This is a genomic window from Streptomyces sp. NPDC005576, from assembly GCF_042871745.1.
Taxonomy (GTDB): domain Bacteria; phylum Actinomycetota; class Actinomycetes; order Streptomycetales; family Streptomycetaceae; genus Streptomyces.
Genome location: NZ_JBIAJC010000012.1, coordinates 1 through 114,145, shown reverse-complemented (window position 1 = coordinate 114,145; position 114,145 = coordinate 1). Strand labels below are relative to the sequence as shown.

97 protein-coding genes and 5 pseudogenes (1 of these 102 cut by a window edge) are annotated in these 114,145 nt (G+C 71.1%); 64 read left to right on the top strand and 38 right to left on the bottom strand.

Going from position 1 to position 114,145, the window contains the following annotated elements; all coding sequences use genetic code 11:
* Nucleotides 1-1,281: the 3' portion of a glutamate-1-semialdehyde 2,1-aminomutase gene (gene hemL / locus ACFYPN_RS22425; protein WP_358757862.1), read on the top strand. 21 nt of this gene lie to the left of the window's left edge; 1,281 of the gene's 1,302 nt are visible here — the last part of the coding sequence; its start codon lies off the left edge, out of view; the stop codon is at nt 1,279-1,281.
* Nucleotides 1,282-1,418: 137 nt separating this feature from the next.
* Here the strand turns inward: hemL and ACFYPN_RS22420 are convergent, their stop codons facing one another.
* On the bottom strand, nt 1,419-1,835 hold the full coding sequence (locus ACFYPN_RS22420; RefSeq protein WP_358757864.1) for an organic hydroperoxide resistance protein: 417 nt from the start codon (nt 1,833-1,835) through the stop codon (nt 1,419-1,421).
* Nucleotides 1,836-2,119: 284 nt separating this feature from the next.
* Here ACFYPN_RS22420 and ACFYPN_RS22415 point away from each other — a divergent pair, with 284 nt between their 5' ends.
* The 3 genes from ACFYPN_RS22415 (at nt 2,120) to ACFYPN_RS22405 (ending at nt 4,498) form a co-directional block, all read left to right on the top strand.
* Entirely contained in the window at nt 2,120-3,220 is a 1,101-nt protein-coding gene (locus tag ACFYPN_RS22415; protein ID WP_389300437.1) for a CaiB/BaiF CoA transferase family protein, read from the top strand.
* Nucleotides 3,221-3,304: 84 nt separating this feature from the next.
* On the top strand, nt 3,305-3,796 hold the full coding sequence (locus tag ACFYPN_RS22410; RefSeq protein ID WP_389300434.1) for a GNAT family N-acetyltransferase: 492 nt from the start codon (nt 3,305-3,307) through the stop codon (nt 3,794-3,796).
* A 333-nt stretch (nt 3,797-4,129) separates the two neighbouring features.
* The gene (locus tag ACFYPN_RS22405) at nt 4,130-4,498 is read left to right on the top strand and encodes a VOC family protein (RefSeq protein WP_389300431.1); all 369 of its coding nucleotides are present in this window, start codon (nt 4,130-4,132) and stop codon (nt 4,496-4,498) included.
* A gap of 51 nt (nt 4,499-4,549) precedes the next feature.
* On the opposite strand, the gene ACFYPN_RS22400 is transcribed toward ACFYPN_RS22405, so the two are convergent.
* Entirely contained in the window at nt 4,550-4,822 is a 273-nt protein-coding gene (locus ACFYPN_RS22400; RefSeq protein ID WP_389300429.1) for a hypothetical protein, read from the bottom strand.
* Nucleotides 4,823-5,333: 511 nt separating this feature from the next.
* On the opposite strand from ACFYPN_RS22400, the gene ACFYPN_RS22395 reads away from it, so the two are divergent.
* On the top strand, nt 5,334-5,837 hold the full coding sequence (locus ACFYPN_RS22395; protein WP_358757874.1) for a DUF6328 family protein: 504 nt from the start codon (nt 5,334-5,336) through the stop codon (nt 5,835-5,837).
* A 93-nt stretch (nt 5,838-5,930) separates the two neighbouring features.
* Here ACFYPN_RS22395 and ACFYPN_RS22390 read toward each other — a convergent pair whose 3' ends face one another.
* The 3 genes from ACFYPN_RS22390 to ACFYPN_RS22380 all read right to left on the bottom strand — a co-directional run bounded on the left by ACFYPN_RS22390 (nt 5,931) and on the right by ACFYPN_RS22380 (nt 8,173).
* Nucleotides 5,931-6,755, bottom strand: coding sequence for a VOC family protein (locus ACFYPN_RS22390; RefSeq protein ID WP_389300686.1), 825 nt, complete (start codon nt 6,753-6,755; stop codon nt 5,931-5,933).
* Nucleotides 6,756-6,864: 109 nt separating this feature from the next.
* Entirely contained in the window at nt 6,865-7,857 is a 993-nt protein-coding gene (locus ACFYPN_RS22385; protein ID WP_389300426.1) for a cation diffusion facilitator family transporter, read from the bottom strand.
* Nucleotides 7,850-8,173, bottom strand: coding sequence for a DUF6479 family protein (locus ACFYPN_RS22380; RefSeq protein WP_389300423.1), 324 nt, complete (start codon nt 8,171-8,173; stop codon nt 7,850-7,852). The genes ACFYPN_RS22385 and ACFYPN_RS22380 overlap by 8 nt, the downstream gene beginning before the upstream one ends.
* Before the next feature lie 88 nt (nt 8,174-8,261).
* On the opposite strand from ACFYPN_RS22380, the gene ACFYPN_RS22375 reads away from it, so the two are divergent.
* From ACFYPN_RS22375 to ACFYPN_RS22340, 8 genes are all read left to right on the top strand, one after another.
* Entirely contained in the window at nt 8,262-9,227 is a 966-nt protein-coding gene (locus tag ACFYPN_RS22375) for an LLM class F420-dependent oxidoreductase (RefSeq protein ID WP_389300420.1), read from the top strand.
* Nucleotides 9,228-9,387: 160 nt separating this feature from the next.
* The gene (locus ACFYPN_RS22370) at nt 9,388-9,777 is read left to right on the top strand and encodes a hypothetical protein (RefSeq protein WP_358765932.1); all 390 of its coding nucleotides are present in this window, start codon (nt 9,388-9,390) and stop codon (nt 9,775-9,777) included.
* A gap of 75 nt (nt 9,778-9,852) precedes the next feature.
* Nucleotides 9,853-10,449, top strand: coding sequence for a 2Fe-2S iron-sulfur cluster-binding protein (locus tag ACFYPN_RS22365; RefSeq protein ID WP_389300417.1), 597 nt, complete (start codon nt 9,853-9,855; stop codon nt 10,447-10,449).
* Nucleotides 10,446-11,438: a xanthine dehydrogenase family protein subunit M gene (locus tag ACFYPN_RS22360; protein ID WP_358765928.1), complete on the top strand. Its 993-nt coding sequence runs from the start codon at nt 10,446-10,448 to the stop codon at nt 11,436-11,438. The genes ACFYPN_RS22365 and ACFYPN_RS22360 overlap by 4 nt, the downstream gene beginning before the upstream one ends.
* 75 nt (nt 11,439-11,513) lie before the next feature.
* Nucleotides 11,514-13,610 (top strand): xanthine dehydrogenase family protein molybdopterin-binding subunit, encoded by a 2,097-nt coding sequence (locus tag ACFYPN_RS22355; RefSeq protein WP_389300415.1) that lies wholly within the window; start codon nt 11,514-11,516, stop codon nt 13,608-13,610.
* 261 nt (nt 13,611-13,871) lie between these two features.
* Complete coding sequence (locus ACFYPN_RS22350) at nt 13,872-14,330, top strand: ATP-binding protein (RefSeq protein ID WP_389300413.1); 459 nt, start codon at nt 13,872-13,874, stop codon at nt 14,328-14,330.
* A 171-nt stretch (nt 14,331-14,501) separates the two neighbouring features.
* Entirely contained in the window at nt 14,502-15,923 is a 1,422-nt protein-coding gene (locus tag ACFYPN_RS22345) for an NADP-dependent succinic semialdehyde dehydrogenase (protein WP_389300410.1), read from the top strand.
* Between the two features lie 144 nt (nt 15,924-16,067).
* Complete coding sequence (locus ACFYPN_RS22340) at nt 16,068-18,482, top strand: phosphoketolase (RefSeq protein WP_389300408.1); 2,415 nt, start codon at nt 16,068-16,070, stop codon at nt 18,480-18,482.
* 96 nt (nt 18,483-18,578) lie between these two features.
* Here ACFYPN_RS22340 and ACFYPN_RS22335 read toward each other — a convergent pair whose 3' ends face one another.
* Nucleotides 18,579-19,694 (bottom strand): chemotaxis protein, encoded by a 1,116-nt coding sequence (locus tag ACFYPN_RS22335; protein WP_358765918.1) that lies wholly within the window; start codon nt 19,692-19,694, stop codon nt 18,579-18,581.
* A gap of 163 nt (nt 19,695-19,857) precedes the next feature.
* On the opposite strand from ACFYPN_RS22335, the gene ACFYPN_RS22330 reads away from it, so the two are divergent.
* Both ACFYPN_RS22330 and glsA read left to right on the top strand, forming a co-directional pair.
* Nucleotides 19,858-20,445, top strand: coding sequence for a DUF1269 domain-containing protein (locus ACFYPN_RS22330; RefSeq protein WP_358765916.1), 588 nt, complete (start codon nt 19,858-19,860; stop codon nt 20,443-20,445).
* Between the two features lie 101 nt (nt 20,446-20,546).
* Nucleotides 20,547-21,941, top strand: a complete 1,395-nt coding sequence (gene glsA / locus ACFYPN_RS22325; RefSeq protein WP_389300405.1) for a glutaminase A — start codon at nt 20,547-20,549, stop codon at nt 21,939-21,941.
* Between the two features lie 73 nt (nt 21,942-22,014).
* Here the strand turns inward: glsA and ACFYPN_RS22320 are convergent, their stop codons facing one another.
* Nucleotides 22,015-22,860: an endonuclease gene (locus tag ACFYPN_RS22320; protein WP_358766154.1), complete on the bottom strand. Its 846-nt coding sequence runs from the start codon at nt 22,858-22,860 to the stop codon at nt 22,015-22,017.
* A gap of 350 nt (nt 22,861-23,210) precedes the next feature.
* On the opposite strand from ACFYPN_RS22320, the gene ACFYPN_RS22315 reads away from it, so the two are divergent.
* The 4 genes from ACFYPN_RS22315 to ACFYPN_RS22300 all read left to right on the top strand — a co-directional run bounded on the left by ACFYPN_RS22315 (nt 23,211) and on the right by ACFYPN_RS22300 (nt 28,036).
* Entirely contained in the window at nt 23,211-23,420 is a 210-nt protein-coding gene (locus ACFYPN_RS22315; RefSeq protein ID WP_358766150.1) for a hypothetical protein, read from the top strand.
* Between the two features lie 69 nt (nt 23,421-23,489).
* Nucleotides 23,490-24,665, top strand: a complete 1,176-nt coding sequence (locus ACFYPN_RS22310; RefSeq protein WP_358766148.1) for a methyltransferase — start codon at nt 23,490-23,492, stop codon at nt 24,663-24,665.
* 212 nt (nt 24,666-24,877) lie between these two features.
* Entirely contained in the window at nt 24,878-25,765 is an 888-nt protein-coding gene (locus ACFYPN_RS22305; RefSeq protein WP_358766152.1) for an oxygenase MpaB family protein, read from the top strand.
* Between the two features lie 27 nt (nt 25,766-25,792).
* Nucleotides 25,793-28,036, top strand: a complete 2,244-nt coding sequence (locus ACFYPN_RS22300) for a tetratricopeptide repeat protein (RefSeq protein ID WP_389300400.1) — start codon at nt 25,793-25,795, stop codon at nt 28,034-28,036.
* 163 nt (nt 28,037-28,199) lie between these two features.
* Here ACFYPN_RS22300 and ACFYPN_RS22295 read toward each other — a convergent pair whose 3' ends face one another.
* Nucleotides 28,200-30,062 carry a serine hydrolase gene (locus ACFYPN_RS22295; RefSeq protein ID WP_389300397.1) on the bottom strand — a complete coding sequence of 621 codons (1,863 nt, stop codon included), beginning with the start codon at nt 30,060-30,062 and terminating at the stop codon, nt 28,200-28,202.
* Nucleotides 30,063-30,288: 226 nt separating this feature from the next.
* On the opposite strand from ACFYPN_RS22295, the gene ACFYPN_RS22290 reads away from it, so the two are divergent.
* The 5 genes from ACFYPN_RS22290 (at nt 30,289) to ACFYPN_RS22270 (ending at nt 35,321) form a co-directional block, all read left to right on the top strand.
* Nucleotides 30,289-31,815 (top strand): fatty acyl-CoA synthetase, encoded by a 1,527-nt coding sequence (locus tag ACFYPN_RS22290; RefSeq protein ID WP_389300395.1) that lies wholly within the window; start codon nt 30,289-30,291, stop codon nt 31,813-31,815.
* A 244-nt stretch (nt 31,816-32,059) separates the two neighbouring features.
* Entirely contained in the window at nt 32,060-32,407 is a 348-nt protein-coding gene (locus ACFYPN_RS22285) for a DUF805 domain-containing protein (RefSeq protein WP_358766141.1), read from the top strand.
* 148 nt (nt 32,408-32,555) lie between these two features.
* The gene (locus ACFYPN_RS22280; protein ID WP_358766156.1) at nt 32,556-32,951 is read left to right on the top strand and encodes an ACT domain-containing protein; all 396 of its coding nucleotides are present in this window, start codon (nt 32,556-32,558) and stop codon (nt 32,949-32,951) included.
* 93 nt (nt 32,952-33,044) lie between these two features.
* Nucleotides 33,045-33,545 carry a hypothetical protein gene (locus ACFYPN_RS22275; protein WP_358766158.1) on the top strand — a complete coding sequence of 167 codons (501 nt, stop codon included), beginning with the start codon at nt 33,045-33,047 and terminating at the stop codon, nt 33,543-33,545.
* A 174-nt stretch (nt 33,546-33,719) separates the two neighbouring features.
* Nucleotides 33,720-35,321, top strand: a complete 1,602-nt coding sequence (locus tag ACFYPN_RS22270) for a hypothetical protein (RefSeq protein ID WP_389300391.1) — start codon at nt 33,720-33,722, stop codon at nt 35,319-35,321.
* Nucleotides 35,322-35,446: 125 nt separating this feature from the next.
* Here ACFYPN_RS22270 and ACFYPN_RS22265 read toward each other — a convergent pair whose 3' ends face one another.
* A complete protein-coding gene (locus tag ACFYPN_RS22265) occupies nt 35,447-37,687 on the bottom strand; it encodes a germacradienol/geosmin synthase (RefSeq protein ID WP_358766162.1) in 2,241 nt (746 codons plus the stop codon).
* Between the two features lie 436 nt (nt 37,688-38,123).
* Here ACFYPN_RS22265 and ACFYPN_RS22260 point away from each other — a divergent pair, with 436 nt between their 5' ends.
* A complete protein-coding gene (locus ACFYPN_RS22260) occupies nt 38,124-39,446 on the top strand; it encodes an N-acetylmuramoyl-L-alanine amidase (protein ID WP_389300388.1) in 1,323 nt (440 codons plus the stop codon).
* Between the two features lie 207 nt (nt 39,447-39,653).
* On the opposite strand, the gene ACFYPN_RS22255 is transcribed toward ACFYPN_RS22260, so the two are convergent.
* Entirely contained in the window at nt 39,654-40,787 is a 1,134-nt protein-coding gene (locus ACFYPN_RS22255) for an aminoglycoside phosphotransferase family protein (RefSeq protein WP_358766166.1), read from the bottom strand.
* A gap of 233 nt (nt 40,788-41,020) precedes the next feature.
* Here ACFYPN_RS22255 and ACFYPN_RS22250 point away from each other — a divergent pair, with 233 nt between their 5' ends.
* Nucleotides 41,021-42,511: a hypothetical protein gene (locus ACFYPN_RS22250; RefSeq protein ID WP_389300385.1), complete on the top strand. Its 1,491-nt coding sequence runs from the start codon at nt 41,021-41,023 to the stop codon at nt 42,509-42,511.
* 73 nt (nt 42,512-42,584) lie between these two features.
* On the opposite strand, the gene ACFYPN_RS22245 is transcribed toward ACFYPN_RS22250, so the two are convergent.
* Nucleotides 42,585-43,994, bottom strand: coding sequence for a PP2C family protein-serine/threonine phosphatase (locus ACFYPN_RS22245; RefSeq protein ID WP_389300382.1), 1,410 nt, complete (start codon nt 43,992-43,994; stop codon nt 42,585-42,587).
* A 395-nt stretch (nt 43,995-44,389) separates the two neighbouring features.
* Between ACFYPN_RS22245 and rpmG the strand changes: the two genes are divergently transcribed.
* Together rpmG and ACFYPN_RS22235 are read left to right on the top strand one after the other, a co-directional pair.
* Complete coding sequence (rpmG, locus tag ACFYPN_RS22240) at nt 44,390-44,554, top strand: 50S ribosomal protein L33 (protein WP_358763868.1); 165 nt, start codon at nt 44,390-44,392, stop codon at nt 44,552-44,554.
* A 123-nt stretch (nt 44,555-44,677) separates the two neighbouring features.
* Nucleotides 44,678-44,935, top strand: coding sequence for a type B 50S ribosomal protein L31 (locus ACFYPN_RS22235; RefSeq protein WP_358763869.1), 258 nt, complete (start codon nt 44,678-44,680; stop codon nt 44,933-44,935).
* Nucleotides 44,936-45,229: 294 nt separating this feature from the next.
* Here ACFYPN_RS22235 and ACFYPN_RS22230 read toward each other — a convergent pair.
* The 3 genes and pseudogenes from ACFYPN_RS22230 to ACFYPN_RS22220 form a co-directional block, all read right to left on the bottom strand.
* Nucleotides 45,230-46,012, bottom strand: a pseudogene (locus ACFYPN_RS22230) (YoaK family protein); the annotation flags it as partial.
* Nucleotides 46,013-46,170: 158 nt separating this feature from the next.
* On the bottom strand, nt 46,171-47,193 hold the full coding sequence (locus ACFYPN_RS22225) for a phosphatidylinositol-specific phospholipase C domain-containing protein (protein WP_389300380.1): 1,023 nt from the start codon (nt 47,191-47,193) through the stop codon (nt 46,171-46,173).
* A 222-nt stretch (nt 47,194-47,415) separates the two neighbouring features.
* Complete coding sequence (locus tag ACFYPN_RS22220) at nt 47,416-47,922, bottom strand: tetratricopeptide repeat protein (protein ID WP_358763872.1); 507 nt, start codon at nt 47,920-47,922, stop codon at nt 47,416-47,418.
* Nucleotides 47,923-48,103: 181 nt separating this feature from the next.
* Between ACFYPN_RS22220 and ACFYPN_RS22215 the strand changes: the two genes are divergently transcribed.
* The 9 genes and pseudogenes from ACFYPN_RS22215 (at nt 48,104) to lepB (ending at nt 55,715) form a co-directional block, all read left to right on the top strand.
* A complete protein-coding gene (locus ACFYPN_RS22215; RefSeq protein ID WP_358763873.1) occupies nt 48,104-48,874 on the top strand; it encodes a VanZ family protein in 771 nt (256 codons plus the stop codon).
* A 28-nt stretch (nt 48,875-48,902) separates the two neighbouring features.
* Nucleotides 48,903-49,535, top strand: coding sequence for a glycoside hydrolase family 6 protein (locus ACFYPN_RS22210; protein ID WP_389300375.1), 633 nt, complete (start codon nt 48,903-48,905; stop codon nt 49,533-49,535).
* A gap of 1,268 nt (nt 49,536-50,803) precedes the next feature.
* Nucleotides 50,804-51,661 carry a DUF4389 domain-containing protein gene (locus ACFYPN_RS22205; protein ID WP_358763874.1) on the top strand — a complete coding sequence of 286 codons (858 nt, stop codon included), beginning with the start codon at nt 50,804-50,806 and terminating at the stop codon, nt 51,659-51,661.
* Nucleotides 51,642-52,154: pseudogene (locus ACFYPN_RS22200) on the top strand (DinB family protein); the annotation flags it as partial. The gene ACFYPN_RS22205 and the pseudogene ACFYPN_RS22200, both read left to right, overlap by 20 nt.
* Before the next feature lie 86 nt (nt 52,155-52,240).
* Nucleotides 52,241-52,957, top strand: coding sequence for a DUF4230 domain-containing protein (locus ACFYPN_RS22195; protein ID WP_358763875.1), 717 nt, complete (start codon nt 52,241-52,243; stop codon nt 52,955-52,957).
* Between the two features lie 34 nt (nt 52,958-52,991).
* Nucleotides 52,992-53,513 (top strand): hypothetical protein, encoded by a 522-nt coding sequence (locus ACFYPN_RS22190; RefSeq protein WP_358763876.1) that lies wholly within the window; start codon nt 52,992-52,994, stop codon nt 53,511-53,513.
* Between the two features lie 234 nt (nt 53,514-53,747).
* Entirely contained in the window at nt 53,748-54,266 is a 519-nt protein-coding gene (locus ACFYPN_RS22185) for a DinB family protein (protein ID WP_358763877.1), read from the top strand.
* A gap of 140 nt (nt 54,267-54,406) precedes the next feature.
* Nucleotides 54,407-54,718, top strand: coding sequence for a hypothetical protein (locus ACFYPN_RS22180; protein WP_358763879.1), 312 nt, complete (start codon nt 54,407-54,409; stop codon nt 54,716-54,718).
* A 172-nt stretch (nt 54,719-54,890) separates the two neighbouring features.
* Nucleotides 54,891-55,715 carry a signal peptidase I gene (lepB, locus tag ACFYPN_RS22175; protein WP_358763881.1) on the top strand — a complete coding sequence of 275 codons (825 nt, stop codon included), beginning with the start codon at nt 54,891-54,893 and terminating at the stop codon, nt 55,713-55,715.
* A 1-nt stretch (nt 55,716) separates the two neighbouring features.
* On the opposite strand, the gene ACFYPN_RS22170 is transcribed toward lepB, so the two are convergent.
* Together ACFYPN_RS22170 and ACFYPN_RS22165 are read right to left on the bottom strand one after the other, a co-directional pair.
* Nucleotides 55,717-56,154 (bottom strand): protein phosphatase, encoded by a 438-nt coding sequence (locus ACFYPN_RS22170; RefSeq protein ID WP_389300369.1) that lies wholly within the window; start codon nt 56,152-56,154, stop codon nt 55,717-55,719.
* A gap of 78 nt (nt 56,155-56,232) precedes the next feature.
* Nucleotides 56,233-56,484 carry a DUF6296 family protein gene (locus tag ACFYPN_RS22165; RefSeq protein WP_358763885.1) on the bottom strand — a complete coding sequence of 84 codons (252 nt, stop codon included), beginning with the start codon at nt 56,482-56,484 and terminating at the stop codon, nt 56,233-56,235.
* A 262-nt stretch (nt 56,485-56,746) separates the two neighbouring features.
* On the opposite strand from ACFYPN_RS22165, the gene ACFYPN_RS22160 reads away from it, so the two are divergent.
* On the top strand, nt 56,747-57,577 hold the full coding sequence (locus ACFYPN_RS22160) for a PepSY domain-containing protein (RefSeq protein WP_389300366.1): 831 nt from the start codon (nt 56,747-56,749) through the stop codon (nt 57,575-57,577).
* Nucleotides 57,578-57,786: 209 nt separating this feature from the next.
* On the opposite strand, the gene ACFYPN_RS22155 is transcribed toward ACFYPN_RS22160, so the two are convergent.
* The 3 genes from ACFYPN_RS22155 to ACFYPN_RS22145 all read right to left on the bottom strand — a co-directional run bounded on the left by ACFYPN_RS22155 (nt 57,787) and on the right by ACFYPN_RS22145 (nt 61,674).
* Nucleotides 57,787-59,802 (bottom strand): ATP-binding protein, encoded by a 2,016-nt coding sequence (locus ACFYPN_RS22155; protein ID WP_389300364.1) that lies wholly within the window; start codon nt 59,800-59,802, stop codon nt 57,787-57,789.
* A 232-nt stretch (nt 59,803-60,034) separates the two neighbouring features.
* Complete coding sequence (locus ACFYPN_RS22150) at nt 60,035-60,943, bottom strand: zinc-binding alcohol dehydrogenase family protein (RefSeq protein WP_389300361.1); 909 nt, start codon at nt 60,941-60,943, stop codon at nt 60,035-60,037.
* 5 nt (nt 60,944-60,948) lie between these two features.
* On the bottom strand, nt 60,949-61,674 hold the full coding sequence (locus ACFYPN_RS22145) for a ScbR family autoregulator-binding transcription factor (protein ID WP_358763893.1): 726 nt from the start codon (nt 61,672-61,674) through the stop codon (nt 60,949-60,951).
* 317 nt (nt 61,675-61,991) lie between these two features.
* Between ACFYPN_RS22145 and ACFYPN_RS22140 the strand changes: the two genes are divergently transcribed.
* Complete coding sequence (locus ACFYPN_RS22140) at nt 61,992-62,756, top strand: SDR family oxidoreductase (RefSeq protein WP_389300358.1); 765 nt, start codon at nt 61,992-61,994, stop codon at nt 62,754-62,756.
* A 1,035-nt stretch (nt 62,757-63,791) separates the two neighbouring features.
* Here the strand turns inward: ACFYPN_RS22140 and ACFYPN_RS22135 are convergent.
* Complete coding sequence (locus ACFYPN_RS22135) at nt 63,792-64,553, bottom strand: isocitrate lyase/phosphoenolpyruvate mutase family protein (RefSeq protein WP_358763844.1); 762 nt, start codon at nt 64,551-64,553, stop codon at nt 63,792-63,794.
* A 187-nt stretch (nt 64,554-64,740) separates the two neighbouring features.
* Between ACFYPN_RS22135 and ACFYPN_RS22130 the strand changes: the two genes are divergently transcribed.
* The gene (locus ACFYPN_RS22130) at nt 64,741-65,154 is read left to right on the top strand and encodes a hypothetical protein (RefSeq protein ID WP_389300355.1); all 414 of its coding nucleotides are present in this window, start codon (nt 64,741-64,743) and stop codon (nt 65,152-65,154) included.
* 89 nt (nt 65,155-65,243) lie between these two features.
* On the top strand, nt 65,244-65,525 hold the full coding sequence (locus ACFYPN_RS22125; RefSeq protein WP_389300352.1) for a hypothetical protein: 282 nt from the start codon (nt 65,244-65,246) through the stop codon (nt 65,523-65,525).
* 143 nt (nt 65,526-65,668) lie between these two features.
* Here ACFYPN_RS22125 and ACFYPN_RS22120 read toward each other — a convergent pair whose 3' ends face one another.
* Nucleotides 65,669-66,448 carry an isoprenyl transferase gene (locus ACFYPN_RS22120; protein WP_358763850.1) on the bottom strand — a complete coding sequence of 260 codons (780 nt, stop codon included), beginning with the start codon at nt 66,446-66,448 and terminating at the stop codon, nt 65,669-65,671.
* An 861-nt stretch (nt 66,449-67,309) separates the two neighbouring features.
* Between ACFYPN_RS22120 and ACFYPN_RS22115 the strand changes: the two genes are divergently transcribed.
* Genes ACFYPN_RS22115 through ACFYPN_RS22085 form a run of 7 tightly spaced genes read left to right on the top strand, consistent with a single transcriptional unit; the run spans nt 67,310 to nt 82,911 of the window.
* Nucleotides 67,310-70,597 carry an amino acid adenylation domain-containing protein gene (locus tag ACFYPN_RS22115; protein ID WP_389300349.1) on the top strand — a complete coding sequence of 1,096 codons (3,288 nt, stop codon included), beginning with the start codon at nt 67,310-67,312 and terminating at the stop codon, nt 70,595-70,597.
* Nucleotides 70,594-76,317, top strand: a complete 5,724-nt coding sequence (locus ACFYPN_RS22110) for an amino acid adenylation domain-containing protein (protein WP_389300346.1) — start codon at nt 70,594-70,596, stop codon at nt 76,315-76,317. The genes ACFYPN_RS22115 and ACFYPN_RS22110 overlap by 4 nt, the downstream gene beginning before the upstream one ends.
* Entirely contained in the window at nt 76,314-77,831 is a 1,518-nt protein-coding gene (locus tag ACFYPN_RS22105; protein ID WP_389300344.1) for a class I adenylate-forming enzyme family protein, read from the top strand. The genes ACFYPN_RS22110 and ACFYPN_RS22105 overlap by 4 nt, the downstream gene beginning before the upstream one ends.
* Nucleotides 77,828-80,968, top strand: coding sequence for an amino acid adenylation domain-containing protein (locus ACFYPN_RS22100; protein ID WP_389300341.1), 3,141 nt, complete (start codon nt 77,828-77,830; stop codon nt 80,966-80,968). The genes ACFYPN_RS22105 and ACFYPN_RS22100 overlap by 4 nt, the downstream gene beginning before the upstream one ends.
* Nucleotides 80,965-81,171 (top strand): MbtH family NRPS accessory protein, encoded by a 207-nt coding sequence (locus tag ACFYPN_RS22095; protein WP_358763860.1) that lies wholly within the window; start codon nt 80,965-80,967, stop codon nt 81,169-81,171. Before ACFYPN_RS22100 ends, ACFYPN_RS22095 begins: the two co-directional genes overlap by 4 nt.
* Nucleotides 81,168-81,446 (top strand): phosphopantetheine-binding protein, encoded by a 279-nt coding sequence (locus tag ACFYPN_RS22090; protein ID WP_358763862.1) that lies wholly within the window; start codon nt 81,168-81,170, stop codon nt 81,444-81,446. The genes ACFYPN_RS22095 and ACFYPN_RS22090 overlap by 4 nt, the downstream gene beginning before the upstream one ends.
* A 52-nt stretch (nt 81,447-81,498) precedes the next feature.
* Nucleotides 81,499-82,911 carry a condensation domain-containing protein gene (locus ACFYPN_RS22085; RefSeq protein ID WP_389300683.1) on the top strand — a complete coding sequence of 471 codons (1,413 nt, stop codon included), beginning with the start codon at nt 81,499-81,501 and terminating at the stop codon, nt 82,909-82,911.
* Between the two features lie 61 nt (nt 82,912-82,972).
* Here the strand turns inward: ACFYPN_RS22085 and ACFYPN_RS22080 are convergent, their stop codons facing one another.
* Entirely contained in the window at nt 82,973-83,470 is a 498-nt protein-coding gene (locus tag ACFYPN_RS22080) for a phospholipase (RefSeq protein WP_389300338.1), read from the bottom strand.
* Between the two features lie 1,153 nt (nt 83,471-84,623).
* Here ACFYPN_RS22080 and ACFYPN_RS22075 point away from each other — a divergent pair.
* Nucleotides 84,624-85,310: a DUF6193 family natural product biosynthesis protein gene (locus ACFYPN_RS22075; protein ID WP_389300335.1), complete on the top strand. Its 687-nt coding sequence runs from the start codon at nt 84,624-84,626 to the stop codon at nt 85,308-85,310.
* Nucleotides 85,311-85,395: 85 nt separating this feature from the next.
* On the opposite strand, the gene ACFYPN_RS22070 is transcribed toward ACFYPN_RS22075, so the two are convergent.
* On the bottom strand, nt 85,396-85,641 hold the full coding sequence (locus ACFYPN_RS22070; RefSeq protein WP_389300333.1) for a hypothetical protein: 246 nt from the start codon (nt 85,639-85,641) through the stop codon (nt 85,396-85,398).
* 1,192 nt (nt 85,642-86,833) lie between these two features.
* Between ACFYPN_RS22070 and ACFYPN_RS22065 the strand changes: the two are divergent.
* Nucleotides 86,834-87,132: pseudogene (locus ACFYPN_RS22065) on the top strand (Scr1 family TA system antitoxin-like transcriptional regulator); the annotation flags it as partial.
* A gap of 90 nt (nt 87,133-87,222) precedes the next feature.
* Entirely contained in the window at nt 87,223-87,465 is a 243-nt protein-coding gene (locus ACFYPN_RS22060) for a hypothetical protein (RefSeq protein ID WP_389300330.1), read from the top strand.
* Nucleotides 87,466-87,538: 73 nt separating this feature from the next.
* On the opposite strand, the gene ACFYPN_RS22055 is transcribed toward ACFYPN_RS22060, so the two are convergent.
* A complete protein-coding gene (locus ACFYPN_RS22055) occupies nt 87,539-88,561 on the bottom strand; it encodes an alpha/beta fold hydrolase (protein ID WP_389300327.1) in 1,023 nt (340 codons plus the stop codon).
* Nucleotides 88,562-88,685: 124 nt separating this feature from the next.
* Here ACFYPN_RS22055 and ACFYPN_RS22050 point away from each other — a divergent pair, with 124 nt between their 5' ends.
* Entirely contained in the window at nt 88,686-89,180 is a 495-nt protein-coding gene (locus ACFYPN_RS22050; RefSeq protein ID WP_358763865.1) for a MarR family transcriptional regulator, read from the top strand.
* A gap of 2,304 nt (nt 89,181-91,484) precedes the next feature.
* Here the strand turns inward: ACFYPN_RS22050 and ACFYPN_RS22045 are convergent.
* On the bottom strand, nt 91,485-92,825 hold the full coding sequence (locus ACFYPN_RS22045; protein WP_389300680.1) for a helix-turn-helix domain-containing protein: 1,341 nt from the start codon (nt 92,823-92,825) through the stop codon (nt 91,485-91,487).
* Nucleotides 92,826-93,221: 396 nt separating this feature from the next.
* Between ACFYPN_RS22045 and ACFYPN_RS22040 the strand changes: the two genes are divergently transcribed.
* On the top strand, nt 93,222-93,746 hold the full coding sequence (locus ACFYPN_RS22040; RefSeq protein WP_389300324.1) for a hypothetical protein: 525 nt from the start codon (nt 93,222-93,224) through the stop codon (nt 93,744-93,746).
* 279 nt (nt 93,747-94,025) lie between these two features.
* Nucleotides 94,026-94,388: a hypothetical protein gene (locus ACFYPN_RS22035; protein WP_389300322.1), complete on the top strand. Its 363-nt coding sequence runs from the start codon at nt 94,026-94,028 to the stop codon at nt 94,386-94,388.
* 55 nt (nt 94,389-94,443) lie between these two features.
* Here the strand turns inward: ACFYPN_RS22035 and ACFYPN_RS22030 are convergent, their stop codons facing one another.
* The 4 genes from ACFYPN_RS22030 to ACFYPN_RS22015 form a co-directional block, all read right to left on the bottom strand.
* Complete coding sequence (locus ACFYPN_RS22030; RefSeq protein ID WP_389300319.1) at nt 94,444-94,647, bottom strand: hypothetical protein; 204 nt, start codon at nt 94,645-94,647, stop codon at nt 94,444-94,446.
* A 30-nt stretch (nt 94,648-94,677) separates the two neighbouring features.
* On the bottom strand, nt 94,678-95,013 hold the full coding sequence (locus ACFYPN_RS22025; protein WP_389300316.1) for a hypothetical protein: 336 nt from the start codon (nt 95,011-95,013) through the stop codon (nt 94,678-94,680).
* A gap of 1,072 nt (nt 95,014-96,085) precedes the next feature.
* Nucleotides 96,086-96,325, bottom strand: coding sequence for a hypothetical protein (locus tag ACFYPN_RS22020; RefSeq protein ID WP_389300314.1), 240 nt, complete (start codon nt 96,323-96,325; stop codon nt 96,086-96,088).
* 232 nt (nt 96,326-96,557) lie between these two features.
* A complete protein-coding gene (locus tag ACFYPN_RS22015) occupies nt 96,558-97,643 on the bottom strand; it encodes an IS110 family transposase (protein ID WP_389300311.1) in 1,086 nt (361 codons plus the stop codon).
* Between the two features lie 251 nt (nt 97,644-97,894).
* Between ACFYPN_RS22015 and ACFYPN_RS22010 the strand changes: the two genes are divergently transcribed.
* The 4 genes from ACFYPN_RS22010 to ACFYPN_RS21995 all read left to right on the top strand — a co-directional run bounded on the left by ACFYPN_RS22010 (nt 97,895) and on the right by ACFYPN_RS21995 (nt 101,889).
* Nucleotides 97,895-99,802, top strand: coding sequence for a pRL2-11 (locus ACFYPN_RS22010; RefSeq protein ID WP_389300309.1), 1,908 nt, complete (start codon nt 97,895-97,897; stop codon nt 99,800-99,802).
* A 113-nt stretch (nt 99,803-99,915) separates the two neighbouring features.
* Nucleotides 99,916-100,722, top strand: coding sequence for a hypothetical protein (locus ACFYPN_RS22005; protein ID WP_389300306.1), 807 nt, complete (start codon nt 99,916-99,918; stop codon nt 100,720-100,722).
* Between the two features lie 186 nt (nt 100,723-100,908).
* Complete coding sequence (locus ACFYPN_RS22000; protein WP_389300304.1) at nt 100,909-101,427, top strand: hypothetical protein; 519 nt, start codon at nt 100,909-100,911, stop codon at nt 101,425-101,427.
* A 171-nt stretch (nt 101,428-101,598) separates the two neighbouring features.
* Entirely contained in the window at nt 101,599-101,889 is a 291-nt protein-coding gene (locus ACFYPN_RS21995; RefSeq protein WP_389300302.1) for a hypothetical protein, read from the top strand.
* 196 nt (nt 101,890-102,085) lie between these two features.
* Here ACFYPN_RS21995 and ACFYPN_RS21990 read toward each other — a convergent pair whose 3' ends face one another.
* Entirely contained in the window at nt 102,086-102,490 is a 405-nt protein-coding gene (locus ACFYPN_RS21990; protein WP_389300299.1) for a restriction endonuclease, read from the bottom strand.
* Nucleotides 102,487-102,981 carry a hypothetical protein gene (locus ACFYPN_RS21985; protein ID WP_389300296.1) on the bottom strand — a complete coding sequence of 165 codons (495 nt, stop codon included), beginning with the start codon at nt 102,979-102,981 and terminating at the stop codon, nt 102,487-102,489. Before ACFYPN_RS21985 ends, ACFYPN_RS21990 begins: the two co-directional genes overlap by 4 nt.
* A gap of 171 nt (nt 102,982-103,152) precedes the next feature.
* Between ACFYPN_RS21985 and ACFYPN_RS21980 the strand changes: the two genes are divergently transcribed.
* From ACFYPN_RS21980 to ACFYPN_RS21965, 4 genes are all read left to right on the top strand, one after another.
* Nucleotides 103,153-104,490, top strand: coding sequence for a hypothetical protein (locus tag ACFYPN_RS21980; protein ID WP_389300294.1), 1,338 nt, complete (start codon nt 103,153-103,155; stop codon nt 104,488-104,490).
* A complete protein-coding gene (locus ACFYPN_RS21975) occupies nt 104,487-105,062 on the top strand; it encodes a GNAT family N-acetyltransferase (RefSeq protein WP_389300291.1) in 576 nt (191 codons plus the stop codon). The genes ACFYPN_RS21980 and ACFYPN_RS21975 overlap by 4 nt, the downstream gene beginning before the upstream one ends.
* 140 nt (nt 105,063-105,202) lie before the next feature.
* The gene (locus ACFYPN_RS21970; RefSeq protein ID WP_389300289.1) at nt 105,203-106,474 is read left to right on the top strand and encodes a helix-turn-helix domain-containing protein; all 1,272 of its coding nucleotides are present in this window, start codon (nt 105,203-105,205) and stop codon (nt 106,472-106,474) included.
* 290 nt (nt 106,475-106,764) lie between these two features.
* Nucleotides 106,765-107,775, top strand: a complete 1,011-nt coding sequence (locus ACFYPN_RS21965; protein WP_389300287.1) for a hypothetical protein — start codon at nt 106,765-106,767, stop codon at nt 107,773-107,775.
* 63 nt (nt 107,776-107,838) lie between these two features.
* Here the strand turns inward: ACFYPN_RS21965 and ACFYPN_RS21960 are convergent, their stop codons facing one another.
* Nucleotides 107,839-108,042 carry a hypothetical protein gene (locus ACFYPN_RS21960; RefSeq protein ID WP_389300284.1) on the bottom strand — a complete coding sequence of 68 codons (204 nt, stop codon included), beginning with the start codon at nt 108,040-108,042 and terminating at the stop codon, nt 107,839-107,841.
* Between the two features lie 668 nt (nt 108,043-108,710).
* Between ACFYPN_RS21960 and ACFYPN_RS21955 the strand changes: the two genes are divergently transcribed.
* Nucleotides 108,711-109,583, top strand: coding sequence for a hypothetical protein (locus ACFYPN_RS21955; protein ID WP_389300283.1), 873 nt, complete (start codon nt 108,711-108,713; stop codon nt 109,581-109,583).
* A gap of 368 nt (nt 109,584-109,951) precedes the next feature.
* Here ACFYPN_RS21955 and ACFYPN_RS21950 read toward each other — a convergent pair.
* Nucleotides 109,952-110,152, bottom strand: a pseudogene (locus ACFYPN_RS21950) (hypothetical protein); the annotation flags it as partial.
* 299 nt (nt 110,153-110,451) lie between these two features.
* On the opposite strand from ACFYPN_RS21950, the gene ACFYPN_RS21945 reads away from it, so the two are divergent.
* A complete protein-coding gene (locus ACFYPN_RS21945; RefSeq protein WP_389300280.1) occupies nt 110,452-111,540 on the top strand; it encodes a hypothetical protein in 1,089 nt (362 codons plus the stop codon).
* A 373-nt stretch (nt 111,541-111,913) separates the two neighbouring features.
* Here the strand turns inward: ACFYPN_RS21945 and ACFYPN_RS21940 are convergent, their stop codons facing one another.
* The 5 genes and pseudogenes from ACFYPN_RS21940 to ACFYPN_RS21920 form a co-directional block, all read right to left on the bottom strand.
* Nucleotides 111,914-112,216: a hypothetical protein gene (locus ACFYPN_RS21940; RefSeq protein ID WP_389300277.1), complete on the bottom strand. Its 303-nt coding sequence runs from the start codon at nt 112,214-112,216 to the stop codon at nt 111,914-111,916.
* A complete protein-coding gene (locus tag ACFYPN_RS21935; RefSeq protein WP_389300274.1) occupies nt 112,213-112,620 on the bottom strand; it encodes a hypothetical protein in 408 nt (135 codons plus the stop codon). The genes ACFYPN_RS21940 and ACFYPN_RS21935 overlap by 4 nt, the downstream gene beginning before the upstream one ends.
* Nucleotides 112,621-112,694: 74 nt before the next feature.
* On the bottom strand, nt 112,695-113,078 hold the full coding sequence (locus ACFYPN_RS21930; protein WP_389300273.1) for a TIR domain-containing protein: 384 nt from the start codon (nt 113,076-113,078) through the stop codon (nt 112,695-112,697).
* Nucleotides 113,079-113,565: 487 nt separating this feature from the next.
* Nucleotides 113,566-113,760: a hypothetical protein gene (locus ACFYPN_RS21925; RefSeq protein WP_389300271.1), complete on the bottom strand. Its 195-nt coding sequence runs from the start codon at nt 113,758-113,760 to the stop codon at nt 113,566-113,568.
* Nucleotides 113,757-114,056 (bottom strand): annotated as a pseudogene (locus ACFYPN_RS21920) (helicase associated domain-containing protein); the annotation flags it as partial. The pseudogene ACFYPN_RS21920 and the gene ACFYPN_RS21925, both read right to left, overlap by 4 nt.
* Nucleotides 114,057-114,145: the final 89 nt, after the last annotated feature.

The window sequence follows — 114,145 nt, the reverse complement described above, 5'->3', positions numbered from 1 at the left end:
TTCGAGCGGGCGAAGAAGGTCACCCCCGGCGGAGTCAACTCCCCGGTGCGGGCCTTCGGCGCGGTCGGCGGAACCCCGCCCTTCATCGCCTCGGCCTCCGGCCCCTACCTGACCGACGCCGAGGGCAAGGAGTACGTCGACCTCATCTGCTCCTGGGGGCCGATGATCCTGGGACACCGTCACCCGGCGGTCGTGGAAGCCGTCGGGAAGGCGCTCGGGAACGGCACGTCCTTCGGCGCCCCGTCCGCGGGAGAGGTGGAACTCGCCGAGGAGATCGTCAACCGCGTCGACCCGGTGGAACAGGTGCGACTCGTCAACTCGGGCACCGAGGCCACGATGTCGGCGATCAGGCTCGCCCGGGGTTTCACCGGACGGAACAAGATCCTCAAGTTCGCCGGGTGCTACCACGGGCACGTGGACGCCCTCCTGGCCTCGGCGGGTTCGGGCCTCGCCACCTTCGCGCTGCCCGACACCCCCGGAGTGACCGGCGCGCAGACCGGCGACACTGTCGTCGTGCCCTACAACGACCTGTCCTCGGTCGAGAAGGTGTTCGCGGAGATCGGCGACGAGATCGCCTGCGTCATCACCGAGGCCGCGCCCGGCAACATGGGCGCCGTACCGCCGCTGCCGGGTTTCAACGCCGGGGTCAAGGAGATCGCCGCCCGCCACGGCGCGCTGTACATCTCCGACGAGGTGATGACCGGGTTCCGGGCCGGCCCTTCCGGCTGGTACGGACGCGACTCGGTCGCCCCCGACCTGCTGACCTTCGGCAAGGTGATGGGCGGTGGCTTCCCCGCGGCGGCTTTCGGCGGCCGGGCGGACGTCATGGGCCACCTCGCCCCGTCGGGACCGGTCTACCAGGCCGGCACCCTGTCGGGGAACCCGCTGGCCACCGCGGCCGGCCTCGCCACACTCCGGCACTGCACCCCTGAGGTGTACGCCCGGCTGGAGACGGTGTCCTCCACCCTCGGGCGGGAGGTGTCCGCTGCCCTGGAACGGGTCGGGGTCGCCCACCGGGTCCAGTACTCCGGCACGATGTTCTCGGTGTTCTTCACCGACGGTGCCGTGGTCGACTTCGACGACGTGCGTGCCACGGAGTCGTACCGCTACACCGCCTTCTTCCACGAGTTGCTGCGCCAGGGCGTCTATCTGCCCCCCTCGCCCTTCGAAGCGTGGTTCGTCTCCGCCTCGCACGACGACACCGCCGTCGACCGGGTCGTCGACGCACTGCCCGCCGCGGCCCTCGCGGCGGCGAAGGCGCAGGCCCCGGCGGCGCGCTGAGGAACGCGACGGACGACCGGCGCCCCCGCGGAAGAGTGGTGACCGCGGGGGCGCCGGTGTGCCGTGCCGACCTTCATGTCGGCGGGAGCCGGGGATGCTCCGGACACGAAGTCGTCACACCCCCGGCCGGGGCGGGGTCAGACCCTCACCGTCACCGCCACGTCGACATTTCCGCCGACAGCCTTCGAATAGGGGCACCTTCCGTGCGCCTGAGCGGCGAGCCGTTCTGCCTCCTCGTGGCGGACGCCCGGAATATCCACCACGATCTCCGCAGAAAGGAAGAAGCCACTCTCGCCCTTGTTCAACGAGACCCGGGCGGTCACCAGTTCGTCATGCAGAGCGACTTTTGACTCCCGTGCGGACAGCCGCAGAGCGCTGTGGAAGCAGGCGGCCCAGCCGGCCGCGAACAGTTGCTCCGGATTGGTGGCGTCTCCGGCGCCCCCGACCTCCTTCGGGCTGGTCAGAGCCGCGTCCAGAAGCCCGTCCGAGGAACGCACCCGGCCCTTGCGGCCGTCCCCGGACGACTCCACCTCGGCGGTGTAGACGATTCCCATGTGCTGGTTTCCCTTCTCTTGGGGGCGCTTCCGGGGCTTACAGGAAAAAACCGGAAGAAGACCTGCGGAGAGGCGGAAGAGGCCTCATGCAACCCTGGGCTTCCGCGCTCGCGGGGCGCGCTACGGATTCCCGCAGTGACCCGGCGAATGGGCGGACATAGGTTCTCCGGGAGAGTCACTTCCCTGGTGAGGATCACCCTTTCCCGGTGCCCTCCGGGGATCTCCCCGTTTCCGCAATTTCCCCGGTTTCCCCGGTTTTCCCGCAATGAAGAGGAGCTGATCCCGTGGGTCCGCTGCAGGGCGTTCGAGTACTGGAGTTCGCGGGCTCCGCCCCGACCGCGTTCGTCGCCACCGTGCTGTCCGGCTTCGGGGCCGACGTGGTGCGCGTCGACCGCGCCGCCGCCACCGCGGCGGGCGCGTCCGGTCCGAACCCGCTGAACCGCGGCCGCCGTTCGGTGGCCATCGATCTGAAGAGCCGGGAGGGGGTGGAGACCGCACTCCTGCTGGCCGCCCACGCCGACGTGACGGTGGAGGGCTTCCGGCCCGGTGTGGCCGAACGCCTCGGCATCGGCCCGCGCGAGGCGCTCGCCCGGAACCCGCGGCTCGTCTACGGCAGGCTGAGCGGCTGGGGCCAGTCGGGCGAGTGGGCGGAGCGGACCGCACACGACCTGGCCGTCCTCGCGCTCACCGGGGCTCTGGAGCGGGACCCGGAGACAGGTGCTCCCGTCCTGCCGCCCTCCGCCTATCTCTCCAGCTTCGCCGGCGGGGGGATGGCCCACGTCCAGGCACTCCTCGCGGCCCTGTACGAGCGTTCCGTCTCCGGGCAGGGGCAGGTCGTGGACACCGCGCTCAGCGACGGTGCCGCGCTCGTCACGACCCTGGTCCACCAGTGGCGCGCGGCCCCGGGCGTGCACACCGTGACCGACGCGCCCCACTACGCCGTGTACACCTGCGCCGACGGCCGGCACATGGCCGTCGCCGCCATCGAACCACGCCTCTACCAGGCCCTCCTGCTCCAGCTGGACCTGCACGACGCGCCGGACCTCGCCGACCGGGACGACCCGGAGCAGTGGGATCTCCTGCGGAGCCAGATCGCCGCGCGGTTCCGCCTGCACGACAGCGATCACTGGGCGAAGGTCTTCTCCGCGGTCGACGCGGGCACGGTTCCGGTGCTCTCGGCCGATGAGGCGGCGCGTCATCCGCAGCTCGCCGCACGCGCCGCCTTCCTCGAGCTCGACGGTGCCCGCCAGGTGGCCCCGGCGTCCCGCTTCGGACGCACCCCCACTGCCGCCCCCGGCCCTTCGCCGGTGCCGGGGGAGCAGACCGCGGCCGTGCTGGCCGACTGGGTCCGGCAGCCGGAGCGGCGGACCACGCCCGAGGCGTAGCCGAACCGCCCGCGCGTAGCCGAACCGCCCGCGCGTAGCCGAACCGCCCGGGCGTAGCCGAACCGCCCGGGTGATACTTGCCGGATGAACGCGCGCGGCACCGACCTCGGTGCGCCACTCATCAGACGGGCCCTCGCCCGGGACGCCAGGCGTCTGACGCGCCTGGTCAGGACGTCGCGGGCGTACGAGGGCCACTGGGCGCCCATGGTCGAGGGGTACCGCGTCGGGCCCGACTACATCGAGGCCCACCGGGTCTTCGTCGCCGTGGCAGGGACCGAAGGCCCGGTGCTCGGCTTCTACTCCCTCGTGCTCGATGCGGGTGAACGCCGCGGCCTCGGCGAGCTGGACCTCATGTTCGTCTCCGATGCCGCCCAGGGCCACGGGATGGGCGGGCGGCTGGTCGCGCACCTGCGGGAGGAGGCCGTCCGGGCCGGCCTCGACGCCGTGCGGGTGGTCGCGCACCCGCCCAGTGAGGGCTTCTACCGCCGCGTCGGCGCCGAGCGCACCGGTACGGTCGCCGCCACCCCGCCGTACGTCATGTGGGACCGGCCCGAACTGATGCTCCACATCGCCTGAGCGTCCTCACGGGGCAGTGGTGCGGGGGTGGCACATGACGCGTTGCACGGCCGGGCGGTCCGCCCGTGACCCGCGGGTGCGACGGCATCACTGGCATCGCCGCACGGGAGAGCCGGCTCTCCCCGGCGGGTGGTCGGCGGGGCCAACGGCTGGTCTCCTGCGGACGGGAGTTGCCCGCCACGAGTTCCCGGCCCAGCCGGGCCGCCGCCCGCACCGCGGTCTCCGGCTTCGTCGCAGGCCGGTGAAGAGTGCACCGGCGGGGTGGTTCTGCCGATGAGTTCTCGGTCCCCGAAGGGTCTGCCCAGTGACAGGACCGTTCTCGACAGGAGTGCCATGTCCACCATCCAGCCAGTGATCATCACTGCCGACCACGAGGTCCTGGTCGGCTTCTATACGGGATTGTTCGGCGCCGAGGAGATCTTCCGGGTACCGGCGGAAGGCCCGGCCTTCTACTTCGGCTTGCGCATCGGCGACACCGACCTCGGGCTGGTGGCCAAGAGGGACCCCGGGACCGGGGCGGCACCGCGGATCCTGCTCAGCATCGGTGTCGACGATGTCGACGAGACACTCGGCCGGGTGACGGCGCTGGGTGGCTCGGTCCGCGGCGGCCCGAACGACATGCCGTGGGGACAGCGCGTCGCCCACATCCTGGACCCCGACGGCAACCCGGTGAACCTGACCCAGCCGATCCCGGCTCGGTGACGCTGCTCCGGGGCGCGTCGACGTCCCGCCTGTCCTGCGACACGGGAGGCGTCAGTCGGCAAGAACGCCCTCCCGCCGCAGCCAGGCCGCGCACGCGGTCGTCCAGGACGCGGTGTGCGGCTCGCGCGCAATGAACTTGTGCTGCTCGCCGCCGTATTCCACCCCGTCGGCCAGGCCGATACCGTGGCCGCCGCCCGGGCAGACGTGCAACTGCACCGGTACCGCGGCAGCCGCCGGCGCCGGGGCCCACTCCAGGGCGTTGGGCAGGCCCGGCGGGTCCTGAGCGGTGGCCCGTACGAAGGCCGGGCACCCCGACGCGTCCACGTGCTTGGCCGGGGGACAGCTCGTCCTTGATGGGCGGCAGGTCGCCGAGCACGTTCTCGACCACCACCACCACCGGCGGCGGCAGGTCGAGGCCGGCCGGCGCATGGGCCAGGATCGCGAAGTCCGGTCGGGCCGGTTCGGTGACGCCCTCCGCGATGGACAGGACGCGGCCGGTCATGACGATCCGTCCGCCATCAGTGCGCGACGTTGCCTGGAACTCCAACTGCGAAAGGCAGAAGGGCAGTTGCATCGCGCTGCCGCAATGGCGTCGGCGCGAGCCGCGCTCACCCCCGCCCGGGTCCCGGTTCAGGCCGCCCGTAACGATCGCCGGGCGCCCGCCCCTGACGACACCGCTCACGATCACGGGCACCCCCTGGAGCGCGTCCACCGGCGACCCGCAGCGCCCATCAGTGTGATCATCGCAGGATTCACCGGTACGAGGGAGGGGAAGGCGTAGGTCTCCGGCCGGGGGGATGTCTCCGGCCGGCCAGTCGATGAGGGGAGAATTCCGGTGGCGGTCGCTCGGGACGACGGACGGCAGGAGAGTTTGGAGGAGCGGGCGGACCGGCAGTGGGGGGAGTTGCTCCAAGAGCTGCGGGTCGCGCAGACCGGTGTACAGATCCTGTTCGGATTCCTGCTCGCCGTGGTCTTCCAGCCGCGCTTCGCCGAACTGGCCCATACCGACCGGACCATTTACGTCGTCACGGTGATATTGGGCTCGTCGACGGCCGCGGCCCTCATCGGCCCCGTCTCCTACCACCGGCTGCTCTCCGGCCGACGGATGAAGCCGCAGACCGTCGCCTGGGCGGCGCGGCTGACGATACTCGGGCTCGTTCTGCTCTTCTGCACCATGTGCAGCGCGTTGCTGCTCATCCTGCGGGTGGCGCTCCACAACCAGCTGGCGCTCTGGCTCGTCGCCGGCATGGCGCTCTGGTTCGCCGTCTGCTGGTTCGTTTTCCCGCTGTGGGCGATCGCCCGCGACAACCGCAAGGAGACCACGCCGGCGGAGTCCTGAGCGGACCCCACGCAGCCCGGACCCCGCGCAGCCCGACCCCATGCAGTCCAAACTCCCACCCGGCCCCACGCAGCCCGGACCCGTCAGGCCGTCTCAGGCCCCGGCGACCTCCGGGCTGCTGGCGTCGGTGACACCGAAGACCGCCCCGTCGGGGTCGCGCACCACCGCCTCGGTACCACCCCGGACGTCGTTGTGCGCGATGACGGTGCCGCCGAAGCGGCGAACGGCCTTCGCGGTCTCCGCCACGTCCTCCACCAGGAACTGCACCTGCCAGTGGGGGCGCGTGACCGGATCGGGCGAGGCTTCCACCGCTCCCGAACTGATCCGTGCCAGCGGGCGGTCCTCGCAGCGCACGATGACCTCCTCCTCCTCGTAGGAGACCTCGCAACTGCCGGGCCGGCCGCTGGCCCAGTCGAGTACCTCGCCGTAGAAGATCGCCGCGTCGAACGCGTTCCGGGTGCGCAGTCGCAGCCAGGCGTACGAGCGTTCGGCGGCCGCGGGACGAGCTGCGGCGGGCGTGAGCCGCTCCCAGAGGCCGAAGACCGCTCCGTCCCGGTCCGACGCCAGGACCCCGCGCCCCTGGCCGAGAGTCAGCGGCCCGACCGCCACGGTCCCGCTGCGCTCGCGGACCCGCCCGGCCGCGATGTCCGCGTCGTCCACGGAGAAGTACGGAAGCCAGGCGACAGCGGTCTGGTACGAGGACGAGACACCCCCGATGCCGGCCAGCGGTACCCCGTCGCGCCGGGCCACGGAGAACTCGGCGCCGAGTTTGCTGGAGTGGAAGGTCCAGCCCAGGGCGAGGCCGTAGAAATGCTGCGCGGCTTCCAGATCACGGGTCAGCAGGTTGACCCAGCAGGGTGCCGCCGCGCCGGTGAGCGGCGCGGCGGCGGGGGGTGTACGGGGATCGCTTCCGGTCATCTTCACACTGCCTTCGTACGGTCGGGCGGGCCGTCGGCCGACTGCCGCCGGGCCAGAACAAGCGTCGGCCGACCGGACCGGTCCCGCAACACGCGCGTGGCGGGGCGGCTCAGACGCCACCGCTGGGCGGGGCGTTGGTGATGTCGAGGTAGACGTGGTCGGCCTGCGGCCATGTCCGGCCGATCGTCCGCCTGATGCGGACGGAGACCCGCTCGACCTCCTCGCTGTCGATGCCGGGCGAGAGGTCCACCCGGGCGGCGACCAGGATCGAGTCCAGCCCCAGCCGCATGGTGAGGAGGGACTCGACATTGTCGATCTCCGCCTGGCGGCCCAGGAAGTCCCCGATCTCCTCGCGCAGCGCGGGATCGGCGGATTCACCGATCAGCTGGTCGCGGGCGTCCCGGCCGAGCCGGAAGGCCACGTGAACGAGGAGCAGCCCGATGGCCAGCGAGGCGGACGCCTCCCAGACGGCGTTGCCGGTGACCAGGTGCAGTGCCATGCCGGCCATGGCCAGCACGACCCCGACCACGGCGGTCGCGTCCTCCGCGACCACCGTGCGCAGCGCCGGGTCCTTCGCGCCGCCCTCCTCGTGCCGCACCTGGTGCAGGGCCCGTACGAGGGACGTGCCCTCGGCCACCAACGCCACCCCGAGGACGGCCAGGCCGACCGCGTAGCCGGACGGGGACCCTTCGTCACGGCTGCGCAGTGCCTCGAAACCCTGGAAGAAGGAGAAACAGCCGCCCATGACGAAGATCCCCACCGCGGCCAGCAGGGACCAGAAGTACCGTTCTTTGCCGTAGCCGAACGGATGACGCGCGTCGGCCGGGCGGCGGCTGCGCCGCAGCGCGGCGAGGAGGAAGACCTCGTTCACGCTGTCGGCGACCGAGTGCGCCGCCTCGGACAGCAGGGCCGGGGAGCCGGACAGGAGTCCGCCCACGGTCTTGGCGGCAACGATCACCACATTCGCCGCGAGGGCGACGAGCACGGTGGTCCGGGTCCGCCGATCGGCGGCCTTCCCGCTCTCCGCGCCCGCCGCCCCCGCGTCGGGTTCGTCCGGGGGAGCGCCGGGTGACCGACGCTCGGTGGGTATCCCCTCAGTCACGCGGCCGGTCGCTCTCCGGCGGCGTGGTGCCGGTGTCCTGCTCCCCGAGCTCGTAGGGGGTCAGCGCGGTTCCGTCACCGGGGAAGTGGTCGTCGGCGTGCACGTTCTCCTGCTCGATGTGCGCCCGGTGAGCCGGCGGAGTGGGCTGTTCCGCCGGGGTCGGCGGCGGCAGTTCCTTGTCCCGGCGACGCATGCCGAACCAGAAGGCGCCGATGATCAGGGCCACGAGGGCGATGGCGACGATGATGAGGCCGGCGCCCACCGCTCCCGAGACGGCGAGGGTGGTAGTGGCCTGGGCTCCGTTTGATACGTCCATGCAAGCCGGATACCCCGAACGCTCACGATCAGACAGCCATTCACCTGAATACATGTTTTGTCGATACATAAGGGGAGAGGTGTTTCATATGGTGAAAATTGGCTACACGATGATGACCGAGCAGACCGGCCCGCGAGAGCTGGTGGCCGATGTCGTCGCCGCCGAGCAGGCGGGGTTCGACTTCTCCGTCACCTCGGACCACTACTTCCCCTGGCTGTCCGAGCAGGGGCACGCCCCGTACGCCTGGACCGTACTCGGCGCGGCCGCACAGGCCACCTCCACCATCCCGCTCATGACGTACGTGACCTGCCCGACCGTGCGCTACCACCCGGCCGTCGTCGCGCAGAAGGCCGCGACGCTCCAGATCCTCTCCGAGGGCCGCTTCCGCCTCGGGCTCGGATCGGGGGAGAACCTCAACGAGCACGTCACCGGTGCCGGGTGGCCGCGCGCGAGGGTCCGGCTCGACATGCTGGAGGAGGCCGTGCGGATCATCGGTGCCCTCTTCGACGGAGACGTGGTGAACCATGCCGGTACCCACTTCCAGGTGGAGAACGCCCGGCTGTGGGATCTCCCCGAGACCCGGGTGCCGATCGGGATCGCCGTCTCCGGGCCGAGGTCGTGCGCCATCGCCGGGGAACTGGCGGACCTCGTCGTCGCCACCGAGCCCAAAGCGGAACTCCTCGACGCCTTCGCCCGCCACGGTGGCGCCGGGAAGCCCTCGGTCGGCCAGCTCCCCGTCTGTTACGACCCCGACCGCAACGCCGCCGTCGCCCGGGCCCATGAGCAGTTCCGCTGGTCGGTGGGTGGTTGGAAGGTCAACTCCGAGCTGCCGGGACCGGACGGCTTCGACCAGGCCACCGCGTACGTACGCCCCGAGGACGTCGCCGACGCGATCCCGTGCGGGAGCGACGTGGACGAGTTCGTCGAAGCGGTACGGGCCTATCGCGACGCCGGGTTCAGCGAGATCGCCCTCGTCCAGGTGGGCGGGGCGCACCAGCGGCCCTTCATCTCCTGGGCGGAGAAGACGCTGCTGCCCGCACTCCGCACCCTGTAGAGCGCCCTGCGCGTGATCGTCACGCGTACGCGGTGACTTCCCGGGCAGGACCCGGGGCAGGCACTCGGCCGACTGCCGTACCCGCGTCGCCGACTTCGGGCCGCGGGGCGAGCCTGGGAGCGGGCCGGCTCCGCCGCGTCCGGCCCCCGAGAAAGGAACCATGGTGAACACCAGCGACAAGACCGCTTCCGAGCATCAGGAGAACTACGACGTCCTGGTCTCGCTGAGCGAGTGCACGACCGACGACGCGAGCACCGTGTTCGAGGTGCTCCGCCGCTCCTTCACCTCCGACCGGTCCGCCGGCGACGAGCCCTCCGACGCGAACACGCCCCGCCCGACCGTGTGGTCCGCGACCGTCGACGTGTCCACGACGAAGGAGTCCGCCGGTGAGGCCTCGCTCGGCGGGTCGGTCACCGTCGACGCGCAGGGCGGTTACTGGGCCATCGACCGGCTCCGGGAAGGGCTCGGTCAGACGTTCTCGGTCGAGAGCGTGGGCACCGCGGCGGGGGACCAGGAAGAGGAAGTCAGGCTGCGGCTCACCAACCGCTGACGCCCCCGCGCACCACCCCGCCCACCCCGCACCGCATCGCACCGTCCGGACAGGCAGAACGGAAGGCACCCGCGCATGGAACCCCACCGGCCGGCCGACGATCCGGGGAGTGAGGCCCTGCCCCCTCCGGGGGTACCGGAGGACCTCGGCTTCCCCGACCGTTCTGTCGTCACTCTGCACGTCAACGGCGCGGCCCGGACGGTGACGCTGGACCACCGCACCACCCTCCTGGACGCGCTGCGCGAACACCTCGGCCTCACCGGGGCCAAGAAGGGGTGCGACCACGGGCAGTGCGGGGCCTGCACCGTCCTGGTCGACGGCCGCCGGGCCAACAGCTGCCTGCTGCCGGCCGTCGCCCAGGACGGTGCCCGCGTCACCACGGTCGAGGGGCTCGCCGAGGACGGCAGGCTCCACCCCGTGCAAGAGGCGTTCGTGGACCGCGACGCCCTCCAGTGCGGCTACTGCACCCCCGGCCAGATCTGCTCCGCCGTCGGCATGCTCGCCGAGGCGGAGAAGGGCTTCCCGTCCCACGCCACCCCGTCCGCCGCCCTCGCAGCGGAAGGCCCCGTCGCCCTCGGGCCCGACGAGATCCGCGAGCGGATGAGCGGCAACCTCTGCCGGTGCGGCGCCTACCCCCACATCGTCGAAGCGATCCAGGACGTGGCCCCGTGAAGCCCTTCGGCTATCTGCGACCCGCCTCCGTCACCGAGGCCGTACGCGCGGGGGCGGCACACCCCGGCGCCCGCTTCCTCGGCGGCGGAACGAACCTGGTCGACCTGATGAAACTCGGCGTCGAGACACCGCACCTCCTCATCGACGTCACGCGGCTCCCGCTGGACCGCACCGACCCCACCCCCGAAGGCGGGCTGCGCATCGGGGCGACCGTCCGCAACAGCGATCTCGCTGCCCACCCCCTCGTACGCGCGCACTACCCGGTCCTCTCCCAAGCGCTGCTCGCCGGGGCGTCCGGCCAGCTGCGCAACGTCGCCACCACTGGTGGCAACCTCCTCCAGCGCACCCGCTGCCCGTACTTCCAGGACGTGTCCAAACCGTGCAACAAGCGCGTCCCCGGCACCGGTTGCCCCGCGCGCGAGGGCGCGCACCGGGACCTCGCCGTCCTCGGCCACTCGGAGAACTGCGTCGCCACCCATCCCTCGGACCTGTCCGCCGCCCTCGCGGCCCTCGACGCCACCGTCGAACTCCACGGGCCGGAGGGCGAACGGACCGTCCCCGTCACCGGATTCCACCGGCTGCCGGGGGAGAACCCGGACCAGGACACGGTGATCCGCCCCGGCGAACTCATCACCGGGGTGACCCTGCCCCCGAGCCCCGAAGGATCGGCCCAGCTGTACCGCAAGGTCCGCGACCGCGCCTCGTACGCCTTCGCGCTCGTCTCCGTGGCGGCCGTCCTCACCGTGCGCGAGGGCCGCGTCCGGCACGCCGCTCTCGCCTTCGGCGGTCTCGCCCACCGCCCCTGGCGGGCCACCACCGCCGAGGCCGTGCTGCGCGACGCCCCCGCCACCGCCGAGACCTTCGCCCGCGCCGCCGACGCCGAACTCGCCGCGGCCCGACCGCTGCGCGACAACGCCTTCAAGGTCGGCCTCGCCCGCAGGCTGACCGTCGACGTACTCACGGAACTCACCGGCCGCACCTCAGCCTGACCGGTCGGCAACCCCGCACGCCGTTTGCCGTCACCCGTCCGTCCCCCCGTCCGCCACTGCGCCCGAGGACCTGTCATGAGCCACGCCCCCCAGCCGCTCGGTGCTCCCGTCGTCCGCCGCGAGGCCCGGGAGAAGGTCACCGGGGCGGCGCGCTACGCGGCGGAGCACACCCCGCCCGGCTGCCTGTACGCCTGGCCCGTCCCCGCCACCGTGCCCAAGGGGCGGGTGACCGCCGTCCGGACCGCCGACGCGCTCGCCCTCCCGGGCGTGCACACCGTGCTCACCCACGACAACGCCCCCCGTCTGCACGCTCCCGAGGATCCGACCCTGGCGGTGCTCCAGGACGACCGGGTCCCGCACCGGGGCTGGTACGTCGCGCTGGTGGTGGCCGACAGCCTCGAAGCGGCCCGGGCCGGAGCCGACGCGGTGGTCACCGAGTACGCACGCGAGAGCCACGACGTCGTACTCACCGACGCCCATCCCGCGCTCTACACCCCCGAGAAGGCCAACGGCGGCTTCCCGGCGGTCCGCGAACGCGGCGACTTCACCCGGGCCTACGAGGACGCGGAGAACCGGATCGACACGACGTACCGGATCGGCCCCCTGCACAACCACCCCATGGAACCGCACGCCACCACCGCCCGGTGGACGGACGGCAGGCTGACGGTCCACGACTCCAGCCAGGGCTCCGGCACGGTCCGCGACACCCTGGCCGCCGTCTTCGGGATCGAGACGGACCGGGTGACCGCGATCTCCGAGCACGTCGGCGGCGGCTTCGGTTCGAAGGGCACCCCCCGCCCCCAGGTGGTGCTCGCGGCCATGGCCGCGCTGCACACCGGCCGGCCGGTGAAACTCTCCCTGCCGAGGAAGCAGCTGCCCTCCGTCGTCGGCCACCGTGCGCCCACCGTGCACCGCATCCGGATCGGCGCGGGCGACGACGGGGTGATCACCGCCCTCAGCCACGAGGTCGCGACCCACACCTCCACCGTCAAGGAGTTCGTGGAGCAGGCCGCCGTACCGGCGCGGGTCATGTACGCCTCCCCGCACGGCCGGTCGGCGCACCGCGTGGCCGCCCTCGACGTGCCCACCCCGTCGTGGATGCGCGCCCCCGGCGAGGCGTCCGGGATGTACGCCCTGGAGTCCGCGATGGACGAACTGGCCTGTGCGCTCGGCATCGACCCCGTGGAACTGCGGGTGCGCAACGAACCCGCCACCGAACCCGACTCCGGGAAGCCGTTCAGCAGCCGCAACCTGGTGGCCTGCCTGCGCGAGGGCGCCCGGCGCTTCGGCTGGGGCGACCGCGACCGCCGCCCCGCCTCCCGGCAGGACGGGCGCTGGCTGCTCGGTACGGGCGTGGCCTCGGCGACGTACCCCGTCCTCGTCGGGCCCTCCTCGGCCACCGCGCACGCCGCCGCGGACGGGAGCTACCTCGTCGAGGTGAACGCCACCGACATCGGCACCGGTGCCCGAACCGTCCTCGCCCAGATCGCGGCCTCGGCGCTCGGCACGGCCGCCGACCGGGTCCGGGTCGCGCTCGGCGACAGCGACCTGCCCACCGCGCCGCTCGCCGGCGGTTCCTCCGGCACCGCCTCCTGGGGATGGGCGGTGCACAAGGCGGCCGCCGCTCTCGCGGCCCGGCTCGCCGCGCGCCCCGGTCCGTTGCCGGCCGAGGGGATCACGGTGCGCGCCGACACACAGGAGGAGACCGGCGCGGAATCCCCGTACGCCCGGCACGCCTTCGGCGCCCACTTCGCCGAGACCGCCGTCGACTCGCTCACCGGCGAGGTCCGGGTGCGCCGGCTGCTCGGTGTCTACGCCGCCGGACGCATCCTCAACTCCCGTACCGCACGCTCCCAGTTCATCGGCGGCATGGTCATGGGCATCGGGATGGCGCTCACCGAGGGCAGCACCCTGGACCCGGTGTACGGCGACTTCGTCGAGAGCGACCTCGCCGCCTACCACGTACCGGCCAATGCCGACGTGCCGGCCGTCGAGGCGCACTGGATCGACGAGGACGACCCCCACCTCAACCCGATGGGCAGCAAAGGGATCGGCGAGATCGGCATCGTCGGCACCGCGGCCGCCATCGGCAACGCCGTGCGGCACGCCACCGGGGCGCGGCTGACCGAACTCCCGCTCACCCCGGACAAGGTCCTCCCGTACCTGCCGTAGGGCCGGGAGGTTCTCCGTATCCCGGGGGAGCGGCGTCCACCGGCGGCGATGGTCCATCTGTTGCGCACCCGGCGCAGCGGCGTCACCCTGAGGAGTGACACAGAAGTAATGGCCGCTCACGCTTCGTGCTCAGGGGCCGTCGGTTCACGACGGACACGCACGTGAGTCTCGGCCGTGTTTCGGAATTCCCGCCTGTCCGCCCACTCTCCGGGCGTACGGCGCTCCTTCCGGAACGCGCCCCAGCGGTGAGGAGCCCCGAAGATGACCGTTCCACTCGACCGGCACTATCTGGTCGAACTGCAGGTGTCGGCAGAACGCGTTTCCCAGCTGCGGCGCATCGTCGCGGCGCACCTGCGCCACTGGAGTCTCGAACTGCACGTCCGCCCGGTCTGCCGGGCGCTGGAGGAACTTCTGACCAACGTCCACCGGCATGTCGGCGGCGACAACGAGTGCGTCGTCGAACTCCGCTGGACCGGCCGCCATCTGACGGTGGCCGTCGCCGACCACGGCGAGGGGATGCCGAGGCTGCTCGCCACCGGCGGTGGACTGAGCCGGGTCATGGCGCTCAGCGACAGCTGGGGCACCTGCCGGACGGACGACGGCAAAGTCGTCTGGTTCACCCGGTACGCCGAGGTGCCGCGCCCGACCGGCCTGCTGCCCCGCACGCCACTGGACGGGACTCCCGAGGTCCGGCCGCTGCCCTCCGCGGCTCTCGCCTGACCGCTTCCCTCCCGGGCCCCGCTGCCCGGCCCCATTGCCCGGCCGGTCCGGATCGCGTGCCTGCGGCACGCATGATCCGCGTCGGCCGGGTAGGTGCTGCGAGGGGGCCCGCGTTGCGCGGGGCGCGAAGGCGCGGGACGGTCGAAGAACCCAGGCAAGGAGGCCACTGCCATGCCCATCGCGACGGTGAACCCCGCGAACGGTGAGACGCTCGAGACGTACGACGCGATCGGCGCGGAGGAGATCGAACGGCGGATCGCCACCGCGTACGACACCTTCCGCACCTACCGCACCACGGGATTCGCCGAGCGGGCCGCCCTGCTGGAGAAGGCCGCCGACCTGCTGGACGCGGACCGCGACGCCATCGCCCGCACCATGACCCTCGAAATGGGCAAGCCGCTGGCGGCGGCGCGCGCCGAGGCCGCCAAATGCGCCAAGGCCATGCGCTGGTACGCGGCCCACGCCGAACGGCTGCTGGCCGACGAACACCCCTCGGACGACGACGTCAAGGACTCCGGGGCCACGCGCGCCCGGGTCCACTACCGGCCACTGGGCGTCGTTCTCGCCGTGATGCCGTGGAACTTCCCGCTCTGGCAGGTGGTCCGCTTCGCGGCGCCCGCACTGATGGCGGGCAACGTGGGGCTCCTCAAGCACGCGTCGAACGTCCCCCGGACCGCCCTCTACCTCGGCGATCTCTTCCGCCGGGCCGGCTTCCCGGCCGGCGCCTTCCAGACGCTCCTGGTCGGCTCCGGCGCCATCGAGGAGATCCTGCGGGACGACCGCGTCGCCGCGGCCACCCTCACCGGGAGCGAACCCGCCGGCCGTTCCGTCGCCGCCATCGCCGGGGACACCGTGAAGAGGACCGTCCTCGAACTCGGCGGCAGCGATCCCTACCTCGTCATGCCCTCCGCCGACATCGAGCGGGCCGCGAGCACCGCCGTCACCGCCCGGGTCCAGAACAACGGCCAGTCCTGCATCGCCGCCAAGCGGTTCATCGTCCACACCGACGTGTACGACGCCTTCGCGACCCGCTTCACCGCGGCCATGGAGGCCCTCACCGTCGGCGACCCCCTCCAGGAGTCCACCGACGTGGGCCCGCTCGCCAGCGAGCAGGGCCGCACCGACCTGGAGGAACTCGTCGACGACGCCCTCGGCAAGGGAGCGGAGGCCCTCTGCGGCGGAGGCCGACCGGAGGGGCTCGGCGCAGGGCTGGAGCACGGCTGGTTCTACCGGCCCACCGTCCTGGCGGGCATCACCCCGAAGATGCGGATCCACCGCGAGGAGACCTTCGGACCGGTGGCGACCCTCTACCGGGTGTCCGGCCTCGACGAGGCCCTGGAGGTCGCCAACGACACGCCCTTCGGACTCAGTTCCAACGTCTGGACCCGGAAACCGGGCGAGATGGAGCGCTGTGTCCGCGACCTCGACGCAGGCGGCGTCTTCTTCAACGGTATGACCGCCTCCCACCCCGCCCTGCCCTTCGGCGGGGTGAAGCGCTCCGGGTACGGCAGGGAACTCGCCGGCCACGGCATCCGCGAGTTCTGCAACGCGACAACCGTCTGGTACGGCCCCACGGGTGACGACGGGGCGTGATCCCGCCTCAGAGCCCCGGACCCCGAGCCCGAGCCCCGACCCTGACCCCCGAGCCCCCGACCCCGAGCCCCGAGCCCCGGACCGCTTCCGCCCGGCCGCCGGGCCCGCCGGCGCCTCGTCCACCCTCCAGGAGGAGACTCCCTCGTGACCAGCACCGCCGGGCAGCCGGCATCCCCTTCGACCGCCCCCGCGGACGGCTCGACCGCCCTCACGGACGACGAACTCGCCGCCCTCGACGCCCACTGGCGGGCCGCCAACTACCTCGCGGTGGGACAGATCTACCTCATGGCGAACCCGTTGCTGGAGCAGCCCCTCACCCGCGAGCACATCAAACCGAGGCTGCTGGGCCACTGGGGCACCTCGCCCGGCCTCAACCTCGTCCACACCCACCTCAACCGGGTGATCAAGGCGCGGAACCGGCCCACGCTCTGCGTCTGGGGACCCGGACACGGCGGCCCCGCCGTACTCGCCAACTCCTGGCTGGAGGGCAGCTACTCGGAGACGTACCCCGACATCAGCAGGGACGCCGAGGGCATGGGGGCGCTGTTCAAGCAGTTCTCCTTCCCCGGCGGAGTGCCGAGCCACGTGGCGCCCGAGACACCCGGCTCCATCCACGAGGGCGGTGAACTGGGCTACGCCCTCACCCATGCCTACGGCGCCGCCTACGACCACCCCGATCTGCTCGTCGCCTGCGTCATCGGCGACGGGGAGGCCGAGACCGGACCGCTCGCGGCCTCCTGGCACTCCAACAAGTTCCTCGACCCGGTGCACGACGGTGCCGTCCTGCCGATCCTCCACCTCAACGGGTACAAGATCGCCAACCCGACGGTCCTGGCCCGGCTCCCCGAGGACGAACTCGACCAGCTGCTGCGCGGATACGGCCACGACCCGATCCACGTCAGCGGCGACGACCCGGCCACCGTCCACCGCGCGATGGCCGCCGCGATGGACCTGGCGCTGGACCGCATCGGCGAGCACCAGCGCGCCGCCCGGGGCGGCCGGTCCACCGGACGCCCGCGCTGGCCGATGATCGTGCTGCGCACCCCCAAGGGCTGGACCGGGCCCGCGGAGGTCGACGGGCTGCCCGTCGAAGGCACCTGGCGCGCCCACCAGGTCCCGCTCTCCGGAGTCCGCGACAACCCCGACCACCTGCGGCAGCTGGAGGCATGGCTGCGCTCCTACCGGCCCGGCGAGCTCTTCGACGACGCAGGCCGCCCCACCGCCCAGGTGCTCGCCACGACGCCCGAGGGCGATCTCCGGCTCGGCGCGACCCCGTACGCCAACGGCGGGCTGCTCCTGCGCGACCTCCCGGTACCCCCGCTGGACGACTACGCCGTCCCCGTCGACAAGCCCGGCGCCGGCTCCCACGAACCCACCCGGGTGCTCGGCCGGCTCCTCGAAGGCGTCATGGCGGCGACCTCCGCGCGCCGGGACTTCCGCCTCGTGGGCCCGGACGAGACCGCGTCCAACCGGCTCGACGCCGTGTACGGAGCCACCGGCAAGGCATGGCAGGAGAAGACGCTCCCGACCGACGAACATCTCGCCCGCGACGGCCGGGTCATGGAGATCCTCTCCGAACACCTCTGCCAGGGATGGCTGGAGGGCTACCTGCTCACCGGGCGCCACGGGTTCTTCTCCAGTTACGAGGCGTTCGCCCACATCGTCGACTCCATGGTCAACCAGCACATCAAATGGCTGCGCACCTCACGCCGGCTCGCCTGGCGACGCCCCATCGCCTCGTTGAACTACCTGCTCAGCTCCCACGTCTGGCGCCAGGACCACAACGGCTTCTCGCACCAGGACCCCGGGTTCGTGGACCACATCCTCAACAAGAGCCCCGAGGTCGTCCGCGTCTACCTGCCGCCGGACACCAACACGCTGCTCTCCACCGCCGACCACGTGCTGCGCAGCCGCGACTACGTCAATGTGATCGTCTCCGGGAAGCAGCCGACCTTCGACTGGCTGACCATGGACCAGGCCCGCGCCCACTGCGCCCGCGGCGCCGGGGTCTGGGAGTGGGCGGGTACCGAGGACGGCACCCGCGAGCCCGACGTGGTGCTCGCGTGCGCGGGAGACGTCCCCACGCTGGAGACCATGGCCGCCGCCGACCTGCTCCGGCGCCATCTGCCCGACCTCGCCGTACGGGTGGTGAACGTCGTTGACATGACCCGGTTGCTGCCGCACGGCGAACACCCGCACGGCATGCCCGACAACGAGTACGACGCGCTCTTCACCCGGGACAAGCCGGTCATCTTCGCCTACCACGGCTACCCCTGGCTGATCCACCGCCTCGCCTACCGCCGGGCCGGCCACGCCAACCTCCACGTACGCGGCTACAAGGAGGAGGGCACGACCACCACCCCGTTCGACATGGTGGTACGCAACGACCTCGACCGGTACCGGCTCGTCATGGACGTGGTCGACCGCGTGCCCGGACTCGGCGTCCGCGCGGTCGCCGTACGCCAGGCCATGGCCGACGCGCGGACCCGCCACCACGCCTACATCCGCGAGTACGGCGAGGACATGCCGGAGGTGGCCGACTGGACCTGGACCGGCTGACCCGGTTGAGCGCCTTCCGGGACCGCCCCCGCTCCGGGGCGGTCCCGGTCCGGCTCCTGAATGCGTGAGCCGGACCTGTTGGTCCGAGGGCGGCACTCAGTAGCGCAGCACCGCCGCGATCCGGCCGTGCTCGGCCAGGGTGTCGTCCGGGAGGAACACGACCTCGGCGCCGCTGTCGAGGGCGCCCTCGACGAGCTCGTCCACCACGTCCTCGCGCACCGTCTCGTCGCCGGGCGGCACCTCCTCGTCGCCCACCGGCACGAGGTGGCCCCCGGTCGTCCGCGCGGTCTCCTGGAAGTGCTCCTCCACCACGACCAGCCCGGCCCGGCCCTCCTGCACGGCGGCCCACACTTCGTCGAGTCCGCCCGCGAAGGTCTTGGCACCACGGGCCCCGTCCAGCCGGGCGCGCACCTCGGCGGCGCGGCGCTCCGCGTGTTCCGCCATCGCCGTGCCGAGCTCCGCCAGCAGGGCGGACGGCGCGATGTCGGCGGGAGCCCCCTTGGCGACCCGGCCCACGGCCGCGTGAGCGCCCTCGCCGGCGTTGTCCAGCAGCGCGAGCGCGGGCGGCAGGCCCACCAGGTACAGGGGACGCGGGTCGGCGGCGAGTACGGCACGCAGCTGCTCGTCGGCCGTACGGAGGAATTGGCGGGTCTCCTCGTCGCTGTAGGTGCTCGGGGTGTCGCCGATCCGCTCCATCCGCTGCGGGTTCGGTGCCTCGCTCGGCGCGGTCAGCGGGAAGCCGCCCCTCTCCTCCAGGTGCACGGAGTCCGCCGTGCCGCCCCAGAGGGCCGCACGGTCGGCGGCGACGGTCAGCGCCCAGTACGGCTGGGACTGTGCCTTGGCCGCGACGAGGTTGCGGGTCAGATAGGAGTCGCTCAGCACCACCCGCTCGGGTGCGGTACGGGGCAACTGCCAGATCTGGTACTCGTCCGTGCTCACGAGGATCACCAGGGACTCCAGCGCCCTGCGCGCGTCCACCTCGGCGACCGCACGGTCCAGCTGCGCCCGGAGGGCGGCGGCGGTCTCACGCGACACCCGCGGATCGGCCTCCAGCCGGCTCGTGGCCCCGGCGACCAGATTGCGCAGCCTCACGGCGTCCTGGGCGTTGTCCGGAGCGCGGCGGTGGGTGGGCATCGTCAGGGACAGAACCGGATAGGCGCGGGTCGTCCGCAATTCCTTGAGTACTCCGGTGGTCAGGGCGTCCGTGTCCATCGTTCCCTCCCAGGGGTTCGATTCCGGTGGGGGACCCGGCGCGGTGTACCGCGGGGCCCGGGCCGTTCCCCGCTCCAGGGGACGGAAGGCCCGACGAGTCAATTCATACCTTTTGATCCTAATATGAGCCAATTAGTCGGTGACATGCTCGGGAGGTAGCGGTATGTCCACCCTTACCGTGTGGAAGTTCCGGACGGCGGACGCGGCGGAGCACGTGGAGGCGTCGCTCAAGTCCTTGCAGAAGGAGGGGCTGATCAAGATCATCGACGCGGCGGTCGTCAGCTGGCCCGCCGACCGTGCGAAGCCCCGCACCAGACAGCTCCGCAACCTGGTCGGCGCCGGGGCCCTCGGTGGCACCTTCTGGGGCATGCTCTTCGGACTGCTCTTCCTGATGCCACTGCTCGGCGCGGCCATCGGGGCCGCGGCCGGGGCGCTGGGCGGGAAGCTCGCCGACGTCGGGATCGACGACGACTTCATCAACGAGGTCAAGGAACAGGTCACGCCCGGGACTTCCGCGCTCTTCCTCCTCACCATGAACGAGATCACCGACCGCATCGGTGCGGCGCTTCCCGGTGGGGGCGCCGAACTGCTCCACAGCAACCTGGACGCCGCGAGCGAGGAGAGGCTCCGCAGCGTCTTCGCCGAGGATGCAGAGGATGCCGAGGACGCGCAGGACGCCGAGGACCCCAGTGCCGGCTCCGACGGTGCCGGGGGCGCGGCCCGGGCCGGAGCGGCCGACGGAGACAGGTGAGTCCGGCCGGTGCGGAGCCGTCCGGGGCGCGGTCCGCGTCCGGGGCGCCGTCCGGGGCGCCGTTTCCCTCCGACGGCGACGGGGCGGGAGCCGCGGGTGCGGTGACCGCCGCCCTCGGTGAGCTGCGTGCGCGGTTCGCGGGGGTGCGGCAGGGTGAAGTAGCCTCCTACATTCCCGAGTTGACCCGGGCCGATCCGGATGCCTTCGGGCTCGCCCTGGTCAGCATGGACGGTCATGTCTACAGCGCGGGCGAGGCGCGCACGCTCTTCACCGTGCAGTCCGTCTCCAAGCCGTTCGTCTACGCCCTGGCTCTGGCGGAGCTGGGGCTGGACGAGGTGTCGGCCTGGGTGAACGCCGAGCCCAGCGGCGAGGCGTTCAACGCCATCAATCTGGAGCGCGGGACCGGCCGTCCCGCGAATGCCATGGTGAACGCGGGTGCCCTGGTGGCCTGTTCGCTGATCTCCGACACCTCGGACCAGCCGAGGTTCGAGCGCATCCTGTCCTGTCTCGGGCGGTTCGCGGGACGGGCGCTGGACGTGGACGAGGCGGTGTACCGCTCCGAGTCCGCGACCGGTGACCGCAACCGGGCGCTCGCGTACCTCGTCCGCAGCGCCGGTCAGCTCCCCGTCGACCCGATCACCGCCACCGAGACGTACTTCCGGCAGTGCTCGGTCCGGGTGACCGCTGTGGACCTGGCGGTCATGGCGGCCACTCTGGCCCACGGCGGCGTCAACCCGGTGACCGAGGACCGGGTCGTGTCGGAGGAGGTCGCGGCCCAGGTGCTGGCCGTCATAGCCACCTGCGGAATGTACGACGCGTCGGGGGAGTGGCTGCTGCGCGTGGGGCTGCCGGCCAAGAGCGGGGTGTCGGGCGGCCTGATCGCCGCCGGTCCGGCACGGTTCGGGCTCGCCTCCTACAGCCCGCCGCTCGACGTGGCCGGCACCTCGGTGCGCGGGAGGTCCGCCTTCGCCGCCCTCTCGGAGCGCCTCGGGCTCCACCTGATGCTCAACCCCGCGCTGCCCGGCTCCACCGTCACGCTCGTCACCACCGGGGAGGATTTGCCGTCCGGCGGCAGTGCGGCGGAGCAGGGGCGGGTCGCGGTCGTGGCCGCTCAGGGGTCGCTGGACTTCACCGCCGCCGAACGGGTGCTGTACGGACTCGACGAGGCCGCTTCCGGAGGTGCCCCGTCCGTGGTGCTGGACCTGCGCCGGGTGAACGCGATCGAGCCGGTGGCCTACGCGATGCTTCGGCAGGGGCTGGCCCGGCTGGAGAGGTCCGGTCACCACGTGGCTCTCGCCGACCCGGACGGACGGCTGGCTGACCGGCCGGGTCGGCGAGAGCCACGTGGTGATCACCCGTCACCGGCCGGTGGTGACCCGGGGAGCGACGGACCGGCCGGCGGAGGAGACCCGCCGGTCGCCGCCCCGCCGAGCTTCCCCTCGCTGGACGAGGCAGTCGCGCGATGCGCGCGGGAGGACGACGGGCAGCGGGCCTGAACGACGGATCCACCACCCGGCCGCACTCCGCGCCGTCACCGCCCCATGGCGGCGCCGGCCCGGAGCGACGGGTCTACCAGATCGACTCGACCCACTCCGGGTGGTCGATGAACGGGTTCCGGTTGTGCTGGTACTGGGTGTATATGACCTCGTTGCGGTTCTTCTCGAACGCGCTCGGCGGGTCCTCCTGGCTCCACTCCTTCAGTACGGACAGCTTGCCGATGTTCGGCGCCGAGCCGTTGTTCACCTTCTCGTTGGGCTCCAGGTCGGCCCAGGCGTCGTCGCCCTCGTAGCGCACCGCCATGTAGAGGATCATCCGCGCGACGTCGCCCTTGTCGGCGTCGCGGGGCTCGAAGGAGTCGGTGTCGGTGTAGTTGCCCGGAGCGCCGGAGACCTGACTGCCGCCGTTGTCGAAGTCCTTGTTGCCCCGGATGGAGTTGACCTGGACGTCGGCCGGGCGCAGGTGGTGCAGATCGGTCCCGGGGCCGGTCGCCGTACCGAAATCGCCGTGCGACTTGGCCCAGACGTGCTCGCGGTTCCACTGGCCGACGTTCCCGCCGTTGTCGTCCTCGGACTGGGACTTGCCGGTGTACAGCAGGATGACGTTGCCGGGGTTGGCGGGGTCCTCGTCGGTGTCCTTCAGCGCTTCCCAGACCTGGCTGTAGGAGACCTTGGTCTGGCTGCTGATGATGGTGTGCAGTGCCGCCTTGAGGGCGGTGCCGGACTTGCCCAGGGCGTTGGCGTAGTAGGTGTCGACCAGAGCGGCCGAGGCGGTGGTGGACGCGGTGGCGGACGTCACCGTGGCGACGGGCGCCGGGGTGTCCGTCGCAGGGGCAGCCGCGGCAGTGCCGGCGAGAACGGTGACGGAGGCGAGGGCGACCAGGAGTGGACGCGCGTAGATTCTTGGGTGACGTGACATCTGGTGACGGGACATGTGGGGTGTCCTCTCCGGGACAGGAAGGGCTGCCGACACCCTCTGATTCGTGGGGGAGGGAGGAGATGCGGCAGTCATGTGAAGGGGGATCTGCTCGGCAGCCTTCCATACGCCCCGTACGTCATGCATGAACGGAACGTAATTATCATGTGCAGGTCAAGTGTCGACCCGTCCCGGCGGCCCCTACCGCATCAGACGTCACATCGGAAGTCGCATCCGTCCTTCTGCGCACGACTCGGTGGCCGTCCCGGGAGCTGCCGACGGCGGCTCCGTCCGGCCTCGGATGCGCGGGCCGCGTCACGGCGCGAGAATTGCCGGAACGACGAGGAGGCGGCATGAGCCAAGATCCCGAAGCCATATCCACCACGCCCGACGCGGGGGCGGTCACGCCGGACCGGTTGCTCCACACGGGGGCGGACGACTCTCCCAGCCCTGAGGACCTGGTCCTCGCGTCGGGCCGGGACGTGACACCGGAGAGTCTCGAATGGGCCCGGCGCAAACTCGCCGAGGAAGGCCGTTCGGCCATCGACAAGCGGCTGCCCTGAGGCCGGTGGGCTCCGGGCGGGCGTGCTCGGCGCGGCGGGCGCTCCCTCCCGGGTTAGCCTGAACGCACAATGAACTGTTTGACGACGTCACAGGGCCCCGTCGACCTGGCCCGTTTCCCCGAGCACCCGCGCGACCCCTTCCGTGCCTGGGACGCGGCCGACGAGTACCTCCTCAGCAGGTTGGACGGCCCGCCGGAGCCCGGTGCCGCCGGACCGGCCGGTCCGGTCGGCCTCTCCGGCACCGTCGTGGTGGTGGGCGACCGCTGGGGCGCGCTCTCCACGGTGTTGGCGCGGCACCGGCCCGTGCAGATCTCCGACTCCTTCCTCGCGCAGTGCGCCACCCGCGCGAATCTCGCCCGCAACGGCGTCGACCCCGATGCACTACGCCTGCTGTCGTCGCGCGACACCCCACCGGAGCGGATCGACGTCCTGCTCGTACGCGTGCCCAAGAGCCTCGCGTTCCTGGAGGACCAGTTGCACCGCCTCGCCCCCTCCCTCCACGAGGGCACCGTGGTCATCGGCGCGGGGATGGTCAAGGAGATCCACACCTCCACGCTCAAGCTCTTCGAGCGCATCGTCGGTCCCACCCGCACCTCGCTCGCGGTCCGCAAGGCCCGGCTGATCTTCTCCACCCCCGACCCCGCCCTGGCGCGCACGCCCAGCCCGTGGCCGTTGCGGTACGAACTCCCCACGGACGTCGGGATTGCCGCCGGGCGCACGGTCGTCAACCACGCCGGCATCTTCTGTGCGGAACGGCTCGACATCGGCACCCGCTTCTTCCTGAAGCACCTGCCCACACGCTCGGGCCCCGACCGCGTCGTCGACCTCGGCTGCGGCAACGGAGTCGTCGGTCTCGCGGCGGCCCTCGCCAACCCGGACGCCTCCGTCCTCTTCACCGACGAGTCGTACCAGGCAGTCGCCTCCGCCGAGGAGACCTTCCGGGCCGGCACGGAGCCGGGCCGTGAGGCGTCGTTCCACGTCGGGGACGTACTGGCCGACGTGGAGCCCGGCAGCGTGGATCTGGTCCTCACCAACCCGCCGTTCCACTCCCATCTGGCGACCACCGACGCCACGGCCCGGAACATGTTCCACGGCGCGCGCACCGCGCTGCGGCAGGGCGGCGAACTCTGGGTCGTCGGCAACCGGCACCTCGCGTACCACACGCAACTGCGCCGGATCTTCGGCAACTGCACCACCGTCGCGGGTGACCCGAAGTTCGTGGTCCTGCGCGCCGTGAAACGCTGACTCGACGAGCACGGGTGGTCCGGTGACGGCCGTCCGGCACCGGACCACCCGGAGCCGTTGCCGGACGCGCGTCCCGCTCGCGCGGGCGCGTCCCGCGAGCGCGCGGTGGACGTGGGTGCGTACGACCCGGTGCACCCGGACCCGTGCGGCGTACCATGGTGGGCCTCTCCCGCGACCGGTATCCGCCCCGCTCCGAGCTGGAGGCCCACGCGATGAACGACGCCGACCCCGGCATCTTCGGCCCCCGTACGGTCACCTGGCAGATGCACGCCGACCCGATGATGTGGGTCGCCGGGATCCGCGCCCTCTACCTCCAGGCGCTGCACCCACGTGCCGTCCGAGGAGTCACCCAGAACTCCGATTTCCGCCAGGACGCCTGGGGACGGCTGCTGCGCACCGCCGGCTTCGTGAGCGTCCTCACCTACGGCACCACCGAGGAGGCGGAGGACGCGGGCGCCCGGGTCCGCGGGATCCACAGCCGCATCACGGCCACGGACCCGGAGACCGGCGAGACCTACGGCGTCGGCGAACCGGGGCTGCTCCGGTGGGTGCACTGCGCGGAAGTCGCCTCCTACCTCGAAGTCCAGCGCCGCTCCGGCTACCCGCTGACCGACGCTCAGGCCGACGCCTACGTCGACGAACAGCGCCGCAGCGCCCGCCTCGTCGGACTCGACCCGGCCACCGTCCCCGCCACCACCGGCCGGCTCGACGCCTATTTCGCCGGCGTCCGGCCCGAACTCACGGCCTCCGCGGAGGCGGCGGAGGTCGACGACTTCCTGCGCCGCCCACCCGTCCCCGCCCTGCTGGTGCCCGCCCGCGCCGCGCTCTGGCGGCAGGTCGCCGAGCTCGCCTACGACTCCCTGCCGCCGTACGCCCACGAGCTGTACGGCCGCCCCGCCCCGCCCGTCGCCACCGTCGACCGGCGGCTGCGCGCCACCGGCCGGCTCCTGCGGGTGGTACCCGCGCGACTGCGCCGGCAACTTCCGCCCCGGCGGATCGAGGCCGCGATGGCCCGACTCGGCCCCGGCAGCCGCCCCGACCCGCGCCGGCTTCCGGGACGGGCCGCCATACTGGAACCGCCGGGGAGGGCGCGTACGTGACGGAGCGACGGGGGGTGACGGCGGACCATGGCGGAGACCAGGCTGATCCAGGGCCGGTACCAGCTGCTCGATCTGATCGGGCGCGGCGGGATGGGCGAGGTGTGGCGGGCCCGCGACGAGTCCTTGGGCCGCCAGGTCGCCGTCAAGTGCCTCAAGCCGTCCGGCCCCCCGCGCGACCGTTCCTTCACCCGCGTCCTGCGGGAGCGGTTCCGCCGTGAGGCCCGGGTGGCCGCCGCGCTTCAGCACCGGGGCGTCACCGTCGTGCACGACTTCGGCGAGGACGACGGCGTGCTGTACCTGGTGATGGAGCTGCTCGAAGGGCGCAACCTCGGCCAGCTCCTGGAGGACAACGGCAGGCGGGCGCTGCCCGTCGACGACGTGATCGACATCGCCGAACAGATGGCCGACGCCCTGGGCTACACCCACCGGCAGGGCATCGTGCACCGCGACCTGAAGCCCGCCAACATCATGCGGCTCACCGACGGCACGGTGAAGATCTGCGACTTCGGCATCGCGCGCCTCGCCCAGGACATCGGCTTCACCTCCAAGCTGACCGGTACCGGCATCTCGATGGGCACCCCTCACTACATGTCGCCCGAGCAGATCGGCGGAGTCGCTGTCGACCAGCGCAGCGACCTCTACTCGCTGGGCTGCGTGCTCTACGAAATCGCCACCGGGGTACCGCCGTTCGACCTGGACGACGCCTGGGGCATCCTCGTCGCCCACCGCGACACACCGCCGCGCCCGCCGCGGGCCCACCGCGCCGAACTCCCCGAGTTCTTCGACCGGGTCGTGCTCGACCTGCTGGCCAAGTCTCCCTCACAGCGCCCGGAAGACGCCGGTTCCGTGCGGCGGCGGATCGGCCTCGCGCGTACCGGCGGCGAGCGGGAGACCGGCCCGGCCGGACGCCCGTACCCCCTGCCGGCCGCACGCCCCGCGCTGCCGCCGGCCGCCGGTCCGGGCGAACTGCCCGTATGGACCCGCTCGATGACGACCGGCCGACGCGCCACCGGCACTCGGAGCCCGGACGCGGAACCGGTCGACCACGCCGCCGCGCTGACCGGCACGTGGACGACCGGCGTCCGCCTCCCGGCATCCCGGGCCGCCGGCGAGGTTCCGGCCTCCGACGCGCTCCGCTCCCTGGCCGGACGTCACGAGGAGGGTCTCGCCCTCTCCCGCATCGGGCGCTGGGCCGAGGCGGAGGAGATCCACCGCGCGGTCGCGACGGAACGCGCCCGGCTGCTGGGGCCCGCCCATCCCGAGGTGCTCGCCGGCCGGTACGAACGAGGCATCTGCCTCAGCCGCACCGGGCACGACACCGAGGCGCTGGGAGAGTTCGGGCAGGTCGCCGAGGGCCGGGCGAGGGCCTTCGGCCCCGACCACCCCGGGACGTTGGCGGCCCGTCAGGAGACGGCGTACGTACTCGGGCGCCTCGGACGCCACGCCGAGGCGCACCGGGTGTACGCGGCGGTGCTCGCCGCCCGGGAGCGCACGGCGGGCCCCGACCACCCGGACACCCTGAGCTGCCGGCACAACATGGCGTTCAACCTCGGCCGGCTGGGCCGTGCGGAGGAGTCGTACCGGATGTCCCGCGAGGTCGCCGACGCACGCGCACGGGTGCTCGGCGCCGGTCACCCCGACACCCTCGTGACCCTCTTCGAAGTGGCCTACGCACTGGGCCGGGCGGGGCGGTGGCAGGAGGCCCTGGACACCTACACGCAGGTCGCCCGGGGCCGGGTCCTCGCGCTGGGCGCCACCCACCCGGAGACGCTCGCCACCCGCCAGGAGATCGGCATCTGCCTCGGCCGCCTCGGACGGGGCGCCGAAGCGACGGAGCTCTACCGCACCCTCGTGCACGACCGGACGGAGGCGAGCGGTCCCGACGACCCGGAGACGCTCCGGGCCCGGCACGGCCTGGGCGTCAACCTCGGACGCCTCGGCCAGTGGGAAGGGGCGCTGACCGAGGCGCGCGCGGTCTGCGCCGCGCGGGAACGCACCCTGGGCCCCGACCACCCCGACACCCTCGTCAGCTGCCGCGAGATCGCCGTCTCACTCGGTTGGCTCGGCCGTTGGGCCGAGGCGCTCGTCCTCTACCGGCGGGTCGCCGAGGCCCGGACCCGGGTGCTGGGCGCGGGCCACCCCGACGCGGCGGCGAGCCGCGACGACGAGGTCCGATGCCTCCAACAGCTGTCCCGAGCCGCCTCGTTCACGGAACCGCGGCCCTCCCCGCCTCCCGCGCCACCGCGCCCGGGAGCACCGTCACACCGGTGAGCGCGACCGGCGCGCCGTCGTCGAAGGCCGCCCCGCCGACCCGCGCCGACGCGGCGATTCGACGGCGGCTGCGCCCGGCAGACCCGGGAGACGGCGATCGCCTGGAACCGCGGCCCCGCTCCGCCGTGCGGCCACGGTGTCGGGCCGCACCTCACGTCGTCGCTCAGTCCGCCGAAGGGGACCAGCCGGCCGCCGCGATACGGGTCGCGTCGGCCGGGCGGGCCTCGTCGAAGAGCACCCGGCCCGCGTCGGTCACCCGGATCGCGTCGACGTAGACCCCGCGCCCCACGTACAGCTTGTCCGTCGCGTAGCGCCAGCGCAGCAGGATCTCCCCACCGCGCCAGGCACCCAGGTCGGCCACCGCGGTGTGCCAGATCCGCCCGGACCAGCCGGACACCGTCCCCGTCGGGTGGGCGGTCGCCGGAGTGCCGTGCGCGCCGGCGGGCACGGTGGTGAACGGAACCGGCTGCCACCCGGCGCCCGCGTCGGCCGACACCTCCAGGTGGAGCGCGTCCGAATCCGGCTCGGTGTCCCACCAGAGCGCGCACTCCAGCCGTGCCCGCTCGGAGACGGGCCGCAGAGCGGGCAGCGTCAGCAGGGCGCTGGAGGCGCTCGCCATCCCCGAGAACCAGGCGGTGCGCCCGCGCACCGGGCGGACCGCGACGGCGCGCGCCATCCGGTCGGCGGTGGCGACGCGCGGTGCGCTGCCCGATCGCCAGTTGCGCACCGGGTGGACGGAGTTGCCGAGCACGATCAGGAACGAGTCGGTCGTCGGATCGATCACCAGACTGGTGCCGGTGAACCCGGTGTGGCCCGCCGTGCGGGGGGTGGCCATCGCGCCCATGTACCAGTGCTGGTGGAGTTCGAACCCCAGCCCGTGCGCGTCGCCGGGGAACGCCGTGTTGAAGTCGGTGAACATCAGCTCGACCGACTCCTCGGACAGGATGCGGGCACGCCCGTAACTCCCGCCGTTGAGCAGCGTACGGGCGAGGATCGCCAGGTCCCAGGCGCGGGAGAAGACCCCCGCGTGACCGGCGACCCCGCCCAGGGAGTACGCGTTCTCGTCGTGCACCTCTCCCCGGACGAGCCCTCGGTCGAGCCCGGACCAGGGCGGCCGGGCGTCCTCGGTGGCTGCGATGTCCGGCAGCCAGGAGGCCGGCGGGTTGTAGCGGGTGCGCCGCATCCCGAGGGGCCCGGTGATCTCGTCCCGGAGCAGGACGTCGAGCGTCCGGCCGGTGATCCTCTCCAGGATCAGCTGGAGTGAGATCAGATTGAGGTCGGAGTAGAGGTACGCCGTGCCGGGGGCACTGATGAGCGTCTCGTCCCAGACGAGCTGGAGCTTTCCCTCCCGCGACGGCGCCTTGTAGAGCGGAATCCACGACCGGAAGCCCGAGGTGTGGGTCAGTAGTTGGCGTACCGTCACCGTGCCCTTGCCGCCCCCGGAGAACTCGGGGAGGTACGAGGCGACCGTGGCCTCCAGGGTGAGTCGGCCGCGCTCGATCTGCTGCACTGCCAGGATCGAGGTGAAGAGCTTGGACACGGAGGCCAGGTCGAAGACGGTGTCCTCGGTCATCGGCACCTGCTGGTCGGCGGGGAACTCCACCCCCGTGTCGGTCTTCTCGTCGTACGACGCGTACCTGACCGCCATGCCGATCGGCCGGTGCAGGGCGACCGTACCGCCGCGCGCCGCGAGCAGGACGGCCCCCGCGTACCACGGGTGGCTGGGGGAGTCCTCCAGATAGGTGGCGGCCACGTCGACGAGGGCGTTCAGCCGCTCCTCGATCAGCCCGGCGCGCCCGGCGGAGCCGTGGCGCAGGGTGGGCCGACTCGCCGCTGTGGTCATACCGGTTCCCGTTTCCGCCCGTGGGTCCGGGACCTCCGCGCCGGAGGTCCCCGTGCCGGGTCCGGCGCCCGCCGCCACACCCGCCAGGGGGAGCGGTGCCAGGGCGAGAGCCCCGCCGAGCGCGAGTATCCCGGCGCCCAGCCTCCGCCGGCCGATCCCGAAACCCTTCGTGTCCCCGGTCATCCGTGACCCCTCTCGGTGCATGTCGACCCTCGTGAAAGTAACTTCCGAAAACTCGTCCGATCGTGAAACTCGCTGCCGAGGAAGAGGGTACTGGCGGCGCCGCCGTTCCGTACGGGGTCGCGCACGGCAGGGACTGACGCGCCGTCGGGGAAAATGACGTGAGCGTTCCGCCCGGGTGTCCGCGCCACCCTTGACCGTTGGCCTCCGGCCGCACAGGATTCCGGCCATGACAGGTGTTCGAAGCAGTACGGTCGACGGCGTCCTGACCCGCAGCGCCCGGCGGGCTCCCGGCCGCACCGCGATCCGGTACGCGGACCGGTCGTGGACCTATGCCGAGCTGGACACCGCGGTCACGACCGCCGCAGCGGTCCTGACCGGTGAGCACGGGCTGCGGCACGGGGACAGGGTCGCCACCTACGCGCACAACTCCGACGTCTACCTGATCGCCTACCTCGCCTGTGCCCGTGCCGGTCTCATCCACGTACCGGTCAATCAGAACCTCACCGGGGCGGACCTGAGCCATGTCCTCGGCCAGTCCGGCAGCTCCCTCGTCCTCATCGACCCGGACCTGGCCGCCCGTGTCCCCGCGGTACATCGGGTCCGGACGCTGCGCGACGCGCCGGGCTCCCTGCTCGAAGCCCTCGGTACGAGCCGCCCGTTCACCCCCGAACGCGTCCCCGGCGACGACGACGTCGTCCAACTCCTCTACACCTCGGGCACCACCGCGCTGCCGAAGGGCGCGATGATGACGCACGGGGCCCTCGTGCACGAGTACGTCAGCGCCGTCACCGCTCTCGGCCTCGGTGCGGCCGACCGGCCGGTGCACGCACTGCCGCTCTACCACTCCGCGCAGATGCACGTCTTCCTGCTGCCCTACCTCGCGGTGGGCGCGGAGAACACCGTCCTGGACGCCCCCGACGCCGTCCGGATCTTCGACCTCGTGGAGGCGGGGCGGGCGGACAGCCTCTTCGCCCCGCCCACCGTCTGGATCAAGCTCGCCAACCACCCGGAGTTCGCCACCCGCGACCTGCGCGCCCTGCGCAAGGCGTTCTACGGTGCGTCCATCATGCCGGTCCCCGTACTGGAACGGCTGCGCGCCCGCCTGCCCGGTCTCGCCTTCCACAACTGCTTCGGGCAGAGCGAGATCGGACCGCTCGCCCTCGTCCTCGGCCCCGACGAACACGAAGGACGCATGGACTCCTGCGGCCGGCCCGTCCTCTTCGTCGAGGCACGCGTGGTGGACGAGGACGGCACGGAGGTTCCGGACGGCACCGCCGGCGAGATCGTCTACCGCTCACCGCAGTTGTGCCAGGGGTACTGGCAGATGCCGGAGGAGACCGAGGCGGCCTTCCACGACGGCTGGTTCCACTCCGGCGACCTCGCGGTGCGCGACGCGGAGGGCTACTTCACCGTGGTGGACCGGATCAAGGACGTCATCAACTCCGGGGGCGTGCTCATCGCGTCCCGGCAGGTGGAGGATGCCCTCTACACCCATCCCGGAGTTGCCGAAACCGCCGTCGTCGGGCTGCCCGACGAACGCTGGATCGAGGCTGTCACCGCCGTGGTCGTCCTGCGGGACGGGTTCTCGGCCTCCGAGGAGACCGCCACCCGCCTGATCGCCCATGTCCGCACGCAACTCGCTTCCTTCAAGGTTCCGAAGAGAGTCGTCTTCGCGGAGGATCTGCCGCGCAATGCCAGCGGCAAGATCCTCAAGCGCGAACTCCGCGAGCGTCACGCGGCGAAAACGTCGTGAGCCCGCCGCCGGAGCACCTTCCCCCGGTCGCCGGACCGTCCTGAGTCCGGATCGTAGAATTCATGCCCAAATGTCGCTGTTGGCAGCCCGGTTCGGCATCGAATGGGCCACGGTCGTGCGACAGGTACGTGTATCTTTCCGCGCTGCCCCCAACTGCCTTGACCTGGTCCTTATCCGTCGCTTACTTTTCGGCCTGCTCGTCTGAAAAGTAGGGGTCCCGTACGGGGCCAGGGGAGGGAACGTTGTGAACTGGTACGTGGACGTACTCAAGAATTACGTGGGCTTCAGCGGGCGCGCGCGCCGCCAGGAGTTCTGGATGTTCACGCTCTTCAACGCCATCGCGCTCATCGTGCTGGTGATCGTCGGAGCGCTCATAGACACGCAGATCCTCTACTCGATCTACGTGCTCGCCATATTCCTGCCGAGCCTGGCGGTCAGCTTCCGCCGGCTGCACGACACCGGCCGCTCGGGCTGGTGGGTGCTGCTGGGCATCATTCCGCTCGTCGGGTTCATCGTCCTGCTCGTCTTCACGGCGACCGAGGGCCAGGCCGGCGCCAACGAGTACGGACCCGACCCGAAGCACGTCGGCTGATCGACTCGGCCGACCGACGCGCTCCGCACGCGGAGCGGCAGACAACCCGGAGGCCGGGACGGCGCGAGCCGTCCCGGCCTCCGGGCGTGTGTGCGGACCTGCCGCGACCCGCACGGCACTCCCGCGACGACGGCCTTATCATGACCCCATGACCGGCGAGCGAGACCTCCGTACCCTCCTGCGCTCGATGAGGCCCGAGCTGAACGACGGCCGGTACGTCTTCACCAGCGTGCGCCGGGACTCCGTACCGGCAGGCGTCTCTCCCGTCGTGACGGTCATGGAGCGCGAGGGGCTGACCCTGGTCCTGCCGGAGCACGAAGCGAGGGAGGCCGGCCTCTCCCATGCCTTCCCGGCAGGCTGGATCACCCTCCGGGTGCACTCCGCCCTCGACGCGGTGGGGCTGACCGCAGCCGTCTCCCTCGCGCTGACGGACGCCGGCATCAGCTGCAACGTGATCGCCGGATACCACCACGATCACCTCTTCGTCCCGTACGGGCGGGCGGCCGAGGCCGTCGCCGTACTGGAGTCGCTCGCGGCCGAGTAGACGCTTCGAGTCCCGCGTCGCGCGTCCCGGGAGCCCCGGGCGTCCGTCCGGGCCCGGCTCCGCGACGTGAGCCGGGCCACGTAACATGGCTGCATGTCCTTCCTCCGCCGTCGCAGCGCCGCCACTCCCGCCGGCCCGGACTTCGATGTCCTCGCCATGGACCCGGGGGACTGGCCCGGGAACCTCGGTGCCGGTCTGCTGCCCGCGCCCGACGGCACCTGCCAGGGCGTCTTCCTCCGGTACGACCTCTACGGCGGCCGCGGCCCCGCCATGATCATCGGGAATCTCCCGACGGGCTCGCCCGCCCGCGAGACCGAAGAGGGACAGGTCCCCTTCGAGGTCGCGCAGCTGCTCCTCGCCCTGGAGAACGACGAGCCGGTGGAAGTCACCTCCACCGAGGACATTCCCGTGATGCAGGGCGACAACCTGCTGATCGTGCGCCGCGTCAAGCTCTCCGAGACGCGTATCGCCTGCGTGCAGTTCGACCGCAGCGACGGCGTCCTCGTCACGATCGCCAGCTGGGACCGCCCGATCACCGACGACCTCTACGCGCTGCTCAAGCCGCTGCCCGCGGAACTCTTCCAGCAGGGCTGACCCGCAGGGCCCGGAGCACGGCGGAAACGTTGCTGCGGGCGACGGAGTCCGCCATCGGTCTCCGGTACGACGCCCCCTCGCGGACCGCCCTCCACGCCGCACGCGCGAAACCACGAGCCGCTCCTGCGCGTCCTTCCCGCTGTCCGGTAGTACCGCGGGGCGAGAGGGCCATCCATGCGTTTCCCCATCGACGTCCGGGAAGGCGACTGGTCCGTCGTCTCCCACGCGTCCTACGGCGCCCGGTTCTCCCGCGCCCTCGACACGATGATCGCGTCGGGGGAATTCGAGGGGGACCCCACGACCGGGCGGTGGCACGAGCTCGACCGGCGCACGGGTCAAGGCACCTTCACCCTCTCTGTCCCCGACGGCGACCGGACCACCCTGACCGTCGGCGATCTGACGGCCCGCTGCCTGGCCGAGGCGCGCCGCCTGGGCGCCGCGCGGCCCGGGCCCGTCGCCCCGGGCCGCGGATCACGCGGTCGAAGCCGCCGGCTCGACGAGTCCGTCCTCGGCGTGTGGCTTTCGGACGCCGCCACGGACGAGCGGCTTCTCGCCGGGCTCACCCTGGACCGGGCCGGGCTGCTCGACGGGGACCTGCTCGTCCTCTCCGTCGAGCACCCTGCCCGGGCCTCCTACGAGATGGGGGCTCCGCGCAACCCGGACCAGCTCTTCCGCTGGCTCCAGCTGGCGGAGAACTCCGCGGCGCCCTCGGGGGGGCCGCGCCTGTGGGGCGTCCTGCTCTACACCGACGCGGACGTGGAGCTCGCGACCTACGTGCGCACCCACTTCGACGACCTCAACGCCCTCTCCGGGCCGGCCACCCGGGTCTTCGTGGTGGAGCGCCGCGCAGACTGGTGGCAGGCGAAGAAGTACTGGCGCCGCCATCTGGAACCCGAGCTGTACCGCGTCATGTCGACGATGCACTGGCTCCGCTGGACGCCGTACGACCCCCAGGGCGCCTACGAGGTGGCGGCCCGGCTCGGACTGGTCCCCCAGGTGCTGCCCTGCCTGGTGTTCTTCCGGCCGCCCGGGGACGGCGAGGAGCACGAGAAAGTGGTGTTCCGGATCGAGCACACCTCGACGGCCTACTTCAGGACCCTCTTCGGGTCGGTGAACCGCGCTCTGCGGTCGGTGACTACCACCGTCCGGAGCCCCGAGGAGGCGGGCGCACGGGCGGCGCGGTACGGACCCACCTCCGAGCACGACCGGTACACCTCGCTCCTGCCCCGCACCGATACCGACGCTCCCGCCACCGACGCCGTGGAGAGCCTGCTCTCCTCCGGCCCGGCCACCGACGACACCGCCTTGCGGGCCGTCCGCGAGGCCGAGGCCTCGATCAAGGCGGAGCTGGCGAAGCTGGTGCCCCCGCCTCCCGGACTCACGGTCAGCAACAGCCTCGTCGTCCTCCCACGACCCGCAGGAGCCACAGTGCCCGACAACTTCTCCTTCCACGGCGAGCACACGACCTTCGTCAACCGCCCCCGGTCCACCGTCATCCGGGACTTCCAGAACACCTACGCCACCGCAGCCCACGCCGAGGACCTGACGGGGCTGCTCCGGCTCGTACTGGAGAGCCGCGACACGCCCGCGCCCGCCCGGGAGGAGGCCGCCGCCACCATCCACGACCTCGCCCGCCTCGGCGCGGAGCCGGAGCGAGACGTGCCGGCCACGACGGCCCGTCTCGAACGCCTGCGGACCCTGCTCGCCTCCAGCGCGGACATCGCCCAGCCGGCCCTGGCGATCCTCGCGTCCCTCGGCGCGTTCTTCGCCGGCTGAGCCCTGGCCACGGCTGAACACCCGCTGCCGGCCGTCGGCTGCCCCCCCCGCCCGGTGTGGCCGGCCGGGGAAGGGGACCCCGGTCACCCCGTTCCGCCCGGCCCCTCCGAGGAGCCGACCCGCGCCTACCCCCGCGCGCTCGCCATCAGGGAGGCCATCCGGGCAGCCGACGTGCCCAGCCCGGTCGGGCCCGCCACCTGCCCCCAGGGCGAACGGGCGGCCTGCTCCCTGCGCAGGTCCTCCTCGCGGTACCGGCGGCAGCCCCGGTGCCAGATCAGGATGCCCGCGAGCCAGTGCCGTAGCTCCTGCACATAGCCGGCGAGCACCTCACGCGCCTCCGCGTCCAGGGCGAAGTCGTCGTACAGCAGCGGAAGTTCCACCTCGGCGACGTGCTCGAACTGCTTCAGGCGCCCGTTCATCAGGTCGTGGATGATCGCCACCCCGGTCGGGTAGTCGACGCCGAAGAAGTTCTGCACGACCAGAACCCCGTTGTGGACCTCACCCTCGTACTCGATCTCCTTCTGGTAGGAGAACAGGTCGTTGAGGAGTGCCGCGTAGTCCGCCGCGGCGTTCTCCAGCGACCGCATCGGACCGCTGCGGTAGATCTCCGGCGGCACCTTCTTCCCGTGCGCCAGCCGGCACAGGGCCATCGTGAGGTCCGACCCGAAGGTCATGCGACGCATCTCGATGTAGTCCACCGGGTCGGGGATACGGTTCTGCGCCTGGTTCGCCAGCTCCCACAGCCAGCTCTCCGTCATCGACTCGATCGCGTACCGGAAGGCTTGCCGCCCCTCCTCGTCCATCGGGCCCGCGGTCCGTTGCCACAGGTCCCCGAGAGACCGTTCCAGCGCGTTGACCGGCTCCGGTACGCCCGTCGCCCTCCCGTCCAACGGCATGAAGAGCGACAGCCGTTCGTTGGCCAGCCGCGCCCCGGCCAGGTCACGGGTGCGTCCGTGCACCACCGGGAACCAGTCGTCACCGTACGTGCCCCAGGCCAGCCACGCCGAGGAGAGGTCCAGCTCCTCGGGCGAGGCGTCCGGATGGATGCCGGCCGCGCAGAGCGGGAGGTCGATCGCGACGATCCGGTCCTCGTCCCAGATGTGCGAGCCGGGCACACCCGGCTGCTCCTCCAGGATTCCCATCCGGCGCGCCCAGTCGACGATCCGCACCCTCGCCCCGTCCAGGTGGGGGCTGAGTGTGGTCCCGAACGGCAGGTGCAGGTCCGGAAGCAGGGACGGGCCGACCCGCTGGTGGGGCACATGACTGTGCCCCCGCAGCCGGGCGGTCTCCGAGCGGGGGGTGAAACGGATCGACGCGGCCGCCATGCCGAACGCGTCCGACATCCCCAGGCGCCCCGCGGCCGTTCCCGCCGCCCCGCCGTCGTTCATGTAGCGGCTGGAGCGCAGATGCCATTCGTGGCCGCCCGACTGCCAGTCCTGGAGGCCCTTGACGTACGCGAGGACGGCGGCGCTCTCCGCCGGCCCCAGCCCCTTGCTCGCGCAGAGCGGGCCGAGTTCGGTCAGGGCCGTGTTCTCGAACTGCTGAAGCCGGGAGGTGAGCAGGTCGTTGACCGCCTCGGCGGCCTCCTGCGTCGAACAGCCGAGGAATTTCTCCAGCACCAGGACGCCGTTGCTGTTCTCACCCTCGTCCTCGACCTCGCGCTGGTACGAGAAGAGGTCGTTGCGCAGGTGGACGCCGTCGGAGAAGGCGTCGCGCAGGACCCGCAGGGCGCGGGCGTCCGCCACCGCCTCGGGGACCTCGGCGCCCGCCGCGTACTCCACCAGCCCGGCCGACCAGGGGGCGCCTCCCACTTTGCGGCGCATCTCGATGTACTCGACGGGGTTGGCGATCCGCCCCTCGTTGATGTTCGCCAGCTCCCACAGGGACTCGTTGAGCAGGTTCTCGGTCGCCTCGGCGAACCTCGCCCGCCACGCGTCCGACATGCTCGGCACCGTACGCGCCCACAGGTCCGCGAGTCCCGCCTCGACCGGGTTGACCGGGTCGGGTGTCGCGGCGCCGCGCTCCATCGGCATGAAGGCGGGCAGCCGTTCGAGGTAGCGTTTCGCGCCGTCGCGGTCCGGGGTGCGCTTGAACAGTTCCAGGAAGTGGTCGTCGAAGAAGAACACCCACACGTACCAGTCGGTGACCAGCGACAGTGCCTCCGACGAGCAGTCGGGATGGGTGTACGCGCACAGCAGCGCGTAGTCGTGCGCGTCGAGGTCCCTCTCGTCCCAGATGCCGGACCCCTCCAGCATTCCCATTCCGCGCGCCCACTCTTTGGTATGCCGCCGCGCCTCCTGCAGGTGCGGGCTGAGCCGGGCCGGATACGGGACGTAGAAGTCCGGCAACGAGAAGGGCTGTGCCATGTGCGTCGGGCCTTTCCAGGAGACTCCGCGCGCCGTTCGCGCGGACCCGTCTTGCGCGCATGCACTACCCCTCGGCCATCCGGGTTACGCACACCGGTCATAAGTCGCATAATCACTACGGCTTCTCCCCGGTGGAGTAAAACTCCGGTAACGGAACCCGTCACATGCCCCGGCCGATCCTGCCCGTCGCAGGTCACAGCGCCTGCCAGTGGTCTGCACCACTGGTCCGTCCGCCGCCCGCCGCAATGGTCTTGACGTGCCGTCACCCGACATCGGAGAGTGTGCCGCCACGACGGTACGAGAGATCACTCACGGTCTGCCGTCCGGATCGGGCCGGGTCGGTGCCGGGCGCGCGAGCCCGGCACGATCCCCATGAGAGGCCCCGGCTCCACGGTCGGACACCGCACCGCGGAGTCCCGCTCCCAGAAGGGTTGTCATGACGTCGAAGAAGAGGTCCAGGCTCGCACTGGCGCTGGTCGCGGCCGGTGCGCTGAGCGCCGCCCTGCTCACCCCGGCCGCCCACGCCGACGGCGTGCGCCCCGAGTGCCCGCGCAGCCTCGCCTGCGACTGGGTCCCGGCCGCCTACCAGCAGACCGGCGACCCGGCCGACAAGCAGACATACGGCAACTACGACACCGCGGAACGGCCGAAGAGCAACGCGATCAAGTTCATCGTGCTGCACGACACCGAGGTCGACTTCGACGGGACCCTCAGGACCTTCCAGAACCCGCTCAACCAGACGTCCGCCCACTACGTCGTCCGTTCCTCGGACGGGCACGTCACCCAGATGGTCAAGAACAAGGACATCGCCTGGCAGGCCGGCAACTGGTACGTCAACACCCACTCCATCGGCATCGAGCAGGAAGGCTTCGCCGCCGACGGGGCGGCCTGGTACACCGACGCGATGTACCGCTCCACCGCGAAACTCGTCGCCCACCTCGCCAAGCGGTACGACATCCCGCTCGACCGGCAGCACATCCTCGGTCACGACGGCGTCCCGCCCACCAGCGCCGCCGGTACCATGGGCATGCACTGGGACCCGGGCCCCTACTGGGACTGGAACCGCTTCATGGCCCTGCTGGGCCGGGGAACCCGTCCCTCCGGCTCGAAGAAGAGCGAACTCATCACCGTCGCACCGGACTTCGGGCGGAACCAGCAGGAGTTCCGCGACTGCGAGAAGGGCGTGGACCTGCCGCTCCAGGGCAGCAGCGCCGTACCCCTGCGCACCGCGCCCTCCGCCGACGCCCCGCTCTTCTCCGACCCGGGCCTGCATCCGGACGGTTCGGCGGGCACCGACTGCGCCGCCGACTGGGGCAGCAAGATCAGCGCGAGCCAGCAAGCCGTCGTCGCCGAGCGGGTGCCCGGCTGGACGGCGATCTGGTGGTACGGCCAGAAAGCCTGGCTCAGCACTCCCGCCGGTACACGTGTCACCGCCCCCACCAGGGGCACTGTCGTCCGGCCGAAGGCGGGCCGCGCCGACGTCCCCGTCTACGGCGTCGCCTACCCGGACGCCGCCGACTACCCGGCCGGCTTCACGCCCCGGACCGGCTCCCCGCTCGTCTACACGATCAAGGCGGGACAGTCCTTCCCGGGCGGCGGCGAGGCACCCACCGGCTACTACTACGCGCCGACGATCGACGCCTCGGCCCCCTACGACCACACGTACTTCACCGGCGGACAGCAGTACCTCACCGTCCAGATCGGACATCGTGTCGGATTCGTGAAGGCGACCGACGTGGACGTGGTACACGTCGGCTGACGAGCCGTCCGCCGTCACAGCGCTCCTGTTCCGGCCAGGGAAAGCACGCGTACCCGGACACGACCGCGCGCCCGCGGGACGGTGTGTCGGCACCTCCCGCGAGCGCGCTCCCCCCGGGAGCCCGTCGGGCGACTCCCGACCGGACGGTCGAAGGTCACCCGACGGGCTCTGAGGGGTGGGGCCGGACTACCCCGGCCCCACCCTCGGTCAACGCGTGCCGACGGCCGCCCGTACGGCCCGGCGGGCCATGGCGCAGTCGTCGTGCAGCCGGCGCAGCAACAGCCGCTGCTCCTCGCCCGAGGACAGGACGCCCGGTCGGTCGTGCGTCGCCCCCGCCGGCCCCGGCTCCCGCATGGTCCGCTGGACGGCCGTCTCGTAGGTACGGATCTCTCGTGTCAGCACGAGCATCAGATTCACCAGGAACGCGTCCCTCGCGTCCGCTCCCCTTGACTGGGCCAGCTGGCTGATCTCACGCCGCGCCACCACGGCGTCCCGGCCCAGCACCGTCCAGAGCGTCGCCAGGTCGTACCCCGGGAGGTACCAGCCCGCGTGCTCCCAGTCCAGGAGGACGGGACCGGTGGGCGACAGCAGGATGTTGGAGAGCAGCGCGTCACCGTGGCAGAACTGGCCCATGCCCTGCCTGCCCCCGGCGAGGCCGTGCAGCAGCTTCTGCAGGTCGCCCAGGTCGCGATCGGTGAAGAACCCCAGCTCGTGGTAGCGGGAGATCCGCGAGGCGTAGTCCAGCGGGGCGTCGAAGAGCCCGACCGGCGGTCGCCACTCGTTGACCCGGCGGATGGCGCCCAGCACCTGGCGCAGATCCGTGCGGGGCGGCGGTTCCACGGGGTGGCGCGTCAGCGCCGCCACCCTCCCGGGCATCCGCTCGATCACCAGCGTGCAGTTCTCCGGGTCCGCCGCGATCAGCCGGGGCACCCTGACCGGAGGGCGGTGCCGGACGAACGAGCGGTACGCCGCTATCTCGTGCCGGAAGCGTTCGGTCCAGGCCGGCGAGTGATCGAGTAAGCACTTCGCCACCGCCGTGGTGCGGCCGGTCATGCCCACGATCAGCACGGAGCGTCCGCTGCGGCGCAGGACCTGGACCGGGTTGAACTCGGGGCAGATGCGCTGCACGGAGGCGATGGCCATGCGTACCTGTGCGCCCTGGGGACCCGACAAGTCGATTCTCCCGCTGAGCGGTTGGGTGCCCGGTCCCGCCGTCCGCCGGGGCCGCCCCAGACCCTGTACCGGAGTGCCGGAGAGGGGGGCGAGGTACGGTCCGCCTCCTGATCCCCTCGGACGGAGCGGCCGGGGCGGGGCGGACACGGAGGACGATGCTGTGTACATGGGCGAGACAGATCCCTTCGTGCGCCGACAAGTTGCGTGCACCACCCCGGCCGGCGGCCGTCCGGCACCCTGGGGAGTACCGAGGGCTGCCGGGCGGGGTGGCGCACTCCTACCTGACACCGCGACGCCCGTGGCAGTGCAGATGGCGGGCCCTGGCGAAGGGGTAGCGAATATGCGCACCGCATCTGACTCGGGGTTAGTGTGCAACTCAGCCGAGAACCTGGGGGCTTGACGTGACCGGAGAACCCAACACCCGTCTTTCCGATCTGTTCGGCATGGCCGGATGGTCCAAGGGAGAGCTCGCGAGGATGGTGAACCGGAAGGCAGCGGCCATGGGCCACTCCCAACTGGCGACCGACACCTCGCGCGTACGGCGCTGGATCGACATGGGGGAGTCCCCACGCGATCCCGTGCCGGAGGTGCTGGCGGCTCTGTTCACCGAGCGGCTCGGCCGTGTCGTGACCATCGAGGACCTCGGGTTCGGCCGACGCGGGCGCACGGGAAAACGACGGACCGCCGGGAAGGACGAGGATCCCGACGGCCTTTCGTGGGCGCCCGAACGGACGGCGGCGGTCCTCACCGAATTCACGGGAATGGACCTCATGCTCAACCGACGCGGCTTGGTGAGCGCGGGCGCCGCGCTCGCCGCTGGACCTGCCCTCACCGGCGCCATGAACGACTGGCTGCACGCCGATCCCGCTCCGGCGGCCGACGCGCCCCGAACCGACAGCTCCCTCCCCGCAGATCCGGCGGGGTTCGACCGCTACGACACCGCCCCCATCGGATCCGCCGAGGTCACCGCTCTGGAGAACTCGGTCGACATCTTCCGCAAGTGGGACGCCCAGCGCGGCGGCGGACTCCAGCGCAAGGCGGTGGTGGGCCAACTCAACGAAGTGGGGGGCCTGCTGGCGTACCGCCACCCCGCCGACCTCCAACAGCGCCTGTGGGGTGTGGCTGCCAACCTCGCCGTACTCGCCGGCTGGATGTCCCACGACGTCGGCCTCGAACCCACCGCCCAGAAGTACTTCGTCATCGCCGCCCACGCGGCGCGCGAAGGCGGCGACCGGCCGCGTGCCGGCGAGGCCCTGTCACGTGCCGCACGCCAGATGGTCCACCTGGGGCGTCCGGAGGAGGCACTCGATCTGATGAAACTCGCCCACTCCGGGGCGGGCGATGAGGCACTGCCGCGCACCCGCGCCATGCTCCACACCATCGAGGCGTGGGCGTACGCCTCGATGGGCCGCGGACAGGCGATGCGTCGCGCTCTGGGCGAGGCGGAGGAACTGTTCGTGTCGGACCGGAACGTCGAGAAGACGCCGGGCTGGATGCAGATGTTCGACGAGGCCGACCTCCACGGCATGCAGGCGCTCGCGTTCCGCACGCTGGCCGACCACGACCCCTCGGCGGCCGCCCTCGCGCAGCAGCACGCCAAGAAGGCCCTCGGGATGCGGAACGACGGCCGCCAGCGCTCCAAGCTCTTCGACTTCATCTCGCTCGCGTCGGCGTGCTTCATCGCCGGCGATCCGGAGCAGGCGGACACCTACGCCCGGCGGGCCCTGGTCTCCATGGGCGAGACCTCCTCGCACCGCACCTGGGACAGGCTGCGCCAGATGTACGACCTCACCGATCGGTACGTCGACGACCCGGCGATCCGCGATCTCCGCGAGGAACTCGAACTCGTGATGCCCCGGCAGGTCAGGAGGACGAGGAGGTCCGAGGCCTGAACTCCCGCGGGCCGTGCGAACCATTCGGCGGACCGGTGGCCTGCCCGGTGGGAGCGGGTGTCAGGTGTCGGTATCAGCCGGTGACGCGGGCGACCAGCACGCATCCCCCGGCCGGGCGCTCGGCCCCGCCCAGCTCTTCGGCGACGGTCCGTACGCACTCGGCTGCCGTGCGGGAACCGGAGAGCCGAGCGGCCAGCCCCAGCAGTTCGTCGGGGGCGGCGCCAAGGCCGGTGGCCGGCGCCAACCCGTCGGCGCGCAGCAGGAGCACATCGCCGGGAAGCAACCGTGCGGTCTCCTGCCCGTAGGTGACTCCCGGCGCGGCACCCAGAAGCACCCCCTCGGGAGGAACCAGCGGGGCCCCGGTGCCGTCACGGAACAGCAGGGGAGCGGGGTGCCCCGCCTGGGCCCAGGTGAGGAGGCCCGCCGAGGGGTCGAAGAACCCGCACAGAGCACTGCCCAGGGCCGGCTGGGCGGACGTCTGGACCAGTTGGTTGAGATGGGTCAGCAGTGCCCGGGGCTCGATGCCCGCCACGGCCATGCCCCGTAGCGCGCCCAGGACCATGGCCACGGTGGAGGCCGCGGGAATGCCGTGCCCGGTGAGACTGCCGACGGTGAGCAGGGTCCGGCCGTCCGGCAGCGTCATGGCGTCGTACCAGTCACCGCCGCTCGGGCCGCACGAGCGTGACGGCAGGAGTCGGGCGGCGACGTCCATGGCACCGGATCCGCCGCACGCGGGTGCCGGCGAGTCGTGCGGCGCCGGCAGCACGGCTTGGTGCAGTTCGGTCGCGATCCGGTGTTCGGCCCTCGCGATGTCGTCCTGCCGGTGCAGGGAGTCGCGCGTCCGGACTTCACGTTTCCGGCTGTCGTCCAGTGCACTGACGTCGCGCAGGACCGCCCACAGGGAGACCGTGCGGCCCTCGGAGTCGAGTACCGGCTCGCCCATGGCGTGCAGGGTCCGCATCCGGCCGTCAGGACGGCGGATGCGGAACTCGCCGTCCATGGGCTTTCCGTCGATCAGGCAGCTCGTGACCATGGAGGTGAGCAGGGGCTGGTCCTCGGGGACGAGCATGGTGGGCAGCTCGTCCAGGGAGAGCGGACCAGCGGCGGCGTCCCGCCCGAAGATCTCGTACAACTCGACGGACCATTCGACGCCGTCGTCGAGCAGGTTCCACTCGGCGCTGCCCGCCCGGCCCGACAGGGGGCCCTGCTCCTCGTCGGCCGGAGCGGTGTCCGGGACCGGCGGGGGCGGTCCCTCCCTGAGCTGCCCGAGGCGGGCGCCGAGGTCGTCGAGATGGTGGGCGGCGAGTTCGCAGAGCGCGCGCTGCCAGCGCTGCTGCGGGTCGTCCTCGTCGATGGCCACCGCGGTCCGGCACACCGAGTCGAGGTCTCCGCGCAGTCGGCGTGCGCGGTCGATCATCGCGTCGACGGCGTTCCGCTCGGACGGTCGTGCCGCCGGGCGGTCCGCGAAGAGGGGGGACGGCATCTCGAACTCCGATACAGACGCTGCTGCCGGTTCTCGGGGTGGAACGGGAGGGGAACCGAGGATGACTGTGGCACAGGGGAGTGGGGCTCGTAAGGGGTTTGGCGACACTTGTGGCGTTCTTGCGTATGGCATATGCCAGCGGCTGAAGCGCAGAGTTGTTTCTCGAACGCCCTTTCGCGGATGAGGTGTTGATCGGACGTGTGGGTCCGGAGCGGACTGAGCCGTCGAGGGAAGCGGGGTGGTGGCGCGCCCCGGGAGAGCGGGTTCCGGCCCTGCCGGGAGGACCTCCGGAGGGCGGGAATGCGGTGCTGGTTGCTCGTGTTACGTCACCAGAATGAAAACGACATCCATCCCGCTCAAGCGGGAGACGGAGTCGCCCAGTGGAGGAGGCACTCGTGGCACGCAGTGAACTCAGGCCGGTCGTCACCCTCCGGTCCACGGCGGGGACCGGGCATGGCTACGTCACGCGCAAGAACCGCCGCAACGACCCGGACCGGCTGGAACTTCGGAAGTTCGACCCGGTCGCCGGCCACCACGTGGTCTTCCGCGAGGCCCGCTGATCCGGGCGCCCCACCGGCACCTCCGGTGTGCCCGTACCGGGTGATCCGCCCGCATCGAGCGGCCCAAGCGCGGGGACACGTGACGACTCGCACCGACCACCGCCCCGAGGAAGGAACATTCTCATGAAGCAGCACATTCACCCCGCCACCCGTTCCGTCGTCTTCCGCGACCGGGCCGCCGGTGTGGCGTTCCTGACCCGCTCGACCGCCGACGCGACCGAGCGGGTGGAGTGGGAGGACGGCCGGAGCTATCCGGTGGTCGATGTCGAGACCTCGTCCGCGAGCCACCCGTTCTACACCGGCAGCCGGCAGGTGCTGGACACGGCCGGCAGGATCGACCGGTTCCGCCGCCGCTACGGCAACCTGGCGGCCGGACACTGACGAGCCGCCCCCGGGCCGTGTACCGAAAGTCCCGCCTGCCGGCCCCTCAGACGGACGGCGCTACGTCGAAACCGCCCTCGGGCCCGGGGCGCTCGTCGGGCCGACGGGTGCCCCGGATCACACCCGGGGACCCGGAGGTCCGGGAACACCCGGGTGTGGTTTATCGTTCATCTATACGTGGTGCGAGGGGGACAGTGTCCCCGGGCCTCACCTTTCGCCCACGGGGAAGATCGTTCGGCTGAAGCCCCGTGGAGCAACCCGCCGAGAGGCGACCGCCCCTCGTACCTCATGAACGGCCCCGGCCGGATTCCCCCGATCCGGCCGGGGCTTTTTGCCGCCCGGGAGTGAGCAGCGCCGGGGCGGCGCCCGCTCCGGCGAGAGGCGGTTCAGCCGCGAGGCCGCCCGCGCCGCCGGGCGTCAGCCGAGGGGCTGCCCGCGCCGCCCGGCCGTCTCCAGGACCAGCGCCCCCAGGGCGGCGAGCACCGCCACGGACGCGGCACCCGGCGGCCACCACCGAGCCGCCGCGGCGGCCATCGCGGCACCGGCCACCACGGCGGCCAGCCGGCCGACCACCTCGATGTCGTCCCGGACCGGCCGGCCGAGTGCCAGCCGCCCCGACAGCGAGGTCAGCGTCCCGGTGAAGTAGTTGGTCGGGGTCACCCGGACCATCCCCTGGATTCCCATGGCCACCGCCACGACGGCGAGCAGCCCGGTCCGGTCCGCCCCCGAGGTGACGAGCCCCACCCCCCAGGCGGTCGCGGCCGCACCCAGCAGGACCGCCTCGGCCAGCAGCAGGCCCGCCACCGGCCAACCCCACCGCCGGGCCATCAGTGCGCCGCACCCGGCCCCGGCCACGTACGACACCAGCGCCGCGCAGACACGCGGGGCGGAGCCCTCGTCGCCCGCTCCCGTCGCCGCCGCGCCCAGGAGTACGAGATTTCCGGTCATCACGCCCGCGAAGACCTGCCCGGCGCAGAGGAAGACGAACGCGTCGGCCGCCCCGGACGCCGCGGAGAGCAGCAGCAGGGCCCAGGCGACACGACCGGTCGAGGAGAGGGAGGAGGACACACCGGGCATTCTCGGCGTGTCCCCGCCCGGACACCGTGTACCCCCGTACCCGGGCGCGCCGGGACGCCGCGCGTCCCGCTCCGACCCGGCGGGCGCGTCGTGTGACGGCCGTGCGCGTCCCCGGCGACTCGTCGGTGACGCGCACGGCCCTGCGTGCGGGGGCCCGGTCAGCCGGCCGCGCGCGGGACCACCGTGGACAGTACGTCGGTCAACGCGTGCCAGTCCGCCGAGATGATGCTGGCGTGCTTCCCGGCGAGGAGGGCGAGCCGGTCCAGGGCCTGGGTGGACGTCGGGTTGGTGCCGTCGATGGCGGGCGCCACGTTGTGCGCGTCCGTCATCAGCACCAGGTACTTGTTGCGGGCGTACCAGGCGGTGTCGATGGAACCGCCCGCGTACGCGGAGGCGTCCCCGTCGAAGATCACGAACCACGGCCGGACGGACGCGTCGGTGTACCGCGTGCGGGGGTCACCGGCCTGCGCCGTGTGCACGGCGGGGAAGGCCGAGGCCTCGCGCAGCCGGCCCGCCGCCGCGAGGTCGCGCAGCCGGGTGGCGTACTCGCGGTCGGTCCACATGGTGTCGAGCGGGTTGCCCTCCTCGACCGTGCCCGGGATCAGCTCGACCAGGAAACGGCCCGCCAGCGCGTCGCGCGTGGGCCATCCCCCGGCGGTGACGGCTTCGTCGAGGGTGGCGTGCGAGCCGACGAGGTCGGCCGGGCGGTACAGCGCGTCGCCGAGCTTCGCCGTGAGCAGCGCGTCCAGTTCGGCCGGACCGCGGCCGCTCGTGCCGAGAAACCCGTCCTTGAGTTCGACCTTCAGCACGATGGGCCGGTGTCCCGGGTGGGCGTCGTGCCAGGCGCGGATGTCGGAGAGGCAGCCGGAGAGATTCTGGTTGCGCGGCTTGCTGCGCAGTACGGCGGCGCTCGCCGCGTTCTCGCAGTTGTTGTCATTGCCGAGCGGGTTGCTGTGGGACACCCGCCACGAGCTGCCGAACGCGTTGGTCCACACGTCGAGTTCGAGCATCGCCGCACCGGAATCGAGCGCGTCGGCGAAGTAGGTGTAGGTCGACTTCTCGTACGCGTTGTGCACCCCGACGCCGGTCGTCGCGGCGTACGAGCTGCCGCCCTGGCCCGTGGCGGACTGCGCGCTGCCGGCCGAGACCGCCACGCAGAACAACCCGGCCGCGGCGGCCATTGCCCATCTGTGCCATCCCTGCTTCATGGACCCTCACCCTCACCCGCGTCGTCGGTTGATGCGAACGCGTCAACCAGAAGCACGATAGGAGGCGCGGATGACTCTCAGAAGTACGCGAACCGGCCGTCCGGGGAGCACCGGCTGTCTTCGGGGAAGCTGCGTCGGGCATCCGGTGCCACGACGTGCGGGGGAGCGGCGTGCGGGGAGTGGGACGCGGCCGGGTCACGCCGTCCCGTCGAGGCCGGTCGCATAGTGCTCGATCGCGGCGCGGTACCGCCTCACGTAAGGGTCTTCGCTGGTCGACGCGACGAGCCGCAGCAGAAGGCCCATCGCCTCGTGGTGTTCACCGGTGTTGTACAGCGCCATCGCCAGGAAGGTGTGGAGCGCGCCGTCGTCGGGGAACTCCGCCACCCCCTGCCGCAGCGTCTCGACCGCCTGACCGTATCTGCCGAGCACCCGATAGGTGCTGCCGAGGCCGACGAGCGCGCCCCGCCGGTCCTCCTCGCCGAGGTGCCCGCCCGACAGGCAGCGCTCGTAGTACGCCACCGCCTCGGCCTCGAGGCCGAGAACGTCGTGCACCCACGCCGTCTGGTACGCGACTTCCCCGTCCTCCGGGAACCTCGCGGTCAGGGCGAGCAGTCGTTCCCGGGCCTCTTCCGGACGGCCCTCCGTACGCAGCCGCACGGCGTCGGCCAGCAGTTCGTCCCGCTTCGGTTTCGGTGCGCTCATGGTCGACATGGTGGCAGGCGCCCGCGAACCGTCGTCGCGCGCCCCTCCGGGCTCGCCGGGCGAGGCGGCGGACCGCCGCCTCCCGGCGTCAGGGACCGGCGCGCGGGCGCCTGAACGCATTCCGTCGGGAGGCGCGGCCCGTCCCGGGTGTGACGGGGCGGGGCCGGGGCATCCGAGGGCCATGACCGCTGACGCGAACCGCACTGTGCGGAAGAGAAATTGGGCGCACACACTGCTGCGCGCCGGCATTCTTGTGGTGGCCTTCGTGGGCCTCGTCGCCTTCTCCGTCGTCCTGGCGAAGGTGACACTCACGCCGTCACCCGCCTCGGCGGGGATCGCCCATTCGAACATGACCCCCGGACGCTCGCTCCGGCAGTACGCCGAGGACTACACCTTCCTCGCCGCCTGCAAGCAGGCCGGCGGGAACATCCTGCTCGGTGCCCCCTTCGGAGTGCTGATCCCGGTGCTGGTGCCGCGCAGGCTCAGGATGCTGCGCATGATCCTGCTGACCATCGTGGTCATGGTGGTCGTGGAGCTGACCCAGGGTGCCGTCGTGGAGGGCCGGGCCTTCGACATCGACGACGTGATCCTGAACACGACCGGTGCGCTGCTCGGTTACCTGTTCGTGGGGCGCCGGATCAGCCACCACTTCCACGCGTTCGCGAAGTTCTACCCCGAGCCTTCCCCGGCGGCCGCCCCGGTCACCGAGGACCCCACGTCCGGCCGCCGGCCGACCGGCCGTGCCGGCTTCAAGGAGAGGGTGGCGACCGCGAGGGCGGGCACGTCCCGCACCGCGCATGCGCGAGCCGCGGACGAGGGGGGACGGGCCGGGAAGGCGCCGGCAACCGCTCCGGTGAAGCGCTCCCTGAAGGCGCCGGCCGAGGCCGGGAACGCCGGGGCAGCGCGGTCCGGAGGCGGGCGCACGCTGCTGGAAAGGCTCCGCAACCGCTGACCGGGGCGGCAGGGCGTCCCGGTCAGCGGTGACCGCGGCATGTGAGGTGCCGCGGAGCCCGCGTGCCGTGCTCGCGGACCGTCACGCTCGTGTCGGGACCCGCGGCGGTCGGACGGGCCGTGCCGCCCCAGCCGTTGCGGGAGGTGCCGATCAGCATGCCGATCTTGGAGTCGAAGCCGACCGAGACCAGCTTGTCCCGGAAGGGCGTAGCCGAAGCCCTGCACGTAGTTGCCGTCGGCCTTCATCACGTCGCAGTTCGCCGTGGCGGTGTTGCGCGGAGCTCGGGCCGGACGACCTGCCCCGCTACAAGTCCGAGTACATCGACCCGATCGCGGCGATCCTGAAGGACTCGAAGTACGCGAGGCTGCGCATCGTCACCACCGTCGAGATCGGCTCCCTGCCCACCCTGGTCACCAACACCTCGGGCCACCGTTCGAGGCGAGCGCGGCGCAGTCGCGGCCGGGAAGGCCGAGCCTGGCGAGCGGGACGACCATCTCGCGGCTGCCCTACACCGGTGGGTTGGTTGGCCACCGGTGTAGGGCGCGAGCGGATCGGGGGATCCGCCGGTCGGTCGGCCCTGTGGGGTCCGGCGGGTCGGGCCAAGGGATCTGGCGGGCCGGGTCCGGGTCCGGGTCCGGGTCCGCTCAGGGTGTACCGCTGAGCGTGAACGCCCGCACAGTGAGGCGGCGTTGAGGCCTGCGGCCATATCGAGAAAGCCGTCTCGGGGGACTCTCAACCGCTGCGCGCGATCGGCCGGGAGCGATCCGTTCCGCGATTCGTCGGGCGTGGTCGCGGTCCCGCCGGACCGCGACCACTGGACGTACCCGCCCCCGATCGCCCCGCTCACCCGGCCGCCCGGCCGCCCGGGAGATCATCGAGTCCCAACCATGGGCAGGTGTACCGAGTTGGTCTGTCGGGAGGCATCCCGGAAGTAGCCTTGCCCCGGTCGGCGACGGAGTGGTGCGCCGTGCGGAGAGGGTTCGATCCGGAAGCCCGGGCCGCGGGTTCGGCGACTGAGCCGACCGTGGCCGGAACCGCTCCGTGGCGGAAGGCGACCTGCGTACCGCAGGTGAACGGAAAGCGGAGGATGGTGCGTGGGCGACCCCTGTCAGGCCGGGCGTAACCCCTACGGCACACCGACTGATGGAACCGCTCCCACTGGTCGGCCATGACGTTAGAACGTCAACTGGTGTCGGTCAACAGGCCAGTTCTGAACTCGGTCAATCGAATTTATTCGACTCTTCACGTCTCTTGACTCCGATTTTCCGCCTCCCCATGCTGGGAGCGCTCCCACTGGTTCAAGTCTTGTGCTCCATTCCCGCACGTTCCAGCTCATCCGTCATGATCGTCAGAGCCACGAGGAGGAACCCGCGCATGCCACCGGGACGCCCACGCAGCACATGGGCATCAGAGAGCCCCGGGGGAACGGGGAACCCAGGTGAAAGCGGAACGCGATCAGGCGGGCCCTGGGCCGGGCCCGCGAGAGCTTTCCGTCTCTCCCTGAGGATGACGGCCGTGGCCGGAACACAGGTGCGGGTGGCCTCCGCCCAGTGCGGGGCCGGCCACAGGACCAACGAATGGGGCACGGGCCGTACCTTGGCCGAAGGCGCAGGTCTGACCGGGAGGCGGAGCCGCCCCGGTCTTCCCCCACCGCTGGTTCTGGGCCCAGTCCGACATCACACTCGTCCGATACCGCACTCGCCCTGGGAGCGTACCGATCTCCCGGAGTGAGTGATCCGAGCAGGCGGGGGTGCGGGTTGAACGGGACGCCCCGCACCTCCGCCGTTCCACCCCCCGGCGGGCCCGCCCCTGGCCCGCCGGGGACACCCGTTCGGACCCCGGCGTATTGCCCCGCCGAGTGCGCCGCGCCAGGTTGGCGGTGACGTCCACCGAGCCGGAGACGCTCACGTCACCGCCGAGGAGGAGCGCATGGGCGACGGCCAGTGGAGCACGGGCCACGTCTCACCCGGGGTGCCGGAGTTTCAGCCCGTCCTGGACGTCGTGGAGCCCGTGCGGCAGCGCAGGCTCACCGTGCTGCTCCGGCTCCTGCTCCTGCTGCCGCACTTCGTCGTCCTCTTCTTCCTCTCGGTCGTGGCGGTCGTCATGGTCGTCGTGGGCTGGTTCTCGGCGCTCGTCCTCGGCCGCCTGCCCGAACCCGTCTTCCGCTTCCTCGCCGGACGGCTCGGTTACCAGACGCGCGTCCTCGCCAACGAGATGCTGCTGGTGGACCGTTACCCGCCCTTCTCCTTCCGGCCGCCGGGGGACTATCCCGTGCGCGTCGAGGTGCGCCCCACCGAACTCAACCGGCTCGCCGTCCTCTTCCGGCTGCTCCTGATGATTCCCGCACTGGTCGTCCAGGCGCTCGCCGTCACGGGCTGGTTCTCCCTCTCCTTCGTCTGGTGGCTCGTCACCCTGATCCTCGGCCGGATGCCGAAGCCCCTGTTCGAGGCCACCGCCGCCACCCTGCGTTACCAGATGCGGTTCGAGGCCTACGCGTCGATGCTCACCCCCGCGTACCCCAAAGGCCTCTTCGGCGACGACGGCCTCCTCGTCGTCCCGTACGGCACCGGCTCCTCCACCCGCCCTCTGATCATGAGCCGGGCGGGCGGGATGTTCGTCGTCCTCTTCCTCGTGCTCGGTCTCGCGAGCAGCGTCACCTGGTCCACCACCTCGTACGACGACGAGCCCTCGGACACCTACCGGCTGCACAAGGAGCCTGCCGGGAACGGGGGGCGAGATCCGGGCCGCCCCGGGGCATCACCGCCCCATGACGTGGACAGCACCTGAACCGGCACCCGTCACCGACGCCCTGAACGCCCCGGAGCGCGAGACCCTGACCTCTTTCCTTCACTCCTACCGCTCCGGCCTGCTGCACAAGTGCGCCGGGCTGACCGGCGAGCAGCCGGCCGGGCAGACCACCGAACCCTCCAACCTCAGCCTGCTCGGCCGCGTACGGCACATAACCAAGGTCGAACGGACCTGGTTCCGCGAGCGGTTCGCCGGCCAGGACCTGCGCCCGATGTACGACCCGGCCAAGGGCGAGGACTCCGATTTCGAGGACCTCGCCCCCGAGCGCGCCGAGGAGGACTACGCACGGCTGCTGGAGGAGATCCGGCTGGGGGACGAGGTGATCGCCGCCGCATCGCTCGATGACACCTTCGTCCATCGGGGGGAGAAGTACTCACTTCGGCTGATTCACGTCCACCTCATTGCCGAGTACGCCCGGCACGCCGGCCACGCCGACCTGCTGCGGGAGCGGCTGGACGGTGTGACCGGCAGCCGAAACCCGTACGACTCTCAGCCGAAAGACCGGAGTTGGGGGCGTGCAGGGGGACTGAACCGGCGCGTACGGGTCACACGAACGGTATGACGTCCACCGGTACGGAACCAGACAGCTTCGAGCGGCACGGTGACGGGCCCGCCGCCCGCCCGGCCGCGAAGAAGCGGGGATGGGCCAAGGCCCTCGGCATCTGCGCCGTGGTCCTGGCCCTGCTCTTCGCGGGCACCCGGCTCAGCCTCGTGCCGGGCCTGGGCGACATCTTCGGCGAGCGCACCAATGACCGGTCGGGGCCCGCCGTGCTCAAGTCGATCCAGGACATGAGCGCGTACGAGGCCGCCTCCGGCAACTTCCAGGTCATCGTCGACTTGGAGAAGGACGCCAAGTTCCTCCCCGACGCGGTCCGGGGGACGCGCACCCTGTACGTGGGCGCGGGCACGGTCGGTGCCTCCGTGGACCTCGGCAAGGTCGCCGAGGACGGGGTCGTCGTCAACGAGGACCGGACGGAGGCCACGCTCACCCTGCCGCACGCCGTCCTCGGCAAACCCGCCCTCGACCCCGACCGGTCCTACTCGGTCTCCAAGCAGCGCGGTCTGCTGGACCGCCTCGGCGACTTCTTCTCGGACAACCCCGGCAGCGAGCAGGCGGTCAACAAGCTCGCGGCCAAGCACATCGGTGAGGCGGCGAAGGAGAGCGGACTCACCGGCCGGGCCGAGAAGAACACCGCGAACATGCTCAAGGGCCTGCTCACCTCGCTCGGATTCACGAAGGTCACCGTCACCTTCGGGACCCCCGGGAGCTCCTGAGGGCTGACGGCCGGAGCGTGAGATGCTGAGCGGCGTGATGAGCGAAACCGGTGAACCACGTAAAGGACTCTTCCTCCGGGACGACTTGGAGGAGGCGGACGTGGTGAGGGCCCACCGCGAGGCACTCCGTGTCCTGCGGGACAGCATCGAGACCGCTCACTTCGATGCCTACAGCGATGAACCGTGGCCGCAGGACGTGGTGGCTGCTTACGAGTACGCGTTGTCGATGGCCGAGAGGGACGTGGCCGGGGGCGCCCGTCGCCCGAAGGGCGACTTCCGGATGGGAATCGACGTCGACGTCCGCGACGACACGCAGTTCGAGGTCCTGCTGGCCCTGGCCCCCTTCACGATTCACGCGGAGGGGCGCCGAGGGAGCGAGGAGATCTTCAGCGCGAGCGACACGGGCACAGCCCTGTGGATCGCTGTCTCGGCAGAGCAGGAGGCGCTGCTCATGTCACGGCTCGCCGCGCAGGGCGTACCGGACACGGTGTTCACGGGCCGGCCCCGGAAGCGCCCGGGCCTGCTCGCCCGGTGGTCAAGGCGCCGGAGCGCGTAGGGACAGGGCGACTCGGCACGGCCCCACGCCACGCCGGTCGTCGAAGACGCCCGGGTGCTTCGGTCACGGCCCCGGTCCAGCGCAGATCGCGCATCGTCCCTCCGTCTTCGTGACGGCCTTACGTCGTCAACCGTGGGGCGTGGGGGACATCGGTCGCACTCCTGTTCGGTGGGGAGTGAAATCCTGCCGGAGGGCCGTGGTGCGCTCCGGTGGCCCGCTTGCCAGAGTGGACGCATGAACACTTCAGATCTGCTGACCGATGCCTTCGGCCGGGTGCGGGAAGCGGTGCACGCGGCGGTCGAGGGGCTCACCACCGATGAACTCAACGCCCGGACCGACGAGGGGGCCAACTCCATCGCCTGGCTCGTCTGGCACCTGACCCGGGTCCAGGACGACCACGTCGCGGACGCCTCGGGCAAGGAGCAGGTCTGGTTCACCGAGGGCTGGGCCGACCTGTTCGACCTTCCCTTCGACCGTGCGGCGACCGGATACGGACATACCGGCGAGGAGGTCGGAGCCGTGCGGGTCGCCTCCGCCGATCTGCTGCTCGGGTACCACGATGCCGTCCACGCGCGCACTCTGTCCTTCGTCGACGGACTCACCGGTAAGGCGCTGGACCGGATCGTCGACGAGGCGTGGTCACCGCCCGTGACTCTCGGCGTCCGGCTCGTCAGCGTGGTGGCCGACGACCTCCAGCACGCCGGCCAGGCTGCCTTCGTACGTGGAGCGCTCAGACGGGCGGAAGGAGGGTGATCGATCGCCCGGCCTGGAGGAAGACCAGGTCGGAGGCGTGCGTGGCTCCCACTTCGTACACCGGTGCGAGCTTCGGGTGGCGGTGCCATACTCGAAAGCAGCCAGTAGGCAGGCTTGGCATTGTCGAAAGGCGAGACGTCATGAACTGGGCATCGTGGACTACCAGTGGCGTCTTCGCGGGAGCCGGCGGAGTGAGCACCGCCGAGGTGGGCATCGTGACCGGGGATCTGACCGTGCACACGACGTGGTCGGACGAGCAGGCGGCCGTCGCCGTCCAGTTCAGCGGATCCTCCGATTGGTTCACCATGGCGGGCAGCCCCGTTCCGTGCTTCTCCGAAGAGGAGAGCCGCACGTTCCACCAATCCGTCGTCGAGGCCGTGCGCGCGGGCGCGGGCGCGACGGTCCCCTCACCGCAGGGCGCACGCGCCCCCGCGCCCCCGTCGATCGCATAGCGCCCGGCGCCGCAGCGGGCCCTCCTGAGCAGCTCCGCCCGGCGCCGACCAGTGGCGCCCCGGACGAGTCGGCCTCGCATGACGGGTGAGCCCCGGCCGACGTGGCACTACAGTTGCTCACGCACCCATACCGGACGGGTACGGGGAGTGAGCATGGTCGGGGAGCGGTGCGATGACAGGGACGGACGTCTTGCGGACGAAGCCGGAAAGGCCCACCGGGCCGAAGAAACCGAAGAAACAGCGGCCCCTCTGGGCGGAGATCCCCCTGCTGGTCGTCGTAGCGCTCTGCCTCGCGCTGCTCATCAAGACCTTTCTGGTCCAGGCGTTCTCCATCCCTTCCGAGTCCATGCAGAACACCCTGCAGAAGGGTGACCGTGTTCTCGTCGACAAGCTGACTCCCTGGTTCGGCTCGGAGCCCGAGCGGGGCGAGGTCGTCGTCTTCCACGACCCCGACGGCTGGCTCTCGGGCGTCGAGTCCCGGGAGCCCAACGTGGTGCAGCAGGTGCTCACGTTCGTCGGACTGATGCCTTCGGCGGAGGAGAAGGACCTGATCAAGCGGGTGATCGGAATCGGTGGGGATACCGTCGAGTGCTCCGGAACCGGTCCGCTCCGGCTCAACGGGAAGGCGCTGGTGGAGCCGTTCATCTATCCGGGGAACACCGCGTGCAGCCCGGGCGGGGACGGCGAGTTCAAGGTGACCGTCCCCGAGGGAAAGATCTGGGTGATGGGCGATCACCGGCAGGCATCCGCCGACTCCCGATACCACCAGCACGACAGGAACGGGGGCATGGTCCCCGAGGACGAGGTGGTCGGCCGAGCGGTCGTGGTCGCCTGGCCGGTGGACCGCTGGGCGACCCTGCCGATCCCGGCGACCTTCGACCAACCGGGCATCGGGTCGGCGGCGTTCCCCGGCGGAGTCGCGTTCGCCGGTGCGCTTCCGCTCCTCGCGCTCCGCAGGCGGCGCGGAAAGACCCAGGAGCCGACCGCGGCGGGGTGAGTTACCCGGAGTCCCCGAAGCGCAGGACGTAGCGCCGCTGCCACGGGGTCTCCACCGCACGCGGGTCGTACCGTTCCCGTACGAAGGCGACGGCGTCGTCCGGGGGGACTCCGTCCAGTACTGCGAGGCAGGCCAGGGCCGTGCCCGTACGTCCCCGGCCCCCCGCGCAGGCGACCTCCACCCGCTCAGTGGCTGCCCGGGCCCACGCCTCACCCAACAGGGACCGCGCTCCCGCGCGGTCGGCCGGGAGCCGGAAATCGGGCCACCGCAACCAGCGAGACTCCCACGCCACCGGTTCGGGCTCGCGGCCCAGCAGGTGCACCGAGAAATCCGGGGCGGGGCCCTCGGGCAACGGTCGGCGAAGAGCCCTGCCCCGGACGAGACGCCCCGAGGGCAGACGCACGACCCCCGGGGCGGCCGGATTCCACGCTCCGCTCATGCCCACACCCTACCGGGAGGCATTCGGGCGGTGTCCTCATCGCCTCGCGCACCCGGTGCGCAGGAGGGCCCGTGCGCCTCATTCCCCGGGAGGCGTCCCCGGGTCGTCCAGGGGACGCGCCAGCAGGGGCGCACCGGGCACCTGGTGGCCACCACTGGCCAGCATCCGCACCTCGCCCCTGGCACTGATCTCTGCGCGGACGATGCCGGTCTCGTCCTCGTAGACCGGATGCCCTCCCGCTCCGGCGCGCTCGGTCATGCGGACGACGACGACATCGTCCTCCGCGCCGAGCGTCTGGAAGATGAGCTCGAAACGTTCCGGATAGTCCATGTGGGCCTCCCGATCGGGCACGACGGACGCCGGACCCCTTGGATTCCATTGTTTCCCAGCCTCTCGCTCCGCGCCCGGTCAAGGGAAGGGCCGGTTGGGCCGCCTGGCGCGCGTCCGGCGGATCGTGATCGGAGCCCGACGCCGCGGTTCCGGACCGGGACGCGACGGGCACGGGCCCAACGGGCGGAGCGGTCCGGTCGATCGGGTGACTCCTCGGAGAGGCACCACATGACTGGTCGCCCGCCGGGCTAGGCATGCGCACATGAGACTTGATCCCCCACAGACGAACCGTGTCCTCTCGCGTGCCCGCACCCTCCGCGCGGTCGGCGCCGTGGTGTGCGCCGTCGTCGCTTCGGCGATGATGACGGGCTGCGGAACGGACAGTGACTCCGTCTCGGCGTCGGCGACTTCGGAGGCCGCGAAGGTCGTACCGCACCAGGCGAGCACCAGCCCGTCACCTTCCCCCAGCGCCTCCCCGGCCAAGCTCAGCAAGGAGCAGCAGAAGCGCAAGGACGTGCTCGACGCCACGAAGATCACCTTCGACAAGGCGGCCAAGGCCGCGGTAGGCGCGGTCTCGGGCAGCAAGCTGGTCGACCTGGAGCTCGGTGGGCTCGACGACGACAACGCCAGTGGCAGCCCCAGCCCGTCCGGCAGTGCGAGCCCGACGAAAAGCCCCAGCCCGACCGGCAGCCCCAGCCCCTCGGGAAGCCCGAGCCCCACCGGCAGCGCCAATGACCCGGAGTGGGTCGCGGAGGTCGCGGAGAAGGACGGCACCGCACACACCGTCCGCATCGATGCCGTCACGGGGAAGGTCCTGGACACCACCGCGGACGACAACCAGGACGCCGACGACAAGAGCCGGCTCGCCGACATGATCGGCAAGGCGACCCAGACGCCGGAGCAGGCCGCGAAGGTGGCCACCGCCAAGCAGAAGGGCTGGGTCACCTCGATCGGTCTGGAGGAGAACGACGACAACGTCCTCGTCTGGAAAGTGGACGTCGTGGACTCCTCCTGGAACCAGACCGACTTCGAGATCGACGCCGCCAAGGGAACGATCATCGCCGAAGTGACCGAGAAATCCGACGGTAACTGACGAGAGCTGACCAGAGCTGACGAGAACCGACGGGAACTGACATCCCGACCGATACCGCCGATTCGGTGGTGTGCCGCCCGGCGCGCCACCGAATCGCTGTTTCTCCGGCTGGTCCACGCCCGGACGCCCCTGCACAGGCCGGGGGCGAGCTCCTCGCAAAACGCGCACCGACGGCTGCCCTGGGAACGCCGGAGAGGTCATGCCTGATGTCACTCGGGGCGCAACGCGTGGGCCAGCCCGTGCTCCGCGGTGTCCTTGAGCGCCCGGTGGTAGGCCGTCTCGTATGCCGAATGGCCTGCCGCCTCCCGTGCGAGGAGCTCCCACCGGTCGCGTATCGCCCCCAGCTCCGGAGTGCCGCGGTGCGGGTGGCCGACCATCCGCCAAAAAGTCTGCCCCGTCCCCAGGGTGCGTGCCGCGCCCACGCCGTCACCCTGGGCGGCGATGGCGCCGGCGAGCAGATCGAGCGCGAGCGCGATCCCCAGACTGTCCCGGAGCTGGTGCTTGCTGGTGAGCATGGCACGGGCATGAACCTCCGCGTCCCGCGGCCGCCCGTGCATCATGTGTATGAGCGCCAGCTGGTGGTCCGCGTAGCCACGCGCCCAGCGGTCCCCGTGCTCCAGGCTGATCCGCTGGAGCCCGACGGCGTCCTCGTACGCCTCGTCGAGCCGGCCCTGGGCCGTCAGCGCGAACAGCCTTATCACCCGGCAGCGCAGGACGGACGGAGCGGTGGCGGGTTCCACCGCCGACTCGCGGAGCGCGCCGTCGCTCACCGCCAGCGCTTCCTGCGGCCGGCCCGCCATGAGGTGGTTGAAGCTCACCGTGTGCGCGGCGGAGAGGATCGATTCAGCATCCGCGTCCTCCCTCGCGGAGCGGGCGCACTCCTCCCCGACCTCCGCCGCCGCTCCGTGGTCCCCCTGGAGGGTGAGCGTGACACCGAGGGCCCACAGGGCCCGGGTCCGGTCCCTGCCGCCGCCCGGGTGCAGGACCAGCACCCGCTCCAGGTAGGAACGCGCCTGGTGGAGGTGGCCGCAGCAGCTCCAGAACAGCCCTGCCTGCCCCGCCATGCGCAGGGCCAAGGCGGGAGAGGCCACCAGAAGGTGATCCAGAGCGGCCGACAGATCCGTGTGACTCTCGTCCATACGCCGGTAACGCGCGAGCTGACGAGGGCTCAGCCACCCCTGGTGCGACCGGTCCGCCACCTCGGCGAAGTGCGCGGCGTGCCGGTCGGCGAGCACCCCGTCCTCCGCCAGCTCCTTCAACCACATGGCGCCGTACTCGCGCAGTGTGTCGAGCATGCGGAAGCCGGCACCGTCCCGCTGGAGCACCGACTGTGCGGCCAGTCTTTCCAGGCCGCGCGCCACCCCGTCCGTCGTGAGCGGTCCGCCGGAGCAGACCGCCTGGGCGTCAGCCGGCCGGATCCGGCCGTGGAAGACGGAGAGCCTGGCCCACAGCAGGCGTTCGAGCGGCGTGCAGAGTTCGTGGCTCCAGCCGATCGTCGTCCGCAGCGCCCGGTGACGCCGGGGCCAGGTCGTGTCGTCCACGAGTGTGTCGAGCCGCGAGCCGAGCAGTTCCAGGAGTTCCTCCACCTCCGACTCCCGCAGCCGGGCACAGGCGAGTTCAACGGCGAGTGGGATCCCTTCCAGCCGTCGGCAGATCTCGCCCACGGCGGCCGCCGCCCGGGGTGCGTCGAACCGCCGGGCCGGGACGGTGAACGCGGCCCGCTCACGGAAGAGGCGCTGTGCGTCGCTCCCGGTCGCCAGCGGCGGCACCTCCACCGCGTACTCGGCCGCCACGTCCAGGGGCTCCCGGCTGGTCGCGAGCACCCTGAGCCCCGGCGCCGCGGCGAGCAGCCTTTCCACCAGATCCCGGCAGGCCGTCAGGACCCGTTCGCAACAGTCCAGGACGAGCAGCAGTCGCTGATCCGAGAGCCATTCGCCGAGCGCTTCCACGGGACGGCGCCGGCTGTGGTCCAGCAGACCGACCGCGTCGCAGACGGCGGTCGGCAGCGACGCGCCGTCCTGCAGGTGCGAGAGATCGGCCCAGCACACACCCCCCGCGTGGCGAGCGGCTATTCGGTCCGCGACGTGGAGCGCGAGCCTGCTCTTGCCTATACCGCCGGGGCCCGTGAGAGTGACCAACCGGTGTTCGTCCAGTGCCCGCTCGGTCCGGTCCAGCTCACCGCGTCTGCCGATGAAGCTGGTCGTGACGGCGGGTGGATTGCCCATCACGGGGTCATCCTGCCTCCCCCGGGGGCACCTCTCCTCCTCTTGCGGCGAAGCAATCAAAAACGGCCGACATGTGACGCTCGCGACGACAGGAAATGGCGCGAATGTCCATGGCGCGGCGGGCCCCCGAGGGTCCTCGTGGTGAGCCGGTACAGCAGGCGGCCCCCGGTCCGGTCCGACCAGGGGTCGCGCGTTCGCGCGTTCCCCGCTTCAGCCGTCGCCCGACGAACCCTCAGGGCCGCAGCACCAGCTTGCCCATGGTGCGCCGTGCGAGCAGGTCCTCGTGCGCCCGCCGGGCCTCGGCCAGCGGACGGACACCGCCGGTGAGAGGCTTCAGCCGGCCCGTGAGCGTCAGGTCGAGAAGCTCGCCGAGCGCCGTCGAGAAGGCACCCGGACGGGAGAGCGACCTGCCCAGCTGGAACCCGGTCACCGACGCGTTCAGCATCAGGAGCCGACCCGTGTCCAGCGGCGCCGGCGCGGACCTCGAGGCGTTGCCGTAGGTGACGATCCTCCCGTGCTCGGCCAGCGAGGCGAGCCCCTGGTCGAACAGCGCGCCCCCAGAGGCGTCCAGCACGATGTCCGCCTTGCCGGCGAGCGGATACTCCACCGCCTCGTCCGCGCCCGACTCCAGCGCGGCCGCACGCTTCTCGGGCGTCGAGGCCACCGCCACCACACGGCCCGCGCCGAACTCCCGCGCCAGCTGGACCGCCAGATTGCCCACCCCTCCGGCGGCGGCGTGCACCACCACGCTCTCGCCGGGCACCAGCCGGGCCGCGGACTTCAGCAGGTGCCAGGCGGTGAGCCCCTGCGTCAACAGCGAGAGCGCCTGACCGGCGTCGAGTTCCTCGGGCAGGCCGACCATGGTGGCGGGATCGGCGCTCACCCGCTCCGCGTATCCGGACCGCACCTTCGCCAGGACCCGCCGGCCGTCCTCGGTGCGAGCGACGACCTCGGTACCGGGAATGAACGGATGGCCGCCCGGGGCGGGGTACGTACCATCAGCGACCAGGGTGTCCACGAAGTTCACCCCCACCGCCTCGACGTCCAGCAGCAACCGCCCCTCCGCGGCAACCGGATCCGGCACCTCCGCGTACTCCAGGACCTCGGGGCCACCGGTACTGCGGACTTGGATCGCGTGCATGCGGGTCACCGTTTCGACGGGGGAACAGAAACGTCCACCTGCCCCGAGAGCACCGGGAACGAGGTACCGGGCACGCTATCGAACGACACCGGGAGGTCCCAGCTGGGCCGCCCCAGCACGTCGAACACGTGATGGGCGCGATCCGGATCGGTGGAGAGGACCCGCAGTACTCCGGGCACGGCTATGCCGGGAAGGACCAGACGGTACAGGTCGGACGCTAGGCGGAGCAGACTGTCCGGCCGGTCGACCGTGGTGGAGACGAGTTGTAACCCGGTGAACGCTCCCACCAGCACGTTCGCCGTCTCCAGTGGATCGATGTGCTCGAACACCTCGCCCTGGGACCGACCTTCGGTCAGCAGCGCCGCGATGACGTCCCGCCACTGCGGCCACGGCCCGCCGAAGAACGGCCGCGCGTTCTGGTCGGCGGCCAGCCGTGCCGCACCTTGGAGCAACGGCTCGCGGGGCAGCCGGTACGCGAGGAGAAGCCCCAGATCCACCATGGCCTGCATCTTCACCGGATTCTCCGGCTTGATGATGACGGCGTGCTGGAGCACCGCGTGCGCCAGCGCCTCCTTGCCGGAGAAGTGGAAGTACAGAGCCCCCTTGGTGACCCCGGCCAGGGACATGATCTCGCTGATGGTGGATGCTTCGTACCCGTTCGAAGCGAACACCGCAGCCGCGGCTTCCAGCACGGTGTAGCGCGTTCTGATGGCCCGCTCCTGCTGCGCCATGGCCGACTCCTTCGGTCCGTTCGCCCGGTCCCCCCTGCCGCGCGCGGCGCGTCTCGTGAGGAGGCGGGCGCGAAAACAGGCGCGCCGGTATGTTACCCCTGCTCCCGGGCCCCGACTCCCGTGGTGACGAGGGCAGGGAACGGCCTGCTACCACCCGTGCGGAGGCGGTTCTGACGCACGCGCCCGTCGGTTCCGAGCCTCCTGTCCGAGCCGCCCTTCCTCCTCCCTCCTCCTTCTCCTGGATCGCCAGTGCGGCGGCTGCCTGTACGGTTCGGGAACAGGCCGACCGGCCGTCGGGTGAACGGAGCAGGGCACGCATGGGATCCCTCAAGGGCAGGACGGCGTTGGTGACCGGCGCGAGCCGCGGCATCGGACGCGGAATCGCCGGGCGCCTCGCCGCGGACGGCGCACTCGTCGCCGTCCACTACGCGAGCAACGAGGAGGCCGCCGCGCGGACCGTCGCCGGCATCCGGGACGACGGTGGCCGCTGCTTCACCGTGCGGGCCGAACTCGGCGTCGACGGTGACGTCCGCACCCTGTTCGACGCCTTCGACGCCGGCGTCCACGACCAAGGGGCAGGTCCGGGGCTCGACATCCTCGTCAACAACGCGGCCGTCAGTATCTCTTCGCGCATCACGGACCTGCGCACCGAGGACTTCGACCGGCTGATCGCCGTCAACACCCGCGCCCCGCTCTTCATCATCCAGGAGGCGTTGAAGCGGATGGGGGAGGGCGGACGCATCGTCAACATCTCCTCCGCCGCGAGCAGAAGGGCCCTGCCCCGCACCCTCGGGTACTCGATGAGCAAAGGGGCGGTCGACTCGTTGACCCGCACCCTGGCGGAGGAACTGGGTCCCCGCGGCATCACGGTGAACGCCGTGGCGCCGGGCTTCGTCGAAACGGAGATGAACGCCTCCCGGCGCACCACCGAAGAGGCCCGGCACGCGATCGCTGCTCTCTCCGCCTTCGACCGGATCGGCCGCCCCGCGGACATCGCCGACATCGTCGCGTTCCTGGCCTCCGACGACTCCCGGTGGATCACCGGTCAGTACATCGACGCCACCGGCGGCAGCACACTCTGAGGCGCGAACGCCGACTGCATCCCCCGCTCCGCTCGGACCGCCCAGAGGCTACGAGGACGTCACGGAGCGGTCGTGGTGGCCGCTCGACACCACCGGAGCGGCCTCGGGCAGTTTCGCGGCCGTGCCCCGGTCCACCGCATCCGTCCCGGCCTGTCCGCCGAATCGGGACGGAGTCCTCGGCGAGTCGCCCCGCCGCCGCCCCTGCCACCGGCGCTCCGTACCGGTCAGCCCTCGATGGCGACCAGCAGATGCGCGGAATCATCGCTGAAGGGTTCAAGGAGATCTATTTCCAGGAACGTGACGGATGCAGCATCCACCTGGTCACGGACGACAGTGACGAGCCGTTCGCGGTCGGTTTCGCAGAGGCGGGCCGACCGGGACTGGTGGCCCTGGCGGGCCCCGCTGAGCTGGAACGAGCAAGCCGACTCGTGGTCCTACCTGCTGCTGTCAGGACGCCGGCGGCGCGGCCCCGGTCAGACGTGATGACTTCCTCAGCGCTCGCCCGGACTTCCCCGAGCAGGTCGGGTCCGTCGGGACGGGCTCTGTGCAACCGTCAGCCGCAGTGTCCGACGCCTGCCGTCCCCGCACATGTGGTCGGGTAGCCGGAGACCATTGCTGATCTCCGGCTACCCGACCACAGCACAACCGGAACCAGTGAGGCGATCGAGTCGGTAGGTACACGGTTACCCGCTGCCGCGAACTCGCGGCGTGGCCGGGCATGGTGCGGGCGCACCGCGATGGAGGCGCCCCCGGCCGGATCATCCGGGCGACCCAGTCGGACGGGCAGCCGGGGATCTTCGCGTCAAGGACGAAGGGCGTCTTCCCGCCTATCTTCCGGCCGCCTTCGGTGACGAGGTAGACATCGCCGGCCTGGTCGGTGGGGAGGTCCTTCGGGCCGGGGTTGGTGTAGGTGACCGACTCGTAGTGCGGGACACCGCGTCGCTCGTTCTCGTCGAGGCCGAGGTCCAGGCCCACGCACGTGGCGTGCGGCAGGGCCCCCTTTTTTTCTTGGCGCCCCGCCACACGGTCACTTCGTCAGACCGCCCAGGGCCGGAGCATGGTCTTCATGGCATCGGTCATCGCGAGTTGCAGCAGTGGGCCGTAGGTGATGCGGCCGACGCCCAAGCGCCGGAAGCGCTCAAGATCGTGCGTGACGGGATGTGCCGTGGAGTTCACCGGGATGCTCACGGCTCCCGTCACGGCCGTGAGCAGCTCGTCGTCGTCCTGAATGAGCACGGGGTAGACGCTGTCGGCACCGGCCTGCTCCAGCGCCCGCAAGCGCTCGACCGCCTCGTCGAGGACGTCCGCGGGCTTCTCCGCGTGCAGGAAGAGGTCGGTGCGCCCGTTGACCCAGACCGGGACCCCCGCGTCGTCGGCGGCCGCGCGCAGCCCGGCGATGTAACGCGCGTGCTCCTGCGTGCTGCGCACGCGGCCGCCCTCGGAGTGGACCGTGTCCTCCACGTTGAGACCGACGCCGCCGACGTCGACGAGTCCGGCGATGAGGTCTGCGGGCTCTTGTCCGTACCCGGCCTCCAGGTCCACGGAGACGGGGATGCCGACCGCTGCGATGATCGGCCGGACGGCGGCGAGTACCTCCTCGAAGGTCTGCCCCTCGTGGTCGTCGGCCCCCCGGGAGTTGGCGAGCGGATGGCTGCCGATGGTCAGCGCGGGGAAGCCGGCGTCGGCTGCCGTCCGCGCGGACCACACATCCCACACGGTCGGCAGCACCAGCGGCTTGTGCTCGGCATGCAACTGCTTCAGGCGTTGAGCGCGCTCAACGGTAGTGCGAAAGTCCATGAGCAGCACGCTACTCCTGCCTGGCTCCCGTGATCAGCCGGAGACCCTTGTCGGCGAACGGGGTGATCGATCGGGCGACCTCCGCCACTCCGGCCTGGCCCAGCACTAAGGGGAGTTCGTCGGGCAGGCGTACGAGGTTGGCGCCGGAAGGCGGCTTTCCTCGTGTGTGTACCTACGCGCTCAAGCCATGTACATCTTCACGCCGGCCGACGGACAGACCTGGGGCCTGACCTACGCCGGCCTGGAAGCGCTCCTGCGCCCACGCAACCCCGCCGAGTTCATCCGTATCGACGAGGGCACTCACGGCCCCGTCACCGGGACATCGACGGACTTCGGGATCACCCTCGACGACGAACCGATGGAAGGCATGGCACTGCTGGAACCCGAGGGTGTCACCGTCAAGGACGTTACCGCCCGCTCCGCCGCCGCCTTCGCCCTCTGGCTACACGAAAGCGTGGTCCCCGCAGGCAGCACCATGGTGTTCAACACCGAATGGGGCGTGGAGGACGGTTTTCCCGACACCCCCGTCCCGGACGCTCCCCGTCCCCGCATCGCGGCCGTCTTCAGGGCGCACCTCGTCAACGCCGGCGACCTTGACTGACTCCGGCGCGCTGCGTTCGACTCCGGCGCGCCGCGTTCGACGCCGGCCGCCGGATGGCACCGGCATACGGCCGGTTCGGGGAGAGGGCCATGTGGAAGCGTGAGGAGTCCGGTAGCGAGCACGAGGGCCACCTCACCGCCCTGGTGGCCGAACAGTCGCTCGTGGCACTGCGCGCCGTTGCCGTTCTGGAGCACCTGGCCGCCGGCGAGGCCACCCGAGCCGCACCCCACATCGGCCCCGCCGACGCGCCGTGGGAGACGGTCGCCCAGGCCCTCGGCATCAGCGGACAAACAGCCCGTGCCCGGATCACCCGCTACGCCCTGCGCAGCCGGTGTACGGGTGAGGCGGCGGTCAGTCGGGCTGATCGGTGAGCCGCCGGCCCGACACCATCGAGTGGGTCATCGAAGCTGAGAGGCGTGCCGCCAGGCAGCGACGACGAGGACCAGGACCGCTCATTGAAGCGGGCCATCGAGATGATCCTCACCGACGCGCACACCGCACACCCGGCCTGATGTCAACGGCCGTACCGGCGCTCGCGGGCCGCATACGACCGCAGGGCGCGCAGCAGATCGATCTGCCGGAAGGCAGGCCACAGCACCTCGACGAAGTGGACCTCGGCGTAGGCGGACTGCCACAGCAGGAAACCGGACAGCCGCTGCTCACCGGAGGTGCGGATGATGAAGTCGGTCGTGTCGCGCCCGGTCGAGGAGTACAGGTGTTCGGAGATGTGCTCGATGTCGAACTTCTCCACCAGTTCCATCGGGTCGCCGCCCACGGCGATGTGCTTTTCGAACGCGGCCCTGACCGCGTCCACGATTTCCCGGCGGCCGCCGTAGCCGATGGCGACATCGACGCGCATCCCGCCGCGGCCGGCGGTCCGCCCGGCGGCGTCCTTCAACTTCTGCGCGCTGTTCCCGGGCAGCAGGTCCAGGGCTCCGATGATCTCGATCTCCCACGGGCCAGGAGTGGCGCAGACCTTCTGCACGGTCTCTTCGATGACTTCCAGCAGCGGGCCGAGTTGCTCGGCGGGCCGGTTGAGGTTGTCGTCGGAGAGCATCCACAGAGTCACGTGCTCGAGGTCGGCTTCGACGCACCAGCGAAGGAAGTCGCTGACCTTGGCTCCGCCCATGCGGTAGCCCTCACGCAGATCGGTGTGCCCCTGTCCGCGGGCCCAGCGGCGGTTGCCGTCGAGCATGATCCCGACGTGCGCGGGCCGGGGCCCGCCCTTCAGCTTGCCGGCCAGCCTCCTGACGTACACCTTCTCCAACGCCGACCGGACCGCCTTGACCGTCACGCCGTTCCCCTTCGTTGTTCACCCGCGCAGCCAGATCAGCGTCACCGTATCGCCTTCCTCCCTGGCCCGAAGCGGGTTCGCTGCTGACATCCGCATTTCCTGCCGCAGCGCTCGATGCGATCGACTGGAACCGCCGGCCGCGCGCCTGCGCGAAAGCAGGGTGAGGCGGAGCCTTCGCACCACCCGGGTTTCTCGCTGCTGTCCCAAGCGCCGGACGAAGCGTCGTACTCCAGCTGCGGGTCCGGCGATTTCGGTGCGGGAACATCAAGAAGGCCCACGTCAACCGGAATCAGGACGCGACGTGAAATCCGCACGCTGACCGGCGCCTCTCCAGGGGGAGTACGGCCCCTTCGTCCTGGAACGCCGGTTTCCGTTCCTGGCTCAGCGTGCCGCATGCCGACCGCACGTCACACCGCTGCTGCTTGCGCAGAAGGGAACTCCTCAAGCACCCGTACGGATGCGACTTCCGCAGCATCGTCGGGCCCGGGGGGTGCGGCAGGACCCGCCTCGGTGCGGAGGACGCGGGTCCTCACCTGCGTGTTTGATCCTGTCGCTGACTGCGGACGCGTTGATCCCTCCCTCTGGCGGCCGGGTGCGGGCAACGGATCGGAGTGCTCAATTCCGTTCATGAATAAGGAAGTTGTATTGACTCGCACGTGTGCTGTTCATAACATCGAAACATCTGAAGCCACGTTTGGCTTGATCTCGTCGGCCTCAACGTCGCCGGATCCCCCTAGTGCCTTCGTACCGCCCGGATCCCGCTCACTGTTCGTTCTGCTCGACATCAAGCATCCGCTCATCACGCCCTGCGGCGTGCGCGCCCGGGGGAGCCCGATGAGTGTTCCAGTTCTGTGTCCGGACATGACCCATGGGCAGAGACGGCTGTGGTTTCTGCACCAGATGGAGCCGGACGACCCCTCGTACAACATCCCCCTCGTGCTGCGGCTGAGCGGTGATCTGGCGCAGTCGGCCCTCGGGGCCGCGTTCGACGAGGTGGTGGCCCGGCACGAGTCGCTGCGCATGCGCTTTCCGGACGAGGACGGCGCCCCCGCCGTGGTGGTCGACGCGCCCGCTCCGGTGGCCGTCGAGCACCTTGACCTGAGGGCCGGGAACCACCGGCTGGAAGCGGTGCTGGCCGAGCGCACCAACCGTGGCTTCGATCTGGGACAAGGGCCTCTGCTGCGGGTGTCCCTCTTCCGGACGGGCGACAGCGAGCACGTCCTGTGCGTGGTCCTGCACCACATCGTCGCCGACGGCTGGTCGCTCAACATCCTCCGCGAGGAACTGGCAGCGCACTACACCGCCCACCGGCAGGGTCGTGCCACCGGTCTGCCCCTGCCACCCCCCTACCGTGCGCAGGCCGCCGCGGAGGCACGGGAGGCGGACGGTCCGCAGACGCGCGAAGCACTCGCCTACTGGCAGGAACGCCTTGCCGACGCCCCCGCCCTTGAGCTCCCCCTCGAGCGGCCGCGACCCGAACAGCCCTCCACGCACGGTGCTTTCCACACACAGGTGATCACCGGCGCCGGGCCCGTGGTGGACGCGCTGGCCCGTGCCCGGCGCTGTACTCCGTTCATGGTCCTGCTCGCCGCCTACCAGACGGTCCTCCACCGCTGTACCGGGCAGGAGGACTTCTGCATAGGCGTCCCCACCGCAGGCCGCACCGACCCGGAGGCCGAGCAGGTCATCGGCTACTTCTCGCGCACGCTGGTGCTGCGCTCCGACCTCTCCGGCGACCCCGCTTTCGCCGATCTGCTGCGCCGGGCCCGCAGTACCGTCCTCGGGGCCTTCACCCACGAACGGATCCCCTTCGAGCGTCTGGCCGAATCCCTGCGCCTGGACCGTGATCCGGGGCGGACACCACTGTTTCAGACCCTGTTGACCGTTCACACGCAGGACGCGGGTCTGCTGCGTGCCACACCGTTCGCCGACCTCTCCTGCACCGAACTCGACCCGGGCATGGAGGCCTGCAAGTTCGACCTCACCCTGGACGTGCGGCGGGACGGCGAGGACGTCGTCGCCGTTTTCGGATACCGAACGGACCTCATCGACGCCGCATGGGCGGCTCGGCTCGGCCGGTGGTTCGAGACACTGCTGCACGCGGCGGTGGCCGACCCCGATACGCCGGTCCGCCGGCTGCCGATGGCGGACGCGTCGGAGCTCGCGGCCCTCCGGGAACGGGGCCGGGGACCGGTCCTGGCCGCAGGACCGCCGACCGTGCTCGCCGCCGTCGAGGAGGCGGTGCGCAACGGACCCGACAGGACCGCGTTGCGGGGGCGCGAGGAGTCTCTCGACTACGCCACCCTGTGGTCGCAAGCCGGCCGGCTGGCCGTGCGGCTTGCGGCCCACGGGATTCGTCAGGGCGACACCGTCGGCGTTCTGCTGCCGCGCGGCCCGCGCGCGGTCGTCGCGATGCTCGCCGCCTGGCGGGCCGGTGCGGCGTATGTGCCGCTCGACCCCGACTACCCGCCGGCCCGGATCGCCTTCATGATCGAGGACAGCGGAACCCGGGTCGTCCTCACGTCCGGCCGGGCAGGATCGCCCTTCCTTCCGGAAGGCGTGCGGACCCTGACCGCCGACGGGCAGGAGGCTCTCGGTGATCCTGTGAGCACCGACACGGTCAGTATGGGCGAACAGATCGGTGCTCCGGGCGCGTCCGGCAGTTCCCCTGCAGCCGTTCTTCCCGTCACCCGTCCCGACGACCCCGCCTATGTCATCTACACCTCGGGCTCGACCGGCACCCCCAAAGGCGTCCTCGTACCGCACCACGCACTCGCCCAACGGGTCCGGTGGATGCGTGAGGGCTACGGCATCACGCACACGGACCGCGTCCTGCACTGCGCCTCGCTCAGCTTCGACACCAGCGCCGAGGAACTCTTCCCGGCGCTGGCCGCAGGCGCCACCCTGGTCGTCGCCGAAGCCGGTGCCGCCCTGCCGGACCAGCTCGGCCACGCCTTCACCGCCGACGTAACGGTCATGGACCTGCCCACCCCTTACTGGCACCAGCTGGTCGGCGACCTGGACGCGGTGGCATGGCCCGACTCGTTGCGGCTGATGATCCTGGGCGCCGACCAGGTGAGGTCCACCGCGGTCGGTGCCTGGCGGGCCCGGTTCGGGGACCGGGTCCGGCTCGTCAACTCCTACGGCCCCACCGAGACCACGATCATCGCGACGACCGCCGACCTCGCAGCGGCCGACTCCCTCACCCGCCCGCCGATCGGCGCACCCATCGGCGGAGTCCATGTGACGGTCTGCGACGCGCAGGGCGGCCTCGTCCCGCCCGGCACCCCCGGGGAGCTGCTGATCGCCGGCGCGGGGGTGAGTTACGGATACACCGGCAGACCCGGCGCCACCGCCCGTGTCTTCGTTCCCGACCCCGAAGGACCGCCCGGGTCCCGCCGCTACCGGACCGGTGACCTCGTCCGCCACCGGTACGACGGCGCGCTGGAGTTCCTCGGCCGTCTGGACGGCCAGGTCAAGGTGCGCGGCTACCGGGTGGAGCCGGGCGAGGTCGAGAACGCGCTGATGCGACAGCCGGGGGTCGCGGAAGCGGTGGTCGTCGCCCGTGGGGACGCCCTGGTGGGATACGTGGTCCCGGCAGCTCCCACCGAGGGCCCGCACGCTCCTGGAGCCGGCAGTGGTGAGCCAGGCCGTGAGGTCCTCGACCCTTCCGCCCTGCGGGCCGCGCTCGCCGCATCCCTCCCCGCCCACCTGGTACCCAACGCCGTACTCGTCCTGGAGCGGCTGCCGCTCACGCCCAACGGAAAGCTCGACCGCGCCGCCCTGCCCGCCCCCGACCAGCGCCCCGCGCTGCGCGAGGCATACGTGGCCCCGCGCACCGAGGCGGAGGAACTCGTCGCGGACATCTGGCGCGAGGTGCTCGGCATCGACCGGGTGGGGGCGATGGACGACTTCTTCGACCTCGGCGGGCACTCGTTGCTCGCCACCAGGGTGATCGCCCGGATCCGGGCAACCGCTGAACTCACCGTCCCCCTGCGCACCCTGTTCACACACCGGACGGCCGCAGCCTTCGCCGAAGCGGTGGAAGCCGCCCTGGTGGCCGAAATCGATGCCCTCTCGGACGACGAGGCCGCGAGCCTCCTGTCTGCCGGTGAGGACTCCCTGGAAGGAACCGGTTCGCCGTCATGAGCGAAACCACCACATCCTCCGCAGGTCTCTCCGAGGCCAAGCGCGCGCTGCTGAGCCGCCGGCTGCGGACCGGCCTCACCACCGCGCCCCGGCCCGTCGTTCCCCGGCGAAAGGACGGGGAGGTGCCCCCGCTCTCCTTCGCCCAGGAACGCCTCTGGTTCATGGAGCAGTTCGCACCGGGCACCGCCGCCTACAACATCCCGGTGGCCCGGCGGCTGCGTGGCCCACTGGACCGCGGGGCGCTGGAGCGCGCCCTGGACATGGTGGTGGCCAGGCACGAGACTCTGCGCTCCCGGTACCCTGCGACCGACGACGGCAGGCCCGTCCTGGAGATCGCCGAGCCCGCGCCCGCTCCGCTGCCCGTTGCCGACGCCGTCGACGAGGCGCACGCGGCACGGCTGGTGGACGAGGCAGGAGCCCGGCCCTTCGACCTCGTCGCCGGCCCCCTGCTGCGGACCCTTCTGGTGCGGTGCGCACCCGACGAGCACATCCTGCTCCTCGTGGTGCACCACAGTGTCAGCGACGGCTGGTCCAGCGAGATCCTCATATCCGAGATCCTGCGCTGTTACGCGGCCCAGATCGCTGGAGACCCGGATCCGCTGCCCGAACTCCCGGTCAGGTACGGAGACTTCGCGCTGTGGCAACGCGACCGGCTGAGCGGGGACGCGATGGCCGCAGAGGTGGCCTACTGGGCTCGGGAACTAGCCGGCGTTGAGCCCCTCGTGCTGCCCACCGCCCGGCCGCGGCCCGCCCGGCAGACGTTCGACGGGGCCGGCTACGGCTTCCAGGTGGGCCGAGAACTGCTCGACAGGGTCACCGCTCTCGGCAAGGCCCACGGTGCCACCGTCCACATGGTGATGCTCGCAGCCTTCCAGGTGCTCCTCGCCCGCTTCAGCGGACAGCGCGACTTCGCGGTGGGCTCCCCGGTGGCCGGTCGGCCGGAGCCCGAACTCGAAGATCTCGTCGGCATGTTCGTCAACGTGCTGCCCCTGCGGGCCCGGCTCGACGGGGATCCGGGCTTCGCCGCGCTGCTGGAGCGGACCCGGGAGACCTGCCTGGATGCCTACGCCCACCAGGAGCTGCCGTTCGCCCAGCTGGTGACCGAACTGGGCGTCGAGCGCGACGTCTCCAGACCGCCGGTGTTCCAGGCCGTGCTCGCCATACAGAACTACGCGACCGCTCAGCAGCGGGACGCGAAGGGGGCACTGGGCGCGGAGACGTACGGCCTGCGGGCCGCCGGCACGCGGTTCGACATCGAGCTGTTCCTGATGGAGTGGCCGGACGGGCTGCGGGGAGCCTTCAACTACAACACCGACCTCTTCGACGAGGCGGACGTCGCCCGCATGGCGGGACACCTGGACCGGCTGCTGCGCGCGGTGACCGAGCACCCCGACGTGCCCCTGTCCGAACTGGACTGCCTGTCGGGCGACGAACGCCGGTTGGAGCTGGAGGAGTTCAACGCCACCGATGTCACGCTTCCGGCCGATGCCACCCTGGTGTCCCTGATCGGCGAGCAGATCGCGCGCACCCCTGAAGCGGTGGCGGTGACCGCCGACGAGGGCACGCTCACCTACGCGGCACTCGACGAGGCCGCCGACCGGATCGCCGGCCGGCTCATCGCGGCCGGAGTCACCCGCGGCGACGTGGTCGCCGTCAGCGCCGAACGCTCGCACGCCCTGGTCACGGCGCTGCTCGGCGTGATGCGTACCGGCGCCTGCTACACCCCGCTGGACACCGAGTACCCGGCAGAGCGGCTGCAGTTCATGCTCGCCGACAGCGGAGCGCGCGTCCTGCTCACCCAGCGCGGGCTTCCCGTACCCGAGGTCTGCGACGCGGCTGTGCTGTACGTGGATGACCTGGGGGACCTGGACGACGATGCGCATCGTGGGAGCGCTCCCGCCGCGAGTCGGGGTGCAGGGCCGCAGCCGGACGATCCGGCCTACCTGATCTACACCTCCGGCTCCACCGGCCGACCGAAGGGGGTGCCGAACACCCACCGTGCCCTGGTGAACCGGCTGCTCTGGATGCAGCGGAGCTACCCGATCGGCCCCGACGACCGGGTACTGCAGAAGACTCCGGCCGGATTCGACGTGTCGGTCTGGGAGTTCTTCTGGCCCCTGATGACCGGGGCGCGTCTCGTCCTGGCCCGCCCCGGCGGGCAGAAGGACGCCGCCCATCTCCAGGAACTGATCCGCTCGGTCCCCGTCACCGTCGCCCACTTCGTCCCCTCGATGCTGCCGCTCTTCCTCGCCGAGGAAGGAGCCGGCCGGTGCACCGGGCTGCGGAGGGTCGTATGCAGTGGCGAGGCGCTGCCGCCGGACACCGCACGTGCCTTCCGGGCCCTGCTGCCGGACTGCGCGCTGGCAAACCTCTACGGACCGACCGAGGCGGCCGTCGACGTCTCCTCGTGGGAGTGCGAGGGCATCCTGGACACGGTGCCGATCGGGCGGCCGATCGACAACATCCGGCTGTACGTCCTGGACGGAGCGCTGCGGCCGGTACCGCCCGGCGCCCCGGGCGAGATCCACATCGGGGGGACCGGTGTCGCCCTCGGCTACCACCGCCGGCCCGGCCTGACCGCGAGCCGTTTCGTCCCCGACCCGTACGGCCCGCCCGGCTCTCGGCTCTACCGGACCGGCGACCTGGGCAGGCGCCGCCCCGACGGGACGCTGGAACACCTCGGACGGATCGACCAGCAGGTCAAGCTGCGCGGGCTCAGGATCGAGCCCGGTGAGATCGAGTCCGCCCTGCGCGCGCTGCCGGCCGTGACCGAGGCGGCCGTCGTCGTGCGCGAGGACAGTCCGGGGGACAAGCGGCTGGCGGCCTACCTCGTCACGGAGGACGGGCCGGACGGCCTCGATCCACAGGAGCTGCGGACACGGCTCAAGCTCGTCCTCCCCGACTACATGGTGCCCGTCTCCTTCACCGCCCTGCCCGCCCTGCCGCTCACCCCCAACGGAAAGCTGGACCGCCGGGCGCTGCCGAAGCCGGAGCTGCACCGAGCCCCGGGAGCCGCTCTCGCGCCCGAGAGCCCTGCCGAGCGGGTGCTCGCCGCGATCTGGGCCGAGGTGCTCGGACTGGACGAGGTCGGGGCGGACGAGGACTTCTTCGACCTCGGCGGGCACTCGCTGCTCGCCACCCAGGTCGTGGCCAGGGCACGGACCCTGCTGCCTGAGGCCGGGGCCCGCCCGGTCAGCGTGATGGACCTGTTCACCTGCCGGACCGTCAGAGACCTGGCGGCGCTGGCGGAACTGCCCGAGGACGCCCGGGGCCCCCGCAGACTGCTGCACCGGCTGACCCCCGCGGTCCCTGCCGGTCGCCGGCGCGCCACCTTGGTCTGCGTTCCGTACGGAGGCGGCAGCGCGGTCGTCTACCAGCCCGTCGCCGACCTGCTTCCCGACGACTACGAGCTCTGGTCCGTCGCGATACCCGGTCACGACGTCGGCGTCACCGAGGAGCACCTGCCGTTCGGAGAACTGGCCGGCAAGCTCGCCGCCGAAATACAGGAACGTGTCGAGGGCCCCCTGATCGTGTACGGGCACTGCGGCGTCGGCACCGCGCTGGCGGTGGCGACGGCGCGTTTGCTGGAGGCGTCGGGCCGGGAACTCGAAGCGGTCTACGCCGGAGCGCAGTTCCCCTTCGCGCGACCGCGCAGCCGTGTGCTCGGCACGCTGAGCCGGATCGCCTCCCTGGAGGCCCTGCTCGGAAACCGGGTCTACGTCAACTGGCTCACCGGGATGGGGGTCGACACCTCCCAGCTCGACCGCGAACAGACCGCGTTCATCGTGGGCAACATGCGCCGTGACTCGCAGGCCGCGGAGGACTACTTCACCGGTGCGATAGCCGACGTGGAGGCGGGAGCACCACGGCTGCGCGCACCCCTGGTGTCGCTGGTGGGTGACCGCGATCCGGCTGCCGACTTCTATCAGGAGCGTTACCAGGAGTGGCTGCTGCTGGCCGAGCGCTCGGCGGTCGCGGTGATCGACCAGGGCGGCCACTTCTTCGTCAAGTACCGGGCCACGGAGGTCGCCGAGGCGGTCACCACGGTGCACCGCGCCCTGCGTGAGGGGGCCACCGCGTCGCTGCCGGAGCGGACTCCGGACGCGGCGTGGTGGTTCCACGGGGAGACGGGGCCTACGGAGACGGCCGCCGATCCGTCCGACCGGACCGGCGCCCCGGCGCGGGACACGGCCGGGCCGGACGGCGCGGACCGTGAGCCGGCGGCCGGCCAGGGACCGGACCGCGCCCCCGGCCCCCGCCGGTCACGCGGAGGTGGCGGCCCGTCCGACCGGACCGGCGCCCCGGCGCGGGACACGGACGGGCCGGAACCGGGCATGGCCCGCTTCCTCACGGTCGTGCTCGGCCAGCTCGCCTCCATCATGGGGTCCGCGCTCACCGAATTCGCCCTGCCCATCTGGATTCTGCTGGAGACCGGGTCGATGACCCGGTTCGCGCTCTACTCCGTCGTCGCGATGCTGCCGGGCATTCTCATCGGTCCGCTGGCCGGAGCCGTGGTCGACCGCTTCGACCGCCGCAAGGTCATGCTGGCCGGTGACATCACCGCCGGACTCAGCCAGGTAGCCATGCTCACCCTTCTGCTGGCCGGGCAACTGGACACCTGGTATCTGTACGTACTGCTCGCCGTGCTGTCCGTGGCGTTGACCTTCCAGCGCCTCGCCTACAGTTCGGCCGTCCCGCAACTGGTCCCGAAGCAGTACCTCGGACACGCCAACGGAGCCGTACAACTTGCTTTCGGCGCAGCGCAGTTCGTCGTACCGCTGGTGGCGGTCGCGCTGATGGCGGGCATCGGGCTGCGCGGCGTGCTCGTCCTCGACATTTTCAGCTATGTCGTCGCCGTGGGAGTGCTGCTGTGCGTCAGGTTCCCCCAAACGCTGCCGTGGAGCCGCCGGGAACCGGTGGTCGAGGAGATCAAACAGGGGTTCAGGTACACCTGGCACAACCGTGGATTCCGCTCCATGCTGCTGTGGTTCGCTGTTCTGAATCTTTTTCTCTCGCCCCTCTTCCTGCTGGTGACACCGCTGGTGCTGTCCTTCGGCACTCTGGACGACGCGGCCGGGGTGGCTATGGCGAGCGGCGCCGGAGCCATCGTGGGTGGAGTGCTCATGGGGGTGTGGGGCGGACCCCGCAGACACCGGGTGCGCGGCATGCTGGCGCTGGCCGCCGTGTTCGCCCTGGCGAGCGCGGTGACGGGTTTGCGCGCCGACCTCTGGGTGATCGGCGCCGGAGCCTTCGGGATGGCCTGCGCCATCTCGATGGTCAACGGGGTGTACTCGACGATCGTGCAGGTGAAGGTGCCGCAGCGGTTCCACGGCAGGGTCTTCGCCCTGAACACACTGGTGGCCTGGTCCACACTGCCGATCGGCCACGGCCTCATCGCCCCCCTCGGCGTCAAGCTGTTCGACCCGCTGCTGGCCGGGGACGGGGTGCTGGCGGGCAGTGTGGGCCGGGTGATCGGGACCGGCCCGGGACGCGGAATCGGCCTGATGTACCTGCTGTTCTGCCTCGTCATGCTGGTCCTGGTGGCCTTCGCCCTGCGTTGGCCGGTGCTCGCTCGTTTCGACCTGGACGTGCCGGATGCCGAGCCGGACGATCTGATCGGGCTCAGGGAGCGTGCCCGGGCCCTGGCGGCGGCGAAGGAGAAACGCGAAGCGTCTCCGGAGGCCGGTAATGATCCGGTGCCGGCCGGGGCACAGCGGTGACCGCCCCCCGGCGCGCGGCCGCCGCGCCGCCTCCCGGATCCCTGCTGGAGGTGCTGGCCCACCGCGCCGCACTCCACCCCGGCCGCACCGCGCTGCGCAACGGCGGGAGCAGCCTCGACTTCGGCAGCTGGCAGCGCCGCTCCGCCGCCCTCGCCGCGGGGCTCCTCGCGCGCGGGCTCGGCCCCGGGGAGCCGGTGGGGCTGTGGTACGGGAGCACCCGCTGGACGGAGTACGCCGTTGCCTACTGCGGGGTCCTGCGGGCCGGCGGGGTCGCCGTACCGCTCAGCGACCGCATGGCACCGGCCGCCGCCGCGCATGTCCTGAGCGACTGCCGGGCGGTCGCCGTGCTGCACGCGGCGGACGGACCGCCGCCGCGGCTTCCCGAGGGGGTGTGGGCGGCGCCGGGCGACCTGATCGAGGCGGAGGCCGGCGAGGAGGTGCCGGACATCGCGCCGCCCGCTCCCGGCGCGCCCGCGCAGTACCTCTATACCTCCGGCACGACCGGGCTGCCCAAGGGTGTCCGCGCGACCCATGCCAACCTGGCCCACGGGTGCACCCTCGACGAACGACGCAGGCCGCTGCGGCACTCCCGTACTTTCCTCCACAGCTTTCCCATCGGGACGAACGCCGGCCAGACGATGCTCGTCAACTGCCTGAACGCGGCAGCCACCGGTGTCGCGGCCCCGCAGTTCACCCCCGTGCGGTTCGCCCGGCTGATCGAGGAGCACACGGTCGGCAGCGTGTTCCTGGTGCCGGCGACCGCCATCGAGCTGCTGGCCTCCCCGGCCCTGTCGCGCTGCGACCTGAGCTCGGTCCGGCTGGTCGGCTCCACCGCCGCGGCGCTGCCGCAGCCCGTCGCGCTGCGCCTGTCGCACGTCTTCGACGGTGCGCAGATCGTCAACTACTACACCTCCACCGAGGCCGCGCCCGCGCAGATCACCCTTCTCTTCGATCCCGCCCGTCCGGACTCGCCCGGTCTGCCGGCCGCGCTCGACCAGCTGCGGATCACCGACCGTGACGGCCGCCCCGTGCCCGCCGGCGAGGCCGGTGAGATCTGGCTGCGTTCTCCCGCCTCGCCCCGCTCCTACCTCGGACCGGAGGGAAGCGGCACGGACGTCTTCCAGGGCCGGTGGGTGCGGATGGGCGACCTCGGGATGCTGGACGACGACGGCTACCTCCACCTGCTGGACCGGGAACGCGACGTGGTGAAGTCCGGGGCCTACAAGGTCTCCACGATCCAGGTGGAGAACGCGCTGCACGCCCATCCCCAGATCGCCGATGCCGCGGCCTTCGGGATCCCGCACCCGGTGCTGGGCAGTGTGGTGGCGGCCGTGGTGGTACCCCGGCACGGCGAGCTGGACGTTGTCGGGCTGCGGTCCTTCCTGCTGGACCGGCTGGCGGCGCACGAGCTCCCGGCCCGGTTCCTCTTCCGCACCACCCTGCCCCGCAACGAGGGCGGCAAGGTCCTCAAACGTGAACTGCACCGGCTCCTGGACGACGAGGCGATCTCATGACCCTGCCCACACCCTCCGCGGCTCCGCTCGGCCCAGCCGTGCCCGGACCCGTCCGGTTCGGCCCAACCCCGCTGGACCCGGCCCAGCACGGTGTCTGGGTCACCGAACAGGCGATGCGGACCGGTTCGGCCTATCACCTCAGCGTCGCGCTCCACTTCCGGGGGCCGCTGGACCTGGCGGCCCTGCACACCGCGTGGACCTGGTTCGTGCACGACAACCCGGTGCTCGCCGCCCGCGTCGACCCCGCCGGACCGTGTCTGGTCCCGGGGCCGGTTCCCTCCGTGCGGCACCACACCTGCGCTCCCGCGGACCTGGAGAAGCTCCAGGAGGAGGAGGCCGCCGCCGCGTTCGCCCCGGACGGTGCCCTGGTCCGCCCGACCCTCTTCACCACCGGACCCGGTTGTCACACGTTGCTGCTGGTCGCCCACCACATCGTCTTCGACGGCGAGTCCAAGGACGTGTACGTGTCCGGGCTGGCGCGTCACTACCGGGCCGCGACCCAGAACGCCGCCCCCGCCCCCGCTTCCTCGGACCGGCACACACCCCATGCGTCCGCACCCGCCCTCGCCGGGCCCGCTGTCACCGCACCCGCTCTCACCGGGCAGGCCGTCGACGCCGCGGCCCGGTTCTGGGCCGGCCGCTGGCGGGAGAGCTCCGCTCCGGCCCTCCCGGGCCAGGCCGCGCACTTCCTGGTGGAACCGGTCGCGCCCGCTCCCGGGAACGCTGCCGGCTTCCGGGTCGACGGCCGGCGGCACGCCCGCCTGACCGCCACCGCTGCCGCGCTCGGCCTCACCCGGTTCGAACTCCTGACCGCTGCCTGGCACGCGCTCCTGCTGCGTTACGGCAACGCCGAGCCCGTCACCGCCGTCGAGCTCTCGACCCGTGCCCCGGCCACACCCGGACGGGCAGGGCTCCACGTCAACGAACTGCCGCTCTTCACGCACCCGCGACCGCACGCCCCGTTCCGGGAGTTCGCCCACGAGGTCCGCGAGGAACTGCGCGCCCTGTACGCCCACCGGCCGGTGCCGCTGAGTCGTGCCGTCCGTGGGCTGACGCCGCGCACGGCACTGTGCCCGCTCTCCCTCAGCTACCGGCGCCGCACCACCTCGGCGCAGCCCGGCTTCGGTGAGGCGCTGGATGTCCGTACCGAATGGATCGGCTTCGCCGCTACCGCCCGCAACCTCGCCCACCTCCAGCTCGTCGACTCACCGGACGCGCTCGAAGGCAGCCTGCAGTACCGCACGGCCGCCTTCGCCCCCGAAGCCCCCGCACGTGTCCTGACCCACTTCCTCACCCTGCTGGACGGCGCGCTGGACGCGCCGGACACCCCCATCGCCGACCTGCCGTTGCTCCCCCCGCAGGAGCTCGCGCTCCTGCTCACCGACACCACGTCCGCGCCCGGCAACGCCGACGTCAGCCTGCCCGCCCTGTTCGCGGCCCAGGCCGCGGCCACTCCGGACGCCGTCGCCGTCGTCGAGGGTGACGACGAGATCAGCTACGCCCGGCTCGACGCGGCGGTACGCCGTTTCGCGCACCGGCTGCGCGGACGGGGCGCCGGCCCCGGCACCCTGATCGGCATCGCCCTGCCCCGGTCAGCCGCCCAGCTCGTCGCCGTGCTCGGGGTGCTCACCGCCGGCGCTGCCTATCTGCCGCTCGACCCCGACCACCCCGAGGAGCGGCTGGCGTTCATCCGCGCCGACTCCGGTCTCGCCCTCCAGGTCTCCAATGATTCCGGGCCCGGCGTCCTCGCCCCGGAACCTCTCGGTGAGGCCGGCACCCCACCCCCCGCCCCGGCCCCGCCGGCCCTCGAAGACCCCGCGTACGTGCTGTACACCTCGGGCTCCACCGGTACGCCCAAGGGGGTCGAGGTGGCGCACGGGGCGCTGGCGAACCTGCTGGCCGCGATGGGCGAAACAGTCGGCGCGCGGCCCGGGGACCGCTGGCTGGGCCTCACCTCACTCTCCTTCGACATCTCCACCGTCGAGCTCTTCGTCCCGCTCGTCACGGGAGGTCGCGTCGTCCTCGTGCCGGAGGGGCGGCACCGCGACGGCGAGGCGCTGACCGGCCTCGTCGAACGTCATGGGCTCACCCATGTGCAGGCCACGCCGAGCGGCTGGCGGCTGATGCTCGCCGCCGGACTGCACGCCCCCGCTCTCGTCGCGCTCTCCGGCGGGGAAGCGCTGCCCGCGCCGCTTGCGGCCACGCTGCGCGGCGTGGTGGGGCGGCTGGTCAACGTCTACGGTCCGACGGAGACCACGGTCTGGTCGACTTCCGCCGATGTCGGGGCGGACGGCCCCGTCACCATCGGCGGCCCACTGGCCAACACCCGTACGTACGTCCTGGACGAGTTTCTGTGTCCGCTGCCGTACGCGACGACCGGCGAGCTGTACATCGGGGGCAGCGGTGTCGCGCACGGGTACCGCGGGCGGGCGGGGCTCACCGCGAGCCGGTTCGTGCCCGATCCCTTCGGGCCGCCCGGCTCCCGGCTCTACCGCACCGGGGATCTGGTCCGGCTCCGGACCGACGGGAGGCTGGAGTTCGCGGGCCGGTCCGACACCCAGGTCAAGATCCGCGGACACCGGGTCGAGCTCGGCGAGGTCGAGACCGCGCTGTGCGCTCATCCGGGGGTGGCTCAGGCCCTGGCCGTGCTCCGTGAGGGGGCGGACGGCGACCAGGGCCGGCTCGTGGCCTACGTCGTGCCCGCACCGGTCGGCCCGGTGCCGACTTCCGACGCCCTGCGGGCCCGTCTGGCCCGGAGTCTGCCGGCGGCCGCGCTGCCCGCCGTGTACGTGATGCTCGACGCGCTTCCGCTCACTCCCAACGGGAAACTCGACCGGGCCCGTCTGCCGGAGCCGCCGCGGAGCCGCGAGACGACGGACGAGCAGGTCACCGGTGGCGGGGAGCGGGGAGTGGTCGCCGCCGTGCTGGCGATCTGGCGGCACGTGCTCGACCTGGAGGACCTCGGACCCGACGAGGACCTGTTCGACCTGGGCGGCCACTCACTGACGATCACCTCGATCGCGGGCCGCATCCGCAAGGAGCTGGGTGTGTCGGTCCCCTTCGACGTTTTCTTCGACAGCCCCACCGTCCACGGCGTCGCAGCATGCGTCACCGACCTCATGGAGGAGAACAGATGAACGCGAGCATCCGCTACCAGGTGGTGGTCAACGAGGAGGAGCAGCACGCCCTGTGGCCGGCCGAGTCGCTCCCGCCGCAGGGGTGGCGGCCGGACGGATTCAGCGGCACGGAGGACGAGTGCGTCGTCCATGTCGACGAGGTCTGGCCCGACATCAGGCCGCTGAGCCTGCGTCGGCGGCTGGCGGAGCAGGAACAGCTGTGAGCGCCGCCGCCCCTGCCACCGGGACGCGCGCACGGCTCGCCGCGCTGATCCGCGAGGCCATGGACGGGCAGATCGGCACGACCGAACTCCTCGGCTCCCGGGCGACTCTGACCGAGGTGGGAGTCACCTCACTGGGCCTGCTGAGGCTGGCCGACGCCCTGGAGGAGGAGTTCGGTGTCGAGGTCGATCTCGCCGACCCGTCGTTCTACCGGGAGACCGTGGACACGCTGGCCGCCCGGGTCGACGCCGCGGACGCCGGACAGCCCCGTGAGTGAGCCGGCGGTCCCCGCTGCGGACCTCGTGGCGGTTCCCGCGGCGGTCCTGGCGGTGGACGTGGTCGAAGTCCCCTTCACCGGGGACCGCTCGGGGACGGCGCCGCTGACGTGGGGGCAACAGGCGATCTGGAACGCGATCCTGCGGACCGCCCCGAACGACATCTACTTCAACATCGGCCGGCTCCTTTCCCTGCCGGAGCGCGGCCGGAGGACCGGGCTGGCGCAGCTGACCGCCGCGGTGGCGGCGTTGATGGAACGCCACGAGGCCCTGCGGACCAGGCTGCGGGGGACGGAGCGGACACCGGAGCAGGTGCCGGTGCAGGCGCTGTCGGACTCGGGCCTGCTGCCGCTGACCGTGGTCGACGAACCACGGCCGGAGCACGCGGACGCGGCCGCACACCATCTGCTCGACCGGCTGAGTGCCACCCGGTTCGACTACGAACGGGAGTGGCCGCTGCGGGTCGGTGCGGTCCGCAGCGGGGGCAGGGTGACGCACGCGGTGCTGGTGCTCTGTCATCTCGCCTGCGACGGACACGCCGCCGAACAGGTGGTGCGCGACCTGCGGCTGTTGGTCGTACGCGGCTCCGCCGGCCGGAAGCCGCGCGCCACGCCTATGGATCTCGCCGTGGAACAGCACGGACCGGCGGGGGTGCGCCGCAGCGAGCGGGCGCTGGCCCACTGGGAGTCCTTCTACCGCAGCATCCCTCCGACGATGTTTCCCCGGCAGGCCGCAGCTCCCCAAACCCCCCGGTTCTGGAGCGGCCGACTGGTGTCGGAAGCCCTCGCCATGGCCACCGACGCGCTGGCCGCCGCACACCGCGTCAGCGGGTCGACGGTACTGATGACCGGCATGGCGGCTCTCGTCGCGGCCGACGGCGGACACGGCACCGCTGCGATGATGCCCATCGTCGCCAACCGCACCGCCGCGGACCACCGGGATTTGGTGGCGATGCTGTCCCAGGACGCTCCGTTCCTCCTCGACACCACCTCGGCCGTACGGTTCACGGACCTGCTGCCGGTGGCGTGGCGTGCGGCGATGGCCGGGTACCGGGCCGCCGCGTACGACCCCGTCGCGTGGGAGGCGCTCCGTGAGCGGATCGGCCAGGAACGCGGCACGCCTGTGCATCCGTACTGCTGCTACAACGACCAGCGGTTCTTCGCGCGCCCGCCGGCGGATGGCCCCCCGCCGGGAGCCGACGAGCTGAGGAAGGCCCGGACACGTACCCGGTTCTCCTTCCCCGCCACCCAGGAACGGCTGGGCTGCCGCTACTGCGTCCATGTGACCGAGGAACAGGGCACGCTCGCCGTCATGTTGACCGCGGACACCGCGTACCTGCCGCCGACGGCGATCCGGGCGCACCTGGAGGCGCTGGAGGAACTGATCACTGCCGCCGCGTGCGGGTCCTCCCCGCTGCTGTCCGATCTGCCCGGGCTTCTGGGGCGCGGGGACGCCGCCCGCACCTGACCCCCACTCCCTCCGGAGGCCCGGGCCACCACATGGCCCGGGCCTCCGGAGGGAGGACCGGTCAGGCGGACCGGGTCAGTGCGGCGGTGCTCGTCCCGGCCGGTGCGATGCCGAAGATGTCCACCGCGTGGTAATACGTCCAGGCCGTGGCGTTGCACGAGGTCAGTGTCGCGCCGGAGTAGGCGGCGCAGACCCGCTTGAGGTCGGCGTAGAGGGCGGAGTCGAGGCGCGCCTTGTTGGCGGAGAACGTGCCGGCGGCCTTGTAGTTGCGGTAGCCGAAGTCGTGGCGGGCGCAGGCCGTCTGGAACGGGAAGCCGAACGGGTTGTCGGGCGAGGTGCTGCAGTAGTCGGTCGACCAGTCGAAGCCGTAGGCGGCCCACGCGCCCTGGTTGTTGCGGGCGGCGTTCCAGCTGCTGTAGCTGGAGGCGCTCGTCTGGGTCCATGAGCTGAGTACCTGAGGCCTGTCCGCAGGCGCGGCCGAGGCCGATGCGGCGGGCAGCAGGGCGAGCGGGAGCGAGAGGGCGACGGTGGTGAGCAGCATGGCGATCTGGCGACGCATGGCAATCTCCGTGGGATGAGGGGGAGGCCGGGCGAGCGTGCACCTCGCGGGGTTCATGAGGTCGCCTCGAGCATGCCGTCATGAACCTGTCATGCCTAGTCGTTGCGCCGTTTGGACGCCGAGAATTGCAGGGTTCGTCGAGCGATGGCCACGTGTTGCTGATGGAGCGTCTGATTCGCCGTATACGCCGGAAGTTGCGCCCCGAGTGGCACCCGAGGCGCCGACGCGGCCGCAAGGGCGGTGGACCACGCCGTTGCACACGGAGCCCGACCGGCAGGTCCAGGCATCCCCGGGGCACCGTGTGCCCGGCCCTGACACCGCTGTCCGACACACACGTGTCACCGATGCCGGGCACCGGCACCGGGCGCCCGCGGCAGCGCCACCCGCCATCGTCCTCGGCCGGTGACCCCGTCTCCGCGCAGATGGATGCCGGGCCGGGGAACCGGCCGGCCAACACCTCGGACCTGTCACTGCCGGGCATCAACGGCGATGCGGGCCTGGACGCCGCCTACAACACTCCTTCCACCGGCTCCGGTTCACCTCCACCAGTACCCCGGCAGGGAACGAATGGCTGCCGAACCCGTACGACGCCTCGCTGACCGTCCGTACCAACGGCTCGGTCACCTACCGGGACCGCACGGGCGTGAGCGGGCTGTCCGTGAGGAACGCCAATGGGTCCAGCGCGCCGGGCGCCTTCAAGGCTGACCCGGCCAAGAACGGCGACGGCACCTGCACGCCGGCCGACCACTCCAGCCAGGCCAGGCAAACTTCCAACACCGCAGGCAAGCCCCCCAAGGCCGCGGCCCTCCAAGCCTTCACCACTCTGTCGGCGCACCCATTCCCGACGGCCCCTGCGTCGCCCCGCCCAACCGCCCGATCCTGCTCCACCACCCCCGCCGGACCGCCCCCGCGCAACCGTCCCCGCCGGACCGGCCGTCGCCGCACACCGCCGCCGTGGTCAGTGGTGGTTGTCTTCGGGCCAGGGCTTGCGCTGCCAGAGCCACCGGCCGACTCCGTCGCGTACGTAGGCGCGGTTCCCGAGGCTGACGTCCATGCCGGCCAGGCCGCCGTACTCACCTTTCCGCTCCTGGACGCAGGGAGCCCGGTGGCTTGGCCATCCAGTGGACCGCCGGTCATCTGTGCCGTCTCACTCATGAGGCATCCTCGGTCTCGCACGGCAGGCGCACGGCTGCTGGAATCGGCCATCTCGTTTACGCCGAGCCGGGCGCGGGGCACGAGCCGGCGCCGGCAGCCCTCGGCGCGGCGGGGGAATCCGGCGGTGATCGAAGCCGCCCACGGTGAACCGCGCCTGCGGGTCCTGTTGCCGTTCCCGAGCCACGGTTGCCTCACTTTCCACCGGAACTCCCAGTTCCCGTGGAGCAACGACCTGCCGTTCATCGCGGGCAGCGCGCCCTGCACGGTCTACGGGCCGCTGCACTCGTCGGTCCTGGAGGAAGGGCTCACGCCGAAGAAGGAAGAAGGCGGCAGCGTTCGTGGTGGCCAACCTGCCCCTCGACTGCGGGCCGGCCTTCGACGGGCCGTGGCCGCCACCGGACAGCCACGCCGACTGAGCCGACGGGGCCTCCCCGCAAAACCGAGGCCGGTCAAAGGCACCCGCCAACCGGCCAACATCCGCTGCCGGAGGTCACCGGCCGGGACCGGCATTCCACCGGCATCCCCACCGGTAGGGCGCTGGCGGACGCGCCGGTCAGTACGGTCCCGGCGCTCCACCGGTCTCCGACCGCTCCCTCCACCAGTCTCCGACCGCTCCCTCCACCGGTCCGCCGGCCTTCCGTTGGGGAACTGCGGGGCATCCGCTGGGGATCCGTCCGGCGGGTAGTCGTCTAGGCACTGCTGGACCGATGCCGGCGGACGCTCAGCGGATGTCTGGCCGGGTCCCGGTGGTTCCCTGGGTGCAGGGTGTTTCAGTCCGGTACGGGAGCGCTGCCGGACTGCCGGAGGTCTCGTGCCGCCAGGACCGCGCCCCTGGTATCGGAGAGGATTGCCCGGAGCCCGAAGGGGACAGCGAGCCACCGCCACGCAGTGTGGAAGTGCGTGGTGACGCCGATCACCCATACGGCCTGGAACGCGCAGAGCACGAGGTTGCCCAGCAGACGTAGCACCGGATGCGGTTTCCTGCGGAACGCTTCCTCGAACCAGGTCCTTTCCATTGCCCCACCCCTCATTCGGTCCGGGGCCGCCCCGGACGAATACAGGCACACCATAAAAGGGCCGGACACCCCGTCAGCATGCGCTGGGATCCGTTCGGGAGCTGTCCGGCGGCCAGTCGTCCAAGCACCCCTGGACGGCTGCCAGCAGCCCGCCCGTGGGCCTTTGGACGCATCGGGGCGCCCCGTGGGGCCACGAGGCCGCGGTTCGACCGGGAAATCGCCACCAGACGGTTTTCGGCGGGTGCGCAGCTCAGGACCACCGCCCGGCAGGTCCGGGGCCGAGGTGCGCGGCGAGCGTGTCGAGGCCCTTGAGAGGGTTCTACCGTCGATCGGCGACGAGGACGGGAGCAGGTACTACGAGCGACTGCACGCGATGGCCGTTCTGGCCGCCGGGTTTGGGAACCTGGGCGATAGGTGATCACCTGAGATCCTCCGCCGGTCGGCGTCTCAATCGATGTGGTCGCCGCAGGTCGCAGCCCTACCCGCAGACCAGATCATTAAAGACAGGACACGTGCGTCGTCGGCGACAATGCCTGCGTGAAGACCTGGATGGATGATCTCCCGCAGATACCGTTTGCCTACCCTGGCCTTCCGGACGACGTTGATCTCTCCTCACCGTTGTACCAACCGTGCTGGGTGGCGGAGCGCGTGCGGAGTGACGAGCTGGAAAGATGTCCACAGATCACCGCTCTGGGTCCGCTTTCGTCGTGATCTTTCCACAGGTGATCCGTTTTACGGTTCGTGTCCGCTTCCGGGTGTGTAGTGCGTGGACGTCCGGAAGGGCGTAGCCGTGGGTCCGACGAAGTTCGACAAGCAGGTGGAGGAGTCCGCCGGGTCTCTCGCGTTCGGGATCGGGAGGGTGGTGGCGGGGCGGGATGTGGATGGGGTCCGTCGGACGGATGCGACGTTCTGGCGGGCGGGTACCCGGGTCCTGCTGAAGGTGGAGGGCAGGGTCCGGCGCCGCTCCTACCAGCCCGGGTGGCGCCGCTTGGCGTTCCGGGCCGCGCTCGGCGCGGGTGTGTCCGAGAGCGCCTACCTGGCCTCCGGCCACCCGCGGGCCACCGCGCGGACCGTCCAGGAGGTGTGGGCGTACCGGGATCAGGCGCTCTCCGTACTGGGGCCGGCCGGGATCGGCGCCGCGTCGTTCCTGACCGCGGGCACCGCGGCGTACCTGGTGCTGACCCGCGAGCGCCAGCAGACCCGCCACTGCCGCGTCTACCTCTCCAACGTCCCGCCCGGCTTCCTCCAGACCCCGGCGTTCGCTACCGCCCTCATGAACCAGATCACCACCTTCCAGGGCCCCCCGACGACGTTGCCGAAGCCGTCGCCGCCCGCGCCGCCCGCTCCTGACTTCTCTACGAAGGCGGCCACCGCTACGTCGTCCTCATCGAGGAGTCCGTCCTGCGATTCCGCGCAGCCGACCCCGACACGATGCGCGGCCAGCTGCGCCACCTCCTGGCCGTGATGCCGCTCGACCGCATCGTCCACGGAGACCTGCGCGCCGACAACATGGTCCACGACCGGACCCAGGGGTGACCTTCGTGGACCGGGCCCACGCCACCACCGGGCCCGCCTGCATCGATGCCATCTCCCTGGCCCCCCCAGCTCGTCCTCGCCGGACATACCCCGCAGAACATCGCCCGCCTCCTGGACGAACACCCCGCCGCCGCGACAGACCCCCTGGCCTCCACTGCGTTCCTGGCGGCCCTCACCGGACACTGGCACCACAACGCCCGCCTGCCCGCGCCCCCCGGCGCCCCGGCCTCCGCACCTACCAGCATCGTGCCGCCACCGCAGGAGCCTCACTCCTCGGCTACCGCCTGAGCCGAAACCACTTCTGTCCCGCCGCCACACAGCCCGCCTCGTGGCCTGGATCACCGCAGACTCCGAGGTGGCGTCAGGCGAGGAAGCTGGTCAGGGTTGTAGTGAACCAGTCGGGGTCTTCTTCGGCGACGAAGTGTCCGGTGGGTGCGACGGCGCCTCGCACATCATCCGCGTGGAGGGCGAGGGCCTCGGCAGTGCTGGTGCCGGAGCGCGTGCTGCCGACGGCCAGGACGGGCATGGGCAGCTTGCGCTGCGCGAGCAGGGCCCGGTTGTCGCGTCCGTCGTCGAGGAGGGTGCGGTAGTGGGCGAAGCCTCCGCGCAGTCGCTCCCGACCGGTGTATGCCTGGGCGTAGGCGGCCAGGTCGGCTTCGCTGAAGGTGCCGGGGTTGGACATGGCGGTGAACGTGGCGGTGAAGAACTCCAGTTCGTGGCCGTCGAAGAGCATCTCCGGTATGTGAGGGGTCATGAAGAAGCCGAAATGCCACATGCCGCCCTCCGCGACATTCATCGCTTCTTCCAGGCCGAGGCCGGGCAGCGGGGCGTCGACGAGGACCAGATGGGAGATGTCTTCGGGGTGGGAGGCGGCCCAGGCCAGGGCGATCATCGAGCCGATGTCGTGGCCGGCCACCGTGACGGGACCCGCCAGGTTCAGGGCGTCAAGGACGCCCCGGATGTCGTCGGCCTGGTTGGTCTTGGCGTAGCCCTCTGCGGGGCGGTCGCTGTCTCCGGTGCCGCGCAGGTCAGGGACGACGACCGTGTGGGTGCGGGCGAGCGCCGGCATGACCCGGGCCCAAGCGCGGGAGGTCTGGGGCCAGCCGTGGAGGAGGACCAGGACGGGGCCGCTGCCTGCGACCGCGACCGAAAGGTGCGTGTCGTTGGTGGCGATGCGCTTGATGGTGAAGCCATCGGGGAGCCAGTCGGCTGTGCTCACGGCACATTTCCTTTCACCGCTACCGCTGGGATGTTCTGCGGATGCTGCTCTCTCGTGGGCGGTCACACCCTGGCGGACCAGGTTCCGGGAGAGGGCGTTGCCGATCCCCGGAGTGCCTCCGGTCACCAGCGCCGCGGGGCCCTGCAGATCGTTGCTGCTGCTCATGGTCATGTCCTTGCGAGAGGTGTTCCGGGTGGTCAGGGTCGCTGACCACCCGGAACACTATGCATGGAAGATTGTCTGCTAGCAAGAACATCTGCCCTGAAGCGTATGATGCTAAGCTGTGCAAATGAGTGCATCGACGTCCAACAAACCCGCTGGTGAGGCCGCCGAACTGGCGCTGGACACGGACCTGGGCTGGGCGATACGCATGGTCTCCTCGGCGTTCCGCCGAGTCGCCACCGCATCCGTCGCCGACCTCCCCGGCGGCGCACGCGCCTACCTCGTCCTCGTCGCCCTCTCCGGAGGCGAACCGCCCTCCCAGCTGGCCCTCGCCAAAGCCGTCAGCCTCGACCGGACCGTGATGACCTACCTCCTCGACGACCTCGAAGCCCACGACCTGGTTACTCGCAAACCCGACCCCCGCGACCGCCGCGCCCGACAGGTCCTGCTCACCGACATCGGACGCACCCGCCTGAACGAGGTACGACAGAAGGTCGCCACGGCTGAAGCAAAGCTGCTCGTAGACCTCGACGAACACGACAACCTTCAGCTGCGCACCCTGCTCGCCCGCGTCGCCCACACCGCACAGGCCGACACCACCGCGACCGACGTCGACTGCTGACACGAGCGTCCGCTGCGCCCGGCCCGGCCCCCGCCGCCCGCACCGCGCCGACAGCCGGTACGGCGCCCGCAGACCCCGCCGCGCCTGCCGGGGCCGCGACGTCGGGAGCGAGCCGGGATGCACGCCGGACGTGGGGGCCACTGACCGAGGGCCTGAGCGTCCCGCACGACCTCGACCTCACCGACCGGGCAATCGCCCTGCACCAGCTCGGCGTCGCCCCGGCCGCGAACACCCGCCTCGTCACCCCCCTCCAGGACACCCTTGGCCCCGGACAGGACACCGCCCTCCTCGTCAGCACCCGCCCCTGGCCGCTCCTCGCACTGCGCAGGCAGACCCTCGCCCGGGGCGAGGGCGGCGAACCCGGTCTCCGCGCCCGCCTCGCCACCCCGACCCGAGGAGCCGGCCGGGGTCGGTAACGCCCGGGACAAGCACCCCGCCCAGGCCGGTCGCCACCCGGCCACCCCGGGTCCCCCGCCGTGACGGCCGACGCCGGTGACTTCACCTCGGCCGCCCCGTCCGCCGAGGCGATCGGCCATCACCGTTCGGCCTTTCGGGCCCGTGCCAGCTATGCGTGCCAGACCTCGCTGCGCCCGCGGTGGCCGGGCCGTGCGATTGGCCGATGCCCCGCTCCCGCGTCTCCGTACCGCCGCGATGCGCCGCTCCACGCACACGCGCGGACGGCGCCGTCGCCTGGCGTCTCCGCCAGTCGACTGGCGGAGCTCTTCGCCCGTGCGGGGAGCTGACGACCGTGTACGCGGCGGGCCGGGGCGCTCCTCCCGGGTGGGCGGCCGGTCAGCTGCGCACCACACATCATGCAAGGCTCCCTGTCACGTTCTCCTCCAGCGGCGCCGCAGCCCCCTCCGATGTCCAGCTGTCCATCGGCACAGCCCGGACCGGTGATACCTGCATCAGCGAGCCCAGCTTCTACCAGGTGGACTGGGAGATGCTCTGACCTCCGACGTCCAGAGGCTGGTAACGCTCGGTGGCGGGTGTTGGTGTGTTGTGGGTTCGCTGGGAAGTCGAGTGGGTGGTTGGTTGGGGGTGGGCCTGATGTGAGCGGGGGTTGTGTGTTGAGTGGGGACGGGTTCGTTGTGGGTTTCGCTAGCGTGTAACGGCCTGAACGCTGTTTTGGCTGGTCAGTGCGGGATGGGGCCCGCTGGCCGAGGGGCTGACGGTCCCTCACGACCTGGAGCTCGCCGACTGGGCGAAGGCCCTGGGTCAGCTGAACGTCCGGCCTGCCGGGAACAGCTGCCTGGTGATGGTCCTCCAAGACGTCCTCGGTTCGGGAAGGAGACCAGCCTCCTCGTCAGCGCCCGCCCCTGGCCCCTGCTGGCCCTGCGCATGAAGACCCTCCTGGAGGGCCCGGACGGCGAGCCGGGCCTGCGGCTGCGCCTCGGCGGACTCAGGGACACGATCGGGCGCCCGGGGCCGTCGGCCCAGCTCGTCGAACGCCTGGTCACGGCGATCCTCCGCACCATGACCGCTCTGCCCGGTACCCCGGTCCCCGTGTCTCCCCGGCCGCCGCCCGCGCCCGTTTCCACCACTACCGCGGCCGCGCCCGGCACCGGGCCCGCCCCCTCCGCCCCCGCCCGTCCCGCACCCGGTGACCCACGCGTCACGGCACCGGGGGGGTGGCGTCGCCACCTTGTCGCCGCGCCGTTACGACCGGCACGCGCAGTCGTAACTCCGGACGCACCAGGGCACCGACTGGCGCCGGTGCCCGGCGGCCGCCCGGTCGCCCTTGGGGGAAGCGGCCGCCCGCCCCGGAGGTCAGGCGGGGACCGCCTGCCTCAGCACCGTGCGCAAGAGCGCCCGTCGGCCCTTTCCACCGCGTGCAGTTGCTTCCAGTCGATCTCGGCGTGGGCGCCGAACGGCATTGACGTCAGCGGTGGTGTACAGGGCAATGTCGACGGTTCCAGCCGACTGGTGCCGAGACCTCGACCGACTGCGGGCAACGGAGCCGGCCGAGCCGGACCATGTGGCGACGCCGGTACGGCGCACCAGCGGCCGGGCGGCAGCCTGCGCGGGCCCGAGCAGGGTGTCGGCGGCGATCAGGTTCGCGCGAGCTCCCTCCTCGCGGCGGCAGACGTCTGCGGGCCCGCCGTGCCGGTCACCGTGGCACCGTCCCTGCCGCCCGAACCGTGTCCGTCCTGCCGCGCCCCGCCGCGGCGCCCACTGCTCCATCACTGCTACCGCCTTCACCCGGACGGTGCCGCGCCGCAACCGCTCGCACCGCGGCGGGTCGATTTCCTCTTTGGTCGCCCACATCATGCAATGCCATCCCGGAATTTGCTGCCGGCAGCTCTAGTTGGGGACCGGAACCCAGGCGCGCCTGTCCGCGTCGTCCAAGCCGTACCAGTAGTGCGGCATTGCTTTGATGCTGGTGGTGCGGAACGGACGGCCGTTGCCGTCGATGCGGATCGTGCCGGTGCGGCCCTGGGAGGACCAGTCGAGTTCGAGGTACCAGCTGGCGTCGTATGTCTGTGTCGTCGCGTCGACCAGCAGCACTTCCGGGTCCTCGGCGGAGACGCGGTACGGGAAGCGTACGGCTGGCACGGTGCGTCCGTGATCGGCACCGTCGTTCGGGCGGGCGACGGGGCGGTCGACGTCGAGGTTTACGGTGAAGCGCCGGGGCGTAAGCTCGCCGCCGCAGCCCTGTTCCATGGAGTACGCGCTCCCCGCGGCCGGGTTGCTGCGGCCGACGACGCGGACGTGGAGTGCCTCCAGGACCACGGCCGTGGACGACCGCCCCTGCACCGAGATCTGCACCATCGTCCGCCGCCCGTGCACCGCGCCCTGCGTCGCTGCCCACGCCCCGGCATCCTGCTCCACCGGCGGCGGAGGCACCTGTGCGGGCGGCTTGTCGATGACGTAGTCGTGGCCGCAGCCCTTGTCCCAGACCAGGGAGTCGGTGCTCCAGGTGAGGGGCAAGCCGGTGGCCGGTTTCGCGGCCGGGGTGGGACCGACGCTGGTGGGGGACGGGGCAGTTATTTTCTGCCGGGGTCTGGGCGACGCGGAGCTCCGAGAAGGGGAGGAGGCCGACGGTTTTGCCGAGCGCCGGGATGCGCCGGGGGCGGTCGTCCGGGGATCCGCGGGGCGGGAGGCGTCCGCCCCGGAGGAACCGTCGTCCGACAGGGCGAACGCGATGCCGAGAGTGGCGAGCAGCGCGCAGGCGACGGCGGTGGACGCCAGGGCCCGTCGACGGCGGTACGGGAGGCGGGGAGCGCGGGCGAGGGCGGGAGAAGGCGGGTATGGATCGTCCCCGGGCTGTGCTGTGGAGCTGCCCGCCCCGACGAGTGACCCGTCCGGCTCCGGCTCCGGTTCTGCTTCCGGCTGCGGCTCCAGTTCCGATTCTGGCTCCGGTACCGTTGCCCCCGCCGAGCCGGCCGTTCGTGCACGCTGCCGATCGGCCGCCGCCGACAACCACAGCCGGTGCAGCTCGAGCCGCTCCTGCTGTGTTGCCCCGCAGAAGGCCGCGAGCCGTTCCACCGGCGCGTATTCCTGCGGCACTGCCTCGCCCGCGCAGTACCTGTGCAGCGTGGAGGTGTTCATGTTGACGCGGCGGGCCAGAGAACCGTAGCTCCGGTCGGTGCGCTCCTTCAGCCCGCGCAGCAGCGCCGCGAACTCCTCGACATCGTCCCGCATGGACACCGTGCCCCCGTCGTCGCCCGCGATCCCGTATCCCAGGTTCCCGTATACCTGCACGTCAGATGGGCTGGGACGGTTCCACCGTCGCGGAAAGCGCGGCAGCCGTTGCGCGGGGCTCCGGCGACCGCCGATGCTCCTGGTGTCGCACCGACCAGGGCTGGAGGGACCAGCCGGCGTCGGCGACATCCGACACGCATCCACCGACGGTTGCCGCCTAGGCCACCGCGTTTGACGCGTCGTCACCCAACCTCGCGATGCCGGTCGCCGTATCGGGCAGCCGGGCCGTCCTGTCCTCGCACCGGACACGGCCTTGATGCCGACACGTGCGCCTTCGGCACGAAAGCCGGAACCGGCCGAGAGCAACCACACACGGATCAGAGAAGGAAGTCGCTCATGAACAAGAAATTCCCGGCACGCCGTCGTCAGGCCCGCCGCGCGGCCGTCGCTGCCGGCCTCACCCTGGCCGTCGGACTCGGTGTGTCGTCACAGATGTCGGCGCAGGCGTCCGTCCGCGCCCCCGCAGCGGCGTCCACCGCCGCACCACAGTCGGTCAGCGGCTCGTTCGGCCAAGCGGTAACCCGGGTCGCCGACTTCTACGGCGCGTACATCGACGCGAAGGGCGATGGCACGGACCCGGACGTCACGCTGGCCGCGGCGCTCCGCAGGCACTACCTGACGCCCGACTTCGCCGAGCGGCTTGCTGCCTGGGAGGAGAAGAACACGACGGACGGCATCCTGCGTGCCCAGAACATCCCGGCGCGGTGGAGTGTGACCGACAACGGCACCGTGGGCAACGGTCATGAGGTCATCGTCACCCTGACCTACGGCAGCGGGGAGACGACGCAGAAGACCAGGCTCTTCGTACTGCTGGAGCGGTACGACCACATCGCCGACATCGGCACCACGAGCGCCCGCTGACGACGGAGCCGCTCCCGTCCGGGCCCCCGCGCCCCGCCGCAGCGACGGCGGGGCGCGGGGGCCCGGTGGGCGTGCGCCGCGGGCAGCCGGCGACGGCACGACGCCGTGACTCGCGCTTGTGTCCGCCCGGGCACACCCACGTGTCCGGCCACATGTGGTTCTGCCAGTCGGCGTACGGAATCGCGGCCTCCGTCATAGGATCGACCCGCAGCCCTTAAGCCGCCCTGGACCACCCGCACGCACTCGCCCAGCCACTCACCCGCCCCGCCGGGAATCACCGTGTCGGCACCCGCGGCCGACGGCGTCGAACACGGGCCGGCGCCCAACCTGCCGGGCTCTGACCCTGGGGTGCGCGCCCTGGACTGCCTGCCCGGGTACGCCGCCACTGTCGCCCGCACCGGCGCCGCGCTGCCCGAGAAGACCCTTCAGCTGATCGCCGACATGCCGGCCTCCCGGCCGGACATGCGCGCGCCATTTCGCGCCGCCCGCGCTGCCTGCACACCGCACCACAGCACCGCCGGTGCGGCGCACCCCCGCACCGCGGCGCGCGCCGCGTACCGCGCCGACCGCACCATCTATCCCGACGGTGCACCGCATCCGATGCGTGACATCGTCCGGTCTCGCGCGGCCGAAGTGGCTTGAGCGCAGTGGAGTACGCGGTGGTCAGCCCGGCGGCATCGGGAAGATCACGGCGAGGTTAGTTGGAGCAGACGTTACCGAAGTACTGCTCCGTATCACTGACCACGATGATGCCGCTGGCGCACATGCGCTGTGATGCAGAGACGCGGATGTAGGGGGACCAGTTCTGGGTTGCGTAGTCCTCGCCCCTGGCCGTGTTGGGGTTGTACGGGTCGAAGGAGATGTCGGCGTAGAGCCAATGAGTGCCGATGTAGGACGTCACCCGGCTCCAGTTGCCGGAACACACCGAGGATCAACGCAACTCGACCTTCCCGACGACACCACCCGTGCTGGTAGTGATGTTCGCCGACGCGACGGGCTGCGCGTTGGGGCAAGCGATGGCGGGGTTGCCGTTCCCGCCGCTATCTGCGGCGGCGGGCGAAGCTGCCGAGAGCACCGCGGTGCACACGAACACCGCGGCTATGACGGAGGATGCTGTTTTCGAGCGCAAGGTCATGATGTTGCCGCGGCCTGTTCCGCCGCCGGTAGCCGCGGGCAAGTCCAAGCGGCCGGAGAGTGCCTTGCCCCCGTCGCCACTGGGCGAAAGAATCGACACGACACGCACGTCACGACCGAGGGGGAAGTACACGGCGAGCAACCGCAGCCCTGGCGCTCTCGGCCTCCTGACCCGGCCGCACCGTACGGCAGGAGCCCCCGTCCCCCTTCGGACGGGGGTTGCTGTCTACCCTCGGCGGTGTGGAGGACGACAACACCGCCGACGACGCGACCCCGCAGGGGCGTCCGGACCGGGAGCCGCATGAACGCCGGCCGTGGTCCCTGTCGCAGGGACCGCCGCCCCGGGTGACGGCCTACCCCGCCCGGCGCCGACCGGGGATGGGGGAAATGGGACGGGAGCGGCTGGATCTACTGCTCGGTGGAGGCGCGCTACGACTGGCCCGACGGGCAGGTCACCTACACGGTGTCCGGCGCACTGACCGGAGTTCCCGGCTTCAATGTGATCCGCACCTTCGTGTGGCCGCACGGTGGCCGGTCGTGCCGCCCGGGCCCGGCCGTGAGGCCGACGCCGGAGTCGACACCCAGGCCGAGGACGATTGCGGAGACGAGGGCGGGGAGGCGAGCGGGGAGTGACCGCCCGCCCGGCGGGTCCGGGCCCTACTCGCCGAACGGAGCGCTGTCCGTGGAACCGGTCTTTCTCCCGGGTGGTGAGGGCCTGCTCGTACGGTGGCGTGATGGATGAGACGATCGAGGTCGAGTTGCACGGTGGTCCGCTGGACGGGCAGCGAGTCCCGGTGCTCCTCGAGGACGAGGATCCGTAGACCGGTCATCAGCGACCACGGCACCTACCCCGGCGGCCGGTCCCTCTACGCCCCGGACCCGGCAGGCGTCTGGCGGTGGTTCCGGGACCTGCGGCACGACGAGCTGTAGCACCGCCCGCCTGCTTGCCCGGCCGGAAAAACGGAAGTGGCGGGCCCGCTCGGAAGCCGGCCCGCCACAGGGTGGGATCGTGTTCAGCGCTGGGCGCTGGTCATCCCCACCCGAGATCCTCGTCGTGCATGCCCCAGCCGAAGTCCCCGGCGCCCTGCACGCTCCAGCCCACGTCACCTTCACGGCGTTCCTTCATGGTCACCACCCCTTCGTGATCTTGATGGAAGGGCAGAGGACTACGCCCGAGCTGCGGCTGGTGACAGGGCAGGAACCGATCACCGGTCGGGCAGCTTGCGGCGCAGCGTGTCCATCGACCCTTTCACGGCCTCCAGTTGCTCGCCGAGCACCCGCATGCGCGAGGCCATGTGTTCCATGCGCGCGGCGGCCGCCAGCGACCCGAAGGTCTGTGCCAGCGCGGCTGCCTCCGGGGGACCTCCCTCCTTGGCGTTCCTGGCCCAGTGCACTGCGAGCCTCTCGAACTCCTTGGCACGTTCCACCGCTTCGTGCACGGCCACGCGGACCCCCCTTCGTGGATGGACCGGCCCCTGTTGTACCGGCCGCACCGTATGCAAGGACGGCACAAGCACTTTCGGGTCTCAGGGTTGTCCACGACTTGTCGCTCGGACCGCTCTTTCCGGCGGAATCTGTCCACAGGCCGCCCGGCGTAGGAAGGGGGGGTCCGCTTCCAGGTGTGCAGTGCCTGGACGCACATCGAAAGGGCGCAGCCGTGGGATGCTCCTATAGACGTCAAGCCACAGGAGCAAGGTCGTTTTGAGTGACTTGTTTGGTGGGTGTGGTGGTCAGGGCGCGGTAGACCTCGCGGGCGACGAAGCGTTTGAGGCAGCGCATGTTGTCCTTCTTGTTCAGCCCTTCGCTGGTGCGGCGTTCGACGTAGGCGCGGGTCCGTTCGTCGTATCGCATGCGAACCAGGACGATCGTGTGCAGGGCGTTGTTCGCGGCCCGGTCGCCACCACGGTTGAGACGGTGGCGGTGGGTGCGGCCGGACGATGCCGGGATCGGCGCGACGCCGGTCAGGTGCGCGAACGCCGCCTCGGAATGCATCCGTTCGGGGTTGTCTCCGGCGGAGGCGAGCAGCTGGCCGGCGGTCTCCGGGCCGATCCCGAACATTTCCAGCAGTGCGGGCGCGGCCTGCCTGGTCAGCGGACCGATCTCGGAGTCCAGCTCGGTGATCTCCTCGTCCATGGCCTGGTGGCGGCGGGCCAGGCGCCGCAGTGACGCCCGGGTCGCGGCCAGTGGCCTGGAGAGGTCGTTGCCGGGCCGCAGCCGGGCCAGGGTGCGTATCAGCGCGGCACGGTCCAGGCCGGAGACCTGCTCGCGCAGCATCGCGGGAGCGGAGACCAGAAGTCCGCGGATCTGGTTCATGGCCTGGGTGCGGGCCTTGACCGCGCTGCGGCGTGCGACGCGCAGGACGCGCACGGCCTCGACCACACTGTCCCGGCTCTTGGGGATGCCGGTGGCCCTGCCGGACAGCACCGCCGTCGCAGCGGCGTAGGCGTCGATCGGGTCGGACTTGCCCTTCATCCGCCGTGTCTTGCGGTCCGGCCGGTCCACATCGATGACCGCGACCCCGGCGGCCGTCAGTACCCGGGCGAGCTCGGCCCCGTAGGCACCGGTGCCCTCCACCCCGACCGCGCCGAGCGCGCCGTGCGAACGCATCCAGCCCAGCAGGTCCCGGTAACCCCGGATGGTGGCGGGAAACTCCTGGTCAGCGACGTGCCGACCGATTCCGTCGATCACCGCCGCGTGGTGGGTCAGGCCGTGAGTGTCGACTCCGCCGGTGATCCGGGAGCCATCGTGCGTCATGCTGGTCATGTCCGTCCTTGCCGTTTGTCCGAGCCGAGGGCGGCACGCGCCGGTCGGGCGGGTGGACAAGACAGTGACGGGGCTTCTGGCCAAGTTCCTATGAAGTCACAAGCGCCCGTCCGGCCGCGTGCGGGGTGGCCCCGCCAACGCGCCGACAAATCCCAAACAGGACAGTCGAAGACGTCAGTCAGACGGAGGGTCAGGCCCGTCAGCAGAACCACCACTCACATCATCACTGTCAGACGAAGTTCGACAAGCAGGTGGAGGAGTCCGCCGAGTCCCTCGCGTTCGGGATCGGCAGGGTGTTGGCCGGGCGGGACCTGGACGGGGTCCGTCGTACGGACGCGACGTTCTGGCGGGCGGGCACCCGCGTCCTGCCCAAAGTCGAAGGCAAGGTGTCCCGCTCCTCCTACCGGGCCGGGTGGCAGCGCCTGACCTTCCGCGTCAGCGGCCTGGCCGCGACCGGCGGGGCCGGCTACTGGGCGCTGCTTGAGAACCGGGACTCCACCGTCGCCACCGTGCGCGACGTCTGGGAGAACCCCGACCCCGCCATCGCGGCCGCGCAGAGCGGCGGCATCGGCCTGGCCTCCGCCGCAGCCGTGGGCAGCGCCGCGTACGGGCTGGCGACGCGCAAGCGCCGGGAGTTCATGCGCGAGTGGGTGACCCCGCTGCACGAGGCCCTGGCCGTGCCGCTGGGCTTGTCGGAGCTGACCGACCCGCGCCGCTACCTCCACGTCCCGCGCGACTTCTCCGACGACGACGCCCAGATACGCATCGACGTGCCCACCCACATGCGCTTCAACGAGGACCTGGTCGCCGACCTCATCGTCAAGAAGCTCGCCCTGGAGAACGTCTCCTTCACCTGGCGCCGCGCGGGCAAGGACACCCACGTCATCGTCAAGAAGCGCAAGGCCCCGCCCAAGAAGCTGAGCCTGTCCGATCCCGGGCTGCGCGAGATCCTCGTGAAGATGCCCGAGTCCGCACCGTTGATCGGCCTGGGCTCGGGCAAGAAGAAGGTCTCCGTCGACCTGGACGCCGACTCCCCGCACGTCCTGATCTCCGCAGGCACCGGCGGCGGCAAGTCGACCATCCTGCGCTGCATCACCTGCCAGTTCATCCACAACGGCGCGCTCGCCTTCGTCCTGGACTTCAAGCGGATCTCCCACACCTGGGCCCGCGGCGTGCCCGGCGTCACCTACTGCCGCGACATCGGCGAGATCCACGACGCCCTGGTCCGTCTCGCCCAGGAAGGCCGGCGCCGACTCAGCCTTGCGGAGGACCTGGCCGACGACGTCCTCGAAAAGGAGCCGTGGCGCGTCGGCCCCAGGATCGTGATCCTCCTCGAAGAGGTCAACGCCACCATGACGCAGCTCAAGCGGTACTGGGCGAAGATCCGCGAGAGCGGCGACCCCAAGGAGTCCCCGGCCGTCGACGCGCTCGCCCAGATCCTCTTCATGGGCCGCCAGGTCCGCCTGCACGTGCTCCTGGTCGCCCAGTCCGCGACCGCCAACGCCGTCGGCGGCCCGGCGATGCGCGAGAACTTCTCCACCCGGATCCTGGTCCGCTACACCCTCAACGCCTGGCGCATGCTCGTGCCCGAGGTCAGCCCCATCCCGATGGCGAGCGAGCACCCAGGCCGCGTCCAAGTCGTCACCCGCGGCCGCGCCCAGGAGACGCAGGTGCTGAACCTGTCGAATGCGGAGGCCCGCGAGTGGGCGATGTCCGGCGTCCACGCCCAGGGTAAGACCGGCCCCCCGCTGCACAAGACGCCCGCCCCGGCCGCCGACCTCCTCACCGACGACTGGGACACCAGCGTCCCCGAGGTCCCGGCCGCGGCCCCGGCAGCCGACCCGGACTTCCTCGCCGACGCCTGGAGCCTCACCCCAGCCCCGGCCACCGGCCCCGAGACCACGGTGACGCCGCCGGCCGACCCGCACCCGGCCCCGGCACTCGACCCGGACGACGAGGTGGTCGGCCTGCGCGAGGCGTACGAGCAGCACCTGTCGGACATCGTCGCCAGCCTCAAGGCGCTGCGCTGGGCCCCTCAGAACGACCCGGACTTCCCCGGCCCCGTCGACAAACGCGGCGCCGAATTCCTCTACCGCGTCGGCGACCTCAAGAAGTGGGCCCGCAACCGGCCCCGCGCCCACGCCACCGACTCCGGCTGACCGACCCGGTCCGCCGACGTCGTCCGAACCGGCCCTGTCCGGTCCGGACGACACGATCCCCCCGCCTGGAAGAACACCCGACCAGGCACAGCACAGAACAGGAGCACCCCACCATGTGGAAGACCCAGAGCACCGTCCCGCAGCAGCTGCGCCTCACCGACCCGGGCGTCCGCGAGCAGCTGGAAGCGCTGCCCGTCTCCCAGGTCCTCATCGGCCTCGGCACCGACGGGCAGCCGGTCTGCGTCGACCTGGACGTCGACTCGCCGCACGTCCTGGTCTGCTCCGCCTCCGGCGGCGGCACCTCCACCGTCCTGCGGACCCTGGCCGCGCAGTTCCTGCACCACGACGGGGACGTCCTGGTCCTCGACACCAAGCGCATCTCCCAGTCGTGGACGCGTGGTCTGCAGAGGGTGACGTACCGCTGCGACATCGCCGACATCCACGACGCCCTTCTCGGCCTCCGCGTCGAACTGACGCGCCACGTCGACGAGAACGGCGAAACCGATGACCTGCCACACCTGGCGGTGGTGTTCGAGTCCGCAGGCCACACCCTGCGGCAGCTGGCCCGCCACTGGGACAACATCCGGCAGGCGGGCGAGGCGAAGACGTCCCCGGCCGTCGACGCGTACGAGGAGATCCTCTTCGCCGGCCGCGAGGCCCGCATCCACATCCTCGCCGGCGCCCAGAACTACCGCCCCAGGCTGGGACGCGAGCAGTTCTCCACTGTGCTCCTGGGACGGGTCACCACCCGCACCTGGAGCCAGGCCGCCCCGCAGGTCGCCACCGTTCCGAAGAGCAGCACCCGCCCGGGTCGCTTCCACAACGTGCAGCACTCCACCGCCCACCCCACGCAGGTGCTGTTCATGACCGACGCCGAAGCCACCGCGTGGCGCACCGCCATAGCGGCCGGCGAGAACTGACCGGCCCGGAGCCACAGACACCACGGCCCCGAGGGGGATCCACATCCTCCCGGGCCCGTGGTGCGCTACGCAACGCCGGTACGAAGCTGCGCCTCGCCGCTGCCTCGCCCCGAGGGGAGGCAGCGGCGAGGCGGTCAGATTGAGGAATCCTCGTCGGCGAGCTGGAGGAAGCGCGAGGATGATGCGATGAACTCGTTACCCGACCCCGTGATGCAGCTGATACGCGCAGCCCTGCAGCCTCGGGTACAACCAGCGCCTTCGCGCGCTGACGACCCGGTGTGCCGCGTCGTACTTGCGGCAGCGAAAGCTGACATGAAGGCCGGCGGAACCGACCACCTCATGCGGCTCAGCGCTGGTGCGGGTTGCGCGGCGTCAGGCCTGACCTTCTGGCTCTCTAAGGAGCGAGAGACAGACCTGGAAATGCTGATATCCCAGCTCAGGTCTGTCCTTCCGGACGGGGTTCCTGAGCGCGACGCGGTAAAGATGATCGAGACGATGTTGACCGGCCCGCCGGGCGTGCAGCAGACCGCCGCCTTCCTGTACCGCATGTTCACGGACGACGAAGAGCGTTTCTACGACCTCATCGTCGGCCTCGGCCGCTACTGCGCCGAGTGCGTCGGCACGCTGAGCACCTTCGGGATCAGTAGCGAGGAAGACACTCTCGACGACCTCAACGACATGCTCCAGGCCTTCTACACCGGCTGATCCGCCGCAAACGCGGAACGCTGGGGCCGGGGCGACAGTTCGTGCCACGGCCCCCTGTTCCGAGCCGGATACACCACGGACCGCTCGCGGCCGTACCCAGCGGATGCCGCCCCGCATACTGAGGCAGTTCTCGCTGTGGCAGGACACCAACCGTCAAGGGATGGAGCGCAGATGGATGTGGGATCGGTGCTCGGAGGCATAGGCCGAGTGGCGGCTGGGGCGGGCCGACTGATGTGGGCAGTGGTGACCGCACCGACCACGGGAACCGAGTACGACGTCCAATCCAAGATCGACAGACTTGCCGAGAAGATTGAGAACGAGGTGCCGGAGGAGCTGCGGGACCGGGCATGGGGTCTGGTTTTGGACGGGTTGTACTGGGTTCCTCAGGAGATCGACCAGTTGGTGGAGGGGCTACAGGCGCCCGATGACGAGAAGACCGACGGTGCGTCGGCCAAGTACTGACGCCGGGAACCGGATCATCGTCATGCACTTCCAGTCGCGTGCGATGTCCGGCTCGGTGTAGCGCAGCACCATGACCGCACGCTAGAGCGACTCCGCCGCCGATCCCCGGCATCGCGGCCCCTGGCCACCCGTACAAACCAGGCACCATCGCGGCCGCCGCCGGTGGGCGAGCCTCGCAGGTTGCACCGGGCGGAGGTCAGAGGGAGGCCGTGTTGGTCTTCTCTGCGGGGGGAGCAAGGTCGTGGAGCCGGTCGAGCCGTCCGGAGAGCGCGCGCAGCACCTCGGCCTTCGTCTTCACCCCGCTCAGGTTGCGGGAGCGCTGCGCGAGGGGTCCGTCGGCGTCCGCGAGCACGATGTCGGTGAACAGGCGCCGGCCGTCGTGGTCCGGCAGTCGGCTCGCGTATCCGAGGACGTCGACGGCGACCGCGCGGGCTGCCCCGGTCAGCAGCAGCCCGATCTGCTCGTAGTCGTCAGGCCGCAAGGCATCCGGGTCGGTCCATGACAGCACCGCTTGGAGCAGGTGCTCGTGCGTCGTGCGGTCGAGCGGGAGGTGGGCGCCCATCCGGCCTTCGGGGTCGTAGAGCACGGTGTGCCCGTTCATGACACGGCCGTCGTGCAGGAGAGGGCGGTGAGCTCTCGTAACCGGTCGGCGAACGGGGCGGCCGCAACGAGCGCCGACGGGGTGCCGGTGTCCGGGTGGCTGATCCAGTCGGCGGCGGCCGTGCCGTCCTGCGGCACGATCGGCGCGAGGAGCTGGTGCCCCACGGACAGCACGCGGACCTTAGGGATGCCCGCGAACACGTCGCGGGAGCCTGTCGGCACCAGGACATACAGCCGGTCGCGGAGATGGTCGACCAGGACCCGGTAGCCGTCGCGGGTGCCCGCGCCCATCGCGGTGAGCGCGTCGAGGCCGGCGGTCATCGGTTCGACGGCCACCGCGTCCCACGCCCGTCCGCACTCCGCCCACCGCGTACGGGCCCGGTGCCCCCGCCACCGGATCCGCTGGGCATCCGTGACCGTGGCGAGCTCACGCCATCCCGGGGCCGCAGGCTCTCCGGAGTCGGCTGGTCTTCCGATGGAAGCAGGTGCCATCGCCATCTCCCTGATCAGACGTCACGTAACCGATTACCCAATCAGCAACGGCCGTGCGGACGCGATGTCACGCCGATGAAAGAGCGATGCAAGTCCGGGTGAACCGGGCCGAATCCTGGGCAGAGCAGTTCCGGGACGGGATACGGTCGCGGCACCCGACCCGGAGCCGGCATGAACGACCACCCCAGCAAGCCCTCGCCCAATACCCGGCTGCGCGCGGTCCGTGAACTCGAGTTCCAGATGAGCCGCTCGGAGTTCGCGAAGAAGGTCAAAGAGACCGGCAAGGCGATGGGCGAGAACGTGGCCTGTGGCCCGCGGCTGGTCGCCGACTGGGAAGACGGCAACGTCCTGTGCCCCCGCGCCGTCTACCAGCGCATCCTCACGAAGATGACCCACGGTCGGAGCATGACCGACCTCGGCTTCACCCTCCCCGCTCCACCCGCCCGGGACGCCCGGTCCGGTCCGTCCCTCACCGGTGCGTACGAGCGCCCGGACGAACCGGCCCCGGCGGACCGGCGGGCCTTCCTCCTCGACGGCGCCGCCGCCCTCCTGGCCCTCCCGCTCACCACCGGACCGGCCCCGGGGAAGATCGGCATCCGCGAAGTACGGGCCGTCACCGCAGCCGTCACCACCCTGTACGCCCACGACCACGACCACGGCTCCGCACCCTTGCGCCACGCCGCGTCCCAGGCCCTGCACACCGCCTACCAGTGGCTCCAGTCCGGCACCTACACCAGCAGCACCGAGACGAAGCTGCGCACCGCGACCGGCGCCCTCTCGATCGCCGCCGGATGGCTCTCCTACGACTCCGGCCGCTCCGCCGACGCACACTCCCTGTACGGCGAAGCCCTCGCCGCAGCGAGGATCGCCGACGACCCCGCACTCGAAGCACACGCCTTCGGCTGCCTCTCCCTCCTCGCCAAAGCCTCCGGACGGCCCCGGGAGGCGATCGCCGCCGCGCAGGGTGCCCAGGCCGTCGCCCGCAACCTCGGCTCCCCGCGGCTGCTCTCCCTGTTCCACATGCGCGAGGCCGGCGGGTGGGCACTGATGGGCGACGCCACCGCCACCGACAAGGCGATCGTCCGCGCCCACACCCTCTACGCCAAGGGCCCGTCCGACGCCGACCTGGCCTGGCTCGACTTCTACGCGCCCGGTGAACTCGCAGGCCTCGAAAGCCTCGCCCGCGCCGACCTCGGACAGCACGAACGCGCCGCCGCCGGCGCCGAACAGGCCGTCCTTCTCCACGGCGACGCCTTCACCCGGAACCGCGCCCTGTACACGGCTGACGTCGCCATCCAACATGCGGTGAGGGACCGCCCCGAGCCGGAGGCAGCCGCCGAAGCTGCAGGCCGGGTCCTCGCGTTCCTCCCCGAAGTGCGCTCCGACCGGCTGCTGCAGTCCCTGCACAACGTCGCCGGCGCACTCCAGCGCCACGGCCGCGTCCCCGCGGTCGCGTCCTGGATCGAGGAATACCGCGCTACCACCGCCACCGAAGGAGGACCGGCATGACCAGCACCCGCACAGACGTCGTGATCCGCACCTACGGACCCGGCCAGGTCCCGCCCATGCTCGACACGATCGCCGACATCTGGTCCGACGCCCACCCCGAACTCGTCGACACCCCCGGGGCCTCCACCGACGGCCTGTCCGCCGCCGCACTCCACCGCCAGATCACCAGCCACCTCCGCTACGAAGGCTTCACCCTGGTCGCCGCCTACACGCACGGCTCCATGGTCGGCTTCGGCTACGCCTTCCCCTGCACACCGGAGTACTGGTACGGCCCCGAGCTGCTCCCCGAGATCCCCGAACACGTCCGTGCGGGCCGCCTCATGGGCCTGTGCGAACTCGCCGTCACTCCCGCCCGCCAGTCCCGGGGCATCGGCACCCGCCTGCACGCCGAACTCCTCAAGGCCATCCGCCCCGACTACGCCTCGCTCCTGGTCCGCCCGGACAACACCGCCGGCCGCACCCTCTACGACCGCCTCGGCTACACCTACGCCGGCCCCTACCGCAACGAACCCGCAGGACCTCTCTACGACCTTCTGCTCCTCGAAGTCGGCGTCGAGGCCCACGCATACTGACGGGCGCCCAGCGCTATCACCGTCATCGCCTCTGTCCGTGCTCCCGCTCCCCGCTTCCGGCGTAGCCTGCTCGGGAGCTCGGGCCGTGACGTAGCGCCTGGTCCGGCGCTCCATACGCTACGGGGAGAGGTAAGTCAGACATGGCCAACAGCGGGCAGACGGACACGGCCGAACTGGTAGCCATGGTCAGTGAGCGCACCACCGTGATTGTCCGGCTGGCACTGGTCGCCGACGAACATCAGTGGCAACTGCACCATGGCCAGATCACCTTGGACGACGACACCCCGGTGACGGAGCGAGCCTGGCGCTACAGCACGGCGGCCTTCTTGGAATTGCCCCTGCCCGGTCCGACGGCCGCCGCGCTGCTGCACGGTGACGACCAGGACGTCCACGACATCCGCGTCGTCCTGCCCGGCCCGCAGTCCTCCAGCGCCTCCACCTATCGGCTGCGCAGCCAGGAACAGTGGGGCCGGGTGACCACACCGTGGCCGCGCACCGAGTGGACCATCAGCCGGGACCACAACACGCCCCAGCCCGGCCACGACCTGCTGATCGGGGACGGCCCTTCCTTCCTGAACTTCGACCAGGCCCTCAGCGCCTTCCTCTACCAGCGCCCCCACGACAGCAACGCAGATCGCTCGCAGCTGTGGCGTATCGTCCAGCCGCAGCGCGGGGGCTGGCTTGAGAAGATCACCATCGGGCCCGACCTGCTGACCGCCGACCTCGTCGGCGACGACCTGGACGGCGACGACCTGGACGGCGCCGTACTGGAACTGAGCTCGGCGGCGGGCCACCAGCCCCAGCCCATCTACGGTGCCGGCACCTACCACTTCGAGCTGCGCCACGGACTCGCGCACGACAGCCTGCTGATGCTCCGCCGCGGGGACCAGTGGCTGGACTGGCGCCACTTCCCGGCTCCCGCATACGGGCGCGCCCGCGACGCCTCGGTCGTCTGGGAGGAATCAGGTCCTGAGCTGGACATCCTCCTGGCGAGCGGAGAGGGAAAGTACCTGGAGTGCAAACGGGAGGTCCCAGAGGGCGACTCGCGAAAGAAGATGCTGAAGACCATCGCCGCTTTCGCATCGCAGAACGGTGGCACCGTGCTGATCGGCGTCAGCGACGACTTGCACATCGTGGGTCTGCCCGAGAAGCCGACCGTCGACAAGCAGGAACTCGCGGTCGTCGGCATGATCCGGGACACGGTGGAGCCGGCGCCGCCGTACGAATCTCGCGTGATCGACCACGACGGCAAGAAGGTTCTCGCGATCGAGGTTTCCGGCGGGGGCCAGATGTACTCCTACCGCGACCGTGACTCGAGACGCCCGGAGTTCTACGTCCGCGTCGGCCCGAACACGGTGCCCGCACGCCATCCTGAGATCGCCGCAGGGTTTCGACAGGTTCCGAGCACATAGCCCGCAGAGGGGGAGCAAGCCAACATCCCCGGTCCTACACGCACACCAGTGCGATGCCATGCACTCTGGCGCGACAGCATCAAACTGGCGTGCGTGTAGAACCGGGGACACGCTCGGTGAGGCTGGTCAAGGTTCATGTGATCAAACGAGTGGATCGTTCAGGCGGCGCCGCGTCATGCTGTTTCCCCCAGCCGACCTTTGACGGCTGACCACGAACGGGGGAGCAAGCAGTGGCAAGTAGGGAGCCGAGAACCGTTGAGGAGAAACACCAGCGATGCCTTGAGGCGTTCGTGCTACGTGCGCGCCGCGTCGAAGAGCACTCGCTCGCGGCTGACTGGGACGCGCTCGTCGCCCTGATCCAGCCGCAGATGACCGTGGCCCAGCTTGACGGTGGCGAGGTGCGAATCCGGTACGAACTCCCGGCCGAGGAGGTAGTCGAGTCCGCCGCCGCACGCATCAGGCCGATCCTGCTCAACGGTGACGCATGCTTCTACCAGAAGGCGCTGGGGGCGCTGGGCTACTTCTGCCGAGACCTGCCGCACGAGACGGAATGGGTAAAGGCCACACGAGCCGAATGGAGGCTGCGAGTAGAGCCGTCCACGCCGGAGGAGGCCGGATACTGGGTCATGGTCAGCGACACGGCCACGGGCGAAGACCACAGCCTCGATCGACACCAGCTGGCCATGGCCTGGATCTACGGGGACGTGGTGCACCACGACACCGAACGGCGACAGGAAGGCGACCCCTTCGGACTGATCGAGCGGTTCCGGGGCGCAGTGCCCCTCGTCGCATGGGCCATGGTGGGAACGATTGAGCTCCTGAACTACATTCGCGCCCTCCACGAAGCCGGGATCCTTCAGCTGCCCCAGGAGGTCATGGACGAGCCTGTCGCGCTGAAGTCGACCACATGGGAACACAGTGCCGAGGTGTCCTACGCTCCCATCGGCACGGAACCCCCGACGACCGCGAGCGCTCCGATGGGAAGAGACTGGGCCCGACTGGACGGGACAGCCGACCTCTCCCGCTTCCGCACCAGCACCGGGGGACAACTGCTGCGCGCCGCTCGTTCATCACACCTGCCCGAACTGCCCTCGCCCGAAGAAGTCGAAGCCGCCCGCACGCCCGCCGGTGGATGGAAGCGAGACCAACTCGCCGCCTGGGGCGTTTCGTGGCCCCCGCCCAAGGGGTGGAAGGACGAGCTGGCCAAGCGGTGGAAGGCCGCACGGCCGGACGGCGCTCCGCTGCCCCTGCCCAGCCAGGCCCCGGCCCCCTTCGCGCAGGAGTCGCTCGACTTCGGCTGACCCGGCACCAGCGGGGCCAGAGCAGGATCACCCTGCCCGGCCCCGCCGCTCGTTCCTGGCTGCTTACCGGCTGAGGCGGGTGCGCGGCCCCCACACGTACTCGACGTCGTCCAGGAAGACCATCTCCAGCTCTTCCTCCCACAGCCCGCGCAGGAGGAACGGGGCGGCCTCCATCCGCTCCAGGATGACCACGGTCTCGGGCTGTCCGATCAGCGCGTACCGGCCGTGCGAGGCGGGCTTGCTGCCCGGCCCGTGCGTACGCAGCATCTCCTCCAGGCGGCGCGGTGCTGCTCCACGAACGCCTCCAGGCGCTCGATGTACCCCGCGCGTTCCTCGGGGCGCACCGCGCTCAGAGCGACGTCCAGGAAGTCACCGCCGTCCGGCCAGTGCCCCCTAACGCTCGGTGGGGGGTTTGCTGGCCTGGGGTGTTGCGGGATCACTGCGAAGTCGAGTGGTTGGTTGGGGGTGGGCCTGGTGTGTGAGCTGGGGTTGTGTGTTGAGTGGGGCCGGGTTCGTTGTGGGTTTCGCTAGCGTGTAACGGCCCGAACGCTGTTTTGGCTGGTCAGTGCTGGATGTGGGGCCCGTCCGAGAGGGGCGGGGCCGGCGGCGCCGGTATCAGTGGGCGGCTGCGGGCGACCCTCACATGCTTGGCGGTGACTTGAATGTCAGAGGAAGCTCGTAGGGTCATTCCATGATCGACGGGCGGAGGCGTCCGTGACCGCTGGCGTATGGAGGGTGTCGGGGTGGCGTGGGGGCGCAGGGAACTGCAGGAGCGGCCGCGGTGGGTGCTGGATCCGTTGGTGGGTGTAGGGCCGGTCCGGTTCGGGATGAGCCAGACCGAGGTGGCGGACGCGCTTGTCTCACCGGAGCCGAGCGATCGGCGGGGGTCGGGCAGTGGCGGCTTCTGGACGCGGTACCCGGGCGAGTGGGAGGGGATGACGTTCATCCACGGCCATGACGGGCTGCTGGCCGCGGTCGCGGTGGATGCCCTGCGTGGTCCGTTCGTACGGGTCGACGACGTTGAGTTGGTCGACCGGGTGCCATCCGAGGTGTGGGGGGATATCCACCGTCTTGCCTGCGAGCAGGGTGTGGAGGTCCGGGTGAATTTCAGCGGCGACCCGGAGGTTGCGGCGTGGGGGGTGTCGATGGGGACTGCGGTTGATTGCGGCCTGGACGGTACTCGCAGGGACGGGCTGGTGACGTCGGCACTGCTGTGTGGGCCGGGTATCGCCGGCGACCCCTACGAGTCCGAGCCGGTCATTCACTGGCGCGACGTCGACGGCAGGATCCCGCCCCGCAGTCCCGGCGTGTGGCCGGTCGTTCCCGACGAGGAGCGGCCGCAGTGGCAGTGGACGCCGATGCAGCAGGTCGGGCCGCTCATCTTCGGGATGAGCTCGTACGAGGTCGCTGCCGTCTTGGGCGAGCAGCCTGCCCACCGGGAGGGCGCGTTCCCGTTCTGGTTCTGGAAGAAGTCCGGTGTGTGGGACCTGAGGACGGATCATTTCCCGGGAGCCGGGGTCAGTGCCCACTACGCAGGGCCGGTGCCCCGGCTCGGCGGCGTCACCGTACACGGGCGGACCGGGCCTCAGCTCCACCACTGGGGGATCCCGCTTACCGGCATCCAACCGACCACCCTGGACGCCGCGATCATCCAGTACGCCGAGGACACCTCGGATGCCTGGCTGAGGTTCTCCTCCAGCGGCGCCGCAGCCCCCTCCGACGTCCAGCTGTCCATCGGCACAGCCCGGACCGGTGATACCTGCATCAGCGAGCCCAGCTTCTACCAGGCGGACTGGGAGATGCTCTGACCTCCGACACGCAGAGGCTGGTAACGCTCGGTGGGGGGTGCCTCTACGTCGTTCCCAAGGCGTCCCTGCCGGTTTTGGGGTGGCTCGGGCTGGTGGGGTTATGCGGCGAGCTCGACGCCCTTCGGAGTCCGGGATTCGTAGAAGGTGCCATCGCGGAGCATGGCGAACAGGACGCTGATGCGTTGGCGGGCGAGTCATACCGGGCTCTGTCTCCGACGCCTCCACCCGCGCCCGCGCCACCTGCACCCCGAGGTCGGACAGCACAGCGGTGATGACGTCCTCCGCCTCCGCGAAGGCCCTGGTGCGGGCGTGCCGCCGCACGGCGTCCTGCACCCGCTGCTCCGGGGCCTCCTGGTCGCTCGTGCTCATCACGCCGCTCCTTCCGTGGCCGCCCACTCCAGCCCGAGGCCGGCGAGCGCGGCGAGCTTGTCGGCGGTCAGCTTGTCCCGGCGGCTCTTGCTGTTGCTGAGGAACACCCCGAGCTTCACCTCGCTCCCGTCCTCAAGCCGCTCTACGTGGGCCCTTGGGACCTTCACAGGGCCTTTGCGTGCCTTGTGCTGCGCCGGGGCCTCCCTGGTCTCCTCTCAAGTCCTGTCGCGGTTCCTCAATCCAATTACCTATGTCCTGTCGATTCGGCACCATGGCATAGGAACGGTCGGCAGCCCGGGGGCGACTTTGGGCATTTCCGGACGGGGGCGAGGCAGTGGGGAAGAAGCAGGGCAAAGACCGGTCGAGGCCCGCCGAGACGCCAGCGGACGAAGGGGGCACGGGGGACTTACAGCCAGTCATACCCCGACAGTCCCGCGCGCAGGGGGTGCTCCTCCTGGCCACCGCCATACCGCTGGGCTTTGCGGGACTATGGCTGGCCATGGCCGCTCTCAACCATTGGCAGGCCGTCCGTGCCCCGTCCAGGATGAATGCGGATGGGCTTGAGGCCGAGATGATCGCCGATGCGTTGGGCCTGCGTGACCCCTGCTGGTACGCGACGGTCGTTGCCGCGGCTGTGATCGTGGCCGGTGCCACGGCGTTCGGGGCGGTACGCGCCGTGGTGCTGCGACGTCCTCAGGGCGGGCAGGGTTTCATCCGGCTGCGGCTTTTCCTGCCGATCATGGCGTACAACGCGGTCGTCGGATGGGGGGATGATTTGCCGGTGCCCTGGTGGGACTTCGACCTCCTCGTTCCCCTCGTCGTGGTCTCCGCCCAGACCTTGATGTTCGGCGCGCGTCGTCTCGCCGTCCTTGGACGGCAGCACCTCGCGGAGATAATCGAGTCCCCGGGAGAACTCCGCAGAAACTCGTTCACGCTCTACCTGAGGTCCTTCGAGGACGACATCCCGCGGACGGCGCTGGAGGAGACCCGACGCCCCGCCCCCGGGCCGGGCGCCGTGATGTCGGACCTGAGCCTGTCCTCACTGACCGAGGAGGAGCAACTGGCACAGGCACTGGAGTCGGTGGCACCGATGGTCGCGGTGGGACGCCCCGGGGAGAGACTCCCTCTGGTCGGTGCCCGGCGGCTGTATCTGCCGATCGACGACTGGCAGGACACCGTCCGGGACTTGATGGGGCGAGCGCGGCTCGTGATGATGGCGGTAGGACTGGGCCCAGGACTCCTGTGGGAATTCAGCGAGGCGACACGGCTGCTCCCCGCGAAACGGCTCGTTCTTCTGGTAGCCAGTCGCGAGGCGTACGAGACGTTCCGAGCCCAGGCGGCACCACCGCGGGAAGACGCAGCACGACCGGGGCAGCCTGCTTGGGCACCGCCCGTCCTGCCGCCCTATCCCGACAGTGAGCCTTCGGCCGAGCTCACATTGAAGGGCGCTGTGTACTTCGACGCCGACTGGTCCTCGCATTTCGTGCTCTTCAAAGCACGCAGGGTATTGGGTGGAGTTGCCCGAGGGGCCATGGAGGATGGGCTCAAACCGGTTCTCGACCGGTACCGTCCTGGCCGCCACCGGTGATACAGCCCGTGTCGCGCCGTGCCGGCCCAGCAGTCAAATCCCTGATGAGCGCATCCATGAGTCTGCGTAGCGTCGACTTCACCGCCCGCGCCGTCGCCGCCGAGCTCCGCTGTGCGAGGGCCTTGTGAGCTGCGACAACGCAGGCGCCCGTACCGTGCACGCCCTCTACGAACGCCTTGACCCGCCTGGAAGCCGTCCCCGGCCGCTGCAGGAAGGGCCAACCCGAGCGGCGGTTGAGCCGGCGCCCGCGCGACGAGACCCCGGGGAGCTATTGCGCCCCGAGGTCTCGCAGAAAGCCGCTCCCGCTGCTCGGGGAGGAACGGGCCCCAGCTTGGGGGGCGACGGCCACGACGCCCCCCAAGCTGGGGCTTTTCTAGTGATCTGGCCCGTTCTTGAGCTCCCGAGCAGCTGCTCGAATGGCCTCCGTGTAGGGCGCGTCGAAGGCGCGGGTTGCCGGGTCGAGATCGTGGAAAGGGACCAGTGCTTCATGCGCGTCATTCACCGTCTGCATCCAAGCGGACCAGGCGTCGTGGACGTCCTCATCGGTCACGTGCTCGCCCTTGGCTCTCAGTAGCACTGCATAGATCCGGAACAGGGCTGCAGAGCCTTTGGGGGGTTCAGCTTCGTCGGGAAGGCAGGAACGGATGAGGGCGGCGTAGGGATCGAGGTAGGTCACGCGGTCAGTGTGCCCGCAAGCAGCAATACATGCGCCACGGCAAAGACCAGTGGCACGACGCGCTCAGACGTGCCCAGCTCAGCGTAGCGTTTGCGCCAGCCCGCGATCGGGTCCCGACGCAGTGCTTCCCACTCATCGGCAAAGATCCTGACAGGTAGCCGGTCCTCGATCTTGTTGATGCCCTGGAACTTCGCCGTGTTGAGGTCCCGATAGCTTCGGAGCTGCAGCCACCATGTAGCGGAAAGCGTCACTCCCGCCAAGGCCACGGCGGTTGCTGCCCACCAGGGAGACCCCGCCAGCTTCGGAAACCCGAAGCCAACGAGGCCGATGAAGGCGGTCTGGACGGAGAGGAAGAAGGCATTGGCGGTTCCCCGGCGCGCGGAGACACGGTCGGCCATCTCCACGGCAAGCTTGTAGAGCTCGAGGACCTCTGCTCGATGATCAGGCTCGGGCGGACTCGGTTCCCCGGAGGGCGTGGTCATCGGGCCCCGCCGACAAGGGCCTTGAGGGCGTTCCACTCCCACTTGTAGATCTTGTCGCTGGCCTTCGCGGTAGTCGGCTTCTTGCCGGTCTTGCCGCTGTAACCGTTCAGGAGGAAGTACTCGACTCCTTCCTCCTGGGCGATCTCAAGTTCGATGGCCACGCCCACAGCGGTGTCGGTATGGTCACCACACATGACGATGACGATGTCCGAGGCCCTGATCCTGCGGCGCGCCTTGGCCTTCCAGTCGGGTGAAGCCTCCTTGATCGACCAGTCGTGGATCTCGAAAGGCGAGTCAGGGTGCCTGGCCTGCCCGATCAGGAAGTCCTTGAGAGCCTTGTCATAGTCGTAGTCAAAGCTGATGAACACGCGCTTCGGCACGGGAATTCCTCACTCCAGGTGGACGGATCTGTGCGCATCGTAAAGGTGAGCACTGACAGCAGGGCAACGGATATTGCAGAATGGGCCCGTTGCAGATCCCTCCTGCGCTCTCCGAGCACTCGATGTACCCCTCGTGTTCCTCGGCGCGCACCGCGCCGAGCGCGACGTCCAGGAACTCCCCGTCCGGCCAGTGCCGTTCGCCGGGCGCGGCCAGGGCCAACGGGAACCGCTCCGCCGCCGCCAGGACAACCTTCGCGCCCAGCACCCCGGCCCGGGCCGGGGCAGCTTTCTCCACGTGAGCCCCCTACGGGGCAGGGGCGGCCGGCTGACGGGATACCAACATCGCACTGGACGCGGCGTACCCGCACTGCGCCTGGGCGGTGGTGTCGGCGATGCGCAGCAGGTAGCTGGCGACGTCGCGGGGTCCGGCGCGCCAGCCGTCCTCGAGCTGCGGCTCGGATCCGTGCGGGGCGCTGCTCTCGGAGACTCAGGCGGGGGCGTCGGCGACCGCGCCGGCCTCCAGCTTCGACACGATGGCGTTGGCCTGCCCGTGTCCGATCCCGACGGCGGCCAAGGCCCAGAAGACCGTGATCCGTGCCGTCGTCGTGGCCATGTGCTGGTGCTGGCTGATGCGGGCCAGCTCCTGGCCGTACGCGTCGGCGCCGGGCTGCTCGGTGCTCATGCCGCCCACTCCAGTCCGAGACCGGCCAGCGCCGCGAGCTTGTCGGCGGTCAGCTTGTCCCGGCGGCTCTTGCTGTTGCTTAGGAACACCCCGAGCTTCACCTCGCTCCCGTCCTCAAGCCGCTCTACGTGGGCCCTGGGGACCTTCACAGACCCTTCCCGGGCCTTGTACTGCGCCAGGGCCGCCACACCCCTCTCGAAGGCGCTCACAGCCTTCCCAGGAGCCTTGGCGGGCTCGGCCTGCTCCGGGGGCAGCGATGCGACGCCGACCGCCTCCAGGAGCTCGCGCTGCCTGTCGTCGCTCGGAACTTCTGAGTTGTTGGTGTGCCTGTGAACTGGGGTTTCTCAGTTTGGTGGGTGGTCTTGATGGTGGGGGGTGCTGGAGC

What these genes read in the sequence shown, in the direction of transcription:
- ACFYPN_RS22050 (WP_358763865.1), top strand. Translation starts at nt 88,686, where the DNA reads ATGAGTGCATCGACGTCCAACAAACCCGCTGGTGAGGCCGCCGAACTG.
- ACFYPN_RS22130 (WP_389300355.1), top strand. Translation starts at nt 64,741, where the DNA reads ATGTACATCTTCACGCCGGCCGACGGACAGACCTGGGGCCTGACCTAC.
- ACFYPN_RS22015 (WP_389300311.1), bottom strand. Translation starts at nt 97,643, where the DNA reads ATGACCAGCATGACGCACGATGGCTCCCGGATCACCGGCGGAGTCGAC.
- ACFYPN_RS22300 (WP_389300400.1), top strand. Translation starts at nt 25,793, where the DNA reads ATGGCGGAGACCAGGCTGATCCAGGGCCGGTACCAGCTGCTCGATCTG.
- ACFYPN_RS22080 (WP_389300338.1), bottom strand. Translation starts at nt 83,470, where the DNA reads ATGCGTCGCCAGATCGCCATGCTGCTCACCACCGTCGCCCTCTCGCTC.
- ACFYPN_RS22390 (WP_389300686.1), bottom strand. Translation starts at nt 6,755, where the DNA reads ATGACCGGAAGCGATCCCCGTACACCCCCCGCCGCCGCGCCGCTCACC.
- ACFYPN_RS22295 (WP_389300397.1), bottom strand. Translation starts at nt 30,062, where the DNA reads ATGACCGGGGACACGAAGGGTTTCGGGATCGGCCGGCGGAGGCTGGGC.
- ACFYPN_RS22140 (WP_389300358.1), top strand. Translation starts at nt 61,992, where the DNA reads ATGGGATCCCTCAAGGGCAGGACGGCGTTGGTGACCGGCGCGAGCCGC.
- ACFYPN_RS22115 (WP_389300349.1), top strand. Translation starts at nt 67,310, where the DNA reads ATGACCCATGGGCAGAGACGGCTGTGGTTTCTGCACCAGATGGAGCCG.
- ACFYPN_RS22055 (WP_389300327.1), bottom strand. Translation starts at nt 88,561, where the DNA reads ATGAGCAGCAGCAACGATCTGCAGGGCCCCGCGGCGCTGGTGACCGGA.
- ACFYPN_RS22110 (WP_389300346.1), top strand. Translation starts at nt 70,594, where the DNA reads ATGAGCGAAACCACCACATCCTCCGCAGGTCTCTCCGAGGCCAAGCGC.
- ACFYPN_RS22380 (WP_389300423.1), bottom strand. Translation starts at nt 8,173, where the DNA reads ATGGACGTATCAAACGGAGCCCAGGCCACTACCACCCTCGCCGTCTCG.
- ACFYPN_RS22345 (WP_389300410.1), top strand. Translation starts at nt 14,502, where the DNA reads ATGCCCATCGCGACGGTGAACCCCGCGAACGGTGAGACGCTCGAGACG.
- ACFYPN_RS22155 (WP_389300364.1), bottom strand. Translation starts at nt 59,802, where the DNA reads ATGGGCAATCCACCCGCCGTCACGACCAGCTTCATCGGCAGACGCGGT.
- ACFYPN_RS22405 (WP_389300431.1), top strand. Translation starts at nt 4,130, where the DNA reads ATGTCCACCATCCAGCCAGTGATCATCACTGCCGACCACGAGGTCCTG.
- ACFYPN_RS22205 (WP_358763874.1), top strand. Translation starts at nt 50,804, where the DNA reads ATGGGCGACGGCCAGTGGAGCACGGGCCACGTCTCACCCGGGGTGCCG.
- ACFYPN_RS22195 (WP_358763875.1), top strand. Translation starts at nt 52,241, where the DNA reads ATGACGTCCACCGGTACGGAACCAGACAGCTTCGAGCGGCACGGTGAC.
- ACFYPN_RS22245 (WP_389300382.1), bottom strand. Translation starts at nt 43,994, where the DNA reads ATGCCGTCCCCCCTCTTCGCGGACCGCCCGGCGGCACGACCGTCCGAG.
- ACFYPN_RS22420 (WP_358757864.1), bottom strand. Translation starts at nt 1,835, where the DNA reads ATGGGAATCGTCTACACCGCCGAGGTGGAGTCGTCCGGGGACGGCCGC.
- ACFYPN_RS22060 (WP_389300330.1), top strand. Translation starts at nt 87,223, where the DNA reads ATGCCATCTCCCTGGCCCCCCCAGCTCGTCCTCGCCGGACATACCCCG.
- ACFYPN_RS22310 (WP_358766148.1), top strand. Translation starts at nt 23,490, where the DNA reads ATGAACTGTTTGACGACGTCACAGGGCCCCGTCGACCTGGCCCGTTTC.
- ACFYPN_RS22075 (WP_389300335.1), top strand. Translation starts at nt 84,624, where the DNA reads ATGAGGCATCCTCGGTCTCGCACGGCAGGCGCACGGCTGCTGGAATCG.
- ACFYPN_RS22365 (WP_389300417.1), top strand. Translation starts at nt 9,853, where the DNA reads ATGGAACCCCACCGGCCGGCCGACGATCCGGGGAGTGAGGCCCTGCCC.
- ACFYPN_RS22160 (WP_389300366.1), top strand. Translation starts at nt 56,747, where the DNA reads ATGAGACTTGATCCCCCACAGACGAACCGTGTCCTCTCGCGTGCCCGC.
- ACFYPN_RS21960 (WP_389300284.1), bottom strand. Translation starts at nt 108,042, where the DNA reads ATGCTGCGTACGCACGGGCCGGGCAGCAAGCCCGCCTCGCACGGCCGG.
- ACFYPN_RS21970 (WP_389300289.1), top strand. Translation starts at nt 105,203, where the DNA reads ATGGCCAACAGCGGGCAGACGGACACGGCCGAACTGGTAGCCATGGTC.
- ACFYPN_RS22375 (WP_389300420.1), top strand. Translation starts at nt 8,262, where the DNA reads ATGGTGAAAATTGGCTACACGATGATGACCGAGCAGACCGGCCCGCGA.
- ACFYPN_RS22000 (WP_389300304.1), top strand. Translation starts at nt 100,909, where the DNA reads ATGAACTCGTTACCCGACCCCGTGATGCAGCTGATACGCGCAGCCCTG.
- ACFYPN_RS22005 (WP_389300306.1), top strand. Translation starts at nt 99,916, where the DNA reads ATGTGGAAGACCCAGAGCACCGTCCCGCAGCAGCTGCGCCTCACCGAC.
- ACFYPN_RS21980 (WP_389300294.1), top strand. Translation starts at nt 103,153, where the DNA reads ATGAACGACCACCCCAGCAAGCCCTCGCCCAATACCCGGCTGCGCGCG.
- ACFYPN_RS22410 (WP_389300434.1), top strand. Translation starts at nt 3,305, where the DNA reads ATGAACGCGCGCGGCACCGACCTCGGTGCGCCACTCATCAGACGGGCC.
- ACFYPN_RS22180 (WP_358763879.1), top strand. Translation starts at nt 54,407, where the DNA reads ATGAACTGGGCATCGTGGACTACCAGTGGCGTCTTCGCGGGAGCCGGC.
- ACFYPN_RS22260 (WP_389300388.1), top strand. Translation starts at nt 38,124, where the DNA reads ATGACGTCGAAGAAGAGGTCCAGGCTCGCACTGGCGCTGGTCGCGGCC.
- ACFYPN_RS22040 (WP_389300324.1), top strand. Translation starts at nt 93,222, where the DNA reads ATGAACAAGAAATTCCCGGCACGCCGTCGTCAGGCCCGCCGCGCGGCC.
- ACFYPN_RS22125 (WP_389300352.1), top strand. Translation starts at nt 65,244, where the DNA reads ATGTGGAAGCGTGAGGAGTCCGGTAGCGAGCACGAGGGCCACCTCACC.
- lepB (WP_358763881.1), top strand. Translation starts at nt 54,891, where the DNA reads ATGACAGGGACGGACGTCTTGCGGACGAAGCCGGAAAGGCCCACCGGG.
- ACFYPN_RS21990 (WP_389300299.1), bottom strand. Translation starts at nt 102,490, where the DNA reads ATGAACGGGCACACCGTGCTCTACGACCCCGAAGGCCGGATGGGCGCC.
- ACFYPN_RS22135 (WP_358763844.1), bottom strand. Translation starts at nt 64,553, where the DNA reads ATGGACTTTCGCACTACCGTTGAGCGCGCTCAACGCCTGAAGCAGTTG.
- ACFYPN_RS22070 (WP_389300333.1), bottom strand. Translation starts at nt 85,641, where the DNA reads ATGGAAAGGACCTGGTTCGAGGAAGCGTTCCGCAGGAAACCGCATCCG.
- ACFYPN_RS22270 (WP_389300391.1), top strand. Translation starts at nt 33,720, where the DNA reads ATGCGTTTCCCCATCGACGTCCGGGAAGGCGACTGGTCCGTCGTCTCC.
- ACFYPN_RS21945 (WP_389300280.1), top strand. Translation starts at nt 110,452, where the DNA reads ATGGCCGCTCTCAACCATTGGCAGGCCGTCCGTGCCCCGTCCAGGATG.
- ACFYPN_RS22305 (WP_358766152.1), top strand. Translation starts at nt 24,878, where the DNA reads ATGAACGACGCCGACCCCGGCATCTTCGGCCCCCGTACGGTCACCTGG.
- ACFYPN_RS22315 (WP_358766150.1), top strand. Translation starts at nt 23,211, where the DNA reads ATGAGCCAAGATCCCGAAGCCATATCCACCACGCCCGACGCGGGGGCG.
- ACFYPN_RS22290 (WP_389300395.1), top strand. Translation starts at nt 30,289, where the DNA reads ATGACAGGTGTTCGAAGCAGTACGGTCGACGGCGTCCTGACCCGCAGC.
- ACFYPN_RS22150 (WP_389300361.1), bottom strand. Translation starts at nt 60,943, where the DNA reads ATGCACGCGATCCAAGTCCGCAGTACCGGTGGCCCCGAGGTCCTGGAG.
- ACFYPN_RS22355 (WP_389300415.1), top strand. Translation starts at nt 11,514, where the DNA reads ATGAGCCACGCCCCCCAGCCGCTCGGTGCTCCCGTCGTCCGCCGCGAG.
- ACFYPN_RS22225 (WP_389300380.1), bottom strand. Translation starts at nt 47,193, where the DNA reads ATGGCCGCCGCGGCCGGGTTGTTCTGCGTGGCGGTCTCGGCCGGCAGC.
- ACFYPN_RS22265 (WP_358766162.1), bottom strand. Translation starts at nt 37,687, where the DNA reads ATGGCACAGCCCTTCTCGTTGCCGGACTTCTACGTCCCGTATCCGGCC.
- ACFYPN_RS22100 (WP_389300341.1), top strand. Translation starts at nt 77,828, where the DNA reads ATGACCCTGCCCACACCCTCCGCGGCTCCGCTCGGCCCAGCCGTGCCC.
- ACFYPN_RS21985 (WP_389300296.1), bottom strand. Translation starts at nt 102,981, where the DNA reads ATGGCACCTGCTTCCATCGGAAGACCAGCCGACTCCGGAGAGCCTGCG.
- ACFYPN_RS22255 (WP_358766166.1), bottom strand. Translation starts at nt 40,787, where the DNA reads ATGTACACAGCATCGTCCTCCGTGTCCGCCCCGCCCCGGCCGCTCCGT.
- ACFYPN_RS22370 (WP_358765932.1), top strand. Translation starts at nt 9,388, where the DNA reads ATGGTGAACACCAGCGACAAGACCGCTTCCGAGCATCAGGAGAACTAC.
- ACFYPN_RS22350 (WP_389300413.1), top strand. Translation starts at nt 13,872, where the DNA reads ATGACCGTTCCACTCGACCGGCACTATCTGGTCGAACTGCAGGTGTCG.
- ACFYPN_RS22165 (WP_358763885.1), bottom strand. Translation starts at nt 56,484, where the DNA reads ATGGACTATCCGGAACGTTTCGAGCTCATCTTCCAGACGCTCGGCGCG.
- ACFYPN_RS22320 (WP_358766154.1), bottom strand. Translation starts at nt 22,860, where the DNA reads ATGTCACGTCACCCAAGAATCTACGCGCGTCCACTCCTGGTCGCCCTC.
- ACFYPN_RS21975 (WP_389300291.1), top strand. Translation starts at nt 104,487, where the DNA reads ATGACCAGCACCCGCACAGACGTCGTGATCCGCACCTACGGACCCGGC.
- ACFYPN_RS22280 (WP_358766156.1), top strand. Translation starts at nt 32,556, where the DNA reads ATGACCGGCGAGCGAGACCTCCGTACCCTCCTGCGCTCGATGAGGCCC.
- ACFYPN_RS22145 (WP_358763893.1), bottom strand. Translation starts at nt 61,674, where the DNA reads ATGGCGCAGCAGGAGCGGGCCATCAGAACGCGCTACACCGTGCTGGAA.
- ACFYPN_RS22170 (WP_389300369.1), bottom strand. Translation starts at nt 56,154, where the DNA reads ATGAGCGGAGCGTGGAATCCGGCCGCCCCGGGGGTCGTGCGTCTGCCC.
- ACFYPN_RS21955 (WP_389300283.1), top strand. Translation starts at nt 108,711, where the DNA reads ATGACGTTCATCCACGGCCATGACGGGCTGCTGGCCGCGGTCGCGGTG.
- ACFYPN_RS22335 (WP_358765918.1), bottom strand. Translation starts at nt 19,694, where the DNA reads ATGGACACGGACGCCCTGACCACCGGAGTACTCAAGGAATTGCGGACG.
- ACFYPN_RS22095 (WP_358763860.1), top strand. Translation starts at nt 80,965, where the DNA reads ATGAACGCGAGCATCCGCTACCAGGTGGTGGTCAACGAGGAGGAGCAG.
- ACFYPN_RS21995 (WP_389300302.1), top strand. Translation starts at nt 101,599, where the DNA reads ATGGATGTGGGATCGGTGCTCGGAGGCATAGGCCGAGTGGCGGCTGGG.
- ACFYPN_RS21925 (WP_389300271.1), bottom strand. Translation starts at nt 113,760, where the DNA reads ATGAGCACCGAGCAGCCCGGCGCCGACGCGTACGGCCAGGAGCTGGCC.
- ACFYPN_RS22275 (WP_358766158.1), top strand. Translation starts at nt 33,045, where the DNA reads ATGTCCTTCCTCCGCCGTCGCAGCGCCGCCACTCCCGCCGGCCCGGAC.
- ACFYPN_RS22045 (WP_389300680.1), bottom strand. Translation starts at nt 92,825, where the DNA reads ATGCGGGACGATGTCGAGGAGTTCGCGGCGCTGCTGCGCGGGCTGAAG.
- ACFYPN_RS22330 (WP_358765916.1), top strand. Translation starts at nt 19,858, where the DNA reads ATGTCCACCCTTACCGTGTGGAAGTTCCGGACGGCGGACGCGGCGGAG.
- ACFYPN_RS22215 (WP_358763873.1), top strand. Translation starts at nt 48,104, where the DNA reads ATGACCGCTGACGCGAACCGCACTGTGCGGAAGAGAAATTGGGCGCAC.
- ACFYPN_RS22220 (WP_358763872.1), bottom strand. Translation starts at nt 47,922, where the DNA reads ATGAGCGCACCGAAACCGAAGCGGGACGAACTGCTGGCCGACGCCGTG.
- ACFYPN_RS22185 (WP_358763877.1), top strand. Translation starts at nt 53,748, where the DNA reads ATGAACACTTCAGATCTGCTGACCGATGCCTTCGGCCGGGTGCGGGAA.
- ACFYPN_RS22235 (WP_358763869.1), top strand. Translation starts at nt 44,678, where the DNA reads ATGAAGCAGCACATTCACCCCGCCACCCGTTCCGTCGTCTTCCGCGAC.